General features: G+C 60.1%; 100 protein-coding genes and 5 pseudogenes (2 of these 105 cut by a window edge). 61 read left to right on the top strand and 44 right to left on the bottom strand.

What is annotated here, in order from left to right:
• Positions 1-1325, top strand: partial view of a formimidoylglutamate deiminase gene (locus RWK44_RS19180; protein ID WP_222011003.1) — the 3' portion only. 22 nt of this gene lie to the left of the window's left edge; 1325 of the gene's 1347 nt are visible here — the last part of the coding sequence; its start codon lies beyond the left edge, outside the window; the stop codon is at positions 1323-1325.
• 119 nt (positions 1326-1444) lie between these two features.
• Complete coding sequence (gene hutC, locus RWK44_RS19175) at positions 1445-2167, top strand: histidine utilization repressor (protein WP_316029264.1); 723 nt, start codon at positions 1445-1447, stop codon at positions 2165-2167.
• 34 nt (positions 2168-2201) lie between these two features.
• Here hutC (RWK44_RS19175) and hutC (RWK44_RS19170) read toward each other — a convergent pair whose 3' ends face one another.
• Complete coding sequence (hutC, locus tag RWK44_RS19170; protein ID WP_077980243.1) at positions 2202-2957, bottom strand: histidine utilization repressor; 756 nt, start codon at positions 2955-2957, stop codon at positions 2202-2204.
• 196 nt (positions 2958-3153) lie between these two features.
• Here hutC (RWK44_RS19170) and RWK44_RS19165 point away from each other — a divergent pair, with 196 nt between their 5' ends.
• The 5 genes from RWK44_RS19165 (at position 3154) to RWK44_RS19145 (ending at position 7828) form a co-directional block, all read left to right on the top strand.
• Positions 3154-3996 (top strand): transporter substrate-binding domain-containing protein, encoded by an 843-nt coding sequence (locus tag RWK44_RS19165; protein WP_222011004.1) that lies wholly within the window; start codon positions 3154-3156, stop codon positions 3994-3996.
• Positions 3997-4101: 105 nt separating this feature from the next.
• Positions 4102-4827: an ABC transporter permease gene (locus tag RWK44_RS19160; protein WP_077980242.1), complete on the top strand. Its 726-nt coding sequence runs from the start codon at positions 4102-4104 to the stop codon at positions 4825-4827.
• Between the two features lie 10 nt (positions 4828-4837).
• The gene (locus tag RWK44_RS19155; protein ID WP_077980241.1) at positions 4838-5542 is read left to right on the top strand and encodes an ABC transporter permease; all 705 of its coding nucleotides are present in this window, start codon (positions 4838-4840) and stop codon (positions 5540-5542) included.
• 25 nt (positions 5543-5567) lie between these two features.
• Positions 5568-6344, top strand: a complete 777-nt coding sequence (locus tag RWK44_RS19150) for an ABC transporter ATP-binding protein (RefSeq protein ID WP_003548676.1) — start codon at positions 5568-5570, stop codon at positions 6342-6344.
• Positions 6341-7828, top strand: coding sequence for an HAL/PAL/TAL family ammonia-lyase (locus RWK44_RS19145; protein WP_221947053.1), 1488 nt, complete (start codon positions 6341-6343; stop codon positions 7826-7828). The genes RWK44_RS19150 and RWK44_RS19145 overlap by 4 nt, the downstream gene beginning before the upstream one ends.
• Before the next feature lie 6 nt (positions 7829-7834).
• On the opposite strand, the gene RWK44_RS19140 is transcribed toward RWK44_RS19145, so the two are convergent.
• Positions 7835-8377 (bottom strand): hypothetical protein, encoded by a 543-nt coding sequence (locus RWK44_RS19140; RefSeq protein WP_131662376.1) that lies wholly within the window; start codon positions 8375-8377, stop codon positions 7835-7837.
• A 246-nt stretch (positions 8378-8623) separates the two neighbouring features.
• On the opposite strand from RWK44_RS19140, the pseudogene RWK44_RS35140 reads away from it, so the two are divergent.
• Together RWK44_RS35140 and RWK44_RS19135 are read left to right on the top strand one after the other, a co-directional pair.
• Positions 8624-8975 (top strand): annotated as a pseudogene (locus RWK44_RS35140) (transposase); the annotation flags it as partial.
• Positions 8976-9071: 96 nt separating this feature from the next.
• Positions 9072-10184, top strand: coding sequence for a site-2 protease family protein (locus RWK44_RS19135; protein WP_221947052.1), 1113 nt, complete (start codon positions 9072-9074; stop codon positions 10182-10184).
• A 434-nt stretch (positions 10185-10618) separates the two neighbouring features.
• Here the strand turns inward: RWK44_RS19135 and RWK44_RS19130 are convergent, their stop codons facing one another.
• The 4 genes from RWK44_RS19130 to RWK44_RS19115 all read right to left on the bottom strand — a co-directional run bounded on the left by RWK44_RS19130 (position 10619) and on the right by RWK44_RS19115 (position 16596).
• Entirely contained in the window at positions 10619-11407 is a 789-nt protein-coding gene (locus tag RWK44_RS19130) for a DUF481 domain-containing protein (RefSeq protein WP_131662375.1), read from the bottom strand.
• Positions 11408-11497: 90 nt separating this feature from the next.
• Complete coding sequence (locus RWK44_RS19125) at positions 11498-13771, bottom strand: tetratricopeptide repeat protein (RefSeq protein ID WP_131662374.1); 2274 nt, start codon at positions 13769-13771, stop codon at positions 11498-11500.
• 73 nt (positions 13772-13844) lie between these two features.
• A complete protein-coding gene (locus RWK44_RS19120; RefSeq protein ID WP_376775265.1) occupies positions 13845-14816 on the bottom strand; it encodes an HAD family hydrolase in 972 nt (323 codons plus the stop codon).
• Between the two features lie 109 nt (positions 14817-14925).
• The gene (locus RWK44_RS19115; RefSeq protein WP_131662372.1) at positions 14926-16596 is read right to left on the bottom strand and encodes an arylsulfatase; all 1671 of its coding nucleotides are present in this window, start codon (positions 16594-16596) and stop codon (positions 14926-14928) included.
• Positions 16597-16895: 299 nt separating this feature from the next.
• Here RWK44_RS19115 and RWK44_RS19110 point away from each other — a divergent pair, with 299 nt between their 5' ends.
• The 6 genes from RWK44_RS19110 to RWK44_RS19085 all read left to right on the top strand — a co-directional run bounded on the left by RWK44_RS19110 (position 16896) and on the right by RWK44_RS19085 (position 22104).
• A complete protein-coding gene (locus RWK44_RS19110; RefSeq protein WP_131662371.1) occupies positions 16896-18791 on the top strand; it encodes a sensor histidine kinase in 1896 nt (631 codons plus the stop codon).
• Positions 18788-19426 carry a response regulator transcription factor gene (locus tag RWK44_RS19105; RefSeq protein ID WP_316029263.1) on the top strand — a complete coding sequence of 213 codons (639 nt, stop codon included), beginning with the start codon at positions 18788-18790 and terminating at the stop codon, positions 19424-19426. The genes RWK44_RS19110 and RWK44_RS19105 overlap by 4 nt, the downstream gene beginning before the upstream one ends.
• A gap of 98 nt (positions 19427-19524) precedes the next feature.
• Positions 19525-19896 carry a response regulator transcription factor gene (locus RWK44_RS19100; RefSeq protein ID WP_131662369.1) on the top strand — a complete coding sequence of 124 codons (372 nt, stop codon included), beginning with the start codon at positions 19525-19527 and terminating at the stop codon, positions 19894-19896.
• A gap of 294 nt (positions 19897-20190) precedes the next feature.
• Positions 20191-20928, top strand: a complete 738-nt coding sequence (locus RWK44_RS19095) for a phosphatase PAP2 family protein (protein WP_025397789.1) — start codon at positions 20191-20193, stop codon at positions 20926-20928.
• Positions 20929-21130: 202 nt separating this feature from the next.
• Complete coding sequence (locus tag RWK44_RS19090; protein WP_131662368.1) at positions 21131-21883, top strand: COG4280 domain-containing protein; 753 nt, start codon at positions 21131-21133, stop codon at positions 21881-21883.
• A complete protein-coding gene (locus tag RWK44_RS19085) occupies positions 21880-22104 on the top strand; it encodes a hypothetical protein (RefSeq protein WP_065283859.1) in 225 nt (74 codons plus the stop codon). The genes RWK44_RS19090 and RWK44_RS19085 overlap by 4 nt, the downstream gene beginning before the upstream one ends.
• A gap of 147 nt (positions 22105-22251) precedes the next feature.
• Here the strand turns inward: RWK44_RS19085 and RWK44_RS19080 are convergent, their stop codons facing one another.
• The 4 genes from RWK44_RS19080 to RWK44_RS19065 form a co-directional block, all read right to left on the bottom strand.
• Positions 22252-24813 (bottom strand): GcvT family protein, encoded by a 2562-nt coding sequence (locus RWK44_RS19080; RefSeq protein ID WP_316029262.1) that lies wholly within the window; start codon positions 24811-24813, stop codon positions 22252-22254.
• Between the two features lie 369 nt (positions 24814-25182).
• Entirely contained in the window at positions 25183-25422 is a 240-nt protein-coding gene (locus RWK44_RS19075) for a hypothetical protein (protein WP_025397792.1), read from the bottom strand.
• 9 nt (positions 25423-25431) lie between these two features.
• Positions 25432-25692: a hypothetical protein gene (locus tag RWK44_RS19070; protein WP_131661943.1), complete on the bottom strand. Its 261-nt coding sequence runs from the start codon at positions 25690-25692 to the stop codon at positions 25432-25434.
• Entirely contained in the window at positions 25670-26014 is a 345-nt protein-coding gene (locus tag RWK44_RS19065) for a helix-turn-helix domain-containing protein (RefSeq protein WP_316029261.1), read from the bottom strand. The genes RWK44_RS19070 and RWK44_RS19065 overlap by 23 nt, the downstream gene beginning before the upstream one ends.
• Before the next feature lie 195 nt (positions 26015-26209).
• On the opposite strand from RWK44_RS19065, the gene RWK44_RS19060 reads away from it, so the two are divergent.
• Complete coding sequence (locus RWK44_RS19060; RefSeq protein ID WP_316029260.1) at positions 26210-27271, top strand: class I SAM-dependent methyltransferase; 1062 nt, start codon at positions 26210-26212, stop codon at positions 27269-27271.
• Positions 27272-27292: 21 nt separating this feature from the next.
• On the opposite strand, the gene RWK44_RS19055 is transcribed toward RWK44_RS19060, so the two are convergent.
• Positions 27293-28318 (bottom strand): AraC family transcriptional regulator, encoded by a 1026-nt coding sequence (locus RWK44_RS19055; protein WP_316029259.1) that lies wholly within the window; start codon positions 28316-28318, stop codon positions 27293-27295.
• 60 nt (positions 28319-28378) lie between these two features.
• Here RWK44_RS19055 and RWK44_RS19050 point away from each other — a divergent pair, with 60 nt between their 5' ends.
• The 6 genes from RWK44_RS19050 (at position 28379) to RWK44_RS19025 (ending at position 37446) form a co-directional block, all read left to right on the top strand.
• Positions 28379-29845 carry an alpha-glucosidase/alpha-galactosidase gene (locus RWK44_RS19050; RefSeq protein ID WP_316029258.1) on the top strand — a complete coding sequence of 489 codons (1467 nt, stop codon included), beginning with the start codon at positions 28379-28381 and terminating at the stop codon, positions 29843-29845.
• 123 nt (positions 29846-29968) lie between these two features.
• Positions 29969-32056: an ABC transporter substrate-binding protein gene (locus tag RWK44_RS19045; RefSeq protein ID WP_017957902.1), complete on the top strand. Its 2088-nt coding sequence runs from the start codon at positions 29969-29971 to the stop codon at positions 32054-32056.
• Between the two features lie 176 nt (positions 32057-32232).
• The gene (locus tag RWK44_RS19040) at positions 32233-33240 is read left to right on the top strand and encodes an ABC transporter permease (protein WP_131662363.1); all 1008 of its coding nucleotides are present in this window, start codon (positions 32233-32235) and stop codon (positions 33238-33240) included.
• Between the two features lies 1 nt (position 33241).
• The gene (locus tag RWK44_RS19035; RefSeq protein ID WP_077980221.1) at positions 33242-34375 is read left to right on the top strand and encodes an ABC transporter permease; all 1134 of its coding nucleotides are present in this window, start codon (positions 33242-33244) and stop codon (positions 34373-34375) included.
• Positions 34376-34385: 10 nt separating this feature from the next.
• A complete protein-coding gene (locus RWK44_RS19030) occupies positions 34386-36053 on the top strand; it encodes an ABC transporter ATP-binding protein (protein ID WP_025397801.1) in 1668 nt (555 codons plus the stop codon).
• A 22-nt stretch (positions 36054-36075) separates the two neighbouring features.
• The gene (locus tag RWK44_RS19025; protein WP_222025925.1) at positions 36076-37446 is read left to right on the top strand and encodes an alpha-glucosidase/alpha-galactosidase; all 1371 of its coding nucleotides are present in this window, start codon (positions 36076-36078) and stop codon (positions 37444-37446) included.
• 653 nt (positions 37447-38099) lie between these two features.
• Here the strand turns inward: RWK44_RS19025 and RWK44_RS19020 are convergent.
• From RWK44_RS19020 to RWK44_RS19000, 5 genes and pseudogenes are all read right to left on the bottom strand, one after another.
• Positions 38100-38327, bottom strand: coding sequence for a hypothetical protein (locus tag RWK44_RS19020; RefSeq protein WP_027665694.1), 228 nt, complete (start codon positions 38325-38327; stop codon positions 38100-38102).
• 935 nt (positions 38328-39262) lie between these two features.
• The gene (locus RWK44_RS19015; protein WP_027665693.1) at positions 39263-39868 is read right to left on the bottom strand and encodes a hypothetical protein; all 606 of its coding nucleotides are present in this window, start codon (positions 39866-39868) and stop codon (positions 39263-39265) included.
• A 185-nt stretch (positions 39869-40053) separates the two neighbouring features.
• A pseudogene (locus RWK44_RS19010) lies at positions 40054-40187 on the bottom strand (polar amino acid ABC transporter ATP-binding protein); the annotation flags it as partial.
• 524 nt (positions 40188-40711) lie between these two features.
• Complete coding sequence (locus tag RWK44_RS19005) at positions 40712-41146, bottom strand: hypothetical protein (protein ID WP_131662358.1); 435 nt, start codon at positions 41144-41146, stop codon at positions 40712-40714.
• A 291-nt stretch (positions 41147-41437) separates the two neighbouring features.
• Complete coding sequence (locus RWK44_RS19000) at positions 41438-41737, bottom strand: hypothetical protein (protein ID WP_020053044.1); 300 nt, start codon at positions 41735-41737, stop codon at positions 41438-41440.
• A 524-nt stretch (positions 41738-42261) separates the two neighbouring features.
• On the opposite strand from RWK44_RS19000, the gene RWK44_RS18995 reads away from it, so the two are divergent.
• From RWK44_RS18995 to RWK44_RS18975, 5 genes are all read left to right on the top strand, one after another.
• Entirely contained in the window at positions 42262-43107 is an 846-nt protein-coding gene (locus tag RWK44_RS18995; RefSeq protein WP_316029257.1) for a hypothetical protein, read from the top strand.
• A complete protein-coding gene (locus RWK44_RS18990) occupies positions 43107-43952 on the top strand; it encodes a radical SAM protein (protein WP_316029256.1) in 846 nt (281 codons plus the stop codon). The genes RWK44_RS18995 and RWK44_RS18990 overlap by 1 nt, the downstream gene beginning before the upstream one ends.
• 389 nt (positions 43953-44341) lie before the next feature.
• Complete coding sequence (locus RWK44_RS18985) at positions 44342-45685, top strand: metallophosphoesterase (protein WP_316029255.1); 1344 nt, start codon at positions 44342-44344, stop codon at positions 45683-45685.
• Positions 45686-47770 (top strand): ORC-CDC6 family AAA ATPase, encoded by a 2085-nt coding sequence (locus RWK44_RS18980; RefSeq protein ID WP_316029254.1) that lies wholly within the window; start codon positions 45686-45688, stop codon positions 47768-47770. It begins immediately after the preceding gene.
• Entirely contained in the window at positions 47760-48803 is a 1044-nt protein-coding gene (locus tag RWK44_RS18975; RefSeq protein WP_316029253.1) for a hypothetical protein, read from the top strand. Before RWK44_RS18980 ends, RWK44_RS18975 begins: the two co-directional genes overlap by 11 nt.
• Positions 48804-48842: 39 nt before the next feature.
• Here RWK44_RS18975 and RWK44_RS18970 read toward each other — a convergent pair whose 3' ends face one another.
• Positions 48843-49505 carry a hypothetical protein gene (locus tag RWK44_RS18970; protein WP_316029252.1) on the bottom strand — a complete coding sequence of 221 codons (663 nt, stop codon included), beginning with the start codon at positions 49503-49505 and terminating at the stop codon, positions 48843-48845.
• A 388-nt stretch (positions 49506-49893) separates the two neighbouring features.
• Between RWK44_RS18970 and RWK44_RS18965 the strand changes: the two genes are divergently transcribed.
• Positions 49894-50364, top strand: a complete 471-nt coding sequence (locus RWK44_RS18965; RefSeq protein WP_316029251.1) for a GIY-YIG nuclease family protein — start codon at positions 49894-49896, stop codon at positions 50362-50364.
• 196 nt (positions 50365-50560) lie between these two features.
• On the opposite strand, the gene RWK44_RS18960 is transcribed toward RWK44_RS18965, so the two are convergent.
• The 9 genes from RWK44_RS18960 to RWK44_RS18920 all read right to left on the bottom strand — a co-directional run bounded on the left by RWK44_RS18960 (position 50561) and on the right by RWK44_RS18920 (position 59874).
• Positions 50561-51373, bottom strand: a complete 813-nt coding sequence (locus RWK44_RS18960; RefSeq protein WP_316029250.1) for an ABC transporter ATP-binding protein — start codon at positions 51371-51373, stop codon at positions 50561-50563.
• The gene (locus RWK44_RS18955; RefSeq protein ID WP_077980212.1) at positions 51370-52359 is read right to left on the bottom strand and encodes an ABC transporter ATP-binding protein; all 990 of its coding nucleotides are present in this window, start codon (positions 52357-52359) and stop codon (positions 51370-51372) included. The genes RWK44_RS18960 and RWK44_RS18955 overlap by 4 nt, the downstream gene beginning before the upstream one ends.
• Before the next feature lies 1 nt (position 52360).
• Positions 52361-53218 carry an ABC transporter permease gene (locus tag RWK44_RS18950; protein ID WP_131640760.1) on the bottom strand — a complete coding sequence of 286 codons (858 nt, stop codon included), beginning with the start codon at positions 53216-53218 and terminating at the stop codon, positions 52361-52363.
• A 3-nt stretch (positions 53219-53221) separates the two neighbouring features.
• Positions 53222-54226 carry an ABC transporter permease gene (locus RWK44_RS18945; protein WP_025397817.1) on the bottom strand — a complete coding sequence of 335 codons (1005 nt, stop codon included), beginning with the start codon at positions 54224-54226 and terminating at the stop codon, positions 53222-53224.
• Between the two features lie 113 nt (positions 54227-54339).
• Positions 54340-56244 (bottom strand): ABC transporter substrate-binding protein, encoded by a 1905-nt coding sequence (locus RWK44_RS18940; RefSeq protein ID WP_316029249.1) that lies wholly within the window; start codon positions 56242-56244, stop codon positions 54340-54342.
• 201 nt (positions 56245-56445) lie between these two features.
• Complete coding sequence (gene arfA / locus RWK44_RS18935; protein WP_077980209.1) at positions 56446-57954, bottom strand: arabinosylfuranosidase ArfA; 1509 nt, start codon at positions 57952-57954, stop codon at positions 56446-56448.
• A 210-nt stretch (positions 57955-58164) separates the two neighbouring features.
• Complete coding sequence (locus tag RWK44_RS18930) at positions 58165-59091, bottom strand: ArsR/SmtB family transcription factor (RefSeq protein WP_011655028.1); 927 nt, start codon at positions 59089-59091, stop codon at positions 58165-58167.
• A 115-nt stretch (positions 59092-59206) separates the two neighbouring features.
• Complete coding sequence (locus tag RWK44_RS18925) at positions 59207-59629, bottom strand: type II toxin-antitoxin system VapC family toxin (protein WP_025397820.1); 423 nt, start codon at positions 59627-59629, stop codon at positions 59207-59209.
• Entirely contained in the window at positions 59626-59874 is a 249-nt protein-coding gene (locus tag RWK44_RS18920; protein WP_025397821.1) for a FitA-like ribbon-helix-helix domain-containing protein, read from the bottom strand. Before RWK44_RS18920 ends, RWK44_RS18925 begins: the two co-directional genes overlap by 4 nt.
• 87 nt (positions 59875-59961) lie before the next feature.
• On the opposite strand from RWK44_RS18920, the pseudogene RWK44_RS18915 reads away from it, so the two are divergent.
• Positions 59962-60171, top strand: a pseudogene (locus RWK44_RS18915) (alkaline phosphatase family protein); the annotation flags it as partial.
• A 53-nt stretch (positions 60172-60224) separates the two neighbouring features.
• Here RWK44_RS18915 and RWK44_RS18910 read toward each other — a convergent pair.
• Entirely contained in the window at positions 60225-60983 is a 759-nt protein-coding gene (locus RWK44_RS18910) for an IclR family transcriptional regulator domain-containing protein (RefSeq protein ID WP_025397823.1), read from the bottom strand.
• Positions 60984-61320: 337 nt separating this feature from the next.
• Between RWK44_RS18910 and RWK44_RS18905 the strand changes: the two genes are divergently transcribed.
• From RWK44_RS18905 to RWK44_RS18865, 9 genes and pseudogenes are all read left to right on the top strand, one after another.
• Positions 61321-64395, top strand: a complete 3075-nt coding sequence (locus tag RWK44_RS18905; RefSeq protein ID WP_316029248.1) for an ATP-binding protein — start codon at positions 61321-61323, stop codon at positions 64393-64395.
• 25 nt (positions 64396-64420) lie between these two features.
• Entirely contained in the window at positions 64421-65599 is a 1179-nt protein-coding gene (locus RWK44_RS18900; RefSeq protein WP_080685861.1) for a YcaO-like family protein, read from the top strand.
• A gap of 9 nt (positions 65600-65608) precedes the next feature.
• Positions 65609-66352: a TfuA-like protein gene (locus tag RWK44_RS18895; RefSeq protein ID WP_025397826.1), complete on the top strand. Its 744-nt coding sequence runs from the start codon at positions 65609-65611 to the stop codon at positions 66350-66352.
• A 44-nt stretch (positions 66353-66396) separates the two neighbouring features.
• A complete protein-coding gene (locus RWK44_RS18890; protein ID WP_131662346.1) occupies positions 66397-67581 on the top strand; it encodes a hypothetical protein in 1185 nt (394 codons plus the stop codon).
• A 242-nt stretch (positions 67582-67823) separates the two neighbouring features.
• A pseudogene (locus tag RWK44_RS18885) lies at positions 67824-68132 on the top strand (hypothetical protein); the annotation flags it as partial.
• Positions 68133-68377: 245 nt separating this feature from the next.
• Entirely contained in the window at positions 68378-69085 is a 708-nt protein-coding gene (locus RWK44_RS18880) for a 3-oxoacid CoA-transferase subunit A (protein WP_025397829.1), read from the top strand.
• Positions 69082-69786 (top strand): CoA transferase subunit B, encoded by a 705-nt coding sequence (locus RWK44_RS18875; protein ID WP_316029247.1) that lies wholly within the window; start codon positions 69082-69084, stop codon positions 69784-69786. The genes RWK44_RS18880 and RWK44_RS18875 overlap by 4 nt, the downstream gene beginning before the upstream one ends.
• A gap of 9 nt (positions 69787-69795) precedes the next feature.
• Positions 69796-71001, top strand: coding sequence for a 3-oxoadipyl-CoA thiolase (gene pcaF / locus RWK44_RS18870; RefSeq protein ID WP_131662343.1), 1206 nt, complete (start codon positions 69796-69798; stop codon positions 70999-71001).
• Positions 71002-71080: 79 nt separating this feature from the next.
• The gene (locus RWK44_RS18865; RefSeq protein ID WP_316029246.1) at positions 71081-71563 is read left to right on the top strand and encodes a GNAT family N-acetyltransferase; all 483 of its coding nucleotides are present in this window, start codon (positions 71081-71083) and stop codon (positions 71561-71563) included.
• Between the two features lie 87 nt (positions 71564-71650).
• Here RWK44_RS18865 and RWK44_RS18860 read toward each other — a convergent pair whose 3' ends face one another.
• Genes RWK44_RS18860 through RWK44_RS18825 form a run of 8 tightly spaced genes read right to left on the bottom strand, consistent with a single transcriptional unit; the run spans position 71651 to position 80181 of the window.
• A complete protein-coding gene (locus RWK44_RS18860) occupies positions 71651-72691 on the bottom strand; it encodes a DUF4365 domain-containing protein (protein ID WP_168266358.1) in 1041 nt (346 codons plus the stop codon).
• Between the two features lie 12 nt (positions 72692-72703).
• Positions 72704-73237, bottom strand: a complete 534-nt coding sequence (locus RWK44_RS18855; protein ID WP_168320894.1) for an NADH-quinone oxidoreductase subunit B family protein — start codon at positions 73235-73237, stop codon at positions 72704-72706.
• Between the two features lie 12 nt (positions 73238-73249).
• Entirely contained in the window at positions 73250-74764 is a 1515-nt protein-coding gene (locus tag RWK44_RS18850; protein ID WP_316029245.1) for a hydrogenase large subunit, read from the bottom strand.
• A gap of 12 nt (positions 74765-74776) precedes the next feature.
• Entirely contained in the window at positions 74777-76240 is a 1464-nt protein-coding gene (locus RWK44_RS18845; protein ID WP_316029244.1) for a hydrogenase 4 subunit F, read from the bottom strand.
• Positions 76237-76902 (bottom strand): hydrogenase-4 component E, encoded by a 666-nt coding sequence (locus tag RWK44_RS18840; RefSeq protein ID WP_168266364.1) that lies wholly within the window; start codon positions 76900-76902, stop codon positions 76237-76239. Before RWK44_RS18840 ends, RWK44_RS18845 begins: the two co-directional genes overlap by 4 nt.
• Positions 76902-77858: a respiratory chain complex I subunit 1 family protein gene (locus tag RWK44_RS18835; RefSeq protein WP_168327530.1), complete on the bottom strand. Its 957-nt coding sequence runs from the start codon at positions 77856-77858 to the stop codon at positions 76902-76904. Before RWK44_RS18835 ends, RWK44_RS18840 begins: the two co-directional genes overlap by 1 nt.
• Positions 77849-79870: a hydrogenase 4 subunit B gene (hyfB, locus tag RWK44_RS18830; protein WP_316029243.1), complete on the bottom strand. Its 2022-nt coding sequence runs from the start codon at positions 79868-79870 to the stop codon at positions 77849-77851. The genes RWK44_RS18835 and hyfB overlap by 10 nt, the downstream gene beginning before the upstream one ends.
• Complete coding sequence (locus tag RWK44_RS18825; RefSeq protein WP_003548934.1) at positions 79867-80181, bottom strand: helix-turn-helix domain-containing protein; 315 nt, start codon at positions 80179-80181, stop codon at positions 79867-79869. The genes hyfB and RWK44_RS18825 overlap by 4 nt, the downstream gene beginning before the upstream one ends.
• A gap of 150 nt (positions 80182-80331) precedes the next feature.
• Here RWK44_RS18825 and RWK44_RS18820 point away from each other — a divergent pair.
• Positions 80332-80722, top strand: a pseudogene (locus RWK44_RS18820) (3-oxoadipyl-CoA thiolase); the annotation flags it as partial.
• Positions 80723-80762: 40 nt separating this feature from the next.
• Here the strand turns inward: RWK44_RS18820 and RWK44_RS18815 are convergent.
• On the bottom strand, positions 80763-81671 hold the full coding sequence (locus RWK44_RS18815) for a LysR family transcriptional regulator (protein ID WP_316029242.1): 909 nt from the start codon (positions 81669-81671) through the stop codon (positions 80763-80765).
• Positions 81672-81915: 244 nt separating this feature from the next.
• On the opposite strand from RWK44_RS18815, the gene RWK44_RS18810 reads away from it, so the two are divergent.
• The 11 genes from RWK44_RS18810 (at position 81916) to ligD (ending at position 99106) form a co-directional block, all read left to right on the top strand.
• On the top strand, positions 81916-83208 hold the full coding sequence (locus RWK44_RS18810) for an ABC transporter substrate-binding protein (RefSeq protein ID WP_206988769.1): 1293 nt from the start codon (positions 81916-81918) through the stop codon (positions 83206-83208).
• Positions 83209-83210: 2 nt separating this feature from the next.
• Positions 83211-84173: a carbohydrate ABC transporter permease gene (locus tag RWK44_RS18805; protein WP_163874554.1), complete on the top strand. Its 963-nt coding sequence runs from the start codon at positions 83211-83213 to the stop codon at positions 84171-84173.
• On the top strand, positions 84170-85027 hold the full coding sequence (locus tag RWK44_RS18800) for a carbohydrate ABC transporter permease (RefSeq protein ID WP_131662338.1): 858 nt from the start codon (positions 84170-84172) through the stop codon (positions 85025-85027). The genes RWK44_RS18805 and RWK44_RS18800 overlap by 4 nt, the downstream gene beginning before the upstream one ends.
• Before the next feature lie 38 nt (positions 85028-85065).
• Positions 85066-86559: a sulfatase gene (locus RWK44_RS18795; RefSeq protein WP_316029241.1), complete on the top strand. Its 1494-nt coding sequence runs from the start codon at positions 85066-85068 to the stop codon at positions 86557-86559.
• 174 nt (positions 86560-86733) lie between these two features.
• The gene (locus tag RWK44_RS18790) at positions 86734-87948 is read left to right on the top strand and encodes an MFS transporter (RefSeq protein WP_316029240.1); all 1215 of its coding nucleotides are present in this window, start codon (positions 86734-86736) and stop codon (positions 87946-87948) included.
• 411 nt (positions 87949-88359) lie between these two features.
• Entirely contained in the window at positions 88360-93024 is a 4665-nt protein-coding gene (locus RWK44_RS18785; protein ID WP_316029239.1) for a caspase family protein, read from the top strand.
• A 423-nt stretch (positions 93025-93447) separates the two neighbouring features.
• The gene (locus RWK44_RS18780; protein ID WP_168286833.1) at positions 93448-94038 is read left to right on the top strand and encodes a DUF4760 domain-containing protein; all 591 of its coding nucleotides are present in this window, start codon (positions 93448-93450) and stop codon (positions 94036-94038) included.
• A 115-nt stretch (positions 94039-94153) separates the two neighbouring features.
• Positions 94154-94948, top strand: coding sequence for an SDR family NAD(P)-dependent oxidoreductase (locus RWK44_RS18775; RefSeq protein ID WP_026265610.1), 795 nt, complete (start codon positions 94154-94156; stop codon positions 94946-94948).
• Between the two features lie 103 nt (positions 94949-95051).
• The gene (glgX, locus tag RWK44_RS18770) at positions 95052-97208 is read left to right on the top strand and encodes a glycogen debranching protein GlgX (RefSeq protein ID WP_316029238.1); all 2157 of its coding nucleotides are present in this window, start codon (positions 95052-95054) and stop codon (positions 97206-97208) included.
• 15 nt (positions 97209-97223) lie between these two features.
• Positions 97224-98231: a DNA topoisomerase IB gene (locus RWK44_RS18765; RefSeq protein ID WP_221999252.1), complete on the top strand. Its 1008-nt coding sequence runs from the start codon at positions 97224-97226 to the stop codon at positions 98229-98231.
• Complete coding sequence (gene ligD, locus RWK44_RS18760; RefSeq protein ID WP_221999253.1) at positions 98228-99106, top strand: non-homologous end-joining DNA ligase; 879 nt, start codon at positions 98228-98230, stop codon at positions 99104-99106. Before RWK44_RS18765 ends, ligD begins: the two co-directional genes overlap by 4 nt.
• Positions 99107-99118: 12 nt before the next feature.
• On the opposite strand, the gene RWK44_RS18755 is transcribed toward ligD, so the two are convergent.
• From RWK44_RS18755 to RWK44_RS18745, 3 genes are read right to left on the bottom strand one after another with little or no spacing between them, the layout of a single operon-like run.
• Positions 99119-99844 (bottom strand): glutathione S-transferase, encoded by a 726-nt coding sequence (locus RWK44_RS18755; protein ID WP_316029237.1) that lies wholly within the window; start codon positions 99842-99844, stop codon positions 99119-99121.
• Between the two features lie 6 nt (positions 99845-99850).
• Positions 99851-100141, bottom strand: a complete 291-nt coding sequence (locus tag RWK44_RS18750) for a DUF3175 domain-containing protein (protein ID WP_077980193.1) — start codon at positions 100139-100141, stop codon at positions 99851-99853.
• A 53-nt stretch (positions 100142-100194) separates the two neighbouring features.
• Positions 100195-100509 carry a hypothetical protein gene (locus RWK44_RS18745; protein WP_011655053.1) on the bottom strand — a complete coding sequence of 105 codons (315 nt, stop codon included), beginning with the start codon at positions 100507-100509 and terminating at the stop codon, positions 100195-100197.
• A gap of 117 nt (positions 100510-100626) precedes the next feature.
• Between RWK44_RS18745 and RWK44_RS18740 the strand changes: the two genes are divergently transcribed.
• The gene (locus RWK44_RS18740) at positions 100627-100758 is read left to right on the top strand and encodes a hypothetical protein (RefSeq protein ID WP_281426458.1); all 132 of its coding nucleotides are present in this window, start codon (positions 100627-100629) and stop codon (positions 100756-100758) included.
• Between the two features lie 34 nt (positions 100759-100792).
• On the opposite strand, the gene RWK44_RS18735 is transcribed toward RWK44_RS18740, so the two are convergent.
• The 4 genes from RWK44_RS18735 to RWK44_RS18720 form a co-directional block, all read right to left on the bottom strand.
• The gene (locus tag RWK44_RS18735) at positions 100793-103510 is read right to left on the bottom strand and encodes a response regulator (RefSeq protein WP_316029236.1); all 2718 of its coding nucleotides are present in this window, start codon (positions 103508-103510) and stop codon (positions 100793-100795) included.
• Positions 103511-103686: 176 nt separating this feature from the next.
• Positions 103687-103860 (bottom strand): hypothetical protein, encoded by a 174-nt coding sequence (locus RWK44_RS18730; RefSeq protein WP_003548963.1) that lies wholly within the window; start codon positions 103858-103860, stop codon positions 103687-103689.
• 294 nt (positions 103861-104154) lie between these two features.
• Positions 104155-104409: a DUF2934 domain-containing protein gene (locus tag RWK44_RS18725; protein WP_131640776.1), complete on the bottom strand. Its 255-nt coding sequence runs from the start codon at positions 104407-104409 to the stop codon at positions 104155-104157.
• A 142-nt stretch (positions 104410-104551) separates the two neighbouring features.
• The gene (locus RWK44_RS18720; RefSeq protein ID WP_316029235.1) at positions 104552-105193 is read right to left on the bottom strand and encodes a UdgX family uracil-DNA binding protein; all 642 of its coding nucleotides are present in this window, start codon (positions 105191-105193) and stop codon (positions 104552-104554) included.
• A gap of 165 nt (positions 105194-105358) precedes the next feature.
• Here RWK44_RS18720 and RWK44_RS18715 point away from each other — a divergent pair, with 165 nt between their 5' ends.
• The 5 genes from RWK44_RS18715 to RWK44_RS18695 all read left to right on the top strand — a co-directional run bounded on the left by RWK44_RS18715 (position 105359) and on the right by RWK44_RS18695 (position 110320).
• On the top strand, positions 105359-106822 hold the full coding sequence (locus RWK44_RS18715; protein ID WP_077980276.1) for a phospholipase D-like domain-containing protein: 1464 nt from the start codon (positions 105359-105361) through the stop codon (positions 106820-106822).
• 95 nt (positions 106823-106917) lie between these two features.
• Positions 106918-107733 carry an endonuclease/exonuclease/phosphatase family protein gene (locus RWK44_RS18710; RefSeq protein ID WP_131640778.1) on the top strand — a complete coding sequence of 272 codons (816 nt, stop codon included), beginning with the start codon at positions 106918-106920 and terminating at the stop codon, positions 107731-107733.
• Positions 107734-108033: 300 nt separating this feature from the next.
• Entirely contained in the window at positions 108034-108321 is a 288-nt protein-coding gene (locus tag RWK44_RS18705) for a DUF2934 domain-containing protein (protein WP_316029234.1), read from the top strand.
• 144 nt (positions 108322-108465) lie between these two features.
• Positions 108466-109386: an NAD(P)/FAD-dependent oxidoreductase gene (locus tag RWK44_RS18700; RefSeq protein WP_131661929.1), complete on the top strand. Its 921-nt coding sequence runs from the start codon at positions 108466-108468 to the stop codon at positions 109384-109386.
• A gap of 592 nt (positions 109387-109978) precedes the next feature.
• Positions 109979-110320 (top strand): hypothetical protein, encoded by a 342-nt coding sequence (locus RWK44_RS18695; RefSeq protein WP_131662326.1) that lies wholly within the window; start codon positions 109979-109981, stop codon positions 110318-110320.
• Positions 110321-110492: 172 nt separating this feature from the next.
• Here RWK44_RS18695 and RWK44_RS18690 read toward each other — a convergent pair whose 3' ends face one another.
• Complete coding sequence (locus RWK44_RS18690) at positions 110493-110696, bottom strand: hypothetical protein (protein WP_025397417.1); 204 nt, start codon at positions 110694-110696, stop codon at positions 110493-110495.
• Between the two features lie 378 nt (positions 110697-111074).
• Here RWK44_RS18690 and RWK44_RS18685 point away from each other — a divergent pair, with 378 nt between their 5' ends.
• The 5 genes from RWK44_RS18685 to RWK44_RS18665 form a co-directional block, all read left to right on the top strand.
• Positions 111075-112529 carry a UbiA family prenyltransferase gene (locus RWK44_RS18685; protein ID WP_376776628.1) on the top strand — a complete coding sequence of 485 codons (1455 nt, stop codon included), beginning with the start codon at positions 111075-111077 and terminating at the stop codon, positions 112527-112529.
• A 10-nt stretch (positions 112530-112539) separates the two neighbouring features.
• Positions 112540-112971 (top strand): GtrA family protein, encoded by a 432-nt coding sequence (locus RWK44_RS18680; RefSeq protein WP_025397419.1) that lies wholly within the window; start codon positions 112540-112542, stop codon positions 112969-112971.
• A gap of 7 nt (positions 112972-112978) precedes the next feature.
• Entirely contained in the window at positions 112979-114301 is a 1323-nt protein-coding gene (locus RWK44_RS18675; protein ID WP_221999257.1) for an FAD-binding oxidoreductase, read from the top strand.
• Positions 114298-115047: an SDR family oxidoreductase gene (locus tag RWK44_RS18670; RefSeq protein ID WP_221945165.1), complete on the top strand. Its 750-nt coding sequence runs from the start codon at positions 114298-114300 to the stop codon at positions 115045-115047. The genes RWK44_RS18675 and RWK44_RS18670 overlap by 4 nt, the downstream gene beginning before the upstream one ends.
• A 130-nt stretch (positions 115048-115177) precedes the next feature.
• Positions 115178-115343 carry the start of a hypothetical protein gene (locus tag RWK44_RS18665; protein WP_316029233.1) on the top strand. The gene runs 1394 nt beyond the window's last position, so 166 of the gene's 1560 nt are visible here — the first part of the coding sequence; it begins with the start codon at positions 115178-115180; the stop codon falls past the right edge of the window.

Below are 115343 nucleotides of genomic sequence, written 5' to 3'. Positions count from 1 at the left end.
CGGCGCTGACGCCGCAGGGCTGGCAGAAGGATGTGCGGCTGACGCTTGAGGCCGGGCGCATTGCGCGGGTCGAAATCGGCACTGCTCCCGAGCCCGGCGATGAACGCCACGCTCTCCTCGTTCCCGCCATGGCGAACCTGCACAGCCATGCTTTCCAGCGGGCGATGGCCGGCCTTGCGGAAGTGCGCGGCCCGGCAAATGACAGCTTCTGGAGCTGGCGCACTGTCATGTACAAGTTTGCCCTGGCGATGACGCCGGAGCATGTCGAAGCGGTCGCGGCCAAGCTTTATACAGAGATGCTGGAGGCAGGCTTTTCCCGTGTCGGCGAATTCCACTATCTCCATCACGACAGGGATGGCGGCGCCTATACCAATATCGCCGAGCTTGCCGAACGCATCGGCGCGGCAAGCGAAGAGGCCGGTATCGGCCTGACGCTGCTGCCAGTCTTCTATGCCCATTCCGGCTTCGGCGGTGCCGCCCCCATCGACGGCCAGCGGCGCTTCATCAATTCGCTCGAAAGCTTCGAAAGGCTGATGGAGGGATGCCGGGCGGTGACCGGCCGTCTCGACGGCGCCGAGCTCGGGCTGGCACCACACAGTCTGCGGGCCGCGACACCGGACGAGCTCGCAATGCTGGTGCCCATGGCGGGCAACGGTCCCATCCATATCCATGTCGCCGAGCAGGTGAAGGAGGTCGAGGACTGCATCGCCTGGTCCGGCGCGCGGCCTGTGCGATGGCTGCTCGATCATGCGCCCGTGGATGAACGCTGGTGCCTGATCCATGCGACGCATATGACCGAGGACGAAACGCGGCGGATGGCGAAAAGCGGTGCTATCGCCGGCCTCTGCCCGATCACCGAAGCCAATCTCGGCGACGGCGCCTTTGCCGCGCCGCTTTTCCTCGAAGAGGGTGGGCGTTACGGCATCGGTTCGGATTCCAACGTGCTGATCTCCGTGCCGGAGGAACTGCGCCAGCTCGAATATTCGCAACGCCTGGCGCTTCGCGCCCGCAACGTCGTCGCGGCACCCGGCGGTTCGACTGCGCTTTCGCTGTTCACACATGCACTTGCCGGCGGTGGTGCCGCGCTGAAGGCGCCAACAGGTCTTGCTGAGGGCTACTACGCCGATATCGTCTCACTCGATGCCGCGGCCGTTCCTTATCTCACAGGCGACCAGATCCTCGACCACTGGCTGTTTGCAGGCGGCGTCGGCGTCGATTGCGTCTGGGCGCATGGCCGCAAGCAAGTGGAGGGCGGACGCCATCTCAGGCGCGATGCTATCGACCGGCGTTTCCTCGCGGCGATGGACGAGTTGCTCGCCGTCTGAAAAGAGCGTTTCCTGTCCAAGCATTCGAATTAGAGCAATTCCAGCAAAGTGTGTAGCGGTTTTGCGTCCGGGATTGCGTAAAAACAAAGAGATAGCGGGAGACCAATCGGAACGTGGCGATGAACCAAAGCAGGGATATCACCTTGCATCAACGCATCCTCGGCGACATTGAGGGCCGTATCGTCTCGGGCGATTGGCCGCCGGGGCACCGCATTCCGTTCGAGGTCGATCTCGCCACGCAGTATGACTGCTCGCGCATGACGGTGAACAAGGTGCTGACCCAGCTTGCCAAGGCCGGCCTTATCGAGCGCCGGAAGAAGTCCGGCAGCTTCGTCACCCAGCCACAGGCGCAATCGGCCATTCTTGAAATCCACGACATCAAGGCCGAGGTGCAGTCGCTGAACCTGCCCTATTCCTATGCGGTTTCGAAGAAGACGAGCCGCAAGGCCAAGGCGGACGACAGCCGCCGGCTGGAACTGCCTGTGGCGTCCTCGGTCGTCGAGGTCGTCTGCATCCACAATGCCGGCATGCGCCCCTTTTGCCTGGAGGAGCGGCTGATCAGTCTTGCGACCGTACCGGAAGCCGCCGATGCCGATTTCCTGACGATGGCGCCAGGCCCCTGGCTGCTCAACCAGGTGCCGTGGAGCACGGCCGAACATCGGATCCACGCTATTTCAGCTAGTGCCGAGCTGGCCGCGGCTCTCGATATACCACGCAATACCGCCTGCCTCGTCGTCGAACGCCGCACCTGGAGCAATGCCGGCCCGGTGACGCATGTGCGCTTCACCTATCCCGGTGATCGTCACGCGCTGGTGGCGCGTTTCACGCCGGCATCGCAATAAATCCCCCATGTTCCATATACAATATGGGCAGTTTTCACTCCTCGAACATCTTACCGCTGCGCGCTTCGAGCCGGTAGCGGTGGCCGGGATAGACGAGGCGAGCTGTTGAGACCACCTGCTTTGCCGACCACGTGCGCCGGCGGATCGTCAGGCAGGGTTCGGTCTTCATGATGGTCAAGAGCTTGCATTCCCAGGCCTGCGGCATTGCCGCCTCGACGACGTGCTCGGAGCCGCTGAGCGGGGCTGCGGCCGTCAGATAGGCGTTCGGCGTCAGCGAGGTGAAATCCTGGGCGAGATATTCCGGGGCCGCCTCCGGATGGACGAAGCGATCCTCGATCTGCACCGGAACACCGTCTTCGCTGTGGACGATCAGCGAGTGGAAAACCGCAGCACCAATTGCAAGTTCCAGCGCGTCGGCAATCTCGGGAGAGGCGGTTTCCTGGGCGAGAACGACGACGGCGGCCTCATGGACATGGCCGCGTTCGGCGATTTCCTCGGCGATGTTGCGGACTTCGAACAGTGCCGAATAGCCCTTGCGCTCGGCGACGAAGGAGCCGACGCCCTGGATGCGGATCAGTTCGCCTTCATTGGCGAGTTCGCGCAGCGCCCGGTTGGCGGTCATCTTGCTGACGCCGAGTTCGACGACCAACTCGTTTTCCGAGGGCACGCGATATTTCGGCGGCCACTCGCCGCTATGGATGCGGTCGAGGATCACCTGCTTGACGCCGGCATAAAGCGGAGTGCTGTCATTTTCCGCCAGTTCGCGCTTCATTTCGCCGGGACGCTTCATTGCCTATTCCTTTTGCACGAATGGAATTCGCCACATAATTCAACTTTCCCACTTGCATATCACAAAATATCTCATATGGTACCATATACAACCTCCCAATCGGTCCTTTGAGAAAAATAGGACAAGAAAGGGCAAGCCGGCGAAGATCGGTCGTGGTGCCGCAAGGTCTGTTTCAACTCCAGAGGAGAATTCACAAATGAAATTCAGCGCAATCCTGCTTTGTGGCGTGGCGGCTTTTTCCGCCTTCGCCGCGCCTGCCTTTTCCAAGGACTGGACGAAGGCGACTATTACTCTCGAAGGCGCCTATGCGCCCTGGAACCTCACCAATGCCGACGGCACGCTCGGCGGCTTCGAGCCGGAACTCGCCAAGGTGCTGTGCGAACGCGCCAAGATCGAGTGCACGCTGGTTGCCTCCGACTGGGACGGCATGATTCCGGCGCTCAACGCCGGCAAGTTCGACGTTATCATGGATGCGCTATCGATTACCGAAGAGCGCAAGAAGATCATCGACTTCACCATTCCCTATGCCGCCACGCCCGCCGCCTTCGCCGCCGCCAAGGACAGCCCGCTGGCGAACGCCGCCGGCACCGGCGCCACGATTAAGATGACGCCCGGCCAGGCCGGCGTGAAGGAGATCGACGCGCTGAAGGAAGTCTTCAAGGGCAAGACGATCGGCATCCAGGCGGCCACCGTCTACGCCAAGTTCGTCTATGACAATTTCGGCGACATCGCCGAGATCCGCGAATACAAGACCGGCGCCGATCGCGACCTCGACCTGCAGAACGGCCGTATCGACCTCGGCTTCGATGACGCCGTCTATTTCGCCAACGCGTTCAAGGCCGCCAACGACACGCTCGCCTTCACCGGCCCAGAAATCGCCGGCTCGATCTGGGGCGAGGGTGAAGGTCTCGGCCTGCGCAAGGCCGATACCGACCTGCGCGACAAGTTCAACGAGGCGATCAAGTCGACGCTTGCCGACGGCACGGTCAAGACCCTGTCGATGAAGTGGTTCAAGATGGACGTCAGCCCGCAGCAGTAGGCGTTTCGGCCTTTCGGCCGCAGACACGGGTCTCCGGCTTTATCGCCGGGGACTGCGTGTTATTGTCAATCCACAAAACACTGCCGCGGACGGGGAACGGACGATATGGCAAGTTTGGAACTGCTTGGCTTCGGCTCGACGGGATGGGGCGCGCTGCTCATTGCCGCCACCTTGATGACACTGGCCGTCACGGCAACGGCGCTGGCGATCGGCGCGGTGCTCGGCGCGATCGTCGCGGCGGCGAAACTCTCCGGCAATCTTATCCTCATCACGCTTGGCAACGTCTATACGACCGTGTTTCGTGGCGTGCCCGAACTGTTGATCATCTATCTCATCTATTTCGGCGGCTCCTCGGCCGTCACCGCGATCGGCAAGGCAATGGGTTACGAGGGCTTCCTCGGCTTGCCCTCCTTTATCGCAGGCGCGCTTGCCGTCGGCATCATCTCCGGCTCCTACCAGGCGGAGGTCTTCCGCGGCGCCTTCCTTGCCATCTCCAAGGGCGAGCTCGAAGCCGCCTCGGCGATCGGCATGCATCGTGGCATGCGCCTTCGCCGCATCATCATGCCGCAGGTGTTTCGCCTCGCCATTCCCGGCCTCGGTAACGTTTGGCAGCTCAGTCTCAAGGATTCGGCGCTGATCTCCGTCACCGGCCTTGCCGAGCTGATGCGAACCAGCCAGGTGGCGGCAGGCTCGACCCGGCAGTATTTCCTGTTCTTCATCGCTGGCGGCTGCCTCTATCTCATCCTGACCAGCCTTTCAGACCGCATCTTCAACGGGGCGGAGCGCCGCGCCAACCGTAGCATGCCGGCATCGGCCATGGGCCAGGCGTAAGGAGGCGACAATGGATTTTACCTTCATCGCCTCGACCCTGGTCACCCTGCTCAAGGCCGTACCGACGACGCTCATCCTGTTTTCGCTGTCGATCATCTCAGGCGGCTTGCTGGCGCTCGTCATCGTCTGGATGCGGACCAGCGGCAATCCGGTACTTTCGGGTTTCGCCAAAGGCTATATCTTCATCTTCCGCGGCTCGCCGCTGCTGATCCAGATGTTCCTGGTGTTCTACGGCCTCGGCCAGTTCGGCTTCATCCGTTATTCCTTCCTCTGGACGTTCCTGCGCGAGCCGATGGTCTGCGCCGTGCTGTCGCTGGCGCTCTGCACCGCCGGCTATACGGCGGAGATCTTCCGCGGCGGCATTCGCGCCGTCTCCCCGAAAGAGATCGAAGCGGCGCGCTCGATCGGCATGTCCGGCTTCCTGCTGGTCCGCCGTATCCTGGCGCCGATCGCCTTCCGCCACGCGCTGCCGGCCTATTCCACCGAGATCGTGCTGATGATGAAGTCGACGGCGCTTGCAAGCCTCGTCACTGTCTGGGAGGTGACCGGCGTCGCCCAGCGGCTGATCTCGCAGACCTACCGCACGATGGAAGTCTTTCTCTGCGCGGCGATCATCTATCTCATCCTCAACTTCATCATCCTGCAGGGCATGGCTCTGCTCGAATATTCGCTCTCCCGACACCGCCGCGCGGCCCCGCAGGCGCTGAAGGCGTAGCAGTTTTGACCCGATTGGAGCACCCATGCCAGGCGTAACCCGACTATCGGTCCGCAATATCCGCAAGAGCTTCGGTACGCACGAGGTCTTGCGCGGCATTTCCCTCGATGCGGAAGACGGCGATGTGATTTCGCTGCTCGGCGCCTCCGGCTCCGGCAAGTCGACCTTTCTGCGCTGCATCAACATGCTCGAAACCGCCAGCGACGGCGAGATCTGGGTCGATGGCGAGGAGGTCCGCATGGTGCACAAGGGCGGGCGAAGCAAGCCGGCCAGCCAGAAGCAGGTGGACCATATCCGCTCCGAGCTCGGCATGGTGTTCCAGTCCTTCAATCTCTGGTCCCACATGACGATCCTGCAGAACGTCATCGAAGGTCCGATCCATGTGTTGAAGCGGCCGCGCGCCGATTGCATCGCCGAGGCCGAAGCGCTGCTCGAAAAGGTCGGCATCGCCGATAAACGCCACGCCTATCCGGCTCATCTTTCCGGCGGCCAGCAGCAGCGTGCCGCAATCGCGCGCGCGCTGGCGATGAAGCCGAAGGTGATGCTGTTCGACGAGCCGACTTCGGCGCTCGATCCAGAGCTTGTCGGCGAGGTGTTGCGCGTCATGCGCGCGCTTGCCGAGGAAGGCATGACCATGCTCGTCGTCACCCATGAGATGAGCTTTGCCCGCAACGTCTCGAACCGCGTCGTCTTCATGCGCGAGGGGCTGATCGAAAGCAGCGGCAAGCCGGACGAGATGTTCACCGGCGGCGCGACACCGGCTTTCCGCCAGTTCATCGGCCATTTCGGAAGCGGTCAATGACGATCACCATCGATGCCGTGCTGACCTGGCGCGATGTCGCGCGCGTCGGGGCAGGGGAAGCGCTGGCGCTGTCGCCGGCCGCCTGGGGGCGGGTCGAGCAGGCAAGCCGCATCGTTGCGCGTATCGTCGAGACGGGCGTGCGCGCCTACGGCGTCAATACCGGCGTCGGGGCGCTGGCGGATACCGTCGTCGATCGGGCCTCGCAGAGCCTGTTGTCACGCAGCATCGTGCTCAGCCATGCCTGCGGCGTCGGGCCATTGCTGGCTGCCCGCGAGGTGCGTGCTATCATCGCTGCTGAGATTGCCAATTTCGCCCATGGCCATTCCGGCGTGCGGCGCGAGATCGTCGAGCATCTCACAGCTCTGCTGGAACATGATTGCATTCCCGACGTGCCATCCAAAGGCTCTGCCGGTTATCTCGTCCACAATGCCCATATTGCGCTTGTTCTGATCGGCGAAGGCAGCGCTCACGTGGCCGGCCGGCGCATGAGCGGTCGCGAGGCGCTTGCTGCGATCGGGCTCGAACCGCTGGTGCTCGGCGCCAAGGAAGGCTTGAGCCTTGTCAACGGCACGGCCTGCGCCACCGGCCTGACCGCCGTGGGGCTGTCACGCGCCGAACGGCTGCTCGACTGGGCCGATGCCACCGCAGCCCTGACGCTGGAAGCGGCGGGCTGCCAGATCGCCGCCTTCGACGCGGCTGTGCTGGCGCTGCGCCCATCGGCGGGAATAGAGAAAGTGGGAGCGACGCTGCGCGCGCGGCTTGCCGGCAGCGGCCTTGTCGCCGCCGCCTTCGGCCGGCGCACGCAGGATGCGCTCAGCCTTCGTTCGGTGCCGCATGCGCATGGCGCCGCCCGCGACGTCTTCGACAATTCCGCCCGCGTCGTCGATCAGGAGCTTGCCTCAGTGACGGACAATCCGGCTGTCTCAGGCACGCCGGAACAGCCGATCGTCTGCTCCGAGGCGCATGCGGTCGCCCCGGCGCTCGGGCAGGCAGCCGATAGCCTGGCGATTGCGCTCGCTCAGATCGGTGCGATCAGCGAACGGCGCATGGACCGGCTGGTCAATCCGCTGGTAAGCGGCCTGCCTCCGTTTCTGGCCAGCGACGCCGGCCGCCATTCCGGCTTGATGATCGCCCAATATACCGCAGCCGCCCTCAGCAACGAGAACCGCCGCCTTGCCGCACCGGCGGCCATGGACGGCGGGCTGACCTCCGGCCTGCAGGAAGATTTTCTCGCGCATCCTACGGCCGCCGCCGGCAAGCTGCTCACCGTCATCGACAATGCCGAATATATCCTGGCGATCGAGCTGATGGCGGCTGCCCAAGCGCATGATTTCTTGGCGGCGACGGCGCCGCGGGCGCCAGGCACGAACCTTGTCTATCAAGCGGTGCGGCAGCATGTTTGCCATTATGGCGACGAACGGCCGCTCAACGGCGATATCGAGGCTGTCCGCACGCTGATCCGCGAGACTGCGCCGCCGCTATGATCGGCCTCAGAATGGCTGGGTTTCGGAATTCTGCTTTGGCTTTTCGCCGGCCTCGAGACGCTTGAGGCACTGGACGAAGGTCGGGTAGAGCTGCTCCACCCGCGAGAGCGGCAGCGTCCAGTCGCCTTCGTCGCCGGCAAAGCTGATCTGCACGTCAGGCATTCCGGCAAAGGAATTCTTGATGATCTTCTTCAGGCCGGCGCTCCCCTTGCTGGCCGGACCCCAGAGGCGAAGCGTGTTCTTGTCGAAGAAATCGGCAGCGATTACCTTCGTCGCCATACGGTCGGTCAGCGTCACCTCGGTCTTGGTGCCGGCCGGAATGTCCCATGTGTTTTTTTTGACGAGCCAAAACGTCTCGGTTGCGCTCTGGCGGAATTCCATGGTCTTGCCGATCTCGCTGTCCCACAGCAGGCGGCAATAGGGGTGCGGGCTCGCGTTCGCAAAGCCGACCGACCATTGCCTCGCGCCGCCTATCCATTCGGTCTCGCCGAAGGCTGAGACCGGCTGCAGGAGGGCCGCCATCAGAACCATCACTGTCGGAATTTTCATCGCCGAAATCACCTCCAACGCAATCGGCTCCAGCAATAGCAAAAGAAGGTTGAGCTTTTGCTACTACAGCGCCGCGCGTCTTTTCAGGCACGCAAAGGACGCCGCAGCAGTTTGAACTGCTGCATAATTTATCCTTAAATCGTTTTCCGATCTAAGGAACTATTCAGTAAGCGGGCTGAGATCAGGCGACGGCCGCGCTCGGTGTCGCTTTTACGTCCCGATGGCAGCGGCCGGACCGTCTCCGCATTCAGAGACAACCTGACGAAATTCGAGACCGTCACCATCGCCGCGATCGAAAGCGGCGTTCCCTTACTCGTCGCTGCTTGCAATATCATTGTCGACTTCCATTTTATGATCTGGCGCAAATCGGAAAACGAGCTCGCATCGTGGATCGACCGCGCTCGCGAAAGTCTGGTTGCCTCCTTTGCCAGTGGCGTTGCGAAAGACATACAGGCAGTCCGAGCAGCGATCGTCTCACCGTAGTCCAACGGACAAACTGAGGGGCAGATCACCAAGCTCAAGCTGGTAAAGCGCCAGGTGTACGGTCGCGGAAAGCTTGATCCATCTTCTTCAAGCCCGCCTGATCGGCTCGACATGAGAGAATTGCACCAAATCTGCGTCAGAGCCAATTTGCCGCCGTTTTACTGCCAGGGATTGCGTCCGAAATCTTCACCAGAACGGAAGGGAGTGCCTGATGGGATGGTCTTTCAAGATCGGGACGGTCGGCGGCACGGTGATACGCGTTCATATCACCTTCTCGCTCCTGCTCGTCTGGATATGGCTTGCGCATTATCGGGTCGGCGGCGCGCCCGCGGCCTGGGAGGGCATTGCCTTCATCCTATCCGTCTTTGCCTGCGTCGTGTTACACGAGTTCGGCCATATTGTCGCTGCGCGCTACTTCGGGATCAAAACGCCGGATATTACCTTGCTGCCAATAGGGGGTGTCGCCCGTCTTGAGCGCATGCCCGAAGAACCACATCAGGAACTGCTGATTGCCATCGCCGGTCCGCTGGTCAATCTCGTGATCGCCGGGCTGATCGTTCTCGTGCTCGGCGCATCGGTGGGCGTGGAGCAGATCATCGAAGTCGACGACCCGAAGATCGGCTTCCTCACGAGGCTCGCCGGCGTCAACGTCTTTCTGGTATTCTTCAACATGATCCCCGCCTTTCCGATGGATGGGGGTCGGGTGCTGCGTGCCGCTCTCGCTTCGCGTCTTACCTGGTCGCGTGCGACACAGATTGCCGCGATGATCGGCCAGGGGCTAGCCTTTGTCTTTGGTTTCATTGGCCTCTTTTATAACCCGCTGCTGATCTTTGTCGGTATCTTCGTCTATCTCGCCGCGGCGGCGGAGGCGCAGAATGCGCAGATCCGCGAGATCTCCGGCAGCGTTCTGATCAGCGATGTCATGGTCACCAAATTCGCAAGGCTCGATCGTTCAGCGAGTATCGACGAGGCAATCGAGATGCTGCTTGCGACAACACAACGCGAATTTCCAGTGGTCGATTCTGCCGGTCATTTTGAAGGCCTCCTGACGCGTGACGACATGATCCGTGGGTTGAAGGACAAAGGCCCTGACATGCCGGTCGCAAGCGCGATGCGCGTCGATATTCCAAAAATCCATCATCGCAAGAGCCTGGAAGAAAGCTTGCGATTGATGCGGCAGGGAAATGTGCCGGCCATCGCTGTCGTTGACGGCGCAGATCATCTCATCGGCCTCATGACGCATGAGACAATCGGAGAAATGATGATGGTCCGCGCCGCGGTATCAGATGGTTTTCGCTTTGGCCGCCTGCGCAGACACCAGTGAGATTAGCCGTGGGCGCACGGCCTTGTTCGAAGAGCATTTGATGAGGAATCAGGCAGCGGATCGCGCGAAACATGACAGAAAACTCGTCAACCTGCCGCTCAACGAGATCGAGAAGCACCTGCCCGCCCGCGTCGAGCGCCGAGGCAACTGCCCCGCTAGCGGCCTGCGATGGCGGGCCAGAGAGACCGCAGCGGGGCAGGCAGACCGTCGATCAGCTTGGCGGTCAGTCCGGGATCGAGTTCCTTCCACAACAGATCGAAAACGGCGTGGGTGGGTCTTCGGATTCGTTACCACCTTCTTAGAAGATTGATCATGAGCGACCGTTTTAAAGCGGCTCTCTGCTTTTTTGGTGGCGTCGCCGTTCCAGCTTCTGCACCACACCTACTTTCCCAAGGCGGGCATACCAGCACTGAAAGTACGAAGCTCGCCGTCGGCTAGAACCGGACGGCAACCCCGATAATCGGCCCCTGCTGGACGACGTCGAAGACGAACCCGTCATTATCGTAATTGACGCCAAGTGCACGATACCCGGCGACCGCCGAGATAGTATCGTTGAACTTGTAGCCGAGGCCCAATGCCACGTCCCAGTCGATATCGGCGCCGCCAGCACCCACTAGGCCCCATCCGGTGACATAGATTTGCGGCGTGAAGAAGTAGTTTCCTCGGACGCCGGCGACGGCATCGACCCATGTGGCGCTGTCTTCGACATCCACTCCGGCAAGAATGCCGCCATTGAAGGAGATCTCGGTTTTGGCCGACCAGACCTTTATGCCACCGACCACGTCGAGGTGGCCATTTTGGTCTTCGAGCACGGCGTAACCGACGCCAAGAAATCCCGCGAAGGTCTTCGATGTCACATCGACGCTCTCGGCGAGGATGCCGGCAGGTGTGTCGGCGTCGGCACCGAGCTTGGTGTAGATCACGTCACCGACGATGCTGAAGCGATCGTATCTTGCTTCGCCTGCCGCCATGAAAGCGAAGTCGAGATTATTGAGGATATCGCCGAAATCCGCGTCGATATGAACTTCCGGAAGCCCAAACTGGCCAATATCGCCGGATATGCCGGCAGCCCAGAAATATGGCGCGAAGGTGAATTCCCAGCCGCTCTGGCTCTCGACAGTTTTTGCTTCCGGCGTAAGTGGCGTGACATCAGCGGCATTACCGGCCGACGCCGCGCAGACGCCTGCCAGTAACAGAATGGCATGCAAGTGTATGGCTTTCATGAGAATCCCCCGATCTCGTTTGTCGCCTCGGCACTGTTGTCCCGAGTCGGCACTTTGCAGCGAGAAGTAGATTTGGACAAGCTTAAATACCTATTTTCCGTTGATCGCCTGCTTCAGCTGTCCGATGAGGCCTGAAATCTGCTGGTCCTCAGGCCTCAGTCGCGCCAGATCTTCCGCATGTCTCAACGCCCCCGGCAGCCGTCGAAGCTTGAGACTGTATTGGAGTGCCAAGCCGATGACGTCGGCGTCTCCGCCCGCCGCCCAACCATCGAGCCTGTCCAACGCCTCTTCCGTCCGGCCAGCCGAATCCAGAGCGACGGCCAAGGTCGTCTTGTAGCGGGAGTTTTGCGGATCGAGCCGCACCGCTTCTGCGAGTTCCGTTATCGCCTCGGCCAATGCCTGATTGCGCACCAGGGACAGCGCATGTCCGTAACGCAGATCCGCGCGTTGGGGCGCCATGCCGATCGCTTCGGCATAGGTCTGCTCCGACCTGTCGTTCTGACCGGTGGCGCGGTAGAACTCGGCGAGATTGATGCGCATTCCCTCCAGTGTCGAGTCGAGCGAAATCGCCCGCCGGAAGGCGGCCTCGGCCTCGGCCGTACGCTGTCGAGCGAACAGGAAGAAGCCATAATTGCTTTGGGTTTCCGCGACGTCAGCATTCGCCTCCACGTAGGCGCGCAGGTCCGCGACGGCGGCTTCGAAATTGACTTGCTGATCGCCAAAGAGGTGGGGAGGAGTGCCGGCGAGCACGTTGGCGGCAGCAACGCGGACCGCGCGCGTTTGATCGCCGAGCAGCTTGCCGATCGCATCCAGCCTCTGCTCCGGCGGAATGTTGCCTGCCGCTTCCGCAGCGCCGAGCCTGACGAGCGGATCTGCATCGGTTGCGGCCGTTTGAATGTCGGCGGTGATATCCGCGCCGCCAGTCCCGCTCATTGCGGCGATGGCGCTTCCCCTGACAATTCCTGCTTGGGTTTGGTCACCGACAAGGTCGCGCAGAGCCTCCACCGCGGCTCCATCGCCGTTTGCAGCTCCGGTGAAGGCATGGGCGATCGACGCGCGTTTGCGCCATTGCGTCCCGTACCAATTGTCCATCTTTTCGGCTGCCCAATCATTCGTTCTGTCGACATGGCAGGTCGTGCACGCATTCGGCGTTCCGAGGGTTGCCGACAGGTCTGGCCGGGGGATGACGAAGGAGTGGTCGCGGCGCGGGTCGACCTTCATGTAGGTGCGTTCCGGCATGTGGCAATTGGCGCATTGTGCACCGGTCGAACTGGCTTGGTGGCGGGTATGCGCGGGCGTGTCGAACAGGCCGCTCGGATCCTGGTTGACGAAGCGCTCCGGCTTCGTCTCGGTGTGGCATTGCGTGCACAGCGCATTGCCCTCAGCCTTAAGGCCGGCATCGTGCGGCCGATGACAGTCGAGACAGGTCACGCCCGCCCTTGCCATCTTGCTTTGCTGAAACGAGCCATATTCGAAGACCTCGTCGAGTATCTGTCCGTCCGGGAAATAAAGATCCGGTCGCAGCAGGGCGGGGGAGAAATAGTCGAGAAAGGGCTTTCCCGGCTGATAGCCGTCCAGCAGCCGGGTGCGTCTGGCGTGGCAGGCGAAACAAATGCCCGCATCGACTTTCGGCAGGCTTGTATCCGGCATGGAGGACGAAGCATTGCCCGAACGCGCCGAAGCCACGTGTTTCGCGCCGGGGCCATGACAGGACTGACAGCCGATGCTGGTGGCGACGTAGGTCGACTTGTATTCATTGGTCTGCGGTTGAAACTTCGCCTGGGGGTCGGTCGAATGACAATCGATGCAGGTGCGGTTCCAGCGATAGAAGGGACCTGTCCAATGATAGGTCGATCCGGGTTTGGCCGGGGTGCCGTTGCCGAGCCAGAACCACTGCCGTCTGACCGTATCCCAGGCGATATCGAGAGCCTGCAGCCGCCCGCCTCCGATCTCGACGAGATACTGCTGCAGCGGTTCGTAGGCGAAGGTATATTTGACTTCGAACTCGCCCTCGCCTCCGTCCGCACCCTCGGTGTTCACGAAGAAGCGGCCATCGCGGCGGTTGAAGGTCGTGACGACGCCATCATGTTCGAACCTGCTATTGTCGAAATCGCCGCGGACCGTTTCGTCGTCGGCGAGCGCCATGGCCTTGGCATGGTGGGACTTCGAAAAAGCCGCCGCCTGATCGGCGTGGCAGGATGCGCACGTCTTTTCGTCCACGAAACCCTCATGGATCGATATTCGCGGGTCGGCAGCGGGCGTCGAGAGGGCGTCACTCGCAAGGCTGTGCTTGGCAAAGGAAAGCACCAGGAAAAGCAGGAGGGCCACTCCTCTCACCGCTGCTGATCGGACAGACGCTGCCACTCAATCGCTCCCCGTCGACGCTCCAGAAGGTCACGGCGCCATCATGCAAGGCTCCGGCGCTCGGCGCATTCCCCTAGTCCTTGAACACCTGCTTCCAGTCGGCCTTCATGTCGACGACGGTCCAGCCGGCGATGGAGGCGGCATCGAGCGCCTTGTCGAGGCGGCCGAATTCGGTTTCGCGGTCGTAGGCGTATTCGCGCTCGGCATCGGTATGATGGATCAGCACGCCGAGCCTGGCAGGTGCGCCCGCCATGGTCGTCCATTGCAGCATTTGGAGATCTCCGTCGGAATTGCCGAAGGCTGCAATCGGCCGCCTGCCGATCTGCTGGTTGATCCCGACGGGCTTGCCGGCCTTGTCGTCGATGAAATTGATTTCGGGGAGCCGAAAGAGGGTCGGTGTGTCGTCCTGCATCCTAAACTCGGTCTTGATCGACGAGCCGATCACCTGCTCCGGCGGGACGCCATAGACCTTTTCCACCCATGGCCGCATGAACTCGACGCCGCCGCCTGAAACGATGAAGGTCTTGAATCCGTTGGCGCGGAGATAGGCGAGAAGCTCGATCATCGGCTGGTAGACAAGCTCCGTGTATGGCCGCTTGAATTTCGGGTCGCGTGCTGAAGCAAGCCAATCGGTGACGACTTTCTGGAAATCGCCGCTGGTCATCCCCGCATGCGTGGTCATGATGAGTTCCATCAGGCCCTTTTCGCCGGATGCGGCGAGCGTCTTCATGTCGCCTTCGAGCACCGCCTTGAACGGCTGGGTTTCCTTCCATTCCGGATGCTGCGGAGCGAGTGCCTTAACGCGGTCCAGGGCGAAGGCGAGCTGGGTGTACATCGGATGTTCCACCCACAATGTGCCGTCATTATCGAACACCGCGATCCGTTCGTTTTCCGGGACGAAGTCGGGCGATCCCTGACCGATAACCTTTTCGACGAAAGAGACGATGGCAGCTTTCGAGGCTGTATCGTTCCAGGAGGGCAAAGGATCGCTTTGAGCGAATGGGGAAGTGGCATGAAGCAGTGCGGCACCGAGCGCAATGATCATGAGGCAGATCAATCGCGGCGCCAAGCGGACAAGAGACATCGGTCATTCTCCAGGGTTGGCAACAGGGAAACAAAAAACGGGCGGCGGCCTCGAGAGCCGCCGCTCTTTGTCAATTCCCGGTCGGGAGGGTGAGCGTCACGCCATCCTTGGCGAGTTGATCCCGCACCCATTGAAAGCGTTCGTAGTTCGAGAGAGTGATCGGACCCGTGTAGCCGACGCTCTGCATCTTTCGGGGAGGATACTTCATGTAGGTCGCCATGATCTTCTGGAGCTCTTCGCCCATGACAACGCCCATCCAGGTTCGTTCCGCAAAGTTGTTCATGAAGATGTCATAGCGCTCTTGCGGATCCTGCCAGAGGTCGAACACCTGGGGAACCGTCGCGACATACTTGTCCGGCCCCTTCCAACCGAGGTTTGAATCAACCGCCAGTCCGCCGGTCGACGCTCCGTCGTCGCCACGAATATTGAACGCAAACTTGTAGTTATTGACCCGAATAGCACCTGGCGAAAGCTCATTTTCAGTGAAGTAGAACCAGGATTTCCGTTCCGACTTCCCCGTGCCAAGGAGGATCGGCGACATATCATAGCTATCGAAAATGATTGGCTTGTTTTCGCGGTCCTCTGTCGGAAGAGGGACAGCGCCGACTGCGGCAAACGTCGCCATTAGATCGAGCCCGCCGACGATGTCATGGTTCGACGTGCGAGGCTTGATCTTTCCCGGCCAGACCGCGATCGCAGGGACGCGATTGCCGCCCTCGCGCAACGTGCCCTTCGTGCCTCGCAAGGGGGTGTACCCGGCGTCCGGATAGACATCCTGCCAAGCGCCATTATCGGTGGTGTAGAAGACCAGTGTATTTCGGTCCATGCCGGTTTCACGCAGCTTGTCCATGATCCGGCCAATACGGGTGTCCAGTTCCACGATCGAGTCGGCATACTTGCTCTTGGACAGCGACTTGTGCTCGAACTCAGGCGCCGGCATGTTTGGCTGGTGCACCTTCATGAAATTTACGTTGATGTAAAATGGCTCGTCGGGCTTCTTGGCGGCAGCGTCGAGGAATTCCAGCGCTGCTTTTTCGACATAGCTGTCGAAGTAGGGAATGCCGACGACGCCCTCCTTGCCGTCGATAACCGGCGTATCGACATATTGACCGTTGACTTTGAAATCTTCAGTGACAGGTCCTCCGGCCTTGCCGGAAAGCGCCCCCTTCGTCACCCTTTGAAACATTTCGCGCAGCTTCGGGTCCATGTCCGGAAACCAGGTGGGGTCGGCATAGGTGTACGCATTCAAGTGGTAGAGGCCGGCGTACCGCATCTCGTCATAGCCTTGCGCAATCGGCAGAGCATAGTCCGCCTCCCCGAGATGCCATTTGCCGGTGAAATAGGTGTGATAGCCACCGCGCTTCAAAACGGAGGCGAGCGTCCATTCGGCCGCAGGCAGTCCGCCGCCCTGGCCTTGAAAGGCGACCGTCGTCATGCCGCTGCGGTTGGGAATGCGTCCCGTTTGCATGGCGGCGCGACCGGGCGTGCAGCTCGGCTGGGCGTAGAAGGAAAAGAAGGTCATGCCTTCGTCGGCCAGCTTGTCGATGTTCGGTGTCGGCATCCCGCGACCTTCACCCCCGCCATAGGGGCCGAGATCGCCGTAGCCGGTATCATCCGAAACGATGAACAGAATGTTGGGTTTTCGCTGAGAGTCCTGCGCTTGCACGGGCAAGGCTGCACACCACAGAATGGTGGATGAAGCCAAGGCTCCGATGCAGCGGATAAGGATTCTGCCGTTCATGTCAAATCCCTCCGTTGGAGTTCGGTCGATGATGGTGTCGCTCGCGGCAAAGGTCTGCGATCGCATGCGTGCTCGACCGGACTGCTTTGAAAATGACGTTCCTGCCGTAGCTGCCTCCGGCGGGTTACGAAGCCGACCGCATATCTGCCCCGGCGCGCTGGACCTTAGCGAATACGGTCTTCGCCCGATATTGTACTTTGGGGAATCCCGCTCTCGGGAAGCAATCGAAAGTAGTGCTGGGGCAGATGACGTCGCAGCGCGAAGCTGTTATTGTTCGCCCGGCTTTGGGGGGAAAGCTGATGGGCTTGGGCAAATGGTCAGGTCGATTATGCTGCACTGCCTTTTTGTTGGCGGTGGCCGCCCTGGGTGTGTGCAGTCGTCAGGCAGCAGCTTCCGACCCCTCGATTGCCGTCATCGACCGGGTTCCCCGCGTCCTCGTTCTTTATCCTTATGACGAGAGGGTCGCGGCGACGACCGCTGCCGGTGAGGCGTTGCGGAGCCGTTTGCTGCAGGCGACCAACGGCAAGATCGATCTGTTTTCCGAGTTCCTGGATCTCTCGCGGTTTCCGGAAAACGACCATATCGCGCGCATGGCCCAATATTTAGGCGAGAAATACGCAGCACGCCGCCCTGACGTGGTCGTGGCCGTCGGCCGGGAATCGGCAAGCTTCATCGTCGCGAACCGCGGCACGATCGCTCCCGGCGCAAAAATCGTCGCTGCCGGTTTTGGCACCGCCACCGCCGAGAAAATCGCTTTGCCGGATGACGTGATCGGAGCCTTCTCGACATTCAACATTCTGAAGACGGCCGAGATGGCCCGGAGCCTGCAGCCCGACGCCCGCCACCTCTACATCGTCGGGGGCTCGTCCGACTTCGACCGGACTTGGCTGACGACCGCCCGCGCGGATTTGAAACAGTTCTCCAAGTCCTTTGATACGACCACCTATCTGGAAGATCTGACGATCGACGAATTCGTCGAACGCGCTTCGCGCGTGCCGCCCGACAGCATCATCCTGGCATTGACGGTCTTCAAGGATCGGACAGGGCGCAACTTCATTCCGCGCGACGCCATCAGGCAGATCGCAGCGACCGCCAGTGCGCCTGTCTACGGCCCCTACCAGACCTACATCGATCATGGCATCGTCGGCGGCAATACCGTTACATTTGATGCGCTGGGCCGCACCGTCGGCGACCTGGTCATCGATGCGATCGCCGGCAAGACGGTGTCGGATCTCGAAGCGCCCCAGACCTATGTCGCCGATGCCCGGCAACTTCAGCGCTGGGGGCTTGCCGAAAAGGATCTGCCACCGGGCACGATCCAGATGCACAAGGAGAAGAGTCTCTGGGAGGAGCATTGGGTCATATTGACGGCGGTGAGCGGTCTCCTGCTGGCGCAAGCCAGCATCATCTCGGTGCTTCTGCTTGAGCGGAGGCGGCGGCGCGACGCCGAGCGAAGCGCGCAACTTCATTTGCTGGAAGCCGTTCATCTCAATCAGTCCGCGACAGCCGGTGCGTTATCCTCGTCCATCGCTCACGAACTGAATCAGCCTCTTTCGGCGATCCGGAACAATGCCGAGGCAGCCTCGATGCTGCTGCGAAGTGCGAACCCGGATCACGAACTGATTCAGCAGATTCTCCTCGACATCCAGGAAGACGATCAGCGCGCAGGCGATATCATCAGCCGGATGAGAGGACTGCTCAAGAAGAGAGACGAGATCGATTGGCAGGAGTTCGATCTGAACGATGTGACATCGAGCGCAATCCGCATCATTCACGGCGAGGCGGAACGGCGCGGAATCAAGCTGACCTCAACCCAGCCGCCGGGCGAGCTACCGGTGCGTGCCGACAAGGTTCACGTGCAGCAAGTCATTCTCAACCTGGCGACCAACGGGATGGACGCCATGCTGAACGCCGTCCCGGCCGGGAGAACGCTTAGCTTCGCAACGGGACTGGCGAACGAGAAGGCGGAGCTGCGGGTCTCCGACACCGGAGACGGCATTCCCGAAGAGAGGCTGATCAGAATCTTCGAGCCGTTCTATACAACCAAGCAGGCGGGTACCGGGCTTGGGCTTTCCATAGCCCGCGCCATTCTCGAGACCTATGGCGGTACGATCCGTGCCGACAACCGCCCCGAAGGAGGCGCGGTCTTTCGCGTGGCCCTGCCGCTCGCCCACAGGGAGGAGCGATCGAGATGAAACCGATTGTCCATATCGTCGATGACGACAAATCCTACCGGACGGCGATCGCAAGGCTGCTTTCCGCACACGGCCTCAAGGTAGAAGCCCATGAATCCGGAGACCAGTTTCTCGCCGGCCTTTCCGTTTGCGAACCGGGCTGCGTTCTTCTCGACCTCCAGATGCCTGGCCAGTCCGGCCTGCAGATCCAACGGCGGCTGCGCGAGCTGGCGCCGCTATTGCCGGTCGTCTTTCTGACCGGAAAAGGAGACATCAAGGCAAGCGTCGAGGCGATGAAGGCGGGCGCCAAGGATTTTCTGGAGAAGAGTTCGAACACAGCGGCATTGATGAAGGCGATCGATCGCGCTCTCATCCAATATGAAAGGCAGCGGGCCGGACACGACCGCCTTCGAGCCCAGCAGGCCCTGGTGGCGGGGCTTAGTCCGCGCGAGGCCGAAGTGTTCCAGTTCCTCATTCGCGGCCGTCTCAACAAGCAGATCGCTTTTGCGCTCGGCATCTCGGAGCGCACGGTGAAGGTACATCGACATCAGGTCATGGAAAAACTTGGCGTGCGCTCGCTGGCAGAGGCGGTGTCGATCGCCGCGAATATCGGCCTCATCGAACAGGATACGGCATCGCCGGCGGGTGACAGGTGACTCCTTCCCCTTAGGACAATATCAATCGACCTCCAACTGGCCTACTCTGGCCAGGAACCGTCGATCTCTCATATGTTCGAAAGAGGAGGGGGCATGAGGTGGAGAAGCTTCGCCGCACGGTCGCTGTCGTCGATGATGACGCAAGCCTGCGGCGCAGCCTCGGGCGGCTGCTCAACGCCTACGGGTTTCTGGCTGAGGAGTATGCGTCCGCCGAGGACTTTCTCGCTCGCGATCGGAAAAAGCCGATAGATTGCCTTGTCCTTGATATCGACCTCGGTGGCATGTCCGGCATTGATCTGCAACGCAGGCTGAAGGCCGAGGGGACGGCCCTTCCGGTGATCTTCATCACGGCGCTGGAAGCCGGCGCCGTGAAGACGGAGGCGGAAAAGGTGGGCTGCGTTGCTTATCTGCAGAAGCAGTTTTCCGGAGCCGCGCTGATTGCGGCCATCAACAAGGCCTTCCGATCGTGAGCTGTTGACCCTGCGCTTTTCAAAGGATGACGGTCTGCGTGCGATCGCCCTCGATGGTGTGCCGCGGCAGCGCGTTTTTGCCGACCCGGCAGTAGCGGTCCCTTGTCGGAGCGCAACCGGAACAATGCCTTTCGCCATCTCGCTGGTGGTGTCGATGAACCGCCAAAGGTGGCCTCGCGAACCGTAAAAACTTCCTTTAGCAGCGTCCTTGAATGCAGCTAGGCCTTGAATCCCGAGGTCGCGTTGCCAATCTGGCGAGGACCGGCATCATGTAAAGGGAGCTCGACGGCAGGCATGACTGAGGTTCAACGACAAGGTTTTCTCACAAGGCTTACCGCCTATGAACCGCTGACGCTGATTACGCTCGCGTCGATCGCGGGCGGACTGTTCGTGCTCCAGCGGCTGACGAGTGAAGTCCTGGAAGGCGAGTCCTTTCGCTTCGATGAGGTGATCCTGCTGGCGTTGAGACGTGCGGACGATCTTGCCGTGCCGATCGGCCCCGGATGGCTGACTCATGCCGTCGACGATATCACCGCCCTTGGCGGCATCACCGTTCTCTCGCTCCTGACGGCTCTGATCACCATCTATCTTTTGTTCGACCGGCGCTGGCCGATCGCCATCTTCGTCTTTTCCTCGGTGCTGACCGGCTGGCTGGCCAGCGCGACACTGAAGATCCTTGTCGCCCGGCCGCGTCCCGATATCGTTCCGCATCTGGTCGAAGTGAGCGATCTCAGCTTTCCTAGCGGACATGCCATGGTGTCGGCGGTAACCTATCTGACCCTAGGCGCGCTTGTCGCGCGAACGCAGCGTTATCCGTCGACGCGGATCTTCGTCATGGCCGCCGGCGTCTTCCTTGCCGTCATTGTCGGTTTGAGCCGGGTCTATCTCGGAGTCCATTACCCCACGGACGTCTTCGCCGGATGGTGCGCAGGCGCGCTCTGGGCGCTCGGCTGCTGGCTGATCTCGAAGCGCTTCATTCCAAGCCGCGCCCCTGACGATGGCGCCGAAGCTGAAAACGGTGACAGCAGATAGCTCTTCCAAGTCTCGTCCATCGCTAGGCGGCGGAGAGATAGGGGGTTCGATCAGGGCCGATTCCAGATTTTCGAAGTCATCCTTCAATATCCTTCATGCACAATCTTTAGCAGCGCGCGCCTTTTCCCTATCTCGCAGCTGTTGCACAGTGCTGCCGGCATCAACAACGCTTTGATCTCCGCTTGCATCACGGACGAGCACCATGACAACTCTGACAACGATCACCTCGACGGTCACCGCCGCATTTCTCGGCTCCTTCGTCGAGGTCGTTGAAGCATTCACCATCATTCTCGCCGTCGGCGTTACGCAAAGCTGGCGGCCGGCCTTCATCGGCACCGGTCTTGCGCTCTGCGTTCTGGCAATCCTTGTGCTGGCGCTCGGTCCATTGCTCGGCCTCATTCCGGTCGAGCTGATGCAGTTCGTCATCGGAACGCTGCTCGTTCTCTTCGGCCTGCGCTGGTTGCGCAAGGCGATCCTCAGGGCTTCGGGCTTCATCGCGCTGAACGACGAGGACAAGGCCTTTGCCGCCGAGACGGATAGCCTGAGGCGCCAATCCTCCGAGCGCCGCGCGAATCTCCTGGCGGGCATTGCGGCCTTCAAGGCCGTGCTGCTCGAGGGGATCGAAGTGGTGTTCATTGTCATCGCCACCGGCGCCGGACATGGCATGATCGGTTATGCCAGCCTTGGGGCCGCCGCGGCTTGCCTGTTGGTGCTGATCATCGGCATCTTCGTGCACAAACCGCTTTCGGCGGTTCCGGAGAACAGCCTCAAATTCGTCGTCGGGCTGCTGCTTAGCGCCTTCGGCATATTCTGGGTCGGCGAGGGCATTGGCGCTGACTGGCCGGGCGACGACCTTTCGCTCCTGGCGATCCTTGCCGTGCTCACCGTCTTTTCCTTCGCCGCGGTCCGGATGCTGCGCCAATATTTCAACGCCCATGCCGAGGTCGCCGCATGACGAATATTCTTAAAGTCGTGTTCAAGGAATTCTTCGGCATGTTCATCGACGACGGCGCATTGGCGCTGGCGGCGCTGCTGCTGATCGCTGTCGTCGGCGTGCTGGTGAAATTCGCCCATGCCGACGCGCTGCTCGCCGCCGCTCTGCTTCTCCTCGGCTGCCTGCTGATCCTCGCCGAGAGCGTGGTGCGCGCGGCGCGGAAGAAGTTTCAGGGGAAATAGCCTCGAGCATGATGCCGACAACATCATGCTCTATTTCTTTGATTTAGAGCAGCTATTGGGCCCCTGGAACAGGTGTCACCAGCGAGCTCATCGAGCCGCCGTTCAGCGTGGCGCCACGTGCTCGCGGCGCCACATGCACGTGAGTGCTCAGCTGCGCGGCTTCAGATTTTCTGGGTCATAGATCGGCTTGTACCCGACGCCGACAACCTCGACCGGATAAGTCTCGGCGAAATACTCGACATTCAGCCTGCGTCCGACCTGGCAATAGGACCAGGGCAGATAGGCCAAGGCGATGTTCTTTCCGACCGTCGGGCCGTAGGCGACCGAGGTCGTGTAGGATCGGCGGCCAAGCTCGTCGACCAGAACCTCTCCCGTAGCGGGATCGACAACCGGCATGTTGCCGACGGGATAACGCTTCACGCCCGATTTGTCGGTGTTCTCGGTCATCACAAGGGTGCAGAGCATGGCCGGCTGGTGTTCGCGCGCCTTGTATTCCAGATGTTTTGCCTTGCCGCGGAAATCGGCTTCCTTGACCTTCGGACGGGCGAGATCGGCTTCGATCAGGTTGTACTGGGTCAGGAGGTCGGCGTTCTGCAGGCGGAGGCTCTTTTCCATGCGGCGCGAGTTTGCATAGGTTTCGACGCCGAAGGCCATCACGCCGGTCGACCGCAGCGCATCCCAGACGGCGAGGCCGTCTTCGTACTTCATGTGCAATTCCCAGCCCTGCTCGCCGACATAGGAGATGCGGAAAGCGGTGACGGGCTTACCGGCGATTTCGATCGGCTTGATCGCCGCAAAGGCGAAATTTTCCTGATCGAGCCCGGCCGGATCGGCCACGGCCTTCTTCAGCGTGTCGCGCGCGTTCGGACCCCAGATGCCGATCGTCACGAATTTTTCCGAGACGTCGGTGATGATCACGTCGAGGCCGCGGTCTTCGGCGACGCGTTTCATGTAGTGCAGGTCGCGCGGGCCGGCATCGGCGCCGTTGACGAGACGGCATCGATCGGCCATGCGGAAGACTGTGAAGTCAGCGCGCACCATGCCTTCGTCGTCGAGGAAGTGGGTGTAAATGCCCTTGCCGATATTTGCACCGCCACCGATCTTGGCGGCGCACAGCCATTCCATCAGTTCGACATGGTCGGGTCCCTCGATATCGACCATGTGGAAGTGGCTGAGATTGACGATGCCGCAATCCTCGCTCATCGCCAGATGCTCGGCATTCGACACGCGCCAGAAATGGCGGCTATCCCATTCATTCTCGCGAACCGGGACGCGGTCGGCGTATTTCTCCAGAAGGTGCTCGTTGGCGGCGTAGCCATGCGCACGCTCCCAGCCGCCAAGTTCCATGAAGTAGCCGCCGAGTTCCTTTTCGCGTTCGTAGAAGGGCGAGCGCTTGGCGTTGCGGCCGGATGCATAGGGTTCGCGGGTGTGAACAGCCGGGAAATAGATCTTCTGGGCGGCTTCGTAGCAGCGGCCCTCGATGAACTCTTCCGTCAACTGATGCGGATAGAAGCGGGCGTAGTCGATGCTGTTGTGATCGATTTCAGTACGGCCATCGGTCATCCAGTCGGCGATCAGCTTGCCATAGCCCGGGCCGTCCTTGACCCAGATGGCAACGCAATACCAGAGTCCGCGCACCTTCTGGCTCTCGCCGCAGGATGCGCCGCCGCCGGCGGACACCTGCAGCAGGCCGTTGAAGGAGTGACCTTCGTTATAGCCGAGTTCGCCGAGGATCGGCGTCAGTTCCATGGCGCGCTCGAGCGGCTCGATGATCTGTTCCATCTCGAGATCGCGCTGCGAGGGCGAAAGGCGCGCTTCGTGTTTTTCGAGAAGATCGCGCGGATGGCACATGCGCGGATTGGTGGCTTCGTAATATCCCCACTCGATCTGGCCGCCCTCCGTCGTCGCCGGGTCGCCGGTATCGCGCATATAGGCGGAGTTGCCCTGGTCGCGCAGCAGCGGGAAGCCGATTTCCTTGCCGGTGCCTTCAAATTCATTATATGGACCGAAGAAGGTGAGCGGGTGGTCGACCGGCATGACCGGCAGGTCTTCGCCCACCATCTCCGCGATCAGGCGTCCCCAGAGGCCGGCACAGACGATGACGCGGTCGGCCATGATCGTACCGCGATGGGTGACGACGCCCTTGATGCGACCGCCTTCGACGATCAGCGACTTCGCCGGCGTGTTACCGAACACCTTAAGCTTGCCGGCCTTTTCGGCGGCATCGACCAGCTTGCCGGCAACGGTCTGCGAGCGCGGAATGACGAGGCCGGCATCCGGATCGTAAAGGCCGCCCATCACTTGATCTTCCTCGATCAGCGGGAACTTCTCCTTGATCTCGGAAGGGCTGACATAATGGGCGCGCGTGCCGAAAGCGCGTGCCGAGGATAGCTTGCGCTTAATTTCCTCCATCCAGGTATCGTCGCCGGTGCGCGCCACTTCGAGGCCGCCGATGCGGGCGTAATGGCCCATCTTCTCGTAGAAATCGATCGAATATTGCGTGGTCCAGACCGACAGATAGTCGTGGCTCGTGGTGTAACAGAAGTCCGAGGCATGGGCCGTCGAGCCGATATCGGTCGGTATGCCCGACTTATCGATGCCGACGATATCGTCCCATCCCCGCTCGACGAGATGATGCGCGATGGAGGCGCCGACGATACCGCCGAGCCCGATGATGACGACCTTTGCCTTTTCCGGAAATGCTGCCACGTGCTGTTCCTTCTATTTATCGCACGAATCAAAATACTCGAGCTGCGCTTGACGTACGCTGCGCGCTTGAGATGCAGTTGCCATGTCAGCCTCGTAGGGGTGTCACATTTACCGAAGCAGCGGAACCCCAAGACCGCTGCGCATGGACGCTGCGATGAGGTATTATGCAGAAGGCTCATGATCGCCGTTGGTCCTATGCCGCCTAGTAACGGCGTAATTGCGCCAGTCCGGATCGAGGCAGCGCGGCAACCGCAAAACAGCGCCCGCCGCCGCGGCGAACCGCCCCGCATCGAACTGTCTGGCAATGACTGGCGAGGATCGGATTGGCTGGCCGTTGCAGCTGGCACGTCTGTTCGCACGCCATCGGGATCACGGCGCTGAAATCGCCTGGAGCCGGTCGATGTCCACAAGCACGATGTCTTCCGAGACAGGTTCGCGATTGTGCAGCCGGAACCATTCCGCAGCTTCCCGCACGCGGTCACCATGCGGCGGCGGATAGGCGCCGAGTCCCAGAACCCATTCCCGCACGGTCTCGCGCTCCATCCGCCCGGCCCGGTACCGATCGCAGACGGTTTTCGCCGATGCGACGAGATCATTGATGCTTTTCACGGATATTCCTCAATGCACGGATGGCTCGTCTTCTTCGAGAAAGGATCGAATGCCGTCGCGGGCGACGACGGCCAGGAATTCGTCGAAGGCATCCCTGTCTGTCGCAAATGGCTCGTCCCAGCGGATCAGGTCTTCCGCTTGCGTGACCACTTCCATCGTCCAGTCTTCATTGCTGCCCGATGTGCGGAAGATATCGACGAGCACGGTGATTCCGTCGTCGGTGAATTCTCCCGCCAGTTCGGAGTGTTCAAGCTTCTCTTTCTTTGCCATTCAGCCGCCTGCACCCGGGAGGGGCGTCATTTGTGAGATGCTCCTCGTATTGAACCGTCTGGGTTTCGTTCGTGTCGATCGAGGCGGTCGCGCGTTTCGCAAGGCGAACGCCGGCCCCTCCGCCGTTTTCGGGGATGAAAATGACGCCGCCAACTTCCAGCGCCTGCTTCATGTCCTGAAGTGTGCGTTCATAGGGAGAGCGCTTTCCGGCCTCGAAATTGGCAATCGTCGCTTTGGCAACTTTCGAGGCTGACGAGAGATCGTCCTGCGACCACTCCAGAAGTGCGCGGGCAGCCCGACATTGAGCAGAAGATAGAGACAAAACGACAACCTTGCATCAAAAGCGTAGTCTGCTTCCGCAAAACTATACGAAAACCTCATCTCGACACAAGCGATGTTAGCCCATCCATCACATTCTTCGACCGCTGGTATCCCATCTGCAAAAGGTCCAGGTGATTGACGGAATATCATTAAAGTCTAATTTAGATAATCCTTATCACGCTCGGGGGAGGCAACAATGCGTGAACCAGATATGCAGAAACTCGATGCGCTTGTCGGTCGCCTTGTTGGCGACGTCGGCGCCGCCATGTCAGGCGCCCTGGTCGTGCTTGGCGACAAGGTGGGGCTCTTCAAGGCGATGGCCGACGGAACGCCGATGAGCGTCCAGGATCTTGCCGCGAAGACGGGGGTGAAGGAGCGCTACGTCAGGGAATGGCTGAGCGCCCAGGCGGCGGCCGACTATGTCGCTTACGATGAGAAGACCGATCGTTTCAGCCTGACGCCGGAGCAGGCGATGGTCTTTGCCGAGGAAAACAGCCCGGCCTTTTTCGTCGGTGCCTTCGAGGTCGTCCAATCCATGTGGATGGACGAGCCAAAGGTCGCCGATGCCTTCCGCACCGGCAAGGGCCTCGGCTGGCATGAGCACAGCACCTGCCTCTTTCGCGGAACAGAGCGCTTCTTCCGCCCGGGCTATAACAGTCATCTCGTCCATGAATGGATTCCGGCCCTTGGCGGCGTCGAGGAAAAGCTCAAGGCCGGCGCCAGCGTCGCCGATGTCGGCTGCGGTCATGGGGCATCGACCATCCTGATGGCGCAGGCCTATCCCGCCTCCCGCTTCACCGGCTTCGACTATCACGGCCCGTCGATCGAAAGGGCAAAGGCCGCCGCGAAGGATGCGGGTGTTGCGGACCGTGTGACCTTCGAGCAGGGCTCGGCGGCGGAATTTCCGGGGCGAGACTATGACATGGTCGCCATGTTCGACTGCCTTCACGACATGGGCGATCCGGTCGGCGCCGGCCGGCATGTCAAGGATACGCTTGGGCCGAACGGGACGTGGCTGATCGTCGAGCCCTTTGCCCATGACCATCTCAAGGACAATCTCAATCCGGTCGGCCGCGTCTATTACGGTGCGTCGACGATGATCTGCACACCGGCATCGCTCTCCCAGGAGGTGGGGCTCGGGCTCGGCGCGCAAGCCGGAGAAATGAAACTTCGAAAGGTCGCGCTCGACGCCGGATTCACGCATTTCCTGCGCGCCACCGAAACGCCGTTCAACATGGTGTTTGAAGTCCGCGCCTGAAGCCAAGGCCGGGACGACCAGCTATCGCAGCTTTCCGATGCTGGCATACATGCCGGTCGTGCGGAATTCGGTGGGGTTGGTGCCATAGACACGGCGGAAGACCTTGGAGAAATAGTTGGGGTCTTCGAAGCCGCACATGATGGCGACTTCCTTGACCGGCAGGAAGTCCGCCTTGGTCAAAAGCTTGACGGCGCGCTGCAGGCGTTGCTGCAGCACGAATTCGGCCGGGGGCATGCCTTCGCTCTCGGCAAAGCTGCGCGAGAAATGCGCGCGGCTGAGGCCGACGATGCCGGCAAGCTCGCTGACCGGCAGCGGCTTTTCGAGATTGGCATTGATATGGTCGATCACCGGCTGCATGAGGCTGAGCTCGGCGGCAAAGGCCGGCGAGCCGAAGACATCGTCGTAAAGCGCCATCGCCGCTTCATAGGCAATCGCCGAGGCCGCACCCGGCGACGTCGCGCCCTTGACCAGGCGCAGGCTGCAATCGGCAAGATGATCGATGGTCGAGGCCTGCAGCTTCAACACCGGGCCGGCCGTCGACAGCACCATCTGGTGGATACGCAGGGTTTCCTCGCCATTCATCGAAATCCAGAAATACTCCCAGCGGTCGCCCTTCTCCAGCCAGTAGCGATGATTGTGCGGCACCAGGACGAGCAGCGTGTCGCCGCCCTGAAGGCGATAGTTGCGGTGCTGGTAGCGCAGCTGGCCGCTGCCGCTGATCGTGTGCTGGAGCACGGTGAAGGGAGTCTGGCCGCGCCGGCGGCCGTCCCAGTCATAGGTCTCGTTCTCGCGCACTTCATAACCGGCGCTGGTCGGCATGGCGTGTAATCGCTGGCGGCCGCGGGGCAGCGAAACCGTCCTCATCGACTGTCCGTTGGCGATCAAATCCTGCAGCACAAAATTACCCCTGAAAGCATAATCCTTCTCTGGTCGCCCTGCCGATTTCGGGCATAATCCCGGCCGACACGAGGAAGAGACCACGGCCGACAGAGCGGCCGGGAGGAAAAAGGCCAATTTTGCGGTGTTTTGAGCCACATGCGGCGGCATGCGGCCTGATCCTCCATAACCGTCTTTTTCTTAGCATTCGATTGGGTCGAGGTGAAGATCATGAGTTTCAAAATCGCTATCATCGGTGCGGGCAGCGTCGGTTTCACCAAGAAGCTGTTCACCGACATATTGTGCGTTCCGGAGTTTCGCGACATCGAATTCGCGCTGACCGATATCAGCGAACACAATCTCGAGATGATCAAGGCGATCCTCGACCGCGTCGTCGAGGCGAACGGGCTGCCGACGAAGGTGACGGCGACGACCAACCGGCGCCAGGCGCTCGAAGGCGCGCGCTACATCATCAGCTGCGTCCGGGTCGGTGGGCTCGAGGCCTATGCCGATGATATCCGCATCCCGCTGAAATACGGCATCGACCAGTGCGTCGGCGATACGATCTGCGCCGGCGGCATCCTCTATGGCCAGCGCAACATCCCGGTCATCCTCGACTTCTGCAAGGATATCCGCGAGGTCGCCGAACCCGGCGCGAAATTCCTGAATTATGCCAACCCGATGGCGATGAACACCTGGGCGGCGATCGAACATGGCAAGGTCGACACCGTCGGTCTCTGCCACGGCGTCCAGCATGGCGCCGAACAGATCGCCGAGGTGCTCGGCGCAAAGTCGCTGAGCGAGCTCGACTACATCTGCTCCGGCATCAATCACCAGACCTGGTTCATCGACCTTCGCCTCAACGGCCGCAGGATCGGCAAGGATGAGTTGATCGCCGCCTTCGAGGCGCATCCCGTTTTTTCGCAGCAGGAGAAATTGCGCATCGACGTGCTGAAGCGTTTCGGCGTCTATTCCACCGAAAGCAACGGCCATCTCTCGGAGTACCTGCCCTGGTATCGCAAGCGGCCGGACGAGATCACCCGCTGGATCGATATGTCCGACTGGATCCACGGCGAGACCGGCGGCTATCTCCGCCATTCCACCGAAACGCGCAACTGGTTCGAGACGGAGTATCCGCAATTCCTGGAATCGGCCGCAAAGCCGATCGATCCCGCCAAGCGCTCGAACGAACATGCGAGCCACATCCTCGAGGCGCTGGAGACGAACCGGGTCTATCGCGGCCATTTCAACGTCAAGAACAATGGCGTCATCACCAACCTGCCGTCCGATGCGATCATCGAATCGCCAGGCTTCGTCGATCGCTTCGGTATCAACATGGTCTCCGGCGTCACCCTGCCGGAAGCTTGTGCGGCCACCTGCATCGCCTCGATCAACGTCCAGCGCATGTCGGTGCATGCGGCGATATCGGGCGACATCGACCTTCTGAAGCTGGCCGTGCTGCACGACCCGCTGGTCGGCGCCGTCTCGACGCCGGAAGAGGTCTGGCAGATGGTCGACGAGATGGTCGTTGCCCAGGCGCGCTGGCTGCCGCAATATGCCGATGCCGTGCCGGCCGCCAAGGAGCGGTTGTCGAAATCGAAGGTGCAGACCCGCGACTGGGCGGGGGCCGCACGCCGCAACGTTCGCTCGATCGAGGAGCTGCGCGCGGAAAAGGCGGCGCTGAAACAGGCCGTCTGATGTTCTTGAAGGATGGGTCGTCATGGGTTTCCGGGAGGGAAATCCATGACGTCAGACCCGCTTTCATGTCGTTCGAGGAAAAGGAGCCGCGTGAGCCGCGCTCCGGAACAAGAGGGAGAAACGATGATGAATTTTCGTAACGCAGGCATTTTGGCCGGACTGGCGCTCAGCGTCTCAGCCGCGGCGCTGAATGCATATGCCTCCGAGCCAACCATCCCACCCGCACCGGCGGACTTCCCCGCCGAAGGCAAGATCAACTATGTTGCGCGCGACTCCATCCTGGAGTTCAAGGCGCTGCCCGAATATCACGAGCCCGACTGGGTCACGAAGAATTTCGTCGCCTCCGGCAAGCTGCCGCCGGTCAAGGATCGCCTGCCGAAGGAGCCCATGGTCTTCAAAACAGGCAATATGCCCGACGGCATCGGCGTCTACGGCGATACGATGCGCCACGTCATCGGCGGCCGGCCGGAAGGCTGGAACTATGGCGCCGGCCAGACGCAGGGCTGGGGCGGCATCGATATCGGCCTTTCCGAATGCCTGACGCGCACCGCGCCGCTGTTCCAGGTGCAGGCCTCCGATACCGAGCCGCTGCCGAACCTCGCTAAGAGCTGGGATTGGTCTGAAGATGGCCACAAGCTGACCATGCACCTGATCGAAGGCGCCAAATGGTCTGACGGCGCGCCGTTCAGCGCCGACGACATCATGTTCTACTGGGAAGACGAAGTCATTGACCCGAACGTCTCGCCGCTCGGCGGCGGCGCATCGCCGGAAGCCTTCGGCACCGGGACGACGCTGAAGAAGATCGACGATTACACCGTCGAATGGACCTTCAAGGAGGCCTTTCCGAAACAATATCTCTACACGATGTCCTACCCGAACTTCTGCCCGGGTCCGTCACATATCCTGAAGCCGAAGCATCCGAAATATTCGAAGAACACCTACGACCAGTTCAAGAACGCCTTCCCGCCGGAGTTCATGAACATGCCGGTCATGGGCGGCTGGGTGCCGGTGGAATATCGCTCCGACGACATCATCGTCATGCGCCGCAACCCCTATTACTGGAAGGTCGACGAGAAGGGCAATCAGCTGCCTTATCTGAACGAGCTGCACTACAAGCTCTCGACCTGGGCCGACCGCGACGTTCAGGCCGTGGCCGGATCCGCCGACATCTCGAACCTCGAGCAGCCGGAAAACTTCGTCGCCTCGCTGAAGCGTGCCGCGGAAGAAACCGCGCCCGCCCGCCTTGCCTTCGGTCCGCGCCTCATCGGCTACAATCTTCGCATGAACTTTTCCGCCAACGGCTGGGGCAACCCGGACGAGCGCGGTCAGGCGATCCGTGAGCTGAACCGCAACGAGGACTTCCGCAAGGCCGTCACCATGGCGCTCGACCGCAAGGCGATCGGCGACTCGCTGGTCAAGGGACCGTTCACCGCGATCTATCCCGGCGGGCTCTCCTCCGGCACCAGCTTCTACGACCGCAACTCGACCGTCTACTATCCTTTCGATCTCGAGGGCGCCAAGGCTGAACTCGCCAAGGCCGGCCTCAAGGACACCGACGGCAACGGCGTCGTGAACTTTCCGGCCGGCACGGCAGGCGGCAAGGATGTCGAAATCGTCATGCTGATCAACAATCAGTACACGACCGACAAGAGCCTTGCCGAAGGTGTCGTCGGCCAGATGGAGAAGCTCGGCCTGAAGATCGTCATCAATGCGCTCGACGGGGCCAAGCGTGACGACGCCCACTATGCCGGCCGCTTCGACTGGCTGATCCAGCGCAACACGACGGAGCTGTCGTCGGTGGTGCAGAACACCGAGCAGCTCGCCCCTGTCGGTCCGCGCACCAGCTGGCACCACCGCGCCGGCAAGGATGACAAGCTCGATCTGATGCCGTTCGAACAGGAGCTTATCGACGTCATCAACAAGTTCAGGACGAGCCAGAGCAATGACGAACGCGTCGACCTGATGAAGCAGTACCAGAAAATCTCGACCGAGCACGTCAACACGGTGGGCCTGACGGAATATCCGGGCGCGCTGATCATCAACAAGCGGTTCTCGAACGTGCCGCAGGGTACGCCGATCATGATGTTCAACTGGGCTGAAGACTCCGTGATCCGCGAACGCATGTGGGTGGCCGCCGACAAGCAGGGCAAATATGAGCTGTTCCCCGAACAGCTGCCCGGCAAGCCCGGCGAGAAGGGTCCCATCAACTGATCCATGCTGCCTGAACAAAGAGCTAAAGCGCGTCGCATCCGATGCGACGCGCGGGAAGAGTTCCCTCCCAGCTGAAGTGAGTTCCAGGCCGCGCGTGCCGCGCGCGGCCTGATATGACCAACGAGCCGGCCGCGCTGACAAGGAGCGACTGGCGGCAAGGAGAAGCGAACCGTCTGATGTTACGATTCCTGCTCGTGCGCATAGCCTCCGCGATCCCCATTCTCTTCATCCTGAGCGTGGTGACCTTCGCGATCATCCAGGCCCCGCCCGGCGATTATGCCGATTACATCCGCTCCCAGCTGATCAACCAGGGTGGCGCCTCCTATGCCCAGGCCGAAGCGCAGGCGCAGGCTTACCGCGTCGAACACGGGCTCGATAAGCCGCTGGTCGTCCAGTACGTCAACTGGATCGGCGGAATCGTGACGCGCGGCGATTTCGGATACAGCATGTTCTACAACAAGCCGGTCGCCGATGTCGTCGGCGAACGCCTGCCTCGGACCTTGCTTCTTGCGCTCGTCTGCCACATCTTCGCTTCGGTGCTCGGCATCGGTTTCGGCATCTGGGCGGCGACCCGCCAGTACAGCTGGATCGATAGCCTGCTTTCGGGAATTTCCTTCCTCGGCATGACGGTGCCGCGCTTCCTGATGGCGCTGATCATCGTCTATCTCCTGGTCTTCCAGCTCAACGTGACCGAGATCGGCAGCTTCTTTTCGCCGCAATATGGCGGGGCGCCCTGGTCCTGGGCGAAATTCGTCGATCTCGTCCACCATGTCTGGCCGGTCGTGGCGATCGCCACCTTCGGCGGGCTCGCCTACAACATGCGCGTCATGCGCGGCAACCTTCTCGATACGCTGAACGCCCAATATGTCGAGACGGCCAAGGCCAAGGGCCTTTCAGGCGGAGCGGTGGTGATGCGCCATGCGGTGCCGAATGCGCTGCATCCGCTGGTGATGTACCAGGGGGTCGTGCTGCCTTACATGCTGACCGGCGAGATCGAGACCGCCATCATCTTCGCGCTGCCGACCGTCGGTCCGGCGATCGTCGGCTCGATGGCAGTCGGCGACGTCTATGTCACCGCCACCTTCATGATGGTGCTGTCGGCGACGCTGATTGTCGGCAACATCATCGCCGACATGCTGCTCGCTTTGCTCGATCCGCGTGTCCGCCAATATGGAGGAGCCTGAGATGCTTGCTTTCGACTCTTCTGCAACACCGCCGACAACCGACATCGTGGCCAAGCCATCGCGGGGGCATGAGAGCTATATCGCCCTTGTCTGGCGCCGGTTGAGGCGCTCCTGGACCGGCATGGCCGGGCTCGTGCTCGTCGTGCTCCTGCTCCTCATGGCAATCTTTGCCGATTTCTTCGCGCCGATGGACCCGAAGGCGACCGATGTCGGCTTCGCGCCGCCACAGGTGATGAGCTTCCACGACAAGGACGGCAATTTTGTCTTCCAGCCGCGTGTCTATGCGCTGTCGGATTCCGAGGAGCTCGACCCGGTCACCTTCCAGCCGATCGTCGGCATCGACTACGACAATCCGCGGCTGCTCGGCTTCTTCGTCAAGGGCGCCGAATACCGGCTGTTCGGCCTGATCCCGGCCAACCGCCACTTCTTCGGCTCGACCGACGGAAAGCCGGTGCATTTTCTTGGCACCGACAAGTTCGGCCGCGACGTGCTGTCGCGCGCCATCATCGGCTCGCGCATTTCGCTGACGATTGCCCTGACTGTCGTGTTCATCGTCACCGTCATCGGCACCACCGTCGGTATGGTATCGGGCTATTTCGGCGGCACCTTCGACGTCTGGCTGCAGCGTTTCGTCGAGCTGGTGCTGGCCTTCCCGCAATTGCCGCTCTACCTGGCGCTGACCTCGCTGATCCCGGTGACGGCGCCGACCAATGTCTTCCTCGCCTTCGTCATCGTCGTCATGTCGGCGCTCGGCTGGGCGCAGATGTCGCGCGAGGTGCGCGGCAAGACACTGGCGCTCGCCCGCATCGATTATGTCCGGGCGGCCATGGCCGTCGGCGCCACCGACACACGCATCATCTTCCAGCACATCTTGCCGAACGTGATGAGCCACGTCATCGTCGCGGTGACGCTGCATATACCGAGTGTCGTGCTGCTGGAATCCTTCCTCGGTTTCCTCGGCTTCGCCGTCAAGCCACCGCTGATTTCCTGGGGGCTGATGCTGCAGGATACGGCGACCTATTCGGTCATCGGCTCCTATCCCTGGATTCTCGCTCCCGTCGGCTTCGTGCTCGTCACCGTCTTCGCGTTCAACGCGCTCGGCGACGGATTGCGCGACGCGGTCGATCCTTATTGAGGTGATTGATATGGCTCTTGCACTGGTCAATTCCTTCGCCCCGCCCGTCCGCCATGATCATGATGGCCGTTCGGACACGCCGATCATCGACGCCCGCAATGTGGCGGTGAATTTCAAGGTCGAGGACGGCATGGTCGAAGCCGTCAAGGACGTCTCCTTCCAGCTCTATCGTGGCGAGACCATCGCGATCGTCGGCGAATCCGGTTCCGGCAAATCGGTGACGGCGCGAACGGTGATGGGGCTCTTGTCGAAGCGCGCCGTCGTCTCGGAGAAATCGACGGTCGCCTATGACGGCAGCAATATCCTGAAATTCTCCGAGCGAGCGCGCCGCAAGCTGCGCGGCGACCGCATCTCGATGATCTTCCAGGAGCCGATGAGCTCGCTGAACCCGATCTATACGATCGGCAGCCAGATCGTCGAGGCGATCCGTGTGCATCGCCGGATCAGCAAGAGGGATGCGCAGAAGCGCGCGCTCGAACTGCTGGAACATGTGCAGATCCCCGATCCCGCCGCGCGGCTCATGCAATATCCGCATCAGCTTTCCGGCGGCCAGCGCCAGCGCGTGATGATAGCCATGGCGCTTGCCAACGATCCCGACGTTTTGATCGCCGACGAGCCGACGACGGCCCTCGACGTCACCGTGCAGGCGCAGATCCTCAACCTGATCCGCAACCTGCAGAAGGAGCTGGGGATGGCCGTCATCCTCATCACCCACGACCTGACGGTGGTGCGGCAGTTCTCGGATTACGTCTATGTGATGCAGTACGGCGAAGTGCGCGAGCACAACACCACCGAAGCGTTGTTTGCCAATCCGCAGGACGCCTATACCAAACATCTGCTCGCCTCCGAGCCGCGTGGCCAGGCCAATCCGCTGCCCGAAGGGTCGGATGTCATTCTCGATGCCAAGGGCGTGCGCGTCTCCTTCATGATGCGTCACGGTACCTTTCTCAAGCCGGCGATGCGTGAGCTTGTCGCCGTCGACAGCCTCGACCTGACGCTGCGCCGTCACGAGACGCTGGGGCTGGTCGGCGAATCCGGCTCCGGCAAGACGACGTTCGGCCAGGCAATCCTGCGGCTGAACACACCCGACAGCGGCGAGATCAGGTTCGACAATCAGCCGATCCACGGCCTGTCCAGGTCCGAGATGCGGCCATTGCGCGCCCGCATGCAGGTGGTGTTCCAGGATCCTTTCTCATCGCTCAACCCGCGCATGACGATCGGCCAGATCATCGAGGAGGGGCTGGTCGTCAACCGGCTGGGCGCAACCAAGGGCGAACGGCAGGACCGGGTGCGCGAAGCGCTTATTGCTGCCGGCATGCCGGGCAATATCCTGTCGCGCTTTCCGCACGAATTTTCCGGCGGCCAGCGCCAGCGCATCGCCATTGCCCGCGCCATCGCGCTGGAGCCGGAATTCATCCTGCTCGACGAGCCGACATCGGCGCTCGACCTTTCCGTCCAGGCGCAGATCATCGAACTGCTGCGCAAGCTGCAGGACGAGCGCGGCCTGAGCTACCTCTTCATCTCCCACGACCTCAAGGTCGTCAGGGCGCTCTGCCATCGCGTCATCGTCATGCAGCATGGCAAGATCGTCGAACAGGGTCCTGTCGACGAAGTACTATCCCATCCCAAGACCGCCTACACCGAACGGCTCGTCAAGGCCGCTTTCGAGGTAGCATGATTATCGAATGCCGGAGGCTATAATGGCAGGAAATCCCAAAATCACCTTTATCGGAGCAGGCTCCACCGTCTTCATGAAGAACATCGTCGGCGACGTGCTGCAGCGGCCCGCGCTGTCAGGCGCGACGATCGCGCTGATGGATCTCAATCCGCAGCGGCTGGAAGAAAGCGCCATCGTCGTCAACAAGCTGATCTCGACGCTCGGCGTCAAGGCGAAAGCCGAGACCTATTCCGACCAGCGCAAGGCGCTTGCCGGCGCCGATTTCGTCGTCGTCGCCTTCCAGATCGGCGGCTATGAGCCCTGCACGGTCACCGATTTCGAGGTGCCGAAGAAGTACGGGCTGCGCCAGACGATCGCCGACACGCTCGGCGTCGGCGGCATCATGCGTGGGCTTCGCACCGTGCCGCATCTCTGGAAGGTCTGCGAGGATATGCTCGCCGTCTGCCCCGAGGCGATCATGCTGCAATATGTCAACCCGATGGCGATCAACACCTGGGCGATATCGGAGAAATATCCGACCATCCGCCAGGTTGGCCTTTGCCATTCGGTGCAGGGCACGGCGATGGAACTGGCCCACGACCTCGACATCCCTTACGAGGAAATCCGTTACCGCGCGGCCGGCATCAACCACATGGCCTTCTATCTCAAATTCGAGCATCGCCAGCCGGACGGTTCCTACCGCGACCTCTATCCCGATCTCGTGCGCGGCTACCGCGAGGGCAGGGCGCCGAAGCCCGGCTGGAACCCGCGCTGCCCGAACAAGGTGCGTTACGAGATGCTGACGCGGCTTGGCTATTTCGTCACCGAAAGCTCGGAGCATTTCGCCGAATACACGCCCTATTTCATCAAGGAGGGCCGCGAAGACCTGATCGAGAAATTCGGCATTCCGCTCGACGAATATCCGAAACGCTGCATCGAGCAGATCGAGCGCTGGAAGGGCCAGGCGGAGGCCTATCGTTCGGCCGACAAGATTGAGGTCCAGCCGTCGAAGGAATATGCCTCCTCGATCATCAACTCGGTCTGGACCGGCGAACCCTCGGTGATCTACGGCAATGTCCGCAACAATGGCTGCATCACCTCGCTGCCTGCCAATTGCGCCGCCGAAGTGCCCTGCCTCGTCGACGCCTCCGGCATCCAGCCGACCTTCATCGGCGACCTGCCGCCGCAACTGACCGCGCTGATCCGCACCAATATCAACGTCCAGGAGCTAACGGTGCAGGCGCTGATGACGGAAAATCGCGAGCACATCTACCACGCCGCGATGATGGACCCGCATACGGCAGCCGAACTCGACCTCGACCAGATCTGGTCGCTGGTCGACGACCTGCTCGCCACCCACGGCAACTGGCTGCCGGAATGGGCACGCACGACCCGCAAAGTACAAGCCGCCTGATCCCCTCTCCCGGGTGAGGCGTCAAGAAGCCCCGCGGTCGCAACAACCGCGGGGCTTTTTGCGCGTGTGGGGTGGGGCGCTTTTTCGATTAAGGTGCCGGCAGGCCATCGGCTGTTGCGCAGGCGAGATGGCGATACGTCGGATTGGCGGAGTTCTTGCCGGGCGACTTGAATTAAACACAGTCCGACGCTATCTAACGGTCATCGGCGTTGCTGGTGAGTGCTCCACGCGAGCGTTCGCGACTGCCGAAATCGCTTATCTGCTTTTGACCACGGATGTACTGGCACTGGTGTGAGAGCGATGTTGGAAAGGTCGGTGCGATTTCGCCCCGGCCTTTTTTATTTGCCCGTTAGCCAGGGCGGCAAGTGTCCCCTCAAACGACATCGGTGTCGTCTCCAACAAGGTTGGCTGCGTCTTCAGGGCTCAAACTGGGTCGGCCCCATCGTCGAACTTCCCGCAAGTTCCGATGGGTTATGGCAGCAAACTTCTCCATCGGGCAGTCACCGGTCAGTTAGACGGTTCGATCTGCTACGACTGGACCCCGAAGGGTTGGTCGTTGTGTTTCGATTAAAGGAAAAGCGATTGTCGGTATGAACGCCCGACAAAAAGGGTGCCCTCTGTCAGGCCGCTCGTTCGCTTGCCCGGTGAACGGTTCACTCGGCGGCTTGCCGGAGAGGGTATTCTTCTGGGAGCTCCACCAGAGCGATGATCTCGAAGTCTGCGGGCATAGCGTGCTGATCGGTTCCCAGGAGCGCCAGCGTCCAATAGTCAGAATCCTCCCCGAAGACCGTGGAGACCCGAACGATCGTCGGTCGTCCGTCGAAATATTTCGAGGACTTCGCCCAGTAAAATGCATCCGGAACCAAACTCGCTGCAATCATGACGCCTACTCCCGTGACCTGTGGATGATAGCGGAAAACCTGGAAATGAGAATGCCTCAGCTTGTCCAGGTCGTCATCGGGTGGATAATGATCACCCGTCGATCTACCCGGCTTCCAATTCCTCGCACGACGACCTTCCAGCGCAGAGACGCGGCACTGCTCCGAAGCCGCCGTTCGTCGTCGGGCAGAGCCTTCAAATGGGCGGCTCGACTTTGCTGCCATCCAGTCCGGCTAGTCCGCTCATTCAGGCGGTTCCGAGGCACTGACGGAGGTTCGAAGCGCGACTAGAGTCGTTGCGGTTGTAGCTTGGTGTTCTGATCGAGAGCCACACCTGAATAGAAATCCGATTCCACACTGCGCATCTACGGTAGGGCCGCCGTTTGCCGCCGGCGCTGACGTCACGTACTGGCGCTGACCCGCGTGCATCCCCTTGCCTCGGGCGCCGCTTATCAAGCGTCATCCCTGCGAATGGTCGATAGCTATGCTGCAGATGGATATATGCTCTGACGACGGCAGTCTGGCTGCCTCGGAACTTTTGATCTCGCCAGTCTGTTCGGACCGTTGAATGGAGGAGCTGACCATGTCCAAAAAGAATAATGCCCCATCACAGGGGGGCAATCTTAGAGAGCAGCCTGTCAATCGCCCTGACCGTAAGGAAGCGCCACCAGAGACTGACGATCACAAACCCCCCGCTCGAGATACGAGGGAGGCACCGGTGCCCAACCCAAACGGCGAGCCTGTCGACTAACCTTAGCAACTGCCGGACCCTCGTGAAGCAACTTTAGCGGGTTCGTTGTCTGGAACAACGACGATCCAACCGTCTCGCGATGCCATCACCGATATCGCACGTTATTGGCACGGCCGGAGGCGGTCGCTCAGCGTTCATGAAATTGATGCGAAGCTGCTTCGTACTGGCAGTCTGACCTCACGATCAATCAGTTGCCCCAGCCAATTTGGAACCGATCAAAACGAACCTCGCTCAACGGCTGGTTGGAGGGGCCTAGCCTTACCGAACGAAGAACGAGACGAAGCTCGGGGGAATAGTATTGTTCAAAAATAATCGGAGGCAATCCCGTCAGTTCGAGACGGCTGTTGACGGCCCAAACTTTGTAGGAACAAGACGCGATAGCTTCTTCTCCCCAGCCGTCGAACCTAATAATAGTAGCGCCCGAAACGGATTTTTGGCCATTGATGAAAAGCTTAGTCTCGGATTGCCAGTTCTTCTTCTGTGGTAGATCGTCTAACGCGATCGCATTCGCGTATTTCAGCTCATGCGTCCCGCTGGCACTAACTCTCTTTTCGACGAGCAAGGGGTGCAAATATACAGCCGACACCGGCTGCAGTGAACGGTTACGCTCCATCAGCCGTTGTTCGGTGAGACCCGGACCGTCCGGCTTGTAGAACGCGGAAAAGAAAGGCACTTCTCTGGTAAGCAGCACGCCCTGTTTGGTTTCTTTAGCGCTCAAGCAATTGCCAGAGGCGGGCGCCGCCAATGTTAGTCCAACCAACAGGGACGACAAACTTCTCAGCAAGATCGACATTCCAGATATCCCTCATCGAGACTGTGATGCTTTTGGCCTGACCCGATGTCACAACGACAGCATGAACACCCGATCTGCCAACGCGATGCAGTACCTGCGATCCGTGGGTGGTAAACGCGGTGAGGTCGCGTCGGAGCCGTGACCGAGTCACGTAACGGGCGGAACTAGTGGCGCAGGATCTCGCCGCCGGCATCCATGAACACCACGCGTTGCGCGACCTTGCGGGCAAAGCCCATTTCGTGGGTCACCGCATGCCTTCCTCCGCGACAGCGACCGACATTGGATCGAACGCCGAGGTTGGTTCGTCGTAAACAGCCAGGCTGTGTTTCTAAAGCGGTCGAAACACTGTCGATGGGCTAGTAACCGCCTATCTCACCGCGAACTGGGCCTATCCCCTGCGGCTGTGCATAGGTTGTGTTGTCCGATCCGCTAGTTGCGCATCCTGAGAGTGTCATGAGGACGATTGCTGCTGCGGCCAAAATGTTTTTCAGAGGCACGGCGTTCTCCGATCATGGCAGGCTGCCCAGGCCTCAAGGGCCACGCCGAGGACTTTCCGTTAAATTACCTATAATGGCAAGCGCGTGGTTAGCTGGCGGCAAAGTAGCGATACGGCCTCTTCAAGCGTCTCCCTGACTAGTCACTCGGCGGTGAACGCCCTGACCCGAGTTCTTAGGGGCGTGGTCGGCCAGCGCAGAAAACCTGGTTCCTGCTGACCAGCAGGAACCAACCGCTTCAGAAATCTGCCCCCTCAAAGTCAGCGATAGTCGATGCCGCAGGAGCAACGACCCGACGGGGATCGATGCATCCCCGACCAGCACGTCAGATGGTGGCCTTTGGCCTCAATCAGGCAAACCACGCACGAAGCTGAGCGAAGAACCCGTCTGGTTTGGAGCCTGACATCTTCCGCAAACGGCGAGCGACGACTGCCGCGCTGACGCGTTCACCGAAATGGCAGAAGCACACAAGATCATGCAATTGCTCATCGCTGAGTTCGAAGAACCGTTTGGCTTCTCCATAGCTGTCATTTTCCATTCCTGCCGCCCGCAGCATGGGATCAGCGAATGCAACGGAGATCGGGGTGCCGTCATCCCTGAGAGCAAGCCGATCGGCAATCGGCTGATATTCGGTTTCGTGAAGTGTCTTGAGGAACGGTCTGGGGCTGCTTTCGAGACTTTCGGCCCATCGTTCAAGGCGCTCGCGCCTGGTCATTTCAAGGCGCTTGCAGGTCGGGCTGACCGTTGCGATGCTTTTCAACTGGTCTAATGCGTACTGTTCCATTTCGGCCTCCTATCTCCGGAAAAATAGATGGTCCGCCTCCCGAAAACAGCGTCGCTCAGGTCGCAGCCGATGTCCAATCACGATTGAAAACGCCGCTCGTCGACGTATGCGTAATCGCTTGAGGCGCCTTTGCTTCGGACTGATTCTCTTCTCATAAAGTTTCTCCGCCATGTCATACCAAGGCAACCAGACAGGGTTCGGTATGAGGCGACTTCGTCGCGCCGCACTCGTGGCCGACGGCATCTGGACCTGGTCGCTGAGGCAGGAACCAATTGTACTTCGCGCGATCGCTTAAATCCCCGACCCGTAGAGCTCCTGGTCATCGTCGCCTTGCCAAGGGGAGGGCATCGAGGTGCGATTGGCCGAGGGCATCGGCATCCAACACTTCAATTCCGGCTCGGCATATTCGATGATGTGCCCGGGCGAGGAATCAGAGGCGCGCCAGCCTTCTCCAGCGAACTGATCGCCATTCGACCAATAGGCGAGGTCAACTTCCGCCGGCCCCTGTTCGGACGGGCGAATCGTGACGAGGATCCGGCTACCGTCTCTCGGTGCGCTTGCCATGTCGCGCCAGCGGTCTGTGTCGTCCATCGTTTTTCCTCCTGCCTCGCTACAGGTTGCGAGTGTCGCCTCGCCATCGGGAGCGGTCAATTGAAAGTTTGGAGAACCGATCGTCTTCGACGCTTCCGGTCAGCCGACCTTGATCGGCGACCTGCCGCCGCAACTGACCGCATGTGATCCGTACTTCTCGCGGCGACTGATTGCCCGAATCGGCCCGCACGGACCGCAAAGCCCAGGCCGCCTGAAGCCCTCCCGCGGCTGAAGTGGCAAAGCGCCCCGCGGTGGCGACAACCGCGAGGCGACGTGAATTCTGACAATATTAATAGGGTACGTGGGAAGGGGTATTCCGCGTTTTCAAAAACTCAAGACGATGCTGTGTGCGGGAGCGGAACATATCGTCGTGGTCTTATCGAACAACGTCTGCAAGATCGGGCGCTCTTCGAACGGACCCCTCACGAAAAATGGACGAGCTACAATTGTGTTAAAGCAGTAATCGTAATATCAACCACTGCTCAATCAAAGGTTGGTGAGTCATGAAAATTGGAAGGCTAGGAGTGTTCAGAACGGGATTTGCCGTTGATGTCTTCGTCTTTCTTGTAGGCGCGTTCGGTGCGACTTTGCTTTCCAGCTTTATAAATACGTCGTGGTGGGCTTATCTCATTATCGCCACCGTCGTGACTGGATTGTACGCGTTCGTGCGATGGAGCCTTCTGACGCCGCAACGTATCGCGCTGTTAGCGCACACCACGCTGTCGGACACGCTGGCCGACGCCGCCGCCTCCTACGGCGTCGCTGACCTGTACAATATGCAGAAATCCGAGGACCAGAACCGCCGCAACAGTGATACCGTGGTCACGATAAACAAGGCCCAGACCATGTCACTGGCAGCGAACTCTGGGGCGTCATATCTGTCGGTCGGATTGCAACGCCATTGGCCAGCCGTCAGGCTCCGTTTGTCCGAACGGGTTCCCTTCAAAGTCATCCTGCTGGATCCATTTTGTGAGGAGCGCTCACTGAGAAACACCGTCAACGCCGCGGGTGAACGGGACGACAGCAAATTGCCAATGGGCGATATCATCCGTGCTTCCAACGAGTTTCCGCATCTGGAAGTTCGATTTGCCGATAAGGGGATGACGTGCAGCGTGTTCATCACGCAGGAAGAAGCCTACTTCGACCCATATCATCTCGCGGAGGACGGCGGCAGGATTTCCAATCGGTTCATGTGTCTCAAGATGAGCAAGACCGGCGTACCGCAAGGGATATCGAACTACGAAATGATGCGCCGCCATTTCGACACGCTCTGGATTGCTTCGACGCCGCTGGTAAACTGGCTGGATCAGAACGAGGAAAAGATGGCTTCGCTCCCCGAACTTCGCGTCCAAAAAAGATTCCCGGTCTGATGCGCGCTATCCTGAATTTCGAGCATCAATGCACCTTGAAATGTGACTGGTGCTACGTACCTTTCGTTCGGGATAGACCGGATTTCTCGGTAACACAAAGGGTATTGGCCCGCCTCCTTGAGCACGGAATCACGGAGATAACGATCGGCGGCGGCGACCCGACATCCTATCACGAATGGCGTGATCTTGCTGCCAGCGCCAAGATGGCGGGTTTGTTCGTTCACCTGGACACCAACGGTATCGGTCTTCGCCGTAGCGCGAGTGTCAAAGACGCTTTGCGGTCCTACGTCGACCTGCTTGGCCTACCGATCGACGGACCCGATGCCTCGATTCATGGATTGGTAAGAGGGCAACCCCGGCATTTCGATATTGTCATCGACCGGATGAGTTGGCTCGGGGAGCTTGGCCTAGATATCAAGATCAATACGGTTGTTACGAAGGTGAACGCTTCCACTCTGCTGCAAACTGCCGAGCTCGTACGTTCGCTCGCCCCGACAATCTGGAGCGTCTACGAGTACTGGCCGCTGTCTTTTGGTGGGACCAACCGGGAACAATGGGATGATCCGGCCGGAAGTCTAACTTTTGCCCTCGCCCGTCTGCCTCGCGAACTTGGGAAAACCCGCGTCGAGATAAACCGACGGCACGTACGACGGCTTACCTATCCGATCGTCGCCCACGACGGTGAAGTTTACATTCATTCAGCTTCAGATATCGACCGGTTCCAGCCGCTTGGCTCGATCTTCGACGACGGTGTGCTCAGCAGGGCCTTTTCGTCATGCACAGATGAGCGGGAAGAAGCTCGGAGCCGATATACAAGGCCGAACGACGTACAAGAAGCTTTGTGAAAGGTAGAATAGATGACCAAGTTTTTTGGTGGCGGCGCAAAGATCTTGTCCTGTTCTCAGTTTCGAATTCGAGCGGAAGGATCGATCGCGTCGTTGTGGGGACAAATGCAATCGTCCGGCGGGGGTCAGCAGGAACGATCCCGTCAACACCTTATTCGGTTGAGCGGAAAGTCGTAACAAAGCAACGATGCGGGCTTGGAGGTCGTGCCGATTTCCGAGAGGTCGATCCACGATCCGGGGGCCAAAATCGGAGATTATCAGTGGGGAGGTAGCGCTGTTCATCCGGCTCTTCGAGAAGAAGGCCGTAAAGCAACTGTGGGATGTTTAGTTGGAACCGATCGAGCAACGGGAATCGGCATCTATCTCGTAATGGCTAAGGGTAATTTTAGATGCGTCGAATTCGAATTCTTCAAGTCGGTGATATTCATTATCCGGACTGGCAACTGGTACCGAGCGAAATCGACGCGAAGGATCATAAGTTCGCGCCAAACATTTCGGAGAGTCTTCGAAGCTCAGCCTTTAGAGCGGTGTTGCGGAAGCTTCGTCACCTCGCTTCATCAGAGACGATGAACGGGGTGGTCTTCGTTGGTGACTTCACCTCTCGCGGCAAGTCGGAGTTCCTGGAAGGTGCATTCCGTCATTTCTCACTCCTCTGCCGTGGTAGTGGTGCAACCTCACAAACAACCCCTTTGCTCTTCGTCCCGGGCAATCACGATGTCGATCGTAAGGATGCGCTCGAATTAGGGACTATCGAGAAATTTCGGAACATAAGTCAGCTGGCGGAGAGATTTGGCTGGCAGCCTGTGCCGCTGGATCGTCCAGTTTCCGTTGTCGTGGGTAGGAGCGGCAGCAGCATGGAAATCCTACTCGTGAACACGTCGGTAGGGAGTTGGGAGTTGCAGAACCTGCCGAAGTTTTTGAGAGACAAGTTAAGAACTGAGGACTGGTCTACTCCTATCGATCTGGGCAGCTCCTCGTCGATCGACGACGGACCTGCCGCGCCCAACATCGCCGCATCCCCCGGGCCGCCCGGCGACCTACTGGATCAGTATTATAATCAGCTTGACACCCCATATGTGTCTGCAACCATGCTCACCGCTCTGATGGAACACCTCCTGCAACCGGGGAGAGCGTTCGGCGTGATTGTCGGTCATCACAATCTTCTTCCACAGAAAACACCGCGAATCTCTCCTTATGCGGAGATGCTCAATGCGGGATTCGTGCGAACACAAATCCTTTCTGCCAATAAACCGATCTTGTATCTGCATGGTCATATACATCAGGATCCGATCGAAGTAGTCAGCGATCCTCGGAAGCCCGGCAGTCAGCTCATATCGATTTCAGCGCCTGAAATTGGCAGTGGGTTCAACGAGATCATCCTCTTCATCACCGATCAAGACGATCTCATTGGCGTAAGGGTAATCCCTTACAGGACTAGGCCGGGAGACGGAACGCTCGTGGAGGAGGAGCATTGCTTCGTACCCACATCCTTGAACTCGCGAACGTTTCTCGACGAAAGCACTTTCGCTCTTCTCCGCCGGCTCAAGGAATACCGCACGGAGCGAAATCGGGATCTGCTGTTCTGGAACGAAGTTGCCGAATTGGTACGGTCGACCCCGGTGGCTAACGCGTTGGAGGATGCTCTCATCATGCTTCACGCCTCCCGTGAGATCGACATCCATGGCCTGAACAGATCGAATAGGGACTGGCGTATTCAAGTGAAGGGCAAGTAGATGCAAAATCCATTCGGGCCGAACCGCATTGAGTACGAAAGCCGCCCTGTCCTCTGGTTCAGTGAAAAATCCGCAGACATTTCTAAGGCGGCGAAGCCAGTCTTTGTGGCTGGCACGCGCGGCAGCGGGAAGACCAGCATTCTGCGCTCGATGTCTACACTCCATATTCTTGACGACCGGAATCTTCTGGAGCAGATCGGCTCTCTGCATTGGTACGGGGTCTTTTTTCAGCTCAATGAAACATTCTCGCCTCTTATCGACAACGCTGTCCTCTCGCTCGTTCCCGAACCCATCCGTCTCGATCCAGAGGCCGTCAGGAATAGACAGTTCGTAATTTTCTCACACTATCTCGAACTGAAAATCGTGGAGCGCCTCCTGGAGACACTCGGTTCGCTTCGGCGTGATGGAAATTTGGCCTATTCCGCGACCGACGACCGAGACATCGCGCTTCGAGTTCATCGGGAGGTACTGCATTTTCTCAATTTCGAGGGGAGACCTGAGTTCTTCGGGCTCGATGAACTCAGGTCGCTGATCTCGAGATATATCGAGAAATGCTTTAATGCCTTTTTCATGGGCGGCACCGGAACGAAGTCCCCTTTCTTCGCGACTGATCCCGGGTCGATCCTGAGCCGGGTGGTAATAGCAGTGTCTCCGTTGATTGCTGGGCCCGCCTTCTCGGCAGATCAGCCGATGAAGTTCAAGATAATGATAGACGACTGTGAGGTGCTTACCCCACTCCAGCAGCAGTTCCTCAACACGATCGTCAGAAAAACCCGAGGCGAGGTCAAATGGGTGCTGGCCTATATTGGTGGCCTCTACGATACCATCCGGACGATCATCCCTGGTCAGTCCCTATCTAACGCCGATCGAGACGTCGAAAATCTGGACTCGGCAACGGACAAGGAGTTCGCAAACCTCTGCCAAAATGTAGCTTCTTTGCGCCTGTTCTACGCGTTGCCCGACAATGCGCGGGAAGGTCTGAAGGTTAACGATCCGCTTACCGCATTCTCGCTGAGGCGGCGGCTGGGAGTTCTCTCGCTCAACCAGATCATCGAGAGGGTAATCGAAAGCGCTAGCCCCGAGAGCTCCGAAGGTCGGCAAAAACTGATCCGAATTGCGGAAGACGCTCGGGAGTTCTTCGACCTTCACATGACGCGATCCCAAATTGGCCAACTTGCCCCGAACTTCAAGGCGCGCCCTTATGTTGAAGGGCTGGCGCTTAGCCAGATTCCGGAGGAAGATCGCGAACGACGCGCACGCACGATCGACGTGAAGGCATTTCAACGAACTATTGCCAGAAAGCAGAGCTGGGCTTTCCTCGAAGCCTGCCGCATGCTTCGCCTGCACGAATACCCCTATGTGGGCCACCAGATCATCATCCAGCTGAGCGACCTGTGCATCCGGGATTTTCTCGATATCATGGGCGAGATTTACGTCCGGGCAGTCGGGGCTAATGCAAGCCACAGCCGTATCCTGGATTTTATCAATTCCGAGATCGAGATCCCGATCGAGCAGCAGCGGCAGGCTGTTATCTCCGCTTCGGAGAAAAAGCTTCAGGGACTGGAGTCGCTTGCCCAGCCTTTCGAGGAGGAGAGTGTGCGTATGGTGCGCGCACTTGGCAGGCTGACTACTAAGCTGCAGACCGAACTAGACGAAAATCAACTAATTGGAACGACAGAGCGAGGCCTGTTCAAGATCAATCGCGGTGAGCTGCGCACGATTGCGATGAAGATGGAACTTCCAGACAGCAAGATCGATGAGGTCCTCAAACGCGCGGAGAAGGACGGGTTCATCCGGGAAGTGTCGGATCGAGGTAAACTCGAAACTCCCTATCACAACCCGGACGCTACCGAGGTGACAGTGCGGCTTCATCGGCGCTTTGCGCCACATTTCCGGTTCTCCTACCGTGGTCCGTATGTGGTCAACGTGATTCCAGCAGGACGCATTGTGGAGCTTCTACTCACCCGCACGCAAACGCCGGAGGACTGGGCCGACGCGGTCTTCAGGGAATTGTATCCCCCAACAGAGAACTGGATTCGTCATCAAGGGTCCCTGTTCGATGATGGAGACAATAATGTTCAATGATCGCTTCGGCGTGTACGGAAACATAGCGATCGCTGAATGCCTCACCGAGAACAGCGTTTCAATAAGGGCCGACATTGCGATCATCGCTCTTGGATGGGAGACCCGGTGTGCCGCGCTGGAGCGGCATGTGTCATTGTCCGTCAAGCAGGTGCTTGTGCTTGATTTTGCCCTCGCGGACTCAGGAGACCCCGCGATTGAAGAAAATAGAAGAAAGCTTCGGGAGATGTCCGCGCATTGCCGCGCCGAGCTTACCGAATTGGTTCTTCATCAATCCATAGACTACCAACGCAACATAAATACCCTGCAAATGACCCTCGCCGAACTCGGCCGCAAGATCGGGACATACCATGGGTCGCTGCGGCGGGTGTTCGTTGACTGCTCAACGATGCCGCGTATCTACATGCAGTGGCTTATAGCACACGGTCTCGGAACTGGAGCGATACATGCCATGGATTTTGGTTACGCTGAGGGGACCTACGAGAAAGGAGGCGATCCCGCCGTCTTCTCCAGTCAGGTTGATAGGTACGAAACCGTGCCCTTGCTGGAGGGCAGCGGTGGGATCGGTGAAGAAAAACTGCTTTTGGTCGGACTGGGAGGCGATGCCGACATGTTCTACGGACTTGTGAACGAATTCAGTCCAGAGAGGGTCTCTGTCCTAGTACCACGCAGCGGCCTGCATTCAGAAGTTGACCTTCTGCTCAATCAGCAGGTAGCGAAGGTCAAGGAGATGTATCGTCTTGAGGATGCCGAGGTGTCCGACGTCCCTGCATTCAGCCTTTCCTCTCATCTGGACGTGCTCAGGAGCTATGTGAAGGGCGCTGGTGAACGTGCAGTCATCAGCGTTTTCGTTGGTGGCCCCAAAGTCCAGGCTATTGCATCCGCCGTCTTTGCATGCTCGGACAAAAGGGTTCAGGTGAAAGCGCGTATCCCCAAGCACTATCCCCGGCGCGAAGTACCTGCGAATGGCCGCTACCATATTTACCGACTAATCGATCTAACTTCTCCAGCGTGCAGTCTACCAGATACGTGGTGAGCGAAGCAGGATGGGTGCGGATAGAGGGGGATAGGTGCCTCAAAAACTCAGTAACGGAACCAGTAAATGTTTTTCTTTTCCGTACTCCGCTACGGTGTGTACGTAAGGGCCATGCTTTTCGACAAGGGCGCTTACATTTTTGTTCTCGACGAGCCACCTCTCACAGCCTTTGATGGAAGGGCCGCCGAGATTGATCGAAAACTCGTGACCGTGATATGAGAACACGAAGTACGTTTCGGGATGATCGGTTAGAAGCAGATCGTATCCGAATCCGAACTGCACCCACTTTTTCATTTCCGGATGCTCCATTAGTGTTTCTTCTGGGAAGTATGCTCTGTAGTGATAGGGCCAGTTCTTAAAGTTATTCCCGAAGCGTGCCCATTTCCGGATGTTGTCGTAATGTCCCATGGAAATAAGATCTCGCGCATCTGGAACGCCGGATGTCAAAGCAAACCTAGCAAATATCGCTTCGAACGCCATCTTCGCCAGAAAACGTGACATTTGTCTCTCGGGAGGTCTGACGTACATCGGAAAGACAAAAACGTTCTTTCGTATAAGAAAAGTGCCCATGCGCCTCAAGCGCTCGAATTCTCCTCGTTGGTTTTCTTTGAGCGGGACTATTTCGATTTTACCGGAATCAGAATTCCTCCGCATTCCGACCGCGATATCAGTCCCGTAGGCATAACCGCGCACGAACGGCATCTTTCGCCGCTTAGTGGGTGTTTGATATTTGGCTCTGAGGTTTTGAAAAGAAATGTGATTTAAGATCGGTGCTTCCACACCACATGAGAAGTAATTGTTGCAGGGGTCACAGACGATACCTTTCGGTAGGACATGACGCCCCGATATATTACCTAATGATTCAGGAACGATATGCTCTACGCTGTTAAATCTAGCGCTCGAACTACGGCAGAAGATCACGCGACAGGCGTTCCCAAATGTCGACCTCCTTCCCAGATTGAAGTACCTTCTGTCCCGCCTAGAACCTAGAGTCTGCCATCGCGCCAATTGGAGCAAACCGGAAAATAGGCGATTCAGTGCGTTTGGCATAAAGTATAAACAGCGCGATTCTGAATCGAGGATTTAATGCATGCTAGAGAGCTTTCAGCCTTCGGCCTATCTAGGCAGATTCGGGGTATCGGCAGATGATCCTGGATACATCTACGTTATAAGATCTCAATCTCGTTGGAAAATTGGCCGGTCAACTGGAAAGCGTGATCGTTTAAGGCAGGCGAGGACTTGGATTCCGGATGGTGAGGTCGTGGGTATCAAGCCGTTTTGGAACCATCGAGCCGTGGAGAAGTATCTTCAGCTCGGCTTAGCTATGTTTTGGTACAAAGGCGAATGGTACGACTTCGGCGACGATGAATTTGAAGAGTCATTTATAGAGGAGTTCATCGCCTTCGATGACGTCGATATCAGCCGCAATTCAATCGATTTTATCTACTTTATGAACTCTTCGGGGATGAGCGAATATACCTTTGAGTTCTCGCAACGAAAGGTTTCCAAAGCGAGTTTTCAACGCGAAGAGAGTGTCAATCGCGGCGGAGACGGTAAATAGATCCCTCCCAACAACTGTGAACGTGTAGCGCCGCTATGTGTTCTTTGCGCATGCACGCTGCGATTCGAACCCATTCAATTAGCGCGAGCGGTTCTCCGGTCTTGAGTTATGTCACAACGATCTCTCCAAATTGCCGCCGAGCCGCGTTTCGCGCCGGGTGACGGACGCAGGCCTTCGCCGCATCTCCCCCCAGTGCCTACACCGCCGCACTAAAATCCGCCGCCAGCACCGCATCCTTGAGCGCCCGCGAATACTCATGCTGCGGATCATCCAACACCGCTCGCGCCTGTCCGCGTTCGACGATTTCGCCTTTGCGCATGATGATGATGTTGTCGCTGATGTAATAGGCGGTGGCGAGGTCGTGGGTGATGTAGACGATCGAAAGACCGAGTTCGTCTTTCAGGCGGCCAAAGAGATTGACGATCGCCATGCGCAGCGAGGCGTCGACCATGGAGACTGGTTCGTCGGCCACCAGCAGGCGGGGTTGCGGGATCAGCGCGCGGGCGATGGCGACGCGCTGAAGCTGGCCGCCCGATAGTTCGTGGGGGAACCGGCCTTTCACTTCTTCAAGGGTCAGGCCGACATGGACGAGGGCTGCATCCGCCATCTTCTCCGCCTGCTGCCGGTCCGGCCGGTTTCCCGAGAACGAAAAATTCCGGGCCGTCTCGAAGAGATAACGATCGACACGTTTCAGCGGATTGAAGGCTTCGAAGGGGTTCTGCAGAACCGGCTGGACCTCCTTCATGAAAGCCGTGCGTTCGGCTCTGCTGTGGATGGCGACGGTCCTGCCGCTGAATTGCAGCTCGCCTTCCGTTGGTTCGGTCTGACCGAGGATCATCGCCGCGATCGTCGATTTTCCCGATCCGGATTCGCCGACGATCGAGAGGATCTCCGGCTCCGCTCCCAGTTCGAAACTGACGTCCTTGACCGCCGTGATCAGCCGCCGGCCGAGCATGCCGCCCTGGCGGTAAACTTTAGTGACATGCGAGAGGCTAAGAAGAGCGCTCAAACCGGATCTCCCGTAACGGCAAAACACGCCACCCGCCGCCCCGGCTCGACGGTGACGAGCGGCGGAACCTTCTGCGAGCAGATCTCCATGCGCTTCGGACAGCGCGGGTGGAACCGGCAGCCTTCCGGCGGCATGGCGAGGTTGGGGGGGCGGCCCTCGAGCGAAGGGCGGGCCGTCGCATCGCCGATCCGCGGCAGGCTGCCGACGAGGTGCTGCGTATAGGGGTGGAGCGGTTTGCTGAAGAGCTTGGGGGTCGGCGCTTCCTCGACAAGACGCCCGGCATAGACGATGCCGATGCGGTCGGAGACCGTCGCGTGAACCCCCATATCATGGGTGACGAACAGGAAGGACGAGCCCATCTCGCGCTGGATTTCGCGGATCATCGACAGCACGTCGCGCTGAACGATGACGTCGAGCGCGGTCGTCGGTTCGTCGGCGATGATGAATTCGGGCGTCAGGATGGTGGCCAGCGCAATGGTCATGCGCTGGCGCATGCCGCCGGAGAGTTCGTGGGGATAGGCGTCGAGCAGATGCGGATCGAGCTTCAGCCGCTGCAGATGGGTGGCGACCCTTTCGAAAAACACCGGGCCGCTGACCTTCATGTGGCGAAAGGCGAAATCGGTGAAGGAATGCCGGATCCGGCGCACCGGATTGAGCACATTCATCGAGCCCTGCATGATATAGGACAGATGCTTCCAGCGCAGCGCCAGCCGATCCTCCGGCTTCATCGCGTAGATATCCTGGGTGCCGCCGTCGAAATGGAATGTCACTTTACCGGACACGACCCGCAGCGGCGGCCGGATCGCGCCGGCGATGGTCTTGATCAGGGTGGTCTTGCCGCTGCTCGATTCACCGGCGACGCCGTAGACCTCACCGCGGGCGATGGTCAGGCTGATATCGTCGACGGCACGCACCTCGCGATCGACGCCGAAGAGGAAGGCACGGTAATAGGCTTTCAGATTCTCAATTTCGACCAAAGGATCCATACTAACTTCCCATCCGGTTCAGCCGGCTGCGCGGATCATTGTATTCGTTCATCGACATGGACAGCAGGAAGAGCGCCAGGAAGAGGACGACGATGACGGCGACGGGGGCGGCCACCCACCACCATATGCCTGATATCAGCGCTGAATGGGCATTGGCCCAATAGATCATCATGCCCATGGTCGGCGTCTCGATATCTGTGAAGCCGAGCACCGACAGGGTGATCTCCATGCCGATCGACCAGATCATGTTGTTCATCGTGGTGGCAAAGACGATCGGCAGAACATAGGGCAGGTGCTCCTCGACGAGGATCTTGCGCATGCTCATGCCGGAATAGACGCTCTGGGTGGTGAAGGATCTGGTCTTCAGGCTGATCGCCACCGAGCGGATGAGGCGCGCGTCATAGGACCAGCCGAGCGAGGCCATGATGAGGATCAGCGCCGTCCAGGTCATGCTGTCCTTCAGCACAAAATAGAACAGGATCAGCAGCGGAAATTGCGGGATGACCATGACGCTGTCGTTGATGGCCATCAGCACCCGGTCGACCGCGCCGCCGGCATAACCGGCGACGAGGCCGACGACCAGCGAGATGATGCGTGAAATGACGGCGACGCCGATGCCGAAAAACAGGGTGTTCCTGAGCGCGGTCGTCAGTTGCCAGAAAACGTCCTGGCCGCGCGACGTCGTGCCGAGCCAATATTCGCCGTCCGGCGGCATATCGGGCGGCAGAAGATAGATGTCGGTCGCGCTGTAAGGCGAGAAATAGGACACCACTATCAATGCGACGATGACGGCAAAGAGCAGCAGGCCGCTGAGGAATTCCATATTCTGGCGCGCGAGGTCGCGGACGATCGTAAACATGCTCTATTCCACCTTGATGCGCGGGTCGATCAGCGGGCTCAGAATGTCGATGATGAACACCGCGGCGGCAACGCCGACGATCGACAATGCGCTGAGGCCGAGCACCAGGCTGTAATCGCCGGCATGCACTGCTTCGATCAGCAGGTTGCCGATGCCCGGATAACCGAAGACGATTTCGGTGATGACCGTGCCGTTGAAGATCGCGCCGAGCGACATGGCAAGCCCGGTGAACTGCGGCACCATGGCATTGCGGGCGATATAGGAGCGCAGGATCTTCCGCTTCGGAACGCCGCCGAGCTCGGCGAAGACGACGTAATCCTCGGTGATGATGTTGGAAACGAGCGCGCGCATGCCGATCAGCCAGCTGCCGGCGCCGACCAGGATCAGCGACAAGGCCGGCAGGATGGAGTGCTTCAGAATATCGAAGACGAGGGCAAAGGAGAGATCCAGATTGGCGTTCATCTCGTAGCCGCCATTGATCGGCAGCACCGGCCAGAGATAGCCGAACACAATCAGGAGCACGAAGGCCAGAATGTAATAGGGAATGGGAAGCAGGGCGATGAAGACGAGGCTGACGGCCTTCAGCACCATGTCCTTCCGATAATAGCCGGCGAGTGCGCCGAGCGCATTGCCGAGCACGAAGGTGATGAGGGTCGACACCGTCATCAGCCCGATAGTCCAGGGCAGGGACCGTAGGATGATGGTGGAAACGGGCGTGGGAAAGGCCGATAGCGAGGGACCGAGATCACCGGTCGCAAGCCGCAGCCAGAAATTCAGATATTGCTGCCAGATCGAGCCCTCCATGCCGTAAAGCTCGCGCAGCGACTGGCGCATCAGCTCGATCGCATTCGGATCGGACTGCCCCATCTGGGTGATGGCGCCTATGCTTTCTTCGACCGGATCGATCGGGGTCAGGTGGGTGACGAAGAATGTGATGGTCACGCCAAGGAATACGACAAGCAGAAACTGACCGAACCGCTTCAGCACAAAGATCAAATAGGACGTCATAGGGCGGTGGTTCCTCTCTGGTTCCCTTCATCAAGTGGAAAGGATCGACGGACATGCCACATGCCCGTCGATTAGGGGGCCGGCGCGCAACACTCGCGCCGGCGTTGGGAGGATTATTTCGGTTGTGCCGGCTTGAGCTTGACCATCATCAGCCTGGAGTTGGCCCAATTCGGCACCGGATCGGTATAGGGATCTGATATCGTCGGATAGCCGGTCCAATAGGTCGTATCCATCGAGGTGAAGACGTTATACGACATCAGCGGGATCGTCGGCATTTCGCGGGCGACCAGCTTCAGATAATCCTTGCCGAGCTCCATGCCCTTGGGATCGTCGGCGCTGATGCCGCGGATGCTCTCGATGATCTTGTCGAGCTCCGGATTGCTCCAGCGCTGCCAGTTGCGCGGCGGCTGGTTGTCACCCTTCTTGGCCACGAACTGCGAATGCCAGCTATCGAGGAAGAAGGAGAGATCGGGGTCGCCGCCCCAGGTTTCGACGCTCCAGGCAATCGCCACCTGGAAATCGCCGGGCTGTAGCGCCGTCTGCCAAAGCTTCGCGGCCGGCACGGCTTTGGCGTCGATGCCGAAGGCCGCCCATTGCTGTGCGATCAGGGTTCCGGCGCGGGTGAAGACTGAGCGCGTGTCGCCTTCCACCGTCATCCGGATCTTGAAGGGCTGTCCATCCGGGGTCAGCCATTTGCCGCCGGATTTCTTGAAGCCTGCCTTCTCCAGCAGTTCGCCGGCAGCCTTCGGATCCGGTTTCCACCAGCCATAGCCGAAGGCACCGCTGATTGCCTCAGGATCGCTCGGGATCTGGTCCTTGAACTTCGGCTGCTTGCGCAGGATATCGGCGATCTGTTGCCCGACCGTCGGGTCATAAGGCTTGATCTTGCTCTTGCCGGTATCGATCTCGAAATTCTTCAGCCAATCCTGCATCGGCGCCTGATAGTCCTTCATCGTGGCCGCCGTCGGCGGCACGCCGAGCGCCGAAAGTGTCGCCGCCCCGCGGTAGCTCGCCATATCCACGGCCTTGATGTCGATCAGCAGGGCAAGCGCCCAGCGTACATCGGCGTTGTCGAAGGGCGGATTCTGGGTGTTGAAGATCACCGCCGGAAGTGTCGGATCCGGATGGGCGAACGGAAAGCCCGGGAACCAGGTTTCGATCGACTTGGATTTTTCCTTCAACGTGAACATGCCCTCAGGCGTGTTATCGTGAATGATATCGAGATTGTGCTCGAGCTGCGCGATGGTGCGTTTATCCGGCGGGCCGGGATCGGTATAGGTCACGTATTTCGGGGCCGGCTCGCCGAAGCGGGCAAGCGATGTCCGCTGCCAGTCGTCACGCTTCTCCCAGGTATACCACTTGCCCTGGGGGTCGTAGGACTTGAGCTTGTAGGCGCCGAGCGAAACGGGATTGGCGAAATCATAACGAAGCGGATCTTCGACTTTCTCGAAGACATGCTTGGGCATAATCCAGGCGCCGTTCCAGCGAACGGTGAAGAGGGCGTGGAAGCGCGAGTTGGGCTTCTTCAGCTTGAACACGACAGTCGAGGGGTCGGTCGCCTCGACGCTTGCCACCTGCACCGAGAAGGCAGCACTCCAGACCATGCCGGGGTGATCCATCTGCGTCTTCACGGTATAGACCACGTCGTCTGCCGTGAACTCCACGCCGTCGCTCCAGAAGAGCCCCTTGCGCAGTTTCACGGTCATCTCGGTGAAGTCGGCATTATATTGCGGCTTGTCGGCAGCCAGAGAATTATCCCAGGTCGCGCCGCCAAGTCCTTGTTCGGGGTCGATATACCAGAGCGTATCCATCGTCAGCTGCTGCAGGCCGGTCGATACGCCGCCGCCGCCATTGACCCAGATGTTGAACCAGCCGGGATTTTTAATCGTCCCTTCCGGATTTTCGACGATGAGCGTCTCCTTGCGCGGCAAGGAGGTGTATTCTTGGGCTCCGGCCACTGCGGTCAGGCCGAACGTGGCCAGCACGAAGCCGAATGCAAACCTCTTCCACTTTTGCATGAACTCCTCCCTTGAAAGCGATCATGCCGCGGCCGCAAAGGCACGCATGGGCACGTCGCGGTTGTCGGTCCGCAGAAGCCTCAGGACTTGAACAGTCAGGTCCAGGACCTCGGTGAACCATCCCTCCGGCTCCCTGCCTCCTCGCAGCGAGCCGAATATTTTCAGCCGAAGGCGCCCCAATGGGCTACCCGGCGGCAGCTGTCACACCGACAGCCGGATGACGTTGTAGGAGAACGGTTTCAACGCTGCCCGCAACCGTCCATCCTCGATCTTTCCACTCTCGACATTGACGGGGGTGACCGTCTGCGGCCGCGCTGCCGTGTTGACGGCTTCCAGATCGCCGTGGGTCATCTCCACCTGCTCGACCACCCGGGCATTTGCGAAGCCTTCCAGCCGCACATCGAGATCGAGCGCCGTGCTCGGATGGCGGTTGACGGCAAAGAAGGTCAGGGTCCTGCCATCCTCGGAATGGACTGCCGATACGTCGAGATAGGGAACGTCGTTCTCCTCGTCGCTGTCATAGGTCGGGCCATCGACGACCAGCTGCAGCGCCGTTCCACGGCCATATCTGGAGGCGTAATAGAACGGGTAATAGATGGTCTGGCGCCATGCCGCACCGCCGTCCTCGGTCATGATCGGGGCGATGACGTTGACGAGCTGCGCGATGCAGGCGATGCGCACCCGGTCGGAACGGCGGATGAAGGTGTTCAAGATGCCGCCGACCTGCAGCACGTCCTCGAAATTATAGATGTCTTCCAGGAGATGCGGCGCGTCCGGCCATTCGTCGCGCGCCAGGATCTCCTTGTCCTGCTGGTTGGAATGATACCAGACGTTCCATTCGTCGAAGGAAATGCCGATCGTCTTCTTCGAGCGTTTTTTCGCCTTGATGTAGTCGATCACGCCGCCGATCGTGGTGATGTAACGGTCGAGCTTCGTCGCCCGGGCGAGATAGTTGAGGGTATTTTTCTCGCGGTTGGCAAAATACATATGCAGCGAGATATGGTCGGCGCTGTCATAGCACTGCTCGAGAACCTGGGCTTCCCACTCGGGATAGGTCTTCATATCGGAATTGGACGAGCCGCAGACGACGAGCTCGAGCGACTTGTCGAAGCCGCGCATGGCCTTCGCCGTCTCGTCCGCCAGCCGGCCATATTCATAGGCCGACTTGTGGCCGACCTGCCAGGGGCCATCCATCTCGTTGCCGAGGCACCACAATTTGACATCGTGCGGATTGGACCAGCCGTGCTTGCGGCGCAGATCCGACCAGTAGGTGCCGCCGGGATGATTGCAATATTCGAGGAAATTGCGGGCGGCATCCAGGCCGCGTGATCCGAGATTGACGGCGAGCATCGGCTTGGTATTGGCCTTCTTGCACCAGTCGACGAATTCGTTGACGCCGATCTGATTGGCTTCGCGGGTGCGCCAGGCAAGGTCGAGGCGGACCGGGCGCTCGGCACGGGGGCCGACGCCGTCTTCCCAATTATAGGCCGAGACGAAGTTGCCGCCGGGATAGCGGCAATATGGCGTGTCGAGCTCACGGACGAGATCAAGGACATCCTGCCGGAATCCGTCCTCATCGGCCGTCGGGTGACCGGGCTCATAAATGCCCCCGTAGATCGCCCTGCCGAGATGCTCGAGAAATGAACTGTAGAGCCTGGAATCAATGGTCGCGATGCGGAAATCGCGATGAACCACAACGTTCGTCTTCAACGGATCCTCCCGTTTATATATCAGGTATTTTGTTTTCTTGCCTCTAACTTGATATCAGGAATGTTGTTCTGTCAACCAAGTTGCGACTTTAATCATACTAATGTGGAGTTCAGCAAAAACGTTTTGATTACAGATGTTTGGGAGATTTTTTCGGTGATCCGAACTGGAAAGAATTGTGATATTTAAATCAAGATTTCCGATTTTGATTTTTCAGACATGCAGCCGCATGATGATGTCGCGCCCGTGATTTCCGAAGCCGCGGCCGAAAATATTCACGCCGCCGGTATGGCCGGCATTTTCCGCGATGCCGACCCGGAGCCGGATTGAGGAGTGCTGGGCAAGGGCGAGGTCGCTGAGAGTGACATTCGATGCGGCGATACCGTCGATGAAGGTTCCGCGCGTCGAGATCCGCCAGGTCTTCATCATTCCATATTGCGAGCCCTCGAGCTTCCACCATGCCGGCGTGAAGGCGCCGCGCTTGTCGCCGTAGTCGCCTGGAGACGTCCAGGTTCCGATCGCCATGCCGTTGACCCAGAGCGTTATGTCCGAGGGCCAGTCCGGATTGGTGCCGGGCACCTCAGACGACAGCTCCAGCGAAAACTCTATAGCGCGAATGTCCTTGTTCAACACCTTGGCATTGTTGGGGAATTTATATTCCACATAGCCCCTGCCGAACCAGACAAGCCCGGCCTGCATGCGCTGCGGATCGAGGAAATAGTCGGGAACATCGAGGGGGCCGATGACACTCTCGGTGGAGCAAAGACCACAGGGCGCATGGACGTCACAGCTGGTGTAGAGCCCAACCGGCATCTCGACTTCGATGATATTATTGGCCCTTTGGGCGGCACTTTCCTCAAAGCTGATCAGAATTTCGCTGTAGATCGCCGAGCAGATCTTCTGGTTTCCCTTGCGCGCCTTCGTCAGCTGGGAATCGACAAGCCGGGCGTCTTCCAAAATCTGGATCCCGGTGGCGACAGTCGATTGAGGAAGAGAAAGAGCACGCGCGATATCGTTGATATTCATCGGTCCTTTGGCGCAGAGCAGCTTGAGCATCTCGAGCCGCGCCGGCGCCGAAAGCGCGCGTATCGCATCATTATTCTCGCCGGCGGCAATCGTCAAAAACGAGCGTTCCATCATTCCCCCAGTATTTCCGATGAAATGATGTATATCGGAAATTCTGATACATCAAGTGGGAATGATTGGGTCGAGCGTGCCTGACCTGGATGGTTTAGAGTTCTGCGATGCGAGGGTGTTAGTGGTCCGTCCACGGATTGATGATCTGCAAGCCTATTCCCTCGAAATCGGACACATTGCGCGTTGCGAGTGAAGCGCCGCGCGAAATGGCGATGGCTGCGATCTGCGCATCGAACTGGCTGATCGGCCTGCCAGCTTTGCGGCGATCGGTGGCAATGATGGCATAGACGTCTGCCGCGTCACGATCGAATGGCAGGACACGGCCACTCATGTCTTCATTGAATATCGGCAGGACTGCCGCCTCGAGATCATTCCGACGCCGCCCGTGAGGAAGGAGGCGCAAGCCATATAGAATTTCCGCTTCGGTAATCGCGGTCGTGAATACCGATAGTGGATGTTGTGCCCCGAGCCATTCGATTACACCCACATTCGGCGCCGGCGTGAGCAGTTCCGAAATGACGTTGGTATCGAGAACGATCACGCGTCAAAGTCCGGTGCGTCCCGGATCGGCTGCCGGGGCGGAATTTCGAGCTCAACCCCTCCGACCGATTGCAAGCGAGCGCGAATGGTATCGGCGAGATTGCGCGCCGCCGGTTCGGTGGTCGCAAGTGCCGTACGCAGAATATCGCGTGCTTCGTCTTCCATTGACCGGCCATGCGTGGCGGCGCGAACGCGCAGCCGTTGCTTCAATCCATCATCGAGATTGCGGATCGTCATGCTGGCCATCATTGCCTCCATTCATCAATGATAGCATATAAATCATTGATTGCATATTCTCAAGCAGCGGTCGCGAGATGCGTCTCCGTCCTCAGCAACCGCATTCCGACCTTCATCATCTCACCCTTTGCCGGGGGCGGCATGGTCGATCATACCCAGTATGACACGACGTGGATCATCCGCTTCATCACCGCGCGCTACGGTCTGCCGGTGCTGCCGGGCGTCATCGCCCGCGACAAGCCGCTTGGCAATAACGACCGACCACCGATGGACGACTTGACCGCCGCGCTGGACCTGACGCATTGACCGATCACGAGCGGCCCTGGCGCTGATCGGGCCGTTCTGTCCCAATTTTGCTGTCAGCGCCGCAACAGCGGCCGCAGGGCGGCCTGTGTTTCCTTCAGCAGCGGCAGATAGCGGTCCTTCATCTCCGCGGCCGGGACGAGGGCGGCCGGCGCGCCGATATTGATCGCCGCGACCGTTTCGCCGCGCTCGTTGTCGACAGGCACGGCGATGGAGCAGAGGCCGAGCTCCAGCTCCTGGTCGATGATGGCGTAACCCTCAGTGCGGACCCGACGGAATTCGGCGATCAGCTCGTCCGGCTTGGTCTTCGTATTCGCTGTGTTTTGCTTCAGTTCGCTGCGAGCAAGGATCGCGCGCGCCTCGCTCTCGCTAAGGGCAGCGAGCAGCACGCGGCCCATCGAGGCGCAGTAGGCGGGCAGGCGGCTGCCGGTGGTGAGGTTGATCGACATGACGCGGCGCTGCGAGGCGCGGGCGATATAGACGATGTCGGTGCCGTCGAGCACCGAGGCCGAGGCGCTCTGGCCAGCCTTTTCCGAGAGATGATCGAGATGCGGCTGCAACAGCGCCGGCAGCGGCGTCGCCGCGAGGTAGGCGTGGCCAAGACGCAGGATCTTTGGCGTCAGCGTGAAGAACTTGCCGTCATAATCGGCATATCCAAGCTCGGCGAGCGTCAGCAGCGAGCGGCGCACGGTGGCGCGGTCAAGCTCCGTCAGCTTCGAGGCCTCGGCAATCGAAAGCCGCTGCCGCGTTTCACCGAAAGCTTCGATCACCTTCAGGCCGCGGGCAAAGCCGCTGACAAAATCCGTTTCGCGCATGGGTCGGGTTATTGATGCTCTTTTGGTTTGGCGCTTGCGCAGTTTTCTAACGACAGTTTCTCTGCGTCACTTGGAACCGATCCTTATTTGATTTGGGCATTTTGCGCCAATAGATTTGGCCTAGCTAGATCCAGTGCTCATCAGAGCGATGGCGCAGTCAGCCAGACACCGCAGGTGTCATATCGGCGCGCTGAATGTTCGTAGCGGGGGTTACAGCTGCAGCGTTGACGATTTCGTTGGAAACACCTCCCACATTCCCAGCCGACAACCCGGATAAGCCGTGATATGATCGCCCGAAATAGCGTGATTATCGATACTCGGAAGGCAGGAGCCGCTTATGAGTCGCGACACGCCAATCGATAAGCAGGGGCGATCCACAGACGTTTCGAGTGACGATAGCCGTTCTTCCCAACATGGCGGCGAGCGGCGGGTCGTGACTGCATTGTGCTATGACCTGATCGGCTCCACCAATCTCTTCAATCTGATGGATATCGAGGACTATCAGGATATGATCGCCGCCTTCCAGCAGGCGGCGCGGCAAGCGATTACGACACATTCCGGTGTCGTCCGCGTCGAAGCCGGGGACGGTGGAGTTGCGATTTTCCCGATCGAGCTTGGACCGAGGGATGCCGCGTCAGCTGCGATCCGTGCCGGCGTTGGAATCGTGAAAGCCTGTCAGCGCCTCGCCCGTGAACTTGATCGAGACGATCTGCGCGTGCGCGTGGGTGTCGCGACATCGGTCGCCCTGATCCGGGATGCGCAGCTGCAGAACTGGATACATGAGCCGGTCACGGGCGCGGCACTTGCGCTTGCGACACGGCTCGAGGCCGCCGCTGAAGCCGACAGCGTGCTGGTTTCAGAAGAGACCCGGAACCTCGCCGGCCGCTCACACGCCTTCGTTCCGGAAGGCACACGCATGTTGAAAGGCTTCTCCGAGCCTGAAAATGTCTGGAGAGCAATCGGCCACAGACGGGAGCTCGACCGCTTCCACGCATTCGGAAGGCTGGACGGCACCTTCGTTGGCCGCGTCACGGAGCTTGACCGAATAGAGAAGGCCTGGGGCGCGGCCCTCGGAGGCAAGGGCCAGGTCCTTGCGATCACAGGCCAGGCTGGCATCGGCAAGTCGCGGTTGTTGCGGCAAGCCCGGCGCATGATCCATGCGCAGCCGGCCCGATCGCTGTTCTTTCAATGCCTGCCGGGAGGGTTTCGCTCGACGCTTCACCCGCTGGTGAATAGTTTTTCCCAGCGCCGTTCCGATGCTGCGGATGGCGGGCGGCTGACGGTCGACGCGGTCGCCGCCCAGTTCGCGCGCCATGGTGTCGAAGATCCGGAAGTGATTGGCATATTTTCCCATTTGCTCGGCGCGGATGGGCGCAATGAAGCTTTCTCCGACAGCTCTCCCAAGGCAATTCAGAAAAGCGCACGGCAGGCGCTGTCAAAAGTGTTGAGCGTCATATGCGGACAAACACCGCTGGTCATTGCAGTTGAGGACATTCATTGGATCGATCCTACGTCCGAGTACCTGCTTCGCGAAGCGGCGCGGCTCGTGCCGACGCTTCCCGCACTGCTGATCGTCACCAGCCGAGAGAACCCCCATGCCAGCCTATTCGACGAGGGCGAACCAGGACATATTTCGCTCGGCCCGCTCGACCATGACGAAACGCGGCTGGCGATCGCCGCGCGATGGCCAAACCATCGCCAGGAGGCGTTGCCGCAGCTGCTTGAAGTGAGCGAACGCATATCCGGCGGCGTACCGCTTTTCATCGAGGAAATATGCCAATGGGCATTCGAGACTGCTGCCGAAGATGCAATGAGCGTGCCGGCAAATGCGTCCCGTAACCATGTTTCCGCCTTCGAGGGGATCTTGAATTCGCGGCTCGAGAATTTGGGTTCCGCCAGGGATGTGGCGCGCGCCGGGGCCGTCGCAGGGGATCGTTTTACCGTTTCGCTGCTCCGCCCACTGTTGCCGGAAGCAAGCAGGAAATCTCTCCTGCATGCTGCTGAAACTTTATGCGAGAGTGGATTTTTGACCCGCGTGCGTGCCCATGGCGGCATCGCCTACGGCTTTCGCCACGCTTTGATCCAGGAGACGATTTACAACGGTCTGCTGAAAACGCAACGCCGGCTTCTCCACCGACGCCTGTTCATGGCCGCGAACGGCAATCGCGCCATCGCGGGTTGGCTGGATGCGGGTGCGCTTGCCGAGCATGCAGAGGCTGCCGGCCTTCCGGAGCATGCGGTTTCGTCGTTCATGAGGGCCGGAATGGAGCACGCCAGCCGATCGGCAATGGTGGAGGCGCGCCACCATCTCGAACGAGCCCTAGCGCTTTGCGAGACTATGCCCAACGGTGTTTCCGATGAGTTGCACCTTTCGGTGTTGACGGTGCTCGGACCGCTGCTGACGGCAACGGTCGGACCTAATTCGACGCCGGCGCGAATCCTTTACGAAAAAGGCGTCGAGATCGCGCGCCGTCAGCCGAAGGAAGATCAGCCCAAGTGGTTTCCACTCTATTGGGGCTGGTGGTTGACCGGGCAAAACTTCATGGAGATGCACAGCCGCGCCCGTAAAGTCCAGGCGATGCTCTCCGGAATCGCCGATCGCGAAATCGAACTGCAGGTCAACCATTCGATCTGGGCAATCGAGTTCAATGTCGGAAGGCAGGGGGAGGCCCAAAAGGCGATACGAGCGGGGCTTGCTCTCTACGACGATGAGGCAGCGAAGGCGAGCCGCAATGTCTTTGGTGGCCATGATGCCAAGGTTTGTGGTCTCGGACAGCTTGCGCTGTCGCTCTGGCTGACGGGGCAGACCGAAGAATCCAGCAAGGCACTTGCAGACATGGTCGCTTTTGTGGATCGGATCGAGCATATGCCGAGCAAGTCGCACTCGCTGGATACCGAGGCGGTATCGGCGTTCTATCGCAACGACCATGCACGCCTGATCGAGATTTCGGGCAGGATGGGCGATTTTGCGAAAAAGCACGAACTGCAATCCTTATCGGCACTCGCGATGCTCTTTCGCGGATGGGCGACTGCGCACATTGAAAACCTATCCAGCGGCCACGAAATCTTCCGCGCAGGCTTGGCGCTTCTGAGAGAGCTCGGAACCGTCGCCGATCTGCCGATCTACCTCTACATGCATGCGACCATGCTCGGCCAGGCGCGGAAGTACCAAACAGCGATCGAGGTCGCCACCGAAGCTATCCGGGAGGCGAATGCGACAGGCCATGGTTATTGGTTGGCCGAGCTTCACCGCCGTCGCGCATTGCTGCTGTCGTGCGCCAAGGTAGAAGAGCCGGCTCTCCTGCCGGATCTGAGGACTGCGATCGTCATTGCGCAAGAGCAAGGTGCGGTTGCCTTGCTGCACCGGTCGCAACGATCGGCGAAGGAGCTTGGCCTTGCTGGCGAGCTCTGAAATTTCTTCCGAAGACGGGAGGGAAATGCTCTCGGCATTTTATGCCGACATCATGAACGGAAACATGTCTCTCGTATCGCCGGAACCGGACCCTGGGGACGCCGAGGCCTATTTCCGCTCCCTGCTGCCGTTTAGCCGCCGAGCCGGGATCACACGCGTCGCCGATCTGACCGGCCTTGATCGAATCGGATTTCCGGTCGTTCAGGCCATACGACCGGCCGCATTGTCGGAAGTCACCTCGCTCGGCCGTGGAATGTCCATAGCGTCTGCCGCGATCGGAGCGGTCATGGAATCGTTCGAGCGCCTTTACGCCGAGGCAATCCCCGCGTCCCGTGTCTTCCTATCGACTGCAGAAAGGCTAGAGGTTGGCGCTGGTTCCTTCGATGATTTCTGCCTTGCTGATTCCCGCACGAATTGGCGTGAACGCGAGATCGACTGGATCATGGGTGTTGATATGGCAACCGGCGCTACTGCGCCCATCCCGTTTGAACTTGTGCACACGATTTATACCGATCCGCCCCCACGCCATGATGGCGTTTTTCTGCGCACCACAGCTGGCCTCGCATGCCATCGGTCAGATTTTGGCGCGTTGCGGCATGGGTTGCTGGAATGCATAGAGCGGGATGCGATTGCCCGGGCATTCAAAACCCACGGCTTCATGGATCGGATGAGACTGCCCTTATCGGAATTGGGCACAGCAGTTCAGGATGTTCTCTCGCACGTGGCCAAACTCGGAATATCGGCTGCCTTCTGGTACGCCCTTTCGCCGACACGTATTCCGGTCGTCTGGTGCCAGACGATTGAAGCCGGCAAAGGCGAACCCGTATTGGCTCTCCCGACGGAGGGTTATTGTGCCGGTCTCGATCTTCATAAAGCGGCGTTCGGTGCGTTACTTGAAGCGCTGGCCGCCCGAGCCGGAGCAATATCCGGCGCGCGAGACGACCAGACGCGGAAACACTATGCGAGACCAAGCAGCGCTATGCTTGCCGATGCCCGCGATCTCATTCTTGGTGAATGTGCTCCATCGATCGATTTTGTGGGCGTTTTGCCCGCGGTTGCCGGCCTTGCCGATCTCGTGGAAAGGATCATTTCTGCCGGTCTAGGCCCCGTTCTCGCCGTTCCAGTCGCGTCCGAGAACAATCCGCACATTCATTGCGTGCGAACGGTACTTGCGGGCATGCGCCCTTTTACAGTCGAGCGGTGAGGGTCCGGGATGGATCAGAAAGCGGACGGTCCAATACTCGTTTTTCTCGGTCCGACCCTCCGCTTGCCGGACGCGCAACGCACTCTTGACGCCATCTACCTGCAGCCCGTTTCGCAGGGAGACATCATTCTTGCCGCTCACGCATTTCGCCCGAAAGCGATGGTCTTGATCGATGGTCTTTTCGAGGACAGGCCGGCTGTGCGTCACAAGGAAATTCTCTGGGCGCTATCCCAGGGTATCGTGATGATCGGGGCTGCAAGCATGGGCGCGCTCCGGGCCGCCGAACTGCATCCATTCGGAATGATCGGTGTCGGTCTCATCTATCGATGGTACAGGCGTTGGCCGCTGACAGCGGAAGATGCAGTCGCGGTCGAATGCGGCCCCGCGGAACTCGGCTTCACTGCTTTGACCGAAGCACTGGTGGACCTGCAGCGCAGTTTTACCGCGCTCTTTCGACGTGGCCTGATTGCGAAATCCGAAATGGATGCAGGTATCGCCGCAGCTCGACGGCTTAATTTTCGTGAGCGGTCCGTTCGAAAGGTGCTCGCCGCAGCGCAATTGCCAGCGGAAAGATCGGTCTTGCTACGCAGCCATTTGATCGCACAGAAGAAAGACGATGCGCGCCTTGCCCTACGGTTGGCGCCAGGCTTGTCGAAGTACAAGCCTGCGAGGTTGTCTTTTACGGCAACCAATACCTTCCTGCGCGATCTTGAAGCTGGATCTATTGACATCAATTTAATTAGCAAGTACTAATTTAAGTTGTTGCCATATAACTCATCTAACTGAGTAGTTGAGCTATGGAATTGTCTCCTGACATATCACTTAGAAAGTCTGAGCCCAGTCTTGGGACTCGATTCTGGATATTTCCTCAGCCGCCCTTTATCTTTGGATATGAGCAGCCAGATCGCGTCTTGCTGTCGATATTGCCTGACGAGATCGGTGATGGACCTAGCGACATGTCGATGTATGTCGCGGATCCGCTGTTCGACAAGGAGCCTTATCGTTTTGGTGGTTTACCTCCATACCGTGGTCCCCAACGACGGCCGGTTCGGTCAGGCCCGGATCGCCACTTTGATAGCCTCGACCCGAGATCGCGGGATTACCTGGGCGCCCATGCCTTTGCTTGCATTCATTTCGTTCTTGATGTCTGGCGCAATTATCTCGCACGACCAATGCATTGGTTCTTCTCTGATTTCTATCCGCGGCTTGAAATTGTCCCCCTTGTTCGGTGGAAGAACGCGCAAGCGGGCTTTGGTTTCATCGAACTCGGTTACTCGGAAGTGGGTGACGAGCAATCGCCCTATGCGCTGAATTTCGACACGATCGCTCATGAGATCGGTCATCTCATCACGCTCTCGCAAACGGGGCTTCCCAATACTCTTTCTCGTGAGGCAGATTTCTTTCCATTCTCCGAAGCCATGTCGGACAGCATATCCTTGATCTCGTTCCTGCATTTCGATTCTGCCATCGACCGCCTGCTGCGCAGGACAAAGGGGAACCTCCTTCTCTATAACGAGCTCAACCGCTTTGCCGAGACAAGCCCGGAGACGCAGATCCGCCTTGCGACCAACTTCCGGCGCATGTCGGAAGTCACAAGCGAGGTTCATGACCGATCCTTGCCCTTCCTCGGTGCGATCTTCGATGCGATCGTTGAACTCTACCACCGGGAGTTGATTGCCAGCGGCTGCGCCGATCACCGTCTTCTCTCCGTCGATCTTCGCGATCTGACGCTGGATGAGTTAGATTGGTTCCGGCAATCGACGGCGGCGGCCTTTCGGGACCGACCGCTCTTCTTCAAGCTGGCCCTGACCAAGGCAAGGGATTCAGTGGGAAGGGCGATCGGCGGAGCACTTCATAGCTTGGATCCAGACACGATGCGGCTTAGGGACGCCGCGCGGGCTATCATCTCGGCGGCGGATGTATCGACTGCCGCACAATTAGAGGAAAACTTTGCATGGCGTGAAATTATCGGCTCGAGGTGAGCCAGAAAAGGAGAGGGGAAATGAGTTGCTGCTCTGAGACTCCGTTCATTGGAACAGGTAAAGTGCCATTCAATCCCAGCGAGGTCCGTCTCTATGGGCGAAATGAATTTTGTCAGCCCGGCACAGACGCTCATCCGTCTCAAGGGGCTCAAGTAAAGCCAACCGAGGATAGCGGTTCGGACAAAATCAAGCTCAAGGTGGGCAACTGTTACATTCTGATCGATCCTGGCAAGGTCCAGATGGTCAGCATCGGCGTGATCTATGGTTATGCTTATGAGGGTCATTGCTACAAGCTGCCGAAGCCGCGGATCATGTATCTCCCGGTCAAGGCCACAGAGATATCCCGCGACGACTGCGGATGCGATTGCGGCTATTCGCGGGCGCTCGGCTATTCCGTCTGGTCATTGGACAAGCTCGAACGAGTGATCGCGCTCGACGTCCGCTCCGACGACATCAAAACGCTGATCCTTGACGAAAACCTGCCTGGCAACCGTTCGCCGCTTGCCTATGCGCAGACGCAATCGCTGGCGCCGCAACGGCTTCGTGATTGAATCGATAGCAATGCTCGGATTGAGGCCGAGATGAGCCTCAATCCTTTCCGATCCTAGCGGCACAACAAACAGCATATCTGTCAATCTTGATCTGGGACTTAAAGGCCAGTCTATTCTGTGTGCGATATATGAACAAAAATCAAATAACGCACAAATTTCTTGCCGTCCAGTCCGCCGCGCCTTATGCCTGACGCTGGAGGACGGGATCAGCTTCCCGGCCGCATCTAGCCAAGGAGAGATCCCGCATGGACAAGACAGTCGGGAGCACGGCGGAAGCCGTCTCTGAGATCGGTGATGGCGCGACCGTCATGATCGGTGGTTTTGGTGGCTCGGGCGCTCCGATCGAGCTCATTCATGCCTTGATCGACAAGGGCTCCAAAAACCTTACCGTGATCAACAACAATGCCGGCAACGGGCGCATCGGTATCGCTGCGATGATCGATGCCGGCATGGTCAGAAAGATGATCTGCTCTTTCCCGCGTTCATCGGATCCGCGCGCCTTCACGGATAAATATCTGGCCGGCGAAATCGAGCTCGAGCTGGTGCCGCAGGGAACGCTTGCCGAACGCATCCGCGCCGGCGGCGCCGGCATCCCGGCCTTTTATACGCCGACGGCCTACGGCACCGAACTGGCCAATGGCAAGGTCATCGCCGAATTCGATGGCCGCCATTACGTGCAGGAGCGCTGGCTGAAGGCCGACTTCGCAATCGTCAAGGCTGCGATCGGCGATATCCAGGGCAACCTCACCTACAACAAGGCCGGCCGCAACTTCAATCCGCTGATGTGCATGGCGGCGGCGAAGACCATCGTCCAGGTCTCATCGATCGTGCCGGCCGGCGGTATCGATCCCGAGCAGGTGGTGACACCAGGCATCTTCGTCGACCGTATCGTTGCCGTCCCCCATCCCCAGCAGGAAGAAGAGCTCATTCGAGCCGGAGTGGCCTACGTATGACCATCGATCACAGCTCCATCAACATCCGGGAAGACATCAAGCTTTCCAATGCGCAGATCGCCTGGCGCGCCGCGCAGGACATTACCGACGGCGCCTATGTGAACCTCGGCATCGGCTTTCCCGAAATGGTCGCCCGTTATCAGCCGCCCGGCCGTCAGGCGATCTTCCACACCGAAAACGGCATCCTGAATTTCGGCGAGCCGCCGGCGGCAGGGGAAGAGGACTGGGACCTGATCAACGCCGGCAAGAAAGCGGTGACGCTGAAGCCGGGTGCTGCCTTCTTCCATCACGCCGACAGCTTCGCCATGGTGCGCGGCGGCCATCTCGACGTCGCGATCCTCGGCGCCTATCAGGTTGCCCAGAGCGGCGACCTTGCGAACTGGCGGGTTGGCAGCAAGGGCGTGCCGGCCGTCGGCGGCGCCATGGACCTGGTGCACGGCGCCAAGCAGGTCTGCGTCATCACCGAGCACGTCACCAAGACAGGCGAGCCCAAGCTGGTGGAGAAATGCACCTTCCCGCTGACCGGCGTCGCCTGCATCACCCGCGTTTATACCAGCCATGCCGTCATCGACATCGTCAAGGGACGTTTCGTCCTGCGCGAGAAGCTGGCCGCGATGTCGCAGGAGGAATTGCAGGCGATGACCGGCGCGCCGCTGCATGTCGAGGGCCCGGTTGCCGACCTTGTTGTCCCCAAACTCTGAGGAAAAGCCATGACCGAAGCCTTTATCTGCGACTATGTCAGAACGCCGATCGGCCGCTTCGCCGGCTCGCTATCCCAGGTGCGGGCCGACGATCTCGGCGCAATTCCGCTGAAGGCGCTGATGCAACGAAATGCCGCCGTCGATTGGGACGCTGTCGATGACGTCATCTTCGGCTGCGCCAACCAGGCGGGCGAGGACAACCGCAATGTCGCGCGCATGTCGGCGCTGCTGGCCGGCCTGCCGATCGCGGTACCCGGCACGACGATCAACCGGCTCTGCGGCTCGGGCATGGATGCGGTGATCACGGCCGCACGCGCCATCCGCTCCGGCGAGGCCGAGCTGATGGTCGCGGGTGGCGTCGAAAGCATGTCGCGCGCGCCCTTCGTCATGCCGAAGGCCGAGACGGCCTTTTCACGCGCCGCTGAAATCCACGACACGACGATCGGCTGGCGCTTCGTCAACCCGCTGATGAAGAAGCAGTACGGCGTCGATTCCATGCCGGAGACCGGCGAGAATGTTGCCGAAGACTATCATGTCAGCCGCGAAGACCAGGATGCGTTTGCCGTGCGAAGCCAGGCGAAGGCCGCCGCCGCCCAGGCAAACGGACGCCTGGCGAAGGAGATCACTGCGGTGATCATCCCGCAGCGCAAGGGCGATGCTGTTATCGTCGACAAGGACGAGCATCCGCGCGCGACGACGATCGAAACACTGGCGAAACTCGCCACACCTTTCAAGAAGGAAGGCGGCACGGTGACAGCAGGCAATGCCTCCGGCGTCAATGACGGGGCGGCCGCACTGATCGTCGCTTCCGAAGCGGCGGCGCGGAAATACGGCCTGACGCCGATCGCCCGCATCCTCGGCGGCGCGGCTGCCGCCGTTCCGCCAAGAGTGATGGGTGTCGGGCCGATCCCGGCCTCGCGCAAGCTGATGGCACGGCTCGGTATGACCGCCGAGCAGTTCGACGTGATCGAACTCAATGAGGCTTTTGCCAGCCAGGGGCTGGCGGTGCTGCGCGCGCTGGGCATTGCCGACGATGACGCGCGCGTAAATCGCAATGGCGGCGCGATCGCGCTCGGCCATCCGCTTGGCATGTCGGGCGCACGCATCACCGGCACGGCAGCACTCGAGCTTCTGGAGACCGGCGGACAATATTCGCTGTCGACCATGTGCATCGGCGTCGGGCAGGGGATTGCGATCGCGCTTGAAAGAGTTTGAGTTTGAGGTCGGGACGCTTCCAGCATTTGGAGGCTGCCGACCCGTTGCGCGGGGCACCCGGTTTCGTTAGAGATCGGGCATGCTGATCCGACCCGCTGACAAGAACGATCAAGGCGCGATCTGGAGGATCATCGGTCCGACGATCCGTGCCGGCGAAACCTATGCGCTCGATCGCGATCTGACCGAAGCCGATGCGCTGGCCTACTGGATGGGACCGGACCGCGAGACCTTCGTCGCCGAAGAGGATGGCGTGATCCTCGGCACATATTACATCAAGGCCAATCAGGCAGGCGGCGGCCGGCATGTCTGCAATTGCGGTTACATGACCGATGCTGCGGCAAGCGGCCGTGGCGTCGCCCGACTGATGCATGAGCATTCCCTGGAGCATGCCCGCTTGCGGGGCTTTCGGGCGATGCAGTTCAATTTCGTCGTCAGCAGCAATGAACGCGCGGTTGGGCTGTGGCAATCTCTCGGCTTCGATATTGTCGGCCGGCTTCCTGGTGTCTTCCTTCATCCGACGCAGGGTTATGTCGACGCATTGGTGATGTTTCGCACGCTCTAGCTGTTTGATCCCGGACCCTGCGCGACCGGATGATCTGCACGGCCGATGAAAACAATCACGCACTTCCAAAAATGCTGCTGCGTATGGTCATTCGTCCTGATTACGATGCCCGCGAGAAACACCCCGGCTCCGCCAGAACGCCTCTTCTTCCTGCGCCGTAACATAACCCTCGGATTCCGGCGCGCACGGCTCCTCCTCATCGGGGTAGCCCGCCACCAGAAAGTCTTCGGCCTCGAGATAGGCCTCTGCTTCAGGCCGAAGTTCGACCTCGAGAACGTGCACGGCAACTTCTTCGGAATATTCCTTGATCGGCTCGGCGTAAGAGTAGGTTGCCCAAGGGAAGAGCCTGGTCATGACGTCATGCAGATTGTCTGCCCGAAGATGATAGTCGATCCGAATATCCGGCTCGTCCCTCCCGTCTTCGCCAATATAGATCTGCAGGTTGGAAAAGATCGCTGTCGTGTCGCCCCACTCGTCCCACACGAAAAAAGTTGTTTGATCCTGAACCTCCTCCATGAGCTCTCGATCAAGGGCAAAGGCAGAGCGCATCAGCGACTCCTGATCGGAGGCAACGGCCTCGTCGAAACAGAGCTTGGCGTTAGCATCCAACACGTTGGCTGCCGGAACAACCATCTCCCACCCCGACTCCGTTTCCGCGCAGTTCCCCTTGTCGGCTCTCTGCCATCGCATTATCCCGCTGCGGGCGTCGACGATGACGATACAGACAGGCAACACGTGTTTCGCCCAGTAATCGAGATGGCTGCGCTCGCCGCGATGGATGTAATCGCCACCGGCTTCCACCCATGATGGTATCGATCTGATTTGAAGAGGCAGGAACTTTCCGGTTGGCCGCCCGCTATCAAGAATCTCGGCCCGTGCATCGATGCCGACCTTCGATACCGGCAGCCTGCGAAAAGACCATTTGAAATCCCGGACAAACACCTTCTCGACGGCATCGATTGCCATGCGCATAGCGGGATCCGCCGGTTGACCGCCCAGCGCAATGTCGTGCCGCCGGCGCGGCGGTATCGGTGGCACGATCCGGTGCCAAATGGTTGCAAGTAGCCTTGGCGCTGCCGCGGCCAGCGTGGTGATTGCAATGATTCCAGCCTGCAGAAGTCGAACCATCGAAACTGCCCGTCACGAAACGCGGCTCTCCCTGTTCACATCTTCAAGCAGTCCGAGCAGACCCTTGAGGATATCCATCGGTGAAGGGGGACATCCTGGAATATGCAGATCGACGGGCACGACCTTCGAAACCCCGCCGAGGACGGCATAGCTGCCCGCGAAGCAGCCTCCATCGCGACCACAGTCGCCGAGGGCAACGACCCATTTGGGGTCGGGCGTGGCGATGTAGGTCCGTTCGAGTGCCTGCACCATGTTCCTGGTCACCGGGCCGGTAACCAGCAGCACATCGGCATGCCGCGGCGAGGCGACGAAACGAAGCCCGAAGCGCTCGATGTCATAGAAAGCATTGCTGAGGGCGTGCATTTCCAGCTCGCAGCCGTTGCAGGACCCGGCATCGACGGCTCGGATCGACAGGCTGCGTCCAAGCCGTCGGCGCGCGCTCCTTTCGATGGCGGCGGCGAGCTCTGTCATCGCAGCGTCGGAAACCGGCGGTCTCAGTTCCGTCAGTGGCGGCCGGATGAGACTTTCGAAGAGGAGCTTGCGCATGATGGATTGCCTTCAGAGATCGTGACCGGAATAGGAACAGTTGAACGACTTGTTGCAGAGCGGAAAGTCCGCGACGATATTTCCTGCGATCGCGGCCTCCAGCAGTGGCCATTGAAACCAGGATGGATCGCGAAAATGGCAGCGTTCGATCCTACTTTCCCGAGTCAGCCGCAGCCAGACCAGAACGTCGCCGCGAAAGCCTTCGACGAGCGCCATGCCCTCCCGGCTCTCATTGATGAAGGGGATATCCCTCACGATCGGACCATCCGGCAGCCGGTCGAGGATCTGGTCCAGCAGAGATAGGCTCTGCTCGACTTCGCGAATGCGGATCCAGACGCGGGCATTGACATCGCCCTCGTTCAGCACCGGAACCTCGAATGAAAGCTGATCATAGGGCGGGTAACGCAGGACATCCCGTGCGTCGAAACCGCGCCCGGAGGCGCGTCCGACATAACCGCCGGCGCCATACTGGCGGGCGAGCTCGCCTCGCAGCCTGCCGGTTCCGACCGTTCGGTCCTGAAGCGAGGCCGTGTTGTCATAGAGTTCCACCAAGGCCGGCAATTTTCGGTGGATTTCATCTAGCAGGGTCTTCAGGCTGGCGCGTCCATCTTCGCTGAGGTTGACTGCAACACCGCCGGGGAGGATGCGGTCGCGCATCAACCGGTGGCCGAAGGCAGTCTCGGCCGCGCGAAGCACACGTTCGCGCAGCACGCCGCAATGGGCCTGCATCAACGGAAACGCGGCATCGTTGCAGATGGCGCCAATATCGCCGAGATGGTTGGCGAGCCGCTCCAGTTCGGCCATCAGGGCCCGCAGCCATACCGCGCGGGGCGGGACGACAAGCCCGGCCGCAGCCTCCGCTGCCTGAGCAAAGGCATAGGCATAGGCGACCGTGCTGTCGCCGGACGTCCGCCCGGCGAGCTGCGCTCCGCGGAGCAGGTCCGCTCCGACCATCAGCGTCTCGATCCCCTTGTGGACATATCCGAGACGTTCTTCGAGACGGACGACCGTTTCGCCGTTGGCCGTGAAACGAAAATGCCCGGGCTCGATGATGCCGGCATGCACCGGGCCGACCGGGATCTGATGCAGACCGTCACCTTCCGCACGCAGGAAGGTGTAGGGCTCGGGCTTGGCCAGGGTTGCCGCCTGCTTGCCGAGCGGGTGGCGCAGATCCCAGCGTCCATGATCGAGCCATGGACGGATATCCGGCAGATCCTGCGGCTCCAACCCGGTAAGGTCGTGGATCGCCCGCTCCAGCCGCAGCGCGGGCGGATGATGCCGCGCAACGGAGGGATAGCCATCCGCCAGCCCTTCAAGGCTGATGACAGCGACCGTACTGGCGGATTCATCGAGGAGGGCCATGTGAACTGCGTGCTCCTCTCCCCAAAGGCCGAGCAAGGTCAAACGCCTTTCCGCAAGCTCAAGTGTTGAGGATGTCCATATCGCTGGATCGACGACAGCGCGCGACCACGGCGCATGATGTTGAACCGACACCCCCTTCTCAATCAGATCGCTCAGCGCCGACATCTTTTCCCCGCATCATCGAAGAAGGTTGGCGATATGCTGGAACCAGGCGACCAGCGGCGGCGGCAGGTAGATGCCGGCGACGAGCACCAGCGCGAGATGAGCGTACATCGGCAGGTACGACACCTGGGCCGGCGCCGTGTTGCCGCGCGGCTGGCCGAAGACGGCCCCTGTCAGCCTGAGCAGCAGAGCGCCGAAAGCGATCAGCAACCCCAAGACCAGCGGAATGGCCAGCAACGGCTGCTTGGCGAAGGTCGAGCTGACGATCAGGAACTCGCTCATGAATATGCCCGCCGGCGGCAGGCCGGCGATGGCGATGACGCCGGTGAGCAGACCCCAGCCAAGCCCTGGATGCGTTTCGCTCAGGCCGCGGATGGCGGAGAGCCTCTGCGTTCCCTTGATCTGGGCGATATGGCCGACGGCAAAGAAGATCGCCGATTTGGTCAGCGAATGCATGACCATATGCAGCAGCCCGGCAAAATTGGCGATCGGCCCGCCCAGACCGAAGGCAAAGACGATGATACCCATATGCTCGATCGAGGAATAGGCGAACAAGCGCTTGATGTCGCGGCGACGGTAGAGCATGAAGGCTGCGAAGATCAGCGAGGCGAGGCCCATCGTCATCATCAGCGGCCCGGGAGCGAGCGCCTCGGGACTGGCTGACAGCAGCATCTTGAAGCGCAGCATGGCATAGAGCGCGACATTCAGGAGCAGGCCGGAAAGGACCGCCGAGATCGGCGTCGGCCCTTCGGCATGGGCGTCCGGCAGCCAAGCATGCAGCGGTGCGAGACCGACCTTGGTGCCGTAGCCGAGCAGCAGAAAGATGAAGGCGACGTTGAGGAGCGCCGGATCGAAGGCGGCGGCATGATCGATCAGGATGGTCCAGACCATGGCGTCGTAACCTTCGCCCACTACCGGCTGCGCCGCCAGATAGACCAGAATGGTACCGAACAGCGCGAAGGCGATGCCGACGCTTCCCAGAATGAAATATTTCCAGGCGGCTTCGAGCGCTTCATGCGTGCGGTAGAGGCCGACCATCAGCACGGTGGTCAGCGTCGCAAGTTCGACGGCAACCCACATCAGGCCGATATTGTTCGACACGAATGCGAGATTCATACCGAACATCATGATCTGATACATGGCGTGGTAGAAGCGGATATTTGCCGGTGTCAGCCGCCCCGTCTCCAGCTCGTGGGCGATGTAGCCGGCGCTGAAGACACTGGTGGTGAAGCCGACGAAGGCGTTGAGGACGATGAAGACGATGTTGAGATCGTCGACGAGGAGATATTGTCCCGGTGCCGGGCGATCGGTTACGAACAGGCAAAGGGCGGCAAGCAGGGTCAGCAGGCTCGCGAGGACGTTCAGTCGCGCCGTCATCCGGTAGCCGGTTAGGAGCGCCAGAAGGGCCGCCGCCGCGATCGGTATCAAAAGGACGGCCGTTACCGCATCGAAGGACAGGACAGGGGAGAAAATGTTCATTTTCGCCTCCTCCCCTTGAAATCATCGAGCGCGCGGACATCGACGGTGTCGAACCGCTCGCGAATGCGGAACAGGAAAACGCCGATGACGATGAAGGCGATGAGGATAGAGAAGGCGACACTGATCTCGACCACCAGCGGCATGCCCTTGGCGCCGGTGGCGGCAAGCACCAGCCCGTTTTCCAGCGACATGAAGCCGACGACCTGGCTGACGGCATTGCGGCGGGTGACCATGATCAAAAGCCCGAGCAACAGCACCGACAAAGCGAAGGCGAGATCCTCCCGCGCCAGCGGATCCGCCTCCGGCGTCACGCGCAGCATCACCACCGTCGCCAGCGCGACAAGGCCGATACCGGCGAGCATCGTCGGGCCGATGCCGACGACGGTCTCGATCTCGCGGTGGATGCCGAGCTGGCGGATCATGCGGTGGAGCACCACGGGAATGACGATGGCCTTGAAAACGAGGGCGATTGCTGCCGTTACATAAAGATGCGGCGCATCCTGGATGAAGGCCTGCCAGGCCACCGACAGCGTCAGTATCAACGAGTGCAGGGCGAAGACGTTGAGCAGTGCGTAAAGACGGTCCTGATAGAGCATCATCATGCTGACCAGCACCAGACCGCCGGCGAGCATGTGGGCGATGTCGAAGACCGGTCCGTCCATCAAAGACTCCTCGACACGAACCGCAGAAGGGTGGCGAGCAGCGCGAGCATGAGTGCCGCGCCGAGGAATTCGGGTACGCGGAACACCCGCATCTTGGCCGTTGCGGTTTCGAACAGCGCAAGCAGCGCTCCGCCGGCCGCAAGCTTGGCGAAGTAAGCGAGCAGGCCGGCCAGATAGACGGCAGGGCCGGTCCCCATGACGGCCAGTTTCCACGGCGCAAAGATGCAGGCGATCAACGAGATGTAGAGCAATAGCTTGAGCGATGCCGCGAGCTCGATCATCGCGAGATGTCGCCCGGAATATTCGAGCACCATGGCTTCATGCACCATGGTGAGCTCCAGATGGGTCGCAGGGTTGTCGACCGGAATACGGGCATTTTCGGCGATCGCGACCATGACCAGGGCGATCAGGGCGATCGCCAGGGAAACACGCAGGCCCACCTGCGTTGAGGTCATGAAGGCGGCGATGGACGAAAGCTGGGTGGAGCCGGCGATGAGAGCGAGGGTGAAGATGATGAGCAGCATCGAAGGCTCGGCGAGCGTCGCGATCATCACCTCGCGGCTCGATCCGATGCCGCCGAAGCTGGTGCCAACATCCATGCCGGCGAGCGTCAGAAAGAAACGGGCGCTGCCGAGCAGCGCGACGATGGCGATCAGGTCGGCGGTCCAGCTGAAGATAAGGCCTGTGGCGAAGGTGGGAATGATGGCGGCTGCGACCCAAGTGACGGCGAAGATCAGATAGGGCGTCACCCTGAACAGCCAGGAAGCATTTTCGGCGAGCACGACTTCCTTGCGCAGAAGCCGCAGCAGGTCACGGTATGGCTGGATCACGGAAGGCCCCCGCCGACGCAACAACCGCGCCTTGACCAGGCGTATGAAGCCTGTCAGCAGCGGCGCAAGCAGCACGACGAGCGCCATCTGAAATGCCTGGATGAGAAGAGCTGCGATCAGGACCATAGCGCCAGCACCAGAAGCAGGAAGACGAGCGCGAGGAACACCAGGCTGAGATAACGCCGGATCGTGAGAAACTGCAGATGGTTGAGCTTTTCGGCCACAAATCCGACGGCACCTGCAATCGGCAGGTAAAGTCCTTCCCAGACCAGATCATGTGTCTCGACGGCAAAATGCGCCGGACGCAGATCGCCGGGCGCCGGCATGTCGACCCGCTCGCGCGCCCGGAAGATCAGCGTACCGAAAACGCGCCGGACGGGCTGGGCGAAGCTGCCGCCGCCATATTGCGTCGCCGGACTGACCTCGGGAAAGCCGCAATCCCAGGCGGGCGCCCGACGGAGCCGCCGCGAAGCGAAGCGGTGGATGAGATAGGCCGTCAGCGACGCCGAGAGGAGGGTGAACAGGAAGACCAGCAGGCCGTTGTAGGAACTGCGGCTTTCGGCCACCGGCACGATCGACAGCCACGGAATATCCGTCTGCACCGGCATCCGGTCACCGATCAACGACAGCGTCACCGGCGCAAGGCCGTCGATGACGATCCCCGGCAGGATGCCGGCGAGAAGGCAGAGCGCCGCCAATACGGACATTGCCGCAAGCGAGAAGCGGTCGACCTCCAGCGCCTGTTCGGCGACGATGGTTCGAGGACGGCCGAGGAAGATGACGCCGAATGCCTTGACGAAACAGGCGGCAGCCAGCGCCGCCGACAAGGCGAGCAGCCCACCCACCGCCGGCACCAGGATCTTCAGGCCCCATTGCGGCAAGGCAGGGCTTTGCAGGATCGCCTGGAATGCCAGCCATTCGGAAACGAAGCCGTTGAACGGCGGCAGGGCGGAGATCGCGACGCAGCCGATGAGGAAAAGGAAGCTGGTGACCGGCATGCGGTGGATGAGGCCACCGAGCTTGTCCATGTCCCGCTCGCCCGTTGCCGTCAGCACCGCGCCGGCGCCGTAGAAGAGCAGGCTCTTGAAGAAGGAATGGTTGAGAACGTGGAACAGCGCGGCCGTCAGCGCCAGCGCGGCCGCCAAACCCATGCCGTTCGCCTTGAAGGCGAGCGCCAGGCCGAGGCCCACGAATATCACGCCGATATTCTCGATCGTGCTGTAGGCAAGCAGACGTTTGAGATCCCTTTCCATCATCGCATGCAGGATACCCAGCACAGCCGTGCCACCGCCGAGCACAAGGACGATAACGCCCGACCACCATGTCGGCGCGCCGATCAGGTCGAAGATCACGCGGATGAACGCATAGACCGCGACCTTGGTCATGACGCCGCTCATCAGCGCTGAAACATGGCTTGGCGAAGCCGGATGTGCCAGCGGCAGCCAGACATGCAACGGCACGAGGCCAGCCTTGGAACCGGCGCCGAACAGCAGCAGCATGAGCACGAGACCAGCCGTGGACGGCGTATGTTCGGACACCCGCATGGCGGCAAAACCATAGCTTCCGTCAGCCCCGGCAAGCAGCCCGAAGGCGAGCAGCAGCGCGAGCGTACCGAAGCTCGCCATGACGATATAGAGATAGCCGGCCTTGCGGTTGCCAGCGTCGCGATGATGGGCCATCACCATCGCCCAGGACGCGAGCGACATGAACTCCCAGGAGATGAGGAAGGTAAAGGCATCATCGGCCATGATCACAAGGTTCATGCCGGCGAGAAAAGCCGGAAAGAACGGCAGCACCCGATGCGGCGCGTGTTCGTGACGGCCGTAACCGAGACCGTAGAGGCTGGAGAGCGCGCCGCCGAGATTGACGACCACAAGGAACAAGGCCGCAAGCGCATCGATCCGGAAATGGCTCCCGAGCCATGGCAGGCCGAGAGGAAGGGCAAGCGCCGCCGCCTCGGCGGCAGGGAGAGCCGTGGCAAGACAGGCGAGCGCGATAACGAAAGCGACGGCGGAGAAAACCAGGCTTGCACCGTAGATGATAGGCGTAGACGAGGCCGAACGGGCGATCGGCACGGCGAGCACAGCCATCCCAAGCAGCGCGGCCACACATGACAACAGGATAGAAACCGATGTCACGGATCATCCCTCGCTGCAGGAAAGGGCCCTGATGGCTCCGTCGCTCCGCTCTTTGATGGCTTGAGTTTCGCCCTGAGCCTGACCCCTCGCCCACCATCCGTGCTGACGGTTCCCTCGTTGATCACCTCGACACCGGCGCTTTCCAACGCGGCCAGTAAACGCATCAGCGAGTCGACATTGCCGCGCACGACATCGGCGCTCGCTTCCATGCGCTGAATTGTCGGGACGGAAATTCCCGCCAGTTCGGCCAGCTGGCGCTGGTCGATACCGAGAAGGGCCCGGGCGGCCCGCATCTGAGCGGCGGTGATCACGATTGAAGCATCGCTTATCTTGCGCAAACTCTGATAATTGACTCCTATGATGTGCCTATTGATGTCTGAAATCAATATTCTGATGCGTCAGCCTCGTCGTGGCATGCATGCCATCTACGCCACAGCATTCTGGCCGAAGCGATGCTGCTCGCCATCCGCTCTGGCGAGGCCGAGTTGACGATATCAGGGGGCGTTGAAAGCATGTCGCGTGCGCCCTTCGTCATGCCGAAGGCGGAGACGGCCTTTTCGCGCGGCCGAGATTTACGACACGACGATCGGCTGGCGCTTCGTCAACCCGCTGATGAAGAAGCAATACGGCGTCGATTCGATGCCGGAGACCGGCGAGAACGTCGCCCAGGACTATCATGTCAGCCGCGAGGACCAGGATGCCTTCGCCATGCGAAGCCAGGCGAAGGCCGCTGTCGCGCAGGCGAGCGGACGGCTGGCGAAGGAGATCACGCCGGTGACCATCCCGCAGCGCAAGGGCGCTCCCGTTGTCGTCGACAAGGACGAGCATCCGCGTGCAACGACGATGGAGGCATCCTGCGCGACCGGACGATCTGCACGGCCGATGAAAACAATCACGCACTTTCAGTGAGCGAGAATTCAGGCAACTCCAGCAACGGCATCGAACCACGCACCAAACGCAGGAAATCGCGGACCGGAGATTTCTCGAGCGCACGCGGAAAATAGATCGCGCCCGATTCTTGTACCCGACCGTGGTCCTCGAACATGACTGGTTTGATCCCGAACCTATCGAACAATTTCTCAAAGCCGCTTGAGGCCGCCATCACCAGCGGCGAAGCCTGCATGATCAACAGAGCCTGCAACATGGAATCTACGCGTACCGCAAAGTCCCGGGTCTGACGCTCGAGTTGACCAGGTCCTTCATCGTCTCCGTAGCCGGGGCTGATCCAGCGTTGACGCAGAAGATCATCGAGGGTGACAGCCGCCGCTTTGACCAGGTGGTGATCCTTATCGCAGTAGATGTAGGTCGCCTGTCTTGCCAGCGTTTCGAACTCGACCTGCATGACGGCTTCATATTTGTAGGAGAGCGTTCCGAAGACGAGATCGTAGACGCCGTGCCGCATCCCCTCGAAACGCGTTCCGTCATCGGCTATCTCGACATGAACGACGACACCCGGATGCGTCCGGCTGAAGGCTTTTATGATCCCCGGCAATATAACGAGCCCCCAAAGGTCGCCGGTGGCCACCCGAATGACGGCCTTGGCGCGGCCCTGAAGATGTTCGATCTCTTCTTTCGCTTCATCGAGCGCCGGCAATATCCGCACCGCCCGGCTATAGAGGGCTGAACCGTAAACACTCAATTCGACGCCGGCTCCGGTCCTGTTGAACAGCGGAACGCCATAGCTGTCTTCGAGTTGCCGGATCGCCCGGGAAAGCGCCGGCTGCGAAATATTCAGCTTCTTGGCGGCACGCGAGATCGATCGCTGGTTTGCCACTTCGACGAATTGACGTAGCTCCCGCATCCGTCTCTCTCCCTATGCGAATTATGCATAACATATAGCATGTTTGCATTTGACCTCAGCGCCATCTGCGCCACATTGTACACAACAATAGTAGACTAATTCGGGCGTGCCAAGTGCTGCGAAAGCCCTTCATTGCGTGGAGTTTCGTACCCCGAGCACGTTCTCGACGGATGTTCGACACAGAAGAATAAGCCTTCGACAAGGAAATCGGGGCGCGGGATGGGGATAGAAGGAGGAGGAACCGATGTTTAAAAATGGCATAGGCCGGCCGCTGATTTTCGCCGTGACGACGGCGGCGTCGATGATCTTTGCGATCGTTCCATCGGCGGCGCAGGAAAAGGTCCAGCTGACGTTTCGTCAATTCGATCCTCCGACCGAAATTCAAGGCCTGATTGCCGCCGTCGACGCCTGGAACTCCGGTCATCCCGATGTCCAGGTCAAATTGGAGACGATGTCGGGCGGTGATACGCTTGCCCAGTTGGCGCGCGAAATTCCTGCCGGTGCGGGACCGGATGTTCAGCAGCTGGCTTTCGTGTGGACGCGTGATCTGGCGCGATCGAAGCTGCTTCTCGATCTCAGTCCTCTCATCCAATCGAAGGCGCCGGGAGCCGGCACCGACGATTTTCTGGCTCTCGACCTCGCCACCCTCGACGGCAAAATCTTCGGCCTGCCATGGACGGCAGATACATTCTCAATGGCCTATCGCCCAGATCTCCTGCAGGCAACAGGTGTCTCAAGCTTTCCGGATAGCTGGGACGATCTTGCGGCAGCTGCCAAGAAATTGACCACCGAAGGTGGCGAAACTGAACAATACGGTTTCTGCTTCCCCGCGGGCAGCGCACCCGACAGCGGCATGTGGACGCTTGTGAATTATTACCTCTGGAGCAACGGCTCGACCCTGGTCACGGAGGAAAGCCCGGGGAAATGGAAGGTGTCGGTGACGCCGGAGCAACTGGCGGCGGCGATGAACTATTTCAACCAGTTTTTCGTGAACGGAACGGCGCCGGAAAATCTCATCACCGTAAATGCGTGGGGCGATCCCGAACTGATCGGCGGGCTCGGCCGAGGCGATTGCGCGATCACTTTCTTTCCGCCGCAAACCTTCAGGGCCGCCCAGAAACAATCGGACAAGCCGCTGCTGACGGCACCGATCCCGAAAGGGACGGCAAAGCGCATCTCCCATCTTGGCGGACGTGCGCTGGGCGTCAATCCCAACACCAAGCATCAGAAGGAGGCCTGGGAGTTTGTCAAATATCTGGTCGGCCCCGAGACCTTCAAAACCTATAACCAATATCCCTCGCAGAAGTCGCTGCTTTCACAGCTCCAGTTTCCGCCGGCCGAGCAGGGCTATGTGACGATGCTTCCATTGGCGCAGACCTTCGAGCGCTACATCTCTTCCCCGATCAAGGTGTCGAGCATGACAGCCCTCATCAATCGTGAGTTCGGCGCCGTATTCTCCGGGCAGCGCAATCCTGATGAGGCTGCGGATGTCATCATCAGGGAGCTCAACGACTTGCTCGCCCGCGGCAAGGGCTGACCATGTCTGTTTCCGCAAACCCGGACGGCGCGCTGGCCAAGCGCGCCGAAAGACGAGGATCATTCCGGAGTTGGCACTTCGAGCCTTATGGCCTGGTCATGCCGGCGATGCTCATCCTGGCAATCTTTTTCGCCGGCCCGGCATTCTACAATATCGCGCTCAGCTTTCAGGACCTCAGCCTTTTCGATCTGGGAAAGGAGGGTCGGTGGGTCGGTTTTGCCAACTTTGCCACCGTCCTCAAGGATGAAGGAATTGCCGGCGCGTTGTTCAACACGGCTTTCCTGCTGACATTCGTGACGGTCGTCATTCGATTGGCACTCGGACTTGCGCTGGCGATCCTTCTCAACGCCGAGGTCTTTGCCAGATGGCGCATCGGCTGGCTCGTCCGGTCGCTGGTCCTTGTCCCATTCGTAACGCCGCCGGTCGTCGCCGTCGCCGCCTGGAAGTGGCTGCTTGACCCGCGCTATGGCGCGGTCAACCAGTTTCTCCTGTCGACTGGGCTCATCGACAGGGGAATTCCGTTCCTTTCCAGGACGTCGACGGTCTGGGGCGCGGTCGAAACCATGTTGATCTGGCGCGAGCTCCCTTTCGTCATCATCACCTTCCTCGCGGCGCTGCAGTCGATTCCGAGGGAACTCAGGGAGGCCGCCCGCATCGACGGCGCGTCGGAGTTTCAGATCCATTTGCGCATCATCCTGCCGATGCTGAAGCCGGTGATCGCGGTCGTCGCGCTGCTGACGACGATCTGGACCTTCAACAATTTCGTCTATGTCTGGCTCGCCACCCGAGGAGGGCCGGGCGACTACACACAGGTTCTGGCAACGAAGATGTATACGGTCTCGTTTGTCGACTATCGCGTCGGCGAGGGTGCCGCCATCGGCGTTCTCATGAGCCTGATGATGTTCGCCTTCGCGCTCATCTACCTCGGGGTTCTCTCCCGCAGGAAACGGGGAGCGTCGTCATGAATGTTTCAATGACGCATCGAGCGCGTCATATCAGGTTCGCCAGGGACCTGATCACCGTCATTCTGGGTCTCGGCCTGCTGCTGATTTTGGCGTTCCCCTTCATTTGGGTGGTGCTGATTTCCTTCCGCCCGGACAAGGAAATCTTCACCCGGACGTTTCAGCTGTTCACCAGCGTCACCCTGGAAAACTACTACACCCTCCTTCAGAATTCGCCATTCCCGAACTACCTCAGAAACAGCCTCGTCGTCTGCACGATCTCGACTGTTGCGGCCGTTACCATCTCGCTGATCACCGCCTATGGTTTTTCGCGCAACCGCGATTTCCGCGGCCGCGGCCTACTGCTGATCCTGGTGATCTGCACGCAGCTTTTTCCCTACGTGATCCTGATCACACCGCTTTACTCGATGTTTTTCGCCGTGGGGTTGATCAACAATCCGCTGAGCCTGGTTCTGTCCTATACGGCGATGAACCTGCCATTCGCCATCTATCTGCTTCTCGGCTATCTCGACACAATTCCCCAGGATCTCGATGAGGCAGCCAAGCTCGACGGCGCTTCGACGATCCAGATCATCTTCAAGGTCATTCTGCCGATCGCTTGGCCGGGTGTGGTGACGGTCGCGGTCAACGCCTTCGTGTCGGCGTGGGATGAATTTCTGTTTGCCCTGACACTGATGACAGCGGACGAAAACAAAACCGTGCCGGTCGGGCTTGCCGGCTTTTTCGGCGAATACACCACCCAATGGAATCTGGTGATGACGGCATCGGTGATTTCGACGCTGCCCACGCTTGTCCTTTTCATGCTGCTTCAGCGAAAGCTCGTCTCCGATCTCGCGGCCGGTGCAGTGAAGCTGTAGCGGTGTGAACGCCTCGAACGAACATCGAAGGTCCTCCCATGAACATCATCCTCGTGCTTATCGACAGCGTTAACCGCAATGCTCTTTCGGCCTATGGCGGAACCGAGTTCGCGACGCCGAACCTCCAGTCTTTCGCCCAAAAGGCCTGGCGTTTCGACAATCACTTCGTTGGCAGCCTGCCCTGCATGCCGGCGCGGCGTGAGATTTTTGCCGGCTTCAGCGGCATGCAATGGCGTCCTTGGGGACCGCTCGAACCCTTCGACCTTCGTCTGCCGAAACTTCTGGAGAGTGCGGGTTACACAACCGCGATCGTCACCGATCACTATCACTACTGGGAGGAGTCGGCGAACGGCTACATCCAGAGCTTCCAGGGTGCGGAATTCATTCGAGGGCACGAGTTGGATTTCTGGCAACCGCTCGTGCCGGAGGCGGATCTGCCGCAATGGGCGCACAATATCGAGAAGTGGCGACCGGGCTATGGTCACCGCTACTTCTCCAATGTCGCGAACTTCAACGACGAGGCCGATTTCTTTCCCGCCAAGGTGATGACATCGGCGAGCGAATGGCTCGCCAAGCCGAAGACCGGAAAGCCGTTCTTCCTGCAGGTCGAGTCCTTCGACGTGCATGAGCCCTTCGATATGCCGGAGCCCTATGCATCGATGTACGGCGACGGCGCGGCACGCGACCGCTTCACGCTGTGGCCGCCCTATCAGGATGCGGCACGCCAGGCGGAGTTCATGAGCCAGGCGAGCCCCGAGGAACTGGCTTTCGTTCGCTCGCAATACGGCGCCAAGCTGACGATGACGGACCGGTGGCTGGGCAAGCTGTTCACCACCCTGGACGAACTCCAGCTCTGGGACGACACGGCCATTATCGTCACTACCGATCACGGACATGATCTCGGCGAACGCGGCGGCTATGGCAAGCAATTCCCGCATTTCGACAGCCACGCGAACATTCCGCTGCTCGTCTGGCACCCCGGCTTCCAAGCCAATGGCGGCGCGATTCAAAATCTGACGTCGACCGTCGACCTCTTCGCGTCGATCCTGGCAATCGCCGGCGTCGAGCCGCCGCGACAGACGCACTCGCATTCATTTCTGCCGCTTCTCAAGGGAGATACCAGCAACGCGCGCAACGCCGTCATTTACGGGACATTCGGGCAAGGCATCTGCTGCACCGATGGCGAATGGACGCTGATCCAGCCGCCAGATCGCGAGAAACCGCTTTACGCCTACTCGACCATGGTGCCCACCACCATCGAGCCGCAGGACAAGCCGGTCGATCATGGACACTACATTCCCGGTATCGACATGCCGCAATGGAAAATTCCCATCACCCCCGACCGCCCCGGAGACCGGCGGAACCTGGACAGCCAGCCGCTGCTATACGATCGACGCAATGATCCAGGGCAAAAGCGCGACCTCTGGCACGACCGGCCCGAAGAGCGGGGACGAATGTCGCATCTGATGCGGCAAGTCATCGAGCAGTACGGCGCGCCGGCCGAGCTGTTTCAGAGACTGGGGTTGGACTAGCTGCAGATGAGGGCCGCTGCGCCGATAGGGCCATTGCCGGTTTGACACTTAAAAAAGATGTGAATGCGCTGTCGAATCCGCCGCGGCCCAAACGTCTTGAGATCGCAGGCGTAAAGTGCGGTAGGTTTGCCGCATGCGTCGCGGTCACTCTGTCGGCATGGAGGTTATGAAGCCATGGGTGTTTCCTATCGTTGGGTCATCGTCGCTGCGGGCGCATTGATGACATGCGTTGCGCTCGGCGCGATGTTCTCGTTGGCGATCTTTCAGGAGCCGATTGCAACGGCGACCGGCTGGTCGCGTGTCGGTATCGCGAGCGCGATGACGCTGAACTTCATCGTCATGGGTTTCGGCGGCTTCTTCTGGGGGGCGGCAAGCGACCGCTTCGGCCCGCGCGTGGTCGTGCTGATAGGCTCCGTTCTGCTCGGCCTGGCGCTGGTGCTGGCGAGCCGGACCGAAACCCTGCTGCAGTTCCAGCTGACCTACGGCATCCTTGTCGGACTGGCGGCCAGCACGTTCTTCGCGCCGATGATCGCGGCGACGACCGCCTGGTTCGACGAAAACCGCGGCCTTGCGGTGTCGCTGGTTTCCGCCGGCATGGGCGTTGCGCCGATGACGATCTCACCCTTCGCGCGTTGGCTGATCTCGGCCTATGAATGGCGGCCGGCAATGCTGATCATCGGCGTTGCCGCCTGGGTGCTGCTGGTGCCGGCCGCGCTGCTGGTCAGGCGCCCGCCAACGGAGACCACTGACACCGGAACCGCGTTCGCGGCCAACGGCGCCCGGCCGCAGCTGTCGAAAGTCTTCCGGTCGCCGCAATTCATCGTGCTTGGCCTGACCTTCTTTGCCTGCTGCGCGGCCCATTCCGGGCCGATCTTCCACATGGTGAGCTATGCGACGATCTGCGGCGTGGCACCGATGGCGGCCGTCAGCATCTACAGCGTCGAGGGTCTGGCGGGATTGGGCGGCCGGCTGCTCTATGGCAGCCTTGCCGACAGGATCGGGGTGAAGCCGGTGCTGGTCGCCGGCCTGCTGGTGCAGGCGGCGGCACTGGCAACTTATCTCATCGTCAGCCAGCTCGGCGAATTCTACGCGCTCGCCATCGTCTTCGGCAGCGCCTATGGCGGCGTGATGCCGCTTTATGCGGTGCTGGCGCGGGAATATTTCGGCCAGCGCATCATCGGTACCGTCTTGGGCGCAGCGACGATGCTCTCCAGCCTCGGCATGGCGTTCGGCCCTCTGATCGGCGGCTGGATATTCGACACTTTCGCCAATTATTCCTGGCTGTTCATCGGCTCCGCGATGGTCGGGCTGGGGGCCGCGGCGATAGCGCTGGCATTCCCGCCTCTCGCCCGCCAGAAACCACAGCCGGCCTTCGGCGTGGCGCCATAACGAGCGCCTTGCCAATCCTCACAGGCGATATCGAGAGTGGACGTCGGCGAACGCCCACTCAAGGTTTTCGCATCGTCGCGATTCTTGCCGCCAAATCGCCAACACCGCAGGCGGCACATTCGCCTCCACCGTAACAAATGGACGAGGACCAGCCGGACTGCGATCATTCACATCCGCTGGCATCGAGCGCCATTCTGGATGTCGAAAGAACAAAGTGTTCAAAGGCAAGGAATAACTTGATGCCGGCGAAAGCCGAGCTCGTATTCGTGTAGTAGTGGACGCTGCGGCGACGCGCTCTGCTAGGGCGGTAACGGGTAAGACGCACCAGTCCTGAAATATTCACTTGAGGAACCCTCAGTTCTTCGGCAGTATACTCTTTATTAACTTTTGGCTGGGGGCCATGCTGCAGCAATGAGGGTAATGGGGATTGCTCTGGCATGTATCATGTTGCTGTCGCAGCCGGCTCTGTCGCAGTCTCCACTCGACATCATCAGGAGCTTGACCGACGGCGTCACACGTGATGCTGCGCCGCCCGAGGCTGGTCGCCTAACGTCTAAACCGATGCCGACTTTTCGGTCACAGCTGACAGGAACGCAAGTGCAACGCCTGCAGCGTGCCCTGGAAGCACTCGGTTACTATCACGGTCCGATCGACGGAGATGCCGGGCCTGACACGTGGAGTTCGGTAGCAGCGTGGGCACGCGATCGGGGATGGGAGGCTCCAACAACCCTCCGTGTCGCGCATCTCAATTCCCTGGAAGCTGAACGCGCGCAGGGACAGGTTGCAGAACAGGATCGTCCAAGCTCTGGTCCAGAAGATGGGACTGTTCGTCGCGTTCAATCTGCCCTATCCCGGCTCGGCTACTATTCGGGGCCGGTGAATGGGCAGACAGACCAAGCGACCATGGCTGCGATGGCGGCCTGGGCGGCGGATCGGAGCTGGGAAGCGCCGGCATCGATCCGCGAGGCACATGCCGTCAACATGGAGGAGGAGCTCTCCCATGGGACAGGCCCGGTTGTCGGCGATGCGGCCTTGCCACCGTGGCAGCCGGACGACACGGGGATCGGCAGCAAAGTCTGCGCCTCCACCGGCTACAGCAAGGTCTGCCTTCGTCTTGCCTGCGATGCCGAAGTCGGTGTGGTCCTTGATTTAGAAGAGGTGGCGGGCTACTCGACACCGTCGGTCTCTAGCGCGGGTCTGACGGTGGATCGAGGCCCTGAGGCAATGCTTCCTCTCGATGGCATCCGCAAAAGACCGGTCCTCGATGCCGGTCGTGATGCAGCGCTCATCGCCCGCCTTTCCTCCGGGCGATCGTTGAACCTCAAGTTGGGGACATGGTCGATGTCCTTCGGTCTCGCGCAATTCGGCCCCGAATACGACCGGGTTGGAAAGGCATGTGCTACCCTCCTCGCCAGACTCCGTAGCGGCCAGGATCCCTTCCCTGGACGGTTCTCCCGCCTTGCCGACGAGCTGGCCGAGGTCACGATGTCCGAAGGAACGTGGACCTCGCAGCCGAACACGGATCTTGCCGGCAATGACATTCGACATGGGCTGGCCGATCCGCTTCTGCGTGGCCTGACGGAAGGCGGCTGTATCGCGATCTGCTCGGAAACCGACATGTGCCAGGCCTATACGTTCAACCCGAGCGGCGGGGCATGTTTCCTGAAGTCCGAAACGGGCTCGCCCAAACCCCACGCAGCCGCAAGGAGCGGCGTTTTCGATGGCCGGAAGGCGAGTTTAGCACCTCCACCCACCCGTGGACCGGGACCGATCGTCGATGGAGCGGTCGGGTGGCACGAGGGCGAGACACTGGAGGGCTTCCAGGCCCGCGTGAAACAAGCCGCTCGCAGGCTCGGCGGGTCATGCGACGAGGAGAAGGAGACGCTCCGGCGTCTGGCCGAAAAATTCCAATGGGCACTCCCAAAGCAGGGACCGCTGCGCGCCGGAAACAGCTTTGCGATCGAGTGGTCGGGCAACACGCTCGAAGATCGCATACCGGTTTGGTTCGTGGTCAAAGCAGAACAGCCCGTCCGTTTTAAAGGTAAGGGGCATGTAGCGTTGGGTCCTGCCGCGCCCAATCCGTTCGCGATCAAAACCGGTCTCGGCAGGACACGCGCCATGGTCGCTCTGGCGACGCGTGGCGCCGGGGCCGGCGGTTCAGTTTCAACCATTCCGCTGCAAGCGGGGCCTTTGAATCTATCCGTCTCATTGGTGGCTTATCTGCGCGCCTGCGAGGAGGAGATCGTTCTGAAGGAAGCGTCAGAGCGGCTCGAAATCGCACCGGCCCCCGCCGAGATCGTCCTCAACACCGCCGAGGGCCGCGCGGCGTTCACACATAGCATCGATATCCCTAAATTCTCCCGTCGCATCCTCCTCAACGATACCCGCTTTCTTCTGCTGGATGCGGCAAGCGGGACGGAGATCGTCGAGCGGGCAGGCACACACCTGCAGATCTCGCCGACCCACCGCTTCATCGGCGTTGAGCATAATGGCCGGCTCGACATCGTCGACATGGTCGATGGGCATACGGCCGCGACGGCGGATGCCGGCGACCTTCGCTGGGCGCTCGGTGACAGTGTCGTCTTCACCACGCTCGCGCCTTGGGCAGAGGTGAATTTTTCCTCCACCTTCGGCGACCATTTGCGCATACGTGAACAGATTACCGGACCGTCTTGCTGCACGGCGGAACGCGGTCAAACGCGCGTGGCGATCGATCTGGAGAATGCCGCCTACGCCATTTGGGGTGGCGCCGGCTACCGCGTTGGTGCGCTCCAGAACCCAGATTACGCCTCGATCGCGAATTCTTCCGGCGCTTATAGTTCTCAAGGTGGCGAGACGGTTCCCCTTCATTTTCATATGTTCTGGTCGCTTGGCATGGTGTCGCCCGTCAGTGTCGCTCGGGAATTCGATGTTGCCGGCGGCTTCAGGACGACCAGTACCTGGGAAGACTGGGAGGTCGCGGACGCCGATAGCCGCCGCCCACGCGATTTTACGGAAAGCCTGTCGCGCACACTGGGCAAAATTGAGCTTCAGGCAGTCATGATCGATGCGGCCGTGGCATCGAACGACCAAGGCTCCACCAGAGCCGGCAACGACACACCTCTCGCCGCTGCCTTGCCCGAACAACTCTTGCGCCTCGGCGTCGCGCTCGATCCAATGGTCGACGGTGAACGCCTCGTCGCGTCCTACGCCGCAGGTGAGAATAACGCCCTTCACGCGCTTGATCGTGACCAGCGGCTGAAACGATCCGCAGAGGCGATGGGGCGCTTCCGCCGCGAGGCGGAGCGTGCGGGCTGGCGCTTCGACTGGGCTCTGCCCGTCGGGGACGAGGGTCCCATCTCCGACTGTGAACATCTTCTACTCGGAGAATCCTCAAGCACGGGGGGCACGGGTTCGCTGTTAGCGCCTCGCGATGTTGTCGAGGTCTCGACGGTCCGCACGTCTCGCGGGGCGGTATGGGTGGCACGTGCGGAGTGTGTTGCGGGCGCGACGTTCGGGAGCCTCAGGCCCTATGCTGCCCTTTACGTCATGGATATCGCGCGCCCCGCGCCGGCGGCGAGTGCGTCACTTCAGGCGGAAGGCGCATTTTTCTTCGAAAACAATGCCCATCGTCTGTGGTACGAGCACCCTTTTCGTATCAAAGCCAATGACGACCTTCTGCTGACCTATGCGCCCGGCAACGGCGTCATGACTGTGCGTGACCGCGCAACACAGAAATTCCTCTGGATCGGCGAGAATCTTCCGAATGGCGACCTCCTCGTCGATGCCTGGTTGACCAAAGACCGTCGCCATGCGGTGCAACTTAATTCTGACGGCAACTTCTACATTCACGCCATTCTGGACGATAGGCAATCGCTCCTGTCCGGGCGCATCGCCGACGACGAGATCGCGGTCTGGACCAAGGACTATTACTACGACGCGACAGCCGAGGCCGCCACCCTCATCGATCTGAAGTTTCCCGGTAGGGTTGGACAGTATAGTCTCGACCGGTTTGGCACAGCGCGCCTGGTCCCAGATCTGGCGCGCGCCGTTCTTGATCGCGGGCAAACGCCGGAGGCTGCCGCCGAGGTGGGCGTACCGCCGTCGTTGACAGGCGAGATCGCGCTCGAGGAAAACGGCAGTCGCGTAAGAGCGGTATTGCACTTCGATCCGGCTGAGACGGTGCATATGTCCGTTTTTCAGGACGGTGTCCTGACCGAAACGGTTGATGCTGCCACCGTCGGAAATGCAGTGTCGTTCGAGAGGCTTAAGGACGCGCGTTGGGTGTCCGTCATCGGATTCAATTCTGCGGGTCTGGCGAGCCTCCCGGTATCCGCTGATCTCGGCGAGCCTCTTGCGCGCCGCGCGATCACCCGCGCGCTCGTCATCGGCGTGAATACTTACGAGGACGAGCGACTGCGCTCGCTCAACTACCCTCTGCGCGATGCAGGCACGGTGCTCGAAACGCTGACCGAGCCGCTTGGCAAAGAGCCACCGTTCCGCGGCGAGGTAGGGCCGAAGGACAGGCGTGCCACACCCGAGGCCATACTGGAGGCGACTGCGCGACTGCTGGACGGGCTGGCGCGTGGGGACCACGCGGTCCTGTTTCTGGCCGGCCATGGCATGCAGGACCGCAATGGGCGTTTCTTTTTCGCGACGTCGGCCACCGATCCAACGGATCTCGAACACACAGCCTTGCCTTTCGACCGGCTGGCGGCGCTGTTCGAAAGGACCGAAGCGCGCATCACCATCCTTCTTGACGCCTGCCACTCCGGCGCCGCGGGGACCGGGTCTTTCACCACCAACGACGATCTCGCCAACAGCCTCGCCGCCCTTAGATCCAATCTCACCGTTCTCGCCGCTGCGAAGGGGCGACAGGAGTCGCTCGGGCGCCGCGAGGTGGGGGGCCTGTTCACCAACGCGATCGTTACCGTCCTCGGGAAAGAACGTGATCGTTATGACCACAACCACAATGGTCGCATCGAGGCCTCCGAACTGTATCGCGGCGTCAAGACGCTGGTTTTCGCTGCGAGCGACGGCAAGCAGACACCCTGGATCATCAACAGCCGACTGGTGGGAGACTATGCCCTCTTTTAGATTTCGCAACGCCTATCGAACGGTTGCGGTTCTAGCAGCTGCCATGCTGCTTCTCGCACCTGCCGCCTCCGGTGCTGCGTGCCTCATCTGTGACGAGGTCGGCGAGCTGGATGGAGTGCGGGCAAATTGCTTCCGTCAGGACTATTAAAAGTTTCTTTCAACTGCTCGAAGCTCGGAAACGAGCAATACGGAGGTCGATCTCTCCGCCTGTGCTGGCGATGACGGGCGCGAACGTCGCGGTCTGGATCGGATGCCTGGGCTTTTATCACTCGGAAGCGAATCCAGCGCGCGGAACCAGCGCGAGCTACGATCGGTCTACATCTTCGATGAGGCAAGCCTTGGTTGCCTCAAACGATTGCTGGATGGGCACGAAGGTAAGATCGATCCGTCGGTGCGGTTCGATCTGGTGGAGAATTGCAAGCCATGAGCCAGCCATCATCCAAGCGGCGGGTCGGGCTCTCTTTCTTAAATATTTCGGAAGCCGGCTGGTCGTTTCTGAGCAGCATCGTTGCCGTTTTGACCTTCGTCAGCGCGATAGGCGGTATCTTTTGGGCGGTTTTCGAGTACATCGAGAAGAAGGAGATGGATCGCACGAAATATACGCTCACTCTCATCGAGACCTGGGAAACGCAAGGCTATCGGCAAGCCTACGGCGAACTTCGCCAGTTTTATTCAACGTTCCTTGAGACGATCCCGGTCGGCGACAAGAGGAGGGCTGACACAGGCGGGCATGCCATGGATAATCTGTTGCAGTCCTTAAACCGTCAGATTGCGCAGGAGCCTGCGCGCCAGGAGCAAGTCAGGGAAGTCGTCTATTTCTTCAACCGGCTTGCTCTTTGCGTGAATGCGTCACTCTGCTCCAAGGAAACAACGGCAGTCTTCTTCAATGATACCGTGCAGTCTTTCCTTGAGGTTTATGGTCCTTACATCGACAATAACAAGGAAACATTGCCAGGCCGGGGCGTGACACTTGTCGAGCTCTCTCGGGAACTCAATCCTGCTGGCCGGGATTAAACACCATGCGAATCTCGCTCTTTCGTGCATTGCCCTTCGTCGATTTACCCTGATAAGACTTCTCCTATTCGTTTCATCACCTATGTCCTTGGTTTTTCGGGAGGCAATCGTCGCCATGGTCGAACTTGCGCAATCGCTCGCATCCATCAAGTTGCCGGACCTGTCCGGCAAGGCCGTGCTGATCACCGGCGCCTCGACCGGCATCGGTGCGGCGCTCGCCCGCGCCTTCGCGGCTCAAGGGGCCAAGGTCGGCGTGCACTACAATGCCAGCCGCGAACCGGCGGAAAAACTTGCTGAGGAAATCCGGGCTGCTGGCGGCACCGTGCATCTGATTCAGGGCGACGTGTCGAGGGAAGGCGAGACCGAGCGTGTCGTCGACGAGACGGCGAAGACTTTCGGCCATCTCGACGGCCTCATTAACAATGCCGGCGGCATGCTGGGGCGCAAGCCCACCTCGGAATATACCGACGCGCATTATGCCGCGGTCATGGACCTCAACGCCCGCTCGGTGCTGGCGGCAACACGTGCGGCGCATCCCTGGCTGAAGAAGCAGGGTGGCTTCATCATCAACACCACCTCTATCGCCGCGCGCAATGGCGGCGGCAATGGTGCGATCCTTTATGCGGCGTCCAAGGGCTTCGTCTCGACGATCACCCGCGGTCACGCCAAGGAATTCGTCGCCGACAGGATCCGCGTCAACGCGGTGGCGCCGGGTGTTATCGCCACACCCTTCCACGAGCGTTATACCAATGACGAGCAGATGGAGCTGCAGCGCAAGTCGATCCCGATGGGTTTCGTCGGCACGTCGGAGGATTGCGTTGGCGCCTATCTCTTCCTCGCCTCACCGACGCTGTCGGGTTACATCACCGGCCAGATCATCGAGGTCAATGGCGGCCAGCTGATGCCATAGGACCTTCCTTCGGCGCGCAACATCGTTCCCTTTTCCCTTTCACGAGGGAACTTTCGAACCGCCGTTACGTTATCCGCTTGGTCTTTTTACCAAGCGGGGCACCATGAGCTTTTCATTTTCGGAACTCGACTTCCTCAAGCCGGAGCTCGGGGCGGAATATATTGGCTCGGGCACCCATTTCGCCATCTTTTCGGCCCATGCGGAACAGATCGAGCTCTGTCTCTTCTCGCCTGATGGAAAGAAGGAGGTCGCCCGGTTGCCGCTGCCGAAGCGCGAAGGCGACATCTGGTCCGGATATATTGCCGGCGTCGGCCCCGGCACGGTCTACGGCTATCGCGCTCATGGTCCCTATGATCCTGCCGCTGGCCATCGCTTCAATCCGAACAAGCTCCTGCTCGATCCCTATGCCAAACAGGTGACGGGCGAGCTTATATGGGACGACGCGCTGTTCGGTTATCAGATCGGCGAGGACGATCTTTCCTTCGACGAGCGCGACAGCGCGCCCTTCACGGTCAAGGGCGTGGTGCAGGACCCGGACTTCGACTGGGCGGGTGAAGAGGCGATCCGCCGCCCCTGGCCCGACACCATCATCTACGAGGCACATGTGCGCGGCCTGACGATGACCCATCCGAAGGTGCCTGACCGGCTGCGCGGCACTTTTCTCGGCATGTGCAGCGATCCGATCATCGACCATCTCGTCAAGCTCGGCATCTCGGCGATCGAGCTGCTGCCGATCCAGTATTTCCTCGATGATCGGTATCTCCTGGAAAACAACCTCAGCAACTATTGGGGCTATCAGACACTCGGCTTCTTCGCGCCGCAATCGCGTTACATGTCCGGCGACAAGATCACTGAAATCAAGACGATGGTGAAGAAGTTCCATGCCGCCGGCATCGAAGTCATCATGGACGTGGTCTATAACCACACCGCCGAAGGCAGCGAAAAAGGACCGACACTGTCCCTCCGTGGGCTCGACAATGCGAGCTATTACATTCTCTCCCCCGATGATCCGCGCCATACCTTCGATACGACGGGTACCGGCAACACGCTGAACGTCGCCAACCCGATGGTGATGCGCATGGTGCTCGACAGCCTGCGTTACTGGGTGGGCGTCATGCATATCGACGGCTTCCGCTTCGATCTCGCCAGTACGCTCGGCCGACAGGATCTGGAGTTCGACCGGCAGGGCGGCTTCTTCGGCGCCATCCGGCAGGATCCGATGCTATCGGGCGTCAAGCTGATCGCCGAACCCTGGGATATCGGCGAGGGCGGTTATCAGGTCGGCGGCTTCCCGCATCCCTTCCGTGAGTGGAACGACAAGTTCCGCGACGACGTGCGCCGTTTCTGGAAGGGCGATGGCGGCATGGTGTCGGAGGTGGCAGCGCGCGTCACCGGCTCGGCGCTGCAGTTCAACCATTCCGACCGGGGAGCGACCTCCTCGATCAATCTTCTGTCGGCCCATGACGGCTTCACGCTGATGGACACGGTCTCCTTCAACGACAAGCACAACGAGGCGAACGGCGAGGATAACCGGGACGGCCATTCGGACAATCATTCCGACAATATGGGCACCGAGGGTGCGACCGATAATGCCGATATCAACGCCGCGCGGGCACGGCGGCGGCGCAACATGATGGCGACGCTGATGCTCTCCCAGGGCGTGCCGATGATCCTTGCCGGCGACGAGCTCGGCAACAGCCAAGGCGGCAACAACAACGCCTATTGCCAGGACAACGAAATCGGCTGGACGGATTGGGCGGGGCTCGACGACCCCTTCCTCGATTTCTGCCGACAGGCCGTCGCCTTCCGCAAGGCCCATCCGGTACTCCGGCAGGAGCGGTTCCTGACCGGAGAGACAGCCGAGGACGGCCGCATCGAGATCGCCTGGTACAGACCGGACGGCGGCTTCATGGATGACGGTGCCTGGAACGATGATGAACTGCGGGTGCTCGGCGTCTATCTCTCGAAGAGCGCGAATGCGCCCGAGACCGAGACGATGGATGACCTCTTCCTCATCTTCAATGCCGGCGGCGACTGCGAATTCCACGTGCCGGAGGTAAACGGACTGACGAAATGGTCGCGGATTGCCGACACCGGGGCGGAGAGGGATGCCTTTAAGGTTCGCGATCAGGATAATCCGGTCATGGTCTATGCCCAGAGCGTTGCCGTCTTTGCGCCGGAGGGGCAGACCGAGCCGCTGAAGGACATGACCAAGGCCGGGCGCCGGTGGTGGTTTCAGTTCGGCCGCAGGAGCAAGTAACGGGTCGCAGAGAACATGAATGCCGAAGCCATCACCGACCTTGGTCTCGTCTATGTCAGCGATACCGAACCAGGCATCCGCAGACGAAGGAAGGGTAAGGGCTTCAGCTATGTGATGCCCGACGGCACGACGCTTGCCGACGAATTGCAGCGGGCGCGCATCCGCGCACTCGGTCTGCCACCGGCCTACGAGAATGTCTGGATATGCCTCTACGACAACGGCCATTTGCAGGCGACAGGTTTCGATGCACGTGGGCGCAAGCAATACCGCTACCACAAGGATTGGCAATCCTTCCGAAGTGCGGGAAAATTCCATCAGCTGATTGAGTTCGGCCGGGCGCTGCCTCGGATCCGCCGCACAGTGCTGCGCCATCTCGACACCGGTGCGGAGGATGTCAACGGCGTGCTTGCGGCTTTGACGACGCTGCTCGACGAGGCGCACTTACGCGTCGGCAACCAGGCCTATGTCAGGGAGAACGGCACCTATGGCGCAACGACGCTGCTGAAGCGCCACCTGAAGATCGTCGACGGTCAGATAGAGCTGAAATTTCGCGCCAAGGGTGGCAAGCGCGTCCAGCGCAGCCTCAGGCATCCCAGGCTGCAGAAGATCCTGGAGGAGATAGCCGACCTGCCCGGCCGCCAGCTCTTCGTCTGGAAGGACGAAAGCGGGGCACTGAAACCAATCGATTCCGGCCGGTTGAACGGCTATCTGGCCGAAATATCGGGCATTCCGATTTCGGCGAAGACCTTCCGCACCTGGGCCGGATCGCTGACGGCCTTCGGTGTGGCGCGTGAGACGATCCTCAGTGGCGGCCGGCCGACGGTAAAGCAGATGTCGGAGGCCGCGGCCGAGGCGCTGCACAACACACCGGCGATCTCGCGCTCGAGCTATATCCATCCGGCGATCATCGCGCTCGCTGGCAACGATCATCGGCTGATCGAGAGCGGTAACGAGCCGCTGCGGGGCTTGCGGGCCGGGGAAAACAGGCTACTTGATTTCCTCACAAGCGAGATCGAAGAATGAGCCCCAGACATCCGCCGGTATCTGATGTATCGCTGACCCATCCCGACCGGCTCTACTGGCCGGATGAGGGCGTGACCAAACAGGCGCTGGCGGATTATTACGCCGCAGTGTGGCCATTCATGGCGCCTTATGTCGTCAACCGGCCCTTAGCACTGCTGCGCCTGCCGGACGGGATAAAAAGCCACCAGCGGTTTTTCCAGAAACATGCCTGGAAGGGCATGAATCCCCATATCGAGGAGGTCGCCGACCCGCAGGATGCGGACGGCGAAAAGCTGCTGCGCATCGCCGATTTCAACGGGCTCGTGGCGCTGGTGCAGTCGGCCGCGCTCGAAATTCATCCCTGGGGCACGACGGCCGACAATTGGGAAACACCCGACATGATCACCATGGACCTCGATCCTGGCGAGGACGTGGCCTGGAGCGCGGTGATTTCGGCAGCGCTTGAATTGAAGACGCGGCTGGAAGCCCGTGGGCTGGCCGCCTTCGTCAAGACCTCAGGCGGCAAGGGGCTGCATGTGGTAACGCCGCTTGCGCCGAAGGCCGGCTGGGCGGAGGTGAAGGATTTCGCCCATTCGCTGGCCGAAAGCATGTCGGCCGACACGCCGGAGAAATATCTGGCAACGGCGACGAAGGCAAAACGCGGTGGACATATCTACATCGATTATCTCCGCAACGGCCGCGGCAACACGGCGGTCGCGGCCTATTCGACGCGGGCACGATCGGGTGCGCCGGTTTCCATGCCGCTGGATTGGTCAGAATTGAACGAGGTGAGCGGTCCCGCCGCTTTCACGCTCGGCAACGTGCCGGGGCGATTGGAGACCCAGCCGAGAGACCCGTGGGGAAATTTCTTCGATGCGGCGGTGCCGCTCGAATGAACGGCTCTTAACTCAGCGCGCACTGTCCAACTCAGGATAGTGCCTGAAAATCCCTTCCTCGTTGAAGGCCAGGCGGCGGGACGAGGCGAGATAACGGGCAATGTTTGGACGCTTAGCCACAGCATCATGCAGAGCCAGCAGGGCGGGATATTCCGCCTTGCGGTTTGTCATGGCTCTCGGGAAGGCGTAGCTCAGGCCCTCGATCACCTGGAAGAGCGAGAGGTCGACATAGGTCAGCGCATCGCCGACCAGATGGTTGGGGCCTTTCGGGTTCTGCCGCAGTACATGCTCGAAATAACCGAGGAATTTCGGAATGCGGTCGCGAATGAAAGCGGCAGAGCGGGCTTTCGCCTCTGGCTTCTGATCCTCGTAATAAAGCGACATGTCGATCGGGTGGTGCGTGTCGTGCACCTCGGCGACGAAATCGGTGACGGTCAGCTGCAGGCCGTTGACGACATGGCGAAGGCCTTCATCCTGAGGCGCAAGGCCGAGCTTCGGGCCGAGGTAAAACAGGATGTTGGCGACATGCGGGACAATGAGATCGCCGTCCTTCAGGAAGGGCGGCGCAAAGGGAATGTGCGGTTCGCTGTCGCTCTTCATGATGTCGAACATGGCGCCGGTACCGCGCCCGGGCTGGCGGGTGATGTCGATATAGTCGGCGCCGGCTTCCTCCAGCGCCAACCGCACGAATTCGCCGCGGCCTTGAATGCCGTCCCAATAATAAAGTTCGTATGCCATGAGCGCTCAATCCTTCGATTGACGACCGAAGTCTTTTCGCAGTTCATCCTTGGCCTTTTCAAGGGTGCCGCGCCGCTTTTTCGTCAGCTGGTCGCCGGCGCGGTTGATGTAGAAGGTCAGCATCGACATGGCGGCGCGGAAGGGACTCGACTTGCGGCGATCGCTCTCCTCGGCGGAGTGCTTGACGGAGCGGGCAATCTTCTTCGGATCGTCCGATTTGAACACGCCTTCCTTCAGGTCCATCGCATCGCTGTGTTCGGTGACGTCCTGCGACCATTTCTTCTTCGATTTGGCCATGGGTTAAACTCCCTATGCGGCTGACGGAAAGCCTCCGCTTGCCGCATCAGTTGTTAATGGTGGCTGTGGTGTTCGTTGCGCTTGCGCGTCGCGGCGGCCTTCTTCGCGGAAGCGGACCGTTCCTCCTTCGAGCGTGCGGCGGATGCCGCGCCGCCGATGCGGCCGCCCTTTTCGGAGGATTCATGCGTATCCTTCTTGCCGCGGCCGGAACCGGATTTGTTGCCGCCGCCGCTTTCCTTGTTGACGGTCGCCCAGGCACGCCGTTCGGCTTCCTTCTCGGAGACGCCGCGATCCTCGTAGCCCTCCTCGATGTGCTCGGCCTTGCGCTTCTGCTTGTCGGTATAGTCGGATTTGTCACCTCTCGGCATCTCGGCCTCCTCTGGTTTGCAAAGGGACTGAACCGATCAGGAGCCCAAAAGTTCCGGCCGCGGTCGTGGCCCGCAAGGCCCGGATTCGGAACAAAGGCCGGTTTTATCAGGTTTCCGATGGGCCTGCATAATGGCCGTCTCGGTCCTCCCGACACGATCTCGATCGAACTGAAGGCGCGCGACGACAGCTGCACCAGCGAGGTGGATCTGATGCGCAAATATCCCGAGTTCGACGACGCCGACGCATAAAAGCAGAGGTGGCAGCAAAGAAAACAGAGATACTCTAGGCGCCAGGCCGCTGCTGGACGGCGTTCTTGACCGCCTGGTCGAGTGCCGTGCTGCTGAAAGGTTTCGACAGCAGCACTGAACCGGGGAGACGGTTTGCATCCGGCAGGCTGCTGTTGCCGGTGGCAAAGATCAGGCCGACCGACGGAAAGGCCTCGCGCGCCTTGGCGGCAAAGACCTGGCCCGACATCCCGGGCAGGCCGACATCGGCGACGATGATGTCGACAATGGTGTGTCCGAGGATTTCCACGCCCCTTTCGCCGCTGTCAGCTTCGATCACGTCATAGCCGAGATCCTGCAGAATCTCGGCAGTATCCATCCGGATGAAGGCGTCGTCTTCCACGAGCAGCAGCTTCAGCTTTTTGCGGGCGATCTCGGGGTGTTTGGCAGGGGCCAGTGCGGCATCGCTCGCCCCTTGGCGGCGTTGCGTCCTGATAGTAAGCACATGGCGGATCTTGCGGGCGAGTTCCTCGCGCGTATAGGGCTTGGAGAGCAGTTCGAGGCCGGGATCGAGTTGGCCGCCATGGACGATCGAATTTTCGGTATAGCCCGATGTGTAGAGCACGGCGATGTCAGGCAGACGCTCGCGCGCCATGCGGGCAAGCTCCGGGCTCCGCAACGGACCGGGCATGACGACATCGGTAAAGAGCAGGTCGATATGGGCGCCGCTTTCGATCACGGTGAGCGCGCTTTGCGCATCCTTGGCCTTCAACACGTAGTAGCCGAGATCCGACAGCATCTCGACGACGGTGACGCGCACGCCCTCGTCGTCCTCGGCGACAAGGATGGTTTCCGTGCCCCCGGCGGCCGGTACGCTGTCGGCGGCCGTGACCCGGTCCTCGCTTCGGAACGAACGGCTCAGGTAGAGCTTGACGGTCGTGCCTTCGCCGATCTCGCTGTAGATCTTCACGTGGCCGCCGGACTGCTTGACGAAGCCATAGACCATCGACAGGCCGAGACCGGTGCCCTTGCCTTCCGGTTTCGTCGAGAAGAAGGGTTCGAAGGCCTGCTCAATCACCTCCTGCGTCATACCGGCGCCGGTATCGGTCACGGCGAGCACCACATATTGGCCGGCTGTGACTTCAGGATGGATGCGGCTGTAGGAATCGTCGAGGAAGGCGTTGCCGACCTCGATCGTCAGCTTGCCGGCGCCATCCATCGCGTCGCGGGAGTTGATCGCAAGGTTGAGCAGTGCGTTTTCGATCTGGATCGGATCGGCGAAGGTGTTCCAGAGGCCGCCGGAGACCATGGTCTCGACTTCGATCTCCTCGCCGAGTGCGCGGCGCAGCATGTCGTCCATGCCGGTGACGAGACGACCGATGTTGATGACCTTCGGTTCCAGCGGCTGGCGGCGGCCGAAGGCGAGCAGCTGGCTTGCCAGCCGCGAGCCGCGTTCGACGGCGGCAAGCGCGTTGGAAATGCGTTCCTTGCCCCGGCCGCTATCTGCCACATCCTTGCCGAGAAGCTGCAGGTTGCCGGAGATCACCTGCAGCAGATTGTTGAAGTCATGGGCAACACCGCCGGTAAGCTTGCCGATCGATTCCATCTTCTGCGACTGCTGCAGCGCTGCTTCGGCCTGCTGGCGTTCGGCAATCTCGGCCGCGACGCGGACCTCGAGCATTTCATTGAGTTTCCGCAGCTGATCTTCCATGTCGCGGCGCTGGTCGATTTCGACTTTGGCGGCACGGAAGAGCCGGATATTGTCGATCGCGACGGCCGATTGGCCGGCGAGGCTGACGAGGCTCGCCTCGGCCGCTTGGGAAAAACGGCCGGGCTGGCCGTGACCGAAGAACAAGCCGCCGATGACGCTGCCGTCGCGTGATTTCACCGGCACGGCAAGATAGCTCCTGACCGGAAGATGCCCCTTCGGCATGCCTGCATGCGGCGCATTCTGCCCGTAGCGCGGGTCGAGCAGGATGTCGTCGGAGCGCACGATGCCTTCGCCGTTGAAGGTCGGTGCGAAGACCTCGGTATTGCGCGGCATCGGGAATTTCTCGAAGTTCTTCCGATCGACGCCGGCGAGCGCATAGAGCATGTAGCTGCCGCCCTCGCCATCATCGACATTGTAGAAGAAGGCACCGAATTCCGCGCCGGTCAGCGTCACGCCGGCATCGACGACAATCTGGGTGAGGCGTTCGACACTGAGCTCGGCGGTGATCGCCGCACCCGCCTGGTTGACGACTGCAAGCGCTTCCGATTTCGCGCGCAGCTCTTCCAGCGCGCGCTGTTCGCCGCGCTTGGCCGACACCTGATCGGTGACATCGAGGGCCGCGCAGAGGATGCCGGCGACCTTGCCGTCATCGTCGCGCAAAGGCGTGTATGAAAAGGTGAACCAAGTGTCCTCGGTACGGCCGTCGCGGCGCATCGGGATGAGCAGCTCTTTGAAGAGCTGCGAACTGCCTTCGAGCGTGCTGGCGACGATCGGCGAGAACTGTTCCCAGATATCCGCCCAGACCTCGCGGAAGGGTCTTCCGAGGGCATCGGGATGCCGCTCCTGGAAAACAGGCACATAGGCGTCGTTATAGAGAAAAGCGAGGTCCGGACCCCAAGCAACGAATTTGGGCTGGCGGGAATTCAACACCATTTCGGCGATATGCTTGAGAGATGCAGGCCAGCTTTCGACCGGACCGAGACCGACGGCGTGGAAAGCCGGATGCCGTAACAATTCGCCGATTTCGCCGCCGCCTCTCGGCCAGCCGTTCCCGACGCTTCCCATTCAAAATCGCTTTCTTGTCGTCAGCCGCGCCGGGGGTGATCTGTCACCTCGGGGTTCAACCCTTCCAAACCGTCAACATAGAGGCTTCCGATGGGAGGGAAAGGGCGCGGTCGAAACATCCTTAACTGCCGGGTGTTCAACAGTTTTAGCAGTCTGCGGACATCGCCTGCGAGGTGTTATTTTCGATAGAGTTTTTGCGATGCGGCAAAGGCGCGGCCGATATAGACGGAGACCAGCTGAACCGGCGCGCGCGGATCGCGAAAAACCAGTCCGACGAGGTTGTCGACGACAAGGATGAACCCGAGCGCGAGACCGAGGTAGAGCAGCGCGGCGATGACGAGGAGCGACATGTCCATCCCTCACACGATCGCGGTCGAGAAGCGACCGCTGGCGGCGAAGAGCGGGATTGAGAGGATTTCGATACGGCCGTCGTTCATGGCAACTTCCCCGGTTTCGCCATAAACAGCCATGGGATGCTCTTGTGCCTCAAAGCTTGCAGCGTCATCCGGCCTCTGTTCACCCCCGCATGGAAGCCCCCACCCCTGCAATTCAATATCGCACAACCAATTCAGGCATATGACAAAAAAGGGTCAAGGGCGTCGAGGCGACGCCCTTTTTAATTGAGATGCTCAGTATTCTAGTGTTCAGGACGCGGTCTTGCGGCTCGCGGTGCGCTTCGGCGCCGGCGTGACCACGCCATTCGTCTTGCCGCCTGTCGCAGTGCGCTTGGTCTTGGGCTTGACCTCTTTGCCGTTGGAAGACGCAGCCGAGCCCTCGAGCGCGTCGCGCTCGTGTCGTGCCTGTTCCCAATGGATCGACTCTCGCCCTGTCGGATAACCCTCTTCTTCCCAGAGGGTGTATGCACGTTTTTTGATCCACTCTTCCCGAGTTTCTGCCATCGCTGATCTCCAGTCACATGATGCCGTCGTTCGAACGCGATACTGCTTGGATGGTTCCAGAGGAGGGGAGCTCTTTCAAGCGAAATCGCGCCGCAACCGGAAATATTTCGCATCGCAGCATATTAGGGTTGAGAATCGGCCTTCACTGGGACCGAAACTCCACCGCCTTGTGCAGATCTGAGACGAAATCCCGGCGTTGCCGGCGCTGCTCTGCCTCGTCGCGAATGCGCAAGAGATAGGAAGGGTGGATGGTGACCAGGACAGGCGGACGGTTTTCCGGATGCAGGATATGGCCGCGCTCCGGCGTCAGCTTCACCTTCGGACCGAGCAGCGCATAAAGCGCGCTTGCGCCGAGCGTCACGACGAGCTTCGGCTGCAGGATGTTGATCTCTGCACCGAGCCACCAGGCGCAACGCCTGATCTCGCCGGCATTCGGTTTTGCATGTAGCCGCCGTTTGCCGCGCGGCGTGAACTTGAAGTGCTTGACGGCATTGGTGACATAACAGCGCTGACGATCGAGACCGGCCTCTTCGAGGCAGCGATCGAGCAGCCGGCCGGCGGGGCCGACAAAGGGCCTGCCGGTCAGATCCTCCTGATCGCCCGGCTGCTCGCCGACAAGGACGATCTCGGCTTTCACAGAGCCTTCGCCGAAGACGATTTGCGTGGCATTCCTGTAAAGATCACAACGGGTACAGCCATCGGCCTGATGCCGGAGTTCGGCAATGCTTTCGGCATCCGCGACTTCGAACGCCAATGCGGGACCGATGTTTGCGGCGATGTTCATGATGGCGATCCTCACCTCCTCGGGATCAATCGATCCGCGCAGGGATTGTTCCCTGCTGAAACGGACGGCGCCGGGTCGGCAAAATGATCACGGTGAAAAATTTCGCGTCATGGGAGAGCGACGGCGCGATTGAACGCCGCCGTTTCGCGGCTATATTCGCCAGCGATGTTCTATCTCCTGTCGACCTACTGGCCGCATATCCTCTTTGTCGTCTCGATCGCCATGGGGGCCGCGGCGGCGATCCATGCCGCCATGACCAAGGAGGAGGTGCGTGCCGCGATCGGCTGGGTCGGCGTCATCATCCTGTCTCCGATCATCGGCGCGGTGCTCTATGCGATTGCCGGCATCAACCGTATCCGTCGCAAGTCGCTAAGCGTCCGCCGTGACGCGCTGCTGCTTGCGGCCGAATTCGACGAGTTGGAGACCTTCGACGCCGAGGCCGAGACGGTGATCAGCCAGTTCGGTCGCCGCTTTGCGGCGCTGCAGACACTCGGCGACCGGGTAACGCGCAATCCGCTGACTTCAGGCAATACGATCGACATGCTGGAGACCGGCGACGAGGCCTATGCTGCGATGAAATCAAGCATCGACGAGGCGACGCGCAGCATCCTGCTCGAAACCTATATCTTCGACCGCGATGCGGTCGGCCTTCGCATCGCCGATGCGCTGATTGCGGCGGTCAGGCGTGGTGTGGAGGTCCGGGTGCTGATCGACGCGGTTGGCGCGCGTTATTCGGTGCCGAGCATTCTTGGCCATCTCCGTGAGAGCGGCGTCACCGTCGCCGTCTTCAACGGCAACGTCATCATGGGGCTGCGGCTGCCCTATGCCAATCTGCGCACCCACCGCAAGATTCTGATCGTCGATGGGAAAATCGCGCTAACGGGCGGAATGAACATCAGGGCGGGCTTCAGCGAGGAGGCAACAGGCGAGAGCTTTGCCCACGACACGCATTTCAGCGTCACCGGCCCTGTCGTGGCCGATCTTTTCGACCTCGCCGCCGAGGACTGGCGCTTCTCAACGCAGGAGTTGTTGAACGACGAGCCCTGGCGCATCGAACTGCCAGAGCGCAGCCCCGGCGACCCCATCTTGATGCGCGTCGTCGCCTCCGGCCCGGACCGCAGCGTCGAGACCAACCACAAAATGCTGATGGGCGCCTTTTCCGTGGCGCGCCAATCGATCCGCATCATGTCGCCCTATTTCCTGCCGGACCGTGAACTCATCAGCGCCCTGGTGACGGCGGCGCGGCGCGGCGTCGAAGTCGATATCGTCGTGCCCGCGGTCAACAACCTCGTGCTGGTCGACCGGGCGATGACGGCGCAATTCGACCAAATCCTCAAGAACTACTGCCGCATCTGGCGCTCCACCGGCAGCTTCAGCCATTCGAAGCTGCTGACGATCGACGGCACCTGGGCCTATGTCGGCTCTTCCAATCTCGATCCGCGTTCGCTGAGGCTGAATTTCGAGGTCGACCTCGAAGTGCTGAATGAGGGCTTTGCCGCCGAGATCGACGAGCATATCGAGGAAACCCTGAAATCAGCGACGCCGGTGACGCTCGACGGGCTGCGCGCGCGGCCCTTCGCGGTGCGCCTGCTCGAGAAGGTGCTGTGGCTGGGCTCGCCCTATCTCTGACGAATTTTTTGCATTCTGACATGGCAAGTTCTGCCCGGCTGCCTATACTGCCGAATGAGTAGCCCTTTTGATCAACGGAACAAGTGCGCCGCCCTATGCACGCCAGGAAAGACAGTCTTCCCGCCAGTATTCTCGCCTCGATCAGGAGCAGGAAAAAGCGGCTCGACGCGGCGCATATGGAGGCAAGGCCGCGTAGCGCCGGCACGCTGATCGCCTCCTACAACGTGCACAAGTGCGTCGGCACCGACCGGCGTTTCGATCCGGAGCGCACCAGCCGGGTGATTCACGAAATCGGCGCCGACCTGATTGCGCTGCAGGAGGCCGATACGCGTTTCGGCGAGCGCACCGGCATTCTCGACCTCGGCCGGCTGGAGCGGGAGACGGGCCTCATTCCGGTGCCAATTGCCGGTATGGCGAAGGCGCATGGCTGGCATGGCAATGTCGTGCTCTTCAAGAGAGGGCTGGTGCATGACGTGCATCAGGTCAAACTGCCGGGTCTCGAGCCGCGCGGCGCGCTTGTCGCCGAGATCGAGCTCGAAGAGGGCGGGGTGCTGCGCATCATCGCCGCGCATTTCGGCCTGCTGCGCCATAACAGAGCCCAGCAGGCCCGCACCCTGGTCGAGCTCATCAACGACAGGCACGAGATGCCGACCATCCTGCTCGGCGACCTCAACGAATGGCGGCTCGGCGACCGCTCCTCGCTCAACACCTTCCAATCCGCCTTCGGCGAGCTGCCGCGCGCCGTGCCAAGCTTTCCCGCCGGCCTGCCCATTCTGGCGCTGGATCGCATCATCGCCAACCGCAAAGGCATCATATCCGAAGTGGAAGCGCATGATACGCCGCTCGCCCGCGTCGCGTCCGACCATCTGCCGATCAAGGCGCTTGTGGATCTGAAACCAGCAGCAGTTTGAAGTACGGAGCCGACGCGCGGGCTTAAGCGGCCGAATGTTCCCTTGAGCTTGATAGGGCCTCAGGATCGGAACTGTGGGGTAAAGATCACGCCCATGCCAAGCGCCTTCCGCGCGATCCACCTTCAGCTTCAACGAACACCGAAACGGTCGTTGCGACTCGTCTTTACTGGCCTTTTCGGCATCGAGCCCGCCGCTCGGCTTCTCCTGCGTGTCTACGGCGCCTGGATGCCGGGAACTTCGCTGAGGACGACGAGTTAGCGGCGAGGCCATCGGCTTCCGCCGGTGCAAAGGAGAAGCGTTATGGAAGATCGGGATCGAGAAAACAGAATCCGCGAACGCGCCCATCAGATCTGGGAGCGCGAAGGAGGAGGCGAGGGTAATCAGGAACGTCATTGGGAGCAGGCTACCCGCGAGATTGATGCAGAGAACGCGGCAGCTGGTGAAGGCGACGATGGAAAAACCGGCTCGACGGGGTCGGCGAGCGGCCTGCAAGGGGGCGGAACCTCGCCAGGAGGTGGGCCGGCATCCGGCGTCGACAGCATGGCGGAACCAAGGAAGAGTGGAAGAGGCGGGCCCGATCCGAACTAATCCATCTCAAAGACGCAGACAAACCCGAGAGACCAAGTGGTCGCATGCTGTAAGAGCGTGATCAGGGTTAGCGATGATCGGTTCCTTCGACAAGATCGAACGTCGCGAGCGTGGGAAGCCCCATTGGATCGAGGGACCGAAGCGATGACGACGGAATTGCGGATTCTCGACGCCGTAGTGGTAGGCGCGGGCCCTGGAGGCATGACGGCTGCTATCTATCTGGCGCGGCTGAACCGCAAGATCGCTGTGGTCGACTCTGGCCACAGCCGCGCACTGCTCATCCCTCGCTCACGCAACCATCCAGCCTTCCCTGAAGGCATCGAGGGAACCGAATTATTGCGGCGCATGAGCATGCAGTTGCAGAACTTCGCCGTCGACACTGTGATTGGCACCGTTAGGCGGCTGAGGCGATGTGAAGCTCGTTGCTTTTTGGTTGAATTCACCGGCGGTCGGATCTGGGCGGAAAACATCGTGCTGGCAACGGGTCTTAGGGACATCTTCCCACCCATAGATGGAGCCTATGATCTCGTCCGCTCTGGCCACCTCCGCTTCTGCCCGATCTGTGACGGTTACGAAATTGCGGGACGACCGGCAGTGGTGATCGGCGCAACGGAGCGGGCCGCTTCCGAAGCGCGCTTCTTAAAATCATTCACAACCGACATCGCCATTGCGACCCTCGGGAATACCTTGGACGTCACAGCCGAAACGATGGATCGGCTTATCGACGACCGAGTCACCGTACGGTGCGAGCGCTTGGTGCGATGCTTGCGTTCCGAGCACGGAACGGTCGACCTCGTCCTTGAAGCATCGACTGTGCTCGAAAAGGTCGTGCTCTATTCCGCGTTGGGGGTTCGGCCCCACTCGCAGCTCGCTGAGCGACTGGCTGTTGCACTCGATAGGGATCGGCGGATCAAAGTTGGTTCACATCAGGAAACAAACATCCAGGGGATCTACGCGGTTGGCGATGTTGTCACAGGTCTGAACCAACTCGGTGTGTCGATGGCGCAAGGCGAAATCGCGGCCGTCGCCATTCACAATCGGCTGCGCGAACGCAAGAACGACTGATGAGGCGTTAGTTGCCCGAGGCGAAGGGACAATCTTCGCGCATGAGGAACGGTGATACCACCCGAAGGAGCGCCGAGAAACCAACGCATGCGAGCTCCGAATTGGAATCGATGTGCCTCGCCCCGTCGCGGAGTCGACCCGACGGTGGCCTGCAACAGCCGCTTTGGCCTTCGGCGACCCGATACCGTGGAACCTTTGCTGAGCTTGAATGTTAGCGGCATCTGCACGGCAAAGGCCGTATTGCCGCTGGTCTATCCCGAGGCAACCGGCCCAGATGCTGGTGGAAAAGCATAGGAACGGCTGAGGACCCAGCGTTATATGAACCAACGGTGCCCATCATCAATGGGAGTGCTGTTATCTCTGTCCCTCAGGGTTGGCAGCCGGGCGGCAGCGCGGTGCGGAAGCTTTTGAAGGCTTACAAGGCAGGAGGAGGATCGACAATGGACCAAGGCTCATCCCCGTGGTTGCTTTCGTCCTACGTGGGTGCCGTCATCATCATCGGCCTCATCATCACCGCGGGCTCGATCTCAATGTGGTGGTTGAGCGGGGGCGACGGTGCGGCATCATCTCCAAGCGAAATAGGAGAACCGCGATGATCAATAAGGATGGCAAGACCGCTGCCGAAGTGCGCGGTCGAATCCAATCAGGAGACAGCGGAGACATCAGATCGGGATTTGACCCTGCAGCCGCGCCACTGGAAACAGATGCTGAGGCCGCAGGTCAGCCGATGAGCCACGAAGAGATCGAGACGGCGCTGCATACCCAGAGCAGGGGAGCGGCCGATCGCCAACGCAACTACGATGTCGCCATGCGTGAACCCGGGAGTGCAGGGACCATGCCCCAGACGACGCGCTCTAACCCTTTACGCATCTTCATCGCCACACTGGCTCTTGTTGCGCTGGCAGTGGCGATCGCCAGCTGGATTTACAGCTGACAAGCTAGACGTTTGATCCCGGATTTTGATGGTGCAATCTTCTCACAGGCTAGGAGAGATTCGCTATGGGACAAATTCTGCATGGGAGCGCCACGACGACAGAGGCGATAGGCAAAGCAAGCCGCGCCAAGCGGAGCTTCTAGTAACTAAAGACCGTTCAACCTTGTCGGCACTACTGCGCGACCAGAACGGCTCCCATCAGGATTGCGCAGACGAGTCCAAGGATGTTCAAGCCGAGCGAGACGAACTCGCTGATCTGCTGACGGTGGGGATGGCAATGCTCTGCATTTCCTATGACGGCAATAGCCCCGCCGACCATCCAGCAAGTCAGTGTCAATGTCCCAAAAACAAGTGCCAAGTTCATCGCTTCGTTCAACCGGTCTTTGCGTATGGGGCACCCAACCGATACATCAGGGGTTTGTTCCGGCCGTCGAAACTCCGTCCGGTGGGGTACATCGCTCAGTGCAACCAGCCTACGCCCCGGCAACGAGGAGGTGCCGGATAGATCACTGATCATTCGTTCCGTGCGCAAGGGTATCCGCTGCCTGTCTAAACTTAGAGGTGAAGGTCGAGCAAAGAGTCAGACGCAAGCGACTGGGCTATGGAACTAAGCGGCTTGGCCGTTGTTCGGCGATTTCCACATACCTCAAGTATAAAGGGAAATCCTTTGAGCGAATTGCGCCAGGAGTTTGAGCTTCGAAGAGATTTTCTACCGACGGGTCAGGAGGACGAGTGGATTTCACCTCGTCGAACGATATCAACGCTCGGTGGCTCGTCGACACCACAAAGTTCGGATTCGTCGCGGCCGCTGGTCATCGATCTCGATGGCACCTTGGTTCGATCCGACCTGCTGATTGAGACCGCCTTTTCTGAACTCAGGCGCCGCCCCTTTTCCATCGTTGACCTTGTCCTCGCAACGTGCAGGGGAAAGGCATGCCTCAAGCACCGTCTTTCCACACCCGCGGATTTCGATCCGGCTATCCTGCCCTTTGATCCCGAGGTTCTGAACTTGATCCATACGGCGCGGGAAGAGGGACGTCAGGTCTATCTCGCATCCGCGACTCACGAGCGCCTTGTCTCGCGCATTTCCGACCATCTAGGTGTCTTCAACGGCTGGTTTGCAACGGACGAGACGACAAACTGCGCCGCCGAGGTGAAGGCGGAAAAGCTCGTTTCGGCCTTTGGCCATGGCGGTTTCGACTATGCCGGCAACGACGCCGCAGATCTGCCTGTATGGCGTCACGCCGGAAAATCATACGCAATTCGGACGTCGGCCAGGGTAGCGCGGCAACTGTCGCGCCAATGCGACAATGTTGTACATCTTGCGCACGACAAACCGAGCTGGCGGACTTGGGCGCGGTTGCTGCGGGTGCATCAATACGTCAAGAACGGGCTCGTCTTTATCCCGTTGCTGACAAATCAACTCTTCGACGTCCATAGTCTTGCCAATTCCGCTCTGGCTTTGGTCGCCTTCTCGCTTTGCGCGTCGAGCGTCTATGTGCTGAATGACTTGGTCGACCTTCAGGACGATCGCGGTCATCGCAGCAAATGCCGCAGGCCGCTGGGGTGCGGCGATATCCCGCTCTCACACGCGCTCATGGCAATCCCCGTTCTCCTTCTGCTGTCGTTTATCGTCGCCCTGACGATTACACCCGCCTTCATTTTGGTGCTCGCCGGATACTTTGCGTTGACCACCGCCTATTCGTTCTTTCTGAAGCGGAAGATGATCCTCGATGTCGTGACCCTTGCAGCTCTTTACACCACACGCGTGGTAGGAGGGTCGGCGGCGATCTCGGTTTGGCCTTCTCCTTGGCTGCTTGCCTTCATGATGAGTTGGTTCCTCTCGCTTGCGCTCGTCAAGCGATACACGGAGCTCATTTCGCGCCGAGCCGCGAACCTACCCGACTCGAAGAGCCGCGATTACAAGAATGGAGACGTCGGCATGATCGGCGCATTGGCGGCCGGGGCCGGAATGAACGCGCTCACATTGTATGCGCTCTACGCTGCAAGCGACAGCGTGAAGGATCTCTACACCCGGCCGGGAATTTTATGGCTGGCGGGACCAATCCTGGCTTGCTGGATTGCCCGCATCCTGTTGCTCGCCCATAGGGGATTGATGCATGACGATCCGGTCGTATTTGCGATCAAGGACAAGGTGAGCCTTGCGACTCTGGGCGTTGCCAGCGCCTTTGTTGTCGCCGCACTGTGAGGTGAGCGAAATGCGTTCCCATTATGGGGGTGAAGGGATCCCGACCCGCATCGCAGTTCGCTATGTCGTGTTCGCGATCCTCTCGACTTTAGCAAATTTTGCGGTTCAGGCGGCTGTCGTGAAGATCTACCCGTCGCAAAGCCTCGTGCCGTCAATGCTCGCGGGCACTGCCGCCGGGTTCGGGCTTAAGTACTTCCTCGACAAAAGGTGGATCTTCTTTGACCGATACGAGTCGCACGGCGACGAATTGCTCAAGATCGTCCTTTACGGCCTGTTCAGCGTCGTGACGACAATCATATTCTGGGGATTCGAAATTGTCTTCTGGACAGTCTGGAGAACGGATCTAGCGAAGTATGCGGGCGGGGCGATCGGTCTGGCGATCGGCTACATCTCAAAATTCGCGCTCGACCGAAAATTCGTGTTCAAGTTGGAAGGGGCGTGACAGACTGATGGAGGGATGGGGACGTTATCCACGCCATGATAGTGAAGTGCTTGATTGCAGGCTGCCGGAAGCGCTGCCTGGAACGGTGTCATCGCGCGCGGGTCTGATTGCTCGCGGCAACGGCCGCTCGTATGGCGATGCCGCGATCGGTGAGCATCTCACTTTGACCTGCGGTGCATTGAACCGGATGAAAAGCTTCGACGAGGTGAACGCGTCGCTGACCGTCGAAGGTGGCGTCATGCTGTCGGACATTCTCAGGTCGTTCATCCCCCGGGGCTATTTCCCCCCGGTAGTCCCAGGAACGAAGTTCGTCACAGTTGGAGGAATGATCGCATCCGATGTGCACGGGAAGAACCATCATCGCGACGGTGGGTTCGGCGAACACGTTCGCGAAATCAAGCTGGTTATCGCCAGCGGTGAGATCATTACCTGCAGCAGAACCCAGAATTCAGAGCTTTTTTTCGCGACACTCGGGGGTATGGGCCTCACGGGCATCATCGCTGAAGCGACCTTTACGCTGAGGCCCATCAGTACCGGCTGGATTGTTCAAAAGACGGTCGCGACAGAAAATCTCGGCGATACGCTGAAAGCCTTGAAGCAAACAGACGACGCGACCTATTCCGTCGCCTGGATTGATTGCCTTTCGCGGGGCGCTTCGCTCGGCCGCTCGCTGATCTTTGTCGGCGAGCACGCCAGCCCGAGCGACATCGCTCAAATGCCAAAAGCAGCGCCATTGCCTCCCTTCAAGGCAGCCCGTTTTTCACTGCCGGTCGACCTGCCTGGTTGGGCGCTCAACAGAAGGAGTGTTTCCGCATTCAACGATCTTTATTATCGGGCGGGTGCCCGCAAAGCAGCCCGAGTCTCTTTGGTCCACTGGGACAGCTACTTCTTCCCGCTTGACGGTCTTCTCGAATGGAACCGCCTGTACGGCAAGCGCGGCTTCCTGCAGCATCAATGCGTGGTGCCTGACGAAAACGCACTTGCGGTTCTGAGCAGTATGCTCGATCGTTTCGCTCTTTCTGGGAAAGCCTCATTCCTGGCCGTGCTGAAAAGGCTGAGGGGTGGCGCAGGCCTTCTGTCATTTCCGGCGCCAGGGTATACCCTTGCACTCGACCTGCCAGTCGCACCCGACGTGTTCCAGCTGTTAGACGAAATTGACAAGCTGGTTGTCGCGGCGGGAGGGCGGCTCTATCTCGCCAAGGATGCAAGGCAATCCCGTCATACATTCGAAGCCGGTTACCCCCAACTGCAGGCGTTCAAAGAGCTGCGACGAACTACGGGAGCCGACCGTCACTTTAGTTCCCAGCTGGGAAAAAGGCTTGGCATATGAAAGCCATCGGCAAGACACTGCTCCTGATTGGCGCGACGTCGGATATTGGTCGTGCGACTGCCTTGGTCTATGCCGAGGCGGGCTGGGACATTCATTTGGTCGGACGCAGGCGTGAGCTTGTCCAACGCGAAGCCGATGACATCGTCACGCGCACCGGCGCCGTCGTCGCCGCCCATGAACTGGATATTCTTGATACCGGCCGCTTCGAAGAGTTCCTGAGCACCGTGTCGCCATTGCCTGACACGGCCATTTGCGTCGTCGGCGAACTCGGCGAGCAGGCCCGCGCCGAAAGGGAACTCGAACACGCCGCCATGGTGATGCGGACAAACTTCGAAGGACCGGCTTTGATGCTCGGCCTCCTGGCTAGCCGCTTTGCCGCGCGCGGGTCCGGCACCATCGTCGGCTTAAGTTCGGTCGCCGGCGACCGCGGGAGAGGATCAAACTATGTGTATGGCGCCGCGAAAGCTGGCCTGACGGCGTTCTTGTCGGGTCTCAGGAACAGACTATCCACAGCCGGGGTACGCGTCCTCACCATTAAACCCGGTTTTGTGCGAACGCGGATGACTGATGGAATGAAGCTTCCACCCATGCTTACGGCCGAGCCTGCAGAGGTCGCTCAAAGGATCTTCGCCGTTGCCGATGGCAGCAAGGGAGGGGACGTCGTCTATGTCAGGCGGATTTGGTATCCGCTCATGGCGATAATCCGAGGCATCCCGGAACCGATCTTCAAGAGGTTGCGGCTGTGATCGAAACCTGGGGAATAGAAGATAGAGATTGCCCTGGCCGCTTCGTCGTCCGCATGTTCCATCTTGTTGATCCGCTTTTTCCGCGCGCCGATGCGGATCAAGGCCTGCCCTCGGGAAGGACGGGGTCGAGATGAGGCGCCGCCTTTTTTCCGCACAAGTTGCGCTCCTGGTGGTCGCGGCAATTTGTGCCGCCATGCTTGCCCTTCCTGGACGGACCATCAACACCGCTTTCATCAACGATGTTTTGATATTCATTGATGGAGCGCATCGTATCGCTGTCGGGCAGGTGCCAAACC

This window comes from Rhizobium sp. 25PS6 (assembly GCF_032464655.1).
Taxonomy (GTDB): Bacteria; Pseudomonadota; Alphaproteobacteria; order Rhizobiales; family Rhizobiaceae; genus Rhizobium; species Rhizobium laguerreae.
Note: the sequence above shows the minus strand (reverse complement) of the source record. Positions and strands in the feature narration are given on the sequence as shown.

Coding starts and splice junctions, on each gene's coding strand:
- hutC (WP_316029264.1), top strand. CDS start 1,445: ATGAACCAAAGCAGGGATATCACCTTGCATCAACGCATCCTCGGCGAC.
- hutC (WP_077980243.1), bottom strand. CDS start 2,957: ATGAAGCGTCCCGGCGAAATGAAGCGCGAACTGGCGGAAAATGACAGC.
- RWK44_RS19165 (WP_222011004.1), top strand. CDS start 3,154: ATGAAATTCAGCGCAATCCTGCTTTGTGGCGTGGCGGCTTTTTCCGCC.
- RWK44_RS19160 (WP_077980242.1), top strand. CDS start 4,102: ATGGCAAGTTTGGAACTGCTTGGCTTCGGCTCGACGGGATGGGGCGCG.
- RWK44_RS19155 (WP_077980241.1), top strand. CDS start 4,838: ATGGATTTTACCTTCATCGCCTCGACCCTGGTCACCCTGCTCAAGGCC.
- RWK44_RS19150 (WP_003548676.1), top strand. CDS start 5,568: ATGCCAGGCGTAACCCGACTATCGGTCCGCAATATCCGCAAGAGCTTC.
- RWK44_RS19145 (WP_221947053.1), top strand. CDS start 6,341: ATGACGATCACCATCGATGCCGTGCTGACCTGGCGCGATGTCGCGCGC.
- RWK44_RS19140 (WP_131662376.1), bottom strand. CDS start 8,377: ATGAAAATTCCGACAGTGATGGTTCTGATGGCGGCCCTCCTGCAGCCG.
- RWK44_RS19135 (WP_221947052.1), top strand. CDS start 9,072: ATGGGATGGTCTTTCAAGATCGGGACGGTCGGCGGCACGGTGATACGC.
- RWK44_RS19130 (WP_131662375.1), bottom strand. CDS start 11,407: ATGAAAGCCATACACTTGCATGCCATTCTGTTACTGGCAGGCGTCTGC.
- RWK44_RS19120 (WP_376775265.1), bottom strand. CDS start 14,816: ATGATCATTGCGCTCGGTGCCGCACTGCTTCATGCCACTTCCCCATTC.
- RWK44_RS19115 (WP_131662372.1), bottom strand. CDS start 16,596: ATGAACGGCAGAATCCTTATCCGCTGCATCGGAGCCTTGGCTTCATCC.
- RWK44_RS19110 (WP_131662371.1), top strand. CDS start 16,896: ATGGGCTTGGGCAAATGGTCAGGTCGATTATGCTGCACTGCCTTTTTG.
- RWK44_RS19105 (WP_316029263.1), top strand. CDS start 18,788: ATGAAACCGATTGTCCATATCGTCGATGACGACAAATCCTACCGGACG.
- RWK44_RS19095 (WP_025397789.1), top strand. CDS start 20,191: ATGACTGAGGTTCAACGACAAGGTTTTCTCACAAGGCTTACCGCCTAT.
- RWK44_RS19090 (WP_131662368.1), top strand. CDS start 21,131: ATGACAACTCTGACAACGATCACCTCGACGGTCACCGCCGCATTTCTC.
- RWK44_RS19085 (WP_065283859.1), top strand. CDS start 21,880: ATGACGAATATTCTTAAAGTCGTGTTCAAGGAATTCTTCGGCATGTTC.
- RWK44_RS19070 (WP_131661943.1), bottom strand. CDS start 25,692: ATGGCAAAGAAAGAGAAGCTTGAACACTCCGAACTGGCGGGAGAATTC.
- RWK44_RS19060 (WP_316029260.1), top strand. CDS start 26,210: ATGCGTGAACCAGATATGCAGAAACTCGATGCGCTTGTCGGTCGCCTT.
- RWK44_RS19055 (WP_316029259.1), bottom strand. CDS start 28,318: ATGCCGCCGCATGTGGCTCAAAACACCGCAAAATTGGCCTTTTTCCTC.
- RWK44_RS19050 (WP_316029258.1), top strand. CDS start 28,379: ATGAGTTTCAAAATCGCTATCATCGGTGCGGGCAGCGTCGGTTTCACC.
- RWK44_RS19045 (WP_017957902.1), top strand. CDS start 29,969: ATGATGAATTTTCGTAACGCAGGCATTTTGGCCGGACTGGCGCTCAGC.
- RWK44_RS19040 (WP_131662363.1), top strand. CDS start 32,233: ATGTTACGATTCCTGCTCGTGCGCATAGCCTCCGCGATCCCCATTCTC.
- RWK44_RS19035 (WP_077980221.1), top strand. CDS start 33,242: ATGCTTGCTTTCGACTCTTCTGCAACACCGCCGACAACCGACATCGTG.
- RWK44_RS19030 (WP_025397801.1), top strand. CDS start 34,386: ATGGCTCTTGCACTGGTCAATTCCTTCGCCCCGCCCGTCCGCCATGAT.
- RWK44_RS19025 (WP_222025925.1), top strand. CDS start 36,076: ATGGCAGGAAATCCCAAAATCACCTTTATCGGAGCAGGCTCCACCGTC.
- RWK44_RS19020 (WP_027665694.1), bottom strand. CDS start 38,327: ATGATTGCAGCGAGTTTGGTTCCGGATGCATTTTACTGGGCGAAGTCC.
- RWK44_RS19015 (WP_027665693.1), bottom strand. CDS start 39,868: ATGTCGATCTTGCTGAGAAGTTTGTCGTCCCTGTTGGTTGGACTAACA.
- RWK44_RS19005 (WP_131662358.1), bottom strand. CDS start 41,146: ATGGAACAGTACGCATTAGACCAGTTGAAAAGCATCGCAACGGTCAGC.
- RWK44_RS19000 (WP_020053044.1), bottom strand. CDS start 41,737: ATGGACGACACAGACCGCTGGCGCGACATGGCAAGCGCACCGAGAGAC.
- RWK44_RS18990 (WP_316029256.1), top strand. CDS start 43,107: ATGCGCGCTATCCTGAATTTCGAGCATCAATGCACCTTGAAATGTGAC.
- RWK44_RS18985 (WP_316029255.1), top strand. CDS start 44,342: ATGCGTCGAATTCGAATTCTTCAAGTCGGTGATATTCATTATCCGGAC.
- RWK44_RS18980 (WP_316029254.1), top strand. CDS start 45,686: ATGCAAAATCCATTCGGGCCGAACCGCATTGAGTACGAAAGCCGCCCT.
- RWK44_RS18975 (WP_316029253.1), top strand. CDS start 47,760: ATGTTCAATGATCGCTTCGGCGTGTACGGAAACATAGCGATCGCTGAA.
- RWK44_RS18970 (WP_316029252.1), bottom strand. CDS start 49,505: ATGCCGTTCGTGCGCGGTTATGCCTACGGGACTGATATCGCGGTCGGA.
- RWK44_RS18965 (WP_316029251.1), top strand. CDS start 49,894: ATGCTAGAGAGCTTTCAGCCTTCGGCCTATCTAGGCAGATTCGGGGTA.
- RWK44_RS18955 (WP_077980212.1), bottom strand. CDS start 52,359: ATGGATCCTTTGGTCGAAATTGAGAATCTGAAAGCCTATTACCGTGCC.
- RWK44_RS18950 (WP_131640760.1), bottom strand. CDS start 53,218: ATGTTTACGATCGTCCGCGACCTCGCGCGCCAGAATATGGAATTCCTC.
- RWK44_RS18945 (WP_025397817.1), bottom strand. CDS start 54,226: ATGACGTCCTATTTGATCTTTGTGCTGAAGCGGTTCGGTCAGTTTCTG.
- RWK44_RS18940 (WP_316029249.1), bottom strand. CDS start 56,244: ATGCAAAAGTGGAAGAGGTTTGCATTCGGCTTCGTGCTGGCCACGTTC.
- RWK44_RS18930 (WP_011655028.1), bottom strand. CDS start 59,091: ATGATGGAACGCTCGTTTTTGACGATTGCCGCCGGCGAGAATAATGAT.
- RWK44_RS18920 (WP_025397821.1), bottom strand. CDS start 59,874: ATGGCCAGCATGACGATCCGCAATCTCGATGATGGATTGAAGCAACGG.
- RWK44_RS18910 (WP_025397823.1), bottom strand. CDS start 60,983: ATGCGCGAAACGGATTTTGTCAGCGGCTTTGCCCGCGGCCTGAAGGTG.
- RWK44_RS18905 (WP_316029248.1), top strand. CDS start 61,321: ATGAGTCGCGACACGCCAATCGATAAGCAGGGGCGATCCACAGACGTT.
- RWK44_RS18900 (WP_080685861.1), top strand. CDS start 64,421: ATGCTCTCGGCATTTTATGCCGACATCATGAACGGAAACATGTCTCTC.
- RWK44_RS18895 (WP_025397826.1), top strand. CDS start 65,609: ATGGATCAGAAAGCGGACGGTCCAATACTCGTTTTTCTCGGTCCGACC.
- RWK44_RS18890 (WP_131662346.1), top strand. CDS start 66,397: ATGGAATTGTCTCCTGACATATCACTTAGAAAGTCTGAGCCCAGTCTT.
- RWK44_RS18880 (WP_025397829.1), top strand. CDS start 68,378: ATGGACAAGACAGTCGGGAGCACGGCGGAAGCCGTCTCTGAGATCGGT.
- RWK44_RS18875 (WP_316029247.1), top strand. CDS start 69,082: ATGACCATCGATCACAGCTCCATCAACATCCGGGAAGACATCAAGCTT.
- pcaF (WP_131662343.1), top strand. CDS start 69,796: ATGACCGAAGCCTTTATCTGCGACTATGTCAGAACGCCGATCGGCCGC.
- RWK44_RS18865 (WP_316029246.1), top strand. CDS start 71,081: ATGCTGATCCGACCCGCTGACAAGAACGATCAAGGCGCGATCTGGAGG.
- RWK44_RS18860 (WP_168266358.1), bottom strand. CDS start 72,691: ATGGTTCGACTTCTGCAGGCTGGAATCATTGCAATCACCACGCTGGCC.
- RWK44_RS18855 (WP_168320894.1), bottom strand. CDS start 73,237: ATGCGCAAGCTCCTCTTCGAAAGTCTCATCCGGCCGCCACTGACGGAA.
- RWK44_RS18850 (WP_316029245.1), bottom strand. CDS start 74,764: ATGTCGGCGCTGAGCGATCTGATTGAGAAGGGGGTGTCGGTTCAACAT.
- RWK44_RS18845 (WP_316029244.1), bottom strand. CDS start 76,240: ATGAACATTTTCTCCCCTGTCCTGTCCTTCGATGCGGTAACGGCCGTC.
- RWK44_RS18840 (WP_168266364.1), bottom strand. CDS start 76,902: ATGGACGGACCGGTCTTCGACATCGCCCACATGCTCGCCGGCGGTCTG.
- RWK44_RS18835 (WP_168327530.1), bottom strand. CDS start 77,858: ATGGTCCTGATCGCAGCTCTTCTCATCCAGGCATTTCAGATGGCGCTC.
- RWK44_RS18815 (WP_316029242.1), bottom strand. CDS start 81,671: ATGCGGGAGCTACGTCAATTCGTCGAAGTGGCAAACCAGCGATCGATC.
- RWK44_RS18810 (WP_206988769.1), top strand. CDS start 81,916: ATGTTTAAAAATGGCATAGGCCGGCCGCTGATTTTCGCCGTGACGACG.
- RWK44_RS18805 (WP_163874554.1), top strand. CDS start 83,211: ATGTCTGTTTCCGCAAACCCGGACGGCGCGCTGGCCAAGCGCGCCGAA.
- RWK44_RS18800 (WP_131662338.1), top strand. CDS start 84,170: ATGAATGTTTCAATGACGCATCGAGCGCGTCATATCAGGTTCGCCAGG.
- RWK44_RS18795 (WP_316029241.1), top strand. CDS start 85,066: ATGAACATCATCCTCGTGCTTATCGACAGCGTTAACCGCAATGCTCTT.
- RWK44_RS18790 (WP_316029240.1), top strand. CDS start 86,734: ATGGGTGTTTCCTATCGTTGGGTCATCGTCGCTGCGGGCGCATTGATG.
- RWK44_RS18785 (WP_316029239.1), top strand. CDS start 88,360: ATGAGGGTAATGGGGATTGCTCTGGCATGTATCATGTTGCTGTCGCAG.
- RWK44_RS18780 (WP_168286833.1), top strand. CDS start 93,448: ATGAGCCAGCCATCATCCAAGCGGCGGGTCGGGCTCTCTTTCTTAAAT.
- RWK44_RS18775 (WP_026265610.1), top strand. CDS start 94,154: ATGGTCGAACTTGCGCAATCGCTCGCATCCATCAAGTTGCCGGACCTG.
- glgX (WP_316029238.1), top strand. CDS start 95,052: ATGAGCTTTTCATTTTCGGAACTCGACTTCCTCAAGCCGGAGCTCGGG.
- RWK44_RS18765 (WP_221999252.1), top strand. CDS start 97,224: ATGAATGCCGAAGCCATCACCGACCTTGGTCTCGTCTATGTCAGCGAT.
- ligD (WP_221999253.1), top strand. CDS start 98,228: ATGAGCCCCAGACATCCGCCGGTATCTGATGTATCGCTGACCCATCCC.
- RWK44_RS18755 (WP_316029237.1), bottom strand. CDS start 99,844: ATGGCATACGAACTTTATTATTGGGACGGCATTCAAGGCCGCGGCGAA.
- RWK44_RS18750 (WP_077980193.1), bottom strand. CDS start 100,141: ATGGCCAAATCGAAGAAGAAATGGTCGCAGGACGTCACCGAACACAGC.
- RWK44_RS18745 (WP_011655053.1), bottom strand. CDS start 100,509: ATGCCGAGAGGTGACAAATCCGACTATACCGACAAGCAGAAGCGCAAG.
- RWK44_RS18740 (WP_281426458.1), top strand. CDS start 100,627: ATGGGCCTGCATAATGGCCGTCTCGGTCCTCCCGACACGATCTCGATC.
- RWK44_RS18735 (WP_316029236.1), bottom strand. CDS start 103,510: ATGGGAAGCGTCGGGAACGGCTGGCCGAGAGGCGGCGGCGAAATCGGC.
- RWK44_RS18730 (WP_003548963.1), bottom strand. CDS start 103,860: ATGTCGCTCCTCGTCATCGCCGCGCTGCTCTACCTCGGTCTCGCGCTC.
- RWK44_RS18725 (WP_131640776.1), bottom strand. CDS start 104,409: ATGGCAGAAACTCGGGAAGAGTGGATCAAAAAACGTGCATACACCCTC.
- RWK44_RS18720 (WP_316029235.1), bottom strand. CDS start 105,193: ATGAACATCGCCGCAAACATCGGTCCCGCATTGGCGTTCGAAGTCGCG.
- RWK44_RS18715 (WP_077980276.1), top strand. CDS start 105,359: ATGTTCTATCTCCTGTCGACCTACTGGCCGCATATCCTCTTTGTCGTC.
- RWK44_RS18710 (WP_131640778.1), top strand. CDS start 106,918: ATGCACGCCAGGAAAGACAGTCTTCCCGCCAGTATTCTCGCCTCGATC.
- RWK44_RS18705 (WP_316029234.1), top strand. CDS start 108,034: ATGGAAGATCGGGATCGAGAAAACAGAATCCGCGAACGCGCCCATCAG.
- RWK44_RS18700 (WP_131661929.1), top strand. CDS start 108,466: ATGACGACGGAATTGCGGATTCTCGACGCCGTAGTGGTAGGCGCGGGC.
- RWK44_RS18695 (WP_131662326.1), top strand. CDS start 109,979: ATGATCAATAAGGATGGCAAGACCGCTGCCGAAGTGCGCGGTCGAATC.
- RWK44_RS18680 (WP_025397419.1), top strand. CDS start 112,540: ATGCGTTCCCATTATGGGGGTGAAGGGATCCCGACCCGCATCGCAGTT.
- RWK44_RS18675 (WP_221999257.1), top strand. CDS start 112,979: ATGGAGGGATGGGGACGTTATCCACGCCATGATAGTGAAGTGCTTGAT.
- RWK44_RS18670 (WP_221945165.1), top strand. CDS start 114,298: ATGAAAGCCATCGGCAAGACACTGCTCCTGATTGGCGCGACGTCGGAT.